Annotated in this window: 107 protein-coding genes (2 of these 107 running past the window's edge); 25 read left to right on the plus strand and 82 right to left on the minus strand. The window is 52.7% G+C overall.

Annotated elements, in window-relative coordinates; all coding sequences use genetic code 11:
- The 14 genes from B5E77_RS05250 to B5E77_RS05315 form a co-directional block, all read right to left on the minus strand.
- Positions 1-233, minus strand: partial view of a hypothetical protein gene (locus B5E77_RS05250; RefSeq protein ID WP_087164325.1) — the beginning only. Its footprint begins 616 nt before the window's first position; only the first 233 of its 849 coding nucleotides appear in the window; it begins with the start codon at positions 231-233; the stop codon falls past the left edge of the window.
- Positions 226-987, minus strand: coding sequence for a hypothetical protein (locus B5E77_RS05255; protein ID WP_087164326.1), 762 nt, complete (start codon positions 985-987; stop codon positions 226-228). The genes B5E77_RS05250 and B5E77_RS05255 overlap by 8 nt, the downstream gene beginning before the upstream one ends.
- A gap of 2 nt (positions 988-989) precedes the next feature.
- A complete protein-coding gene (locus tag B5E77_RS05260; protein WP_087164327.1) occupies positions 990-2,255 on the minus strand; it encodes a hypothetical protein in 1,266 nt (421 codons plus the stop codon).
- A 306-nt stretch (positions 2,256-2,561) separates the two neighbouring features.
- Positions 2,562-3,857 carry a sensor histidine kinase gene (locus B5E77_RS05265; protein ID WP_087164328.1) on the minus strand — a complete coding sequence of 432 codons (1,296 nt, stop codon included), beginning with the start codon at positions 3,855-3,857 and terminating at the stop codon, positions 2,562-2,564.
- A complete protein-coding gene (locus B5E77_RS05270; RefSeq protein WP_087164329.1) occupies positions 3,854-4,591 on the minus strand; it encodes a LytR/AlgR family response regulator transcription factor in 738 nt (245 codons plus the stop codon). Before B5E77_RS05270 ends, B5E77_RS05265 begins: the two co-directional genes overlap by 4 nt.
- 39 nt (positions 4,592-4,630) lie before the next feature.
- Positions 4,631-4,837, minus strand: coding sequence for a helix-turn-helix domain-containing protein (locus B5E77_RS05275; RefSeq protein WP_087164330.1), 207 nt, complete (start codon positions 4,835-4,837; stop codon positions 4,631-4,633).
- A gap of 11 nt (positions 4,838-4,848) precedes the next feature.
- The gene (locus tag B5E77_RS05280; RefSeq protein WP_087164331.1) at positions 4,849-5,445 is read right to left on the minus strand and encodes a DUF2975 domain-containing protein; all 597 of its coding nucleotides are present in this window, start codon (positions 5,443-5,445) and stop codon (positions 4,849-4,851) included.
- A 291-nt stretch (positions 5,446-5,736) separates the two neighbouring features.
- On the minus strand, positions 5,737-8,376 hold the full coding sequence (gene adhE / locus B5E77_RS05285) for a bifunctional acetaldehyde-CoA/alcohol dehydrogenase (RefSeq protein WP_087164332.1): 2,640 nt from the start codon (positions 8,374-8,376) through the stop codon (positions 5,737-5,739).
- A gap of 489 nt (positions 8,377-8,865) precedes the next feature.
- Entirely contained in the window at positions 8,866-9,939 is a 1,074-nt protein-coding gene (locus tag B5E77_RS05290; RefSeq protein WP_087164333.1) for an alcohol dehydrogenase catalytic domain-containing protein, read from the minus strand.
- Positions 9,940-9,966: 27 nt separating this feature from the next.
- Positions 9,967-11,325 (minus strand): FAD-dependent oxidoreductase, encoded by a 1,359-nt coding sequence (locus B5E77_RS05295; protein WP_162609650.1) that lies wholly within the window; start codon positions 11,323-11,325, stop codon positions 9,967-9,969.
- Positions 11,326-11,338: 13 nt separating this feature from the next.
- On the minus strand, positions 11,339-12,703 hold the full coding sequence (locus tag B5E77_RS05300; protein ID WP_162609651.1) for an FAD-dependent oxidoreductase: 1,365 nt from the start codon (positions 12,701-12,703) through the stop codon (positions 11,339-11,341).
- A gap of 2 nt (positions 12,704-12,705) precedes the next feature.
- Positions 12,706-13,242, minus strand: coding sequence for a hypothetical protein (locus B5E77_RS05305; RefSeq protein ID WP_087164336.1), 537 nt, complete (start codon positions 13,240-13,242; stop codon positions 12,706-12,708).
- Positions 13,243-15,402 (minus strand): hydantoinase/oxoprolinase family protein, encoded by a 2,160-nt coding sequence (locus B5E77_RS05310; protein WP_087164337.1) that lies wholly within the window; start codon positions 15,400-15,402, stop codon positions 13,243-13,245. It lies immediately after the preceding gene.
- A 160-nt stretch (positions 15,403-15,562) separates the two neighbouring features.
- Positions 15,563-16,858: a C4-dicarboxylate ABC transporter gene (locus tag B5E77_RS05315; RefSeq protein ID WP_143468583.1), complete on the minus strand. Its 1,296-nt coding sequence runs from the start codon at positions 16,856-16,858 to the stop codon at positions 15,563-15,565.
- Between the two features lie 367 nt (positions 16,859-17,225).
- Between B5E77_RS05315 and B5E77_RS05320 the strand changes: the two genes are divergently transcribed.
- Positions 17,226-18,353 carry an ROK family transcriptional regulator gene (locus tag B5E77_RS05320; protein WP_162609652.1) on the plus strand — a complete coding sequence of 376 codons (1,128 nt, stop codon included), beginning with the start codon at positions 17,226-17,228 and terminating at the stop codon, positions 18,351-18,353.
- 170 nt (positions 18,354-18,523) lie between these two features.
- Here B5E77_RS05320 and B5E77_RS05325 read toward each other — a convergent pair whose 3' ends face one another.
- From B5E77_RS05325 to B5E77_RS16990, 17 genes are all read right to left on the minus strand, one after another.
- Positions 18,524-20,185: a diphosphate--fructose-6-phosphate 1-phosphotransferase gene (locus tag B5E77_RS05325; RefSeq protein ID WP_087164340.1), complete on the minus strand. Its 1,662-nt coding sequence runs from the start codon at positions 20,183-20,185 to the stop codon at positions 18,524-18,526.
- 131 nt (positions 20,186-20,316) lie between these two features.
- Entirely contained in the window at positions 20,317-21,705 is a 1,389-nt protein-coding gene (locus B5E77_RS05330; RefSeq protein WP_087164341.1) for a glycine--tRNA ligase, read from the minus strand.
- 77 nt (positions 21,706-21,782) lie between these two features.
- Positions 21,783-22,364, minus strand: coding sequence for a hypothetical protein (locus tag B5E77_RS05335; protein ID WP_087164342.1), 582 nt, complete (start codon positions 22,362-22,364; stop codon positions 21,783-21,785).
- A 98-nt stretch (positions 22,365-22,462) separates the two neighbouring features.
- Complete coding sequence (recO, locus tag B5E77_RS05340) at positions 22,463-23,122, minus strand: DNA repair protein RecO (RefSeq protein ID WP_087164343.1); 660 nt, start codon at positions 23,120-23,122, stop codon at positions 22,463-22,465.
- On the minus strand, positions 23,067-23,264 hold the full coding sequence (locus B5E77_RS16985) for a hypothetical protein (protein WP_162609653.1): 198 nt from the start codon (positions 23,262-23,264) through the stop codon (positions 23,067-23,069). Before B5E77_RS16985 ends, recO begins: the two co-directional genes overlap by 56 nt.
- 171 nt (positions 23,265-23,435) lie before the next feature.
- A complete protein-coding gene (era, locus tag B5E77_RS05350) occupies positions 23,436-24,347 on the minus strand; it encodes a GTPase Era (RefSeq protein ID WP_087164345.1) in 912 nt (303 codons plus the stop codon).
- A gap of 18 nt (positions 24,348-24,365) precedes the next feature.
- Positions 24,366-27,290: an insulinase family protein gene (locus tag B5E77_RS05355; protein WP_087164346.1), complete on the minus strand. Its 2,925-nt coding sequence runs from the start codon at positions 27,288-27,290 to the stop codon at positions 24,366-24,368.
- A 367-nt stretch (positions 27,291-27,657) separates the two neighbouring features.
- A complete protein-coding gene (locus B5E77_RS05360; RefSeq protein WP_087164347.1) occupies positions 27,658-28,944 on the minus strand; it encodes an ABC transporter permease in 1,287 nt (428 codons plus the stop codon).
- A complete protein-coding gene (locus tag B5E77_RS05365; RefSeq protein WP_087164348.1) occupies positions 28,944-29,645 on the minus strand; it encodes an ABC transporter ATP-binding protein in 702 nt (233 codons plus the stop codon). The genes B5E77_RS05360 and B5E77_RS05365 overlap by 1 nt, the downstream gene beginning before the upstream one ends.
- Before the next feature lie 14 nt (positions 29,646-29,659).
- The gene (locus tag B5E77_RS05370; protein WP_162609654.1) at positions 29,660-31,501 is read right to left on the minus strand and encodes an efflux RND transporter periplasmic adaptor subunit; all 1,842 of its coding nucleotides are present in this window, start codon (positions 31,499-31,501) and stop codon (positions 29,660-29,662) included.
- Between the two features lie 121 nt (positions 31,502-31,622).
- Complete coding sequence (locus tag B5E77_RS05375) at positions 31,623-32,948, minus strand: HAMP domain-containing sensor histidine kinase (protein WP_087164350.1); 1,326 nt, start codon at positions 32,946-32,948, stop codon at positions 31,623-31,625.
- Positions 32,932-33,648 (minus strand): response regulator transcription factor, encoded by a 717-nt coding sequence (locus B5E77_RS05380; RefSeq protein WP_087164351.1) that lies wholly within the window; start codon positions 33,646-33,648, stop codon positions 32,932-32,934. The genes B5E77_RS05375 and B5E77_RS05380 overlap by 17 nt, the downstream gene beginning before the upstream one ends.
- Positions 33,649-33,855: 207 nt before the next feature.
- A complete protein-coding gene (locus tag B5E77_RS05385; RefSeq protein ID WP_087164352.1) occupies positions 33,856-35,598 on the minus strand; it encodes an NADH-dependent [FeFe] hydrogenase, group A6 in 1,743 nt (580 codons plus the stop codon).
- Entirely contained in the window at positions 35,592-37,424 is a 1,833-nt protein-coding gene (locus B5E77_RS05390; protein WP_087164353.1) for an NAD(P)-binding protein, read from the minus strand. The genes B5E77_RS05385 and B5E77_RS05390 overlap by 7 nt, the downstream gene beginning before the upstream one ends.
- 284 nt (positions 37,425-37,708) lie before the next feature.
- Positions 37,709-37,966: an HPr family phosphocarrier protein gene (locus tag B5E77_RS05395; RefSeq protein WP_087164354.1), complete on the minus strand. Its 258-nt coding sequence runs from the start codon at positions 37,964-37,966 to the stop codon at positions 37,709-37,711.
- A gap of 121 nt (positions 37,967-38,087) precedes the next feature.
- The gene (gene ptsP / locus B5E77_RS05400) at positions 38,088-39,707 is read right to left on the minus strand and encodes a phosphoenolpyruvate--protein phosphotransferase (protein ID WP_087164355.1); all 1,620 of its coding nucleotides are present in this window, start codon (positions 39,705-39,707) and stop codon (positions 38,088-38,090) included.
- A gap of 253 nt (positions 39,708-39,960) precedes the next feature.
- On the minus strand, positions 39,961-40,119 hold the full coding sequence (locus B5E77_RS16990) for a hypothetical protein (RefSeq protein ID WP_162609655.1): 159 nt from the start codon (positions 40,117-40,119) through the stop codon (positions 39,961-39,963).
- A gap of 163 nt (positions 40,120-40,282) precedes the next feature.
- Between B5E77_RS16990 and B5E77_RS05405 the strand changes: the two genes are divergently transcribed.
- Together B5E77_RS05405 and B5E77_RS05410 are read left to right on the plus strand one after the other, a co-directional pair.
- On the plus strand, positions 40,283-40,603 hold the full coding sequence (locus B5E77_RS05405) for a helix-turn-helix domain-containing protein (RefSeq protein WP_087164356.1): 321 nt from the start codon (positions 40,283-40,285) through the stop codon (positions 40,601-40,603).
- Between the two features lie 148 nt (positions 40,604-40,751).
- Positions 40,752-41,654: a beta-1,6-N-acetylglucosaminyltransferase gene (locus B5E77_RS05410; RefSeq protein WP_087164357.1), complete on the plus strand. Its 903-nt coding sequence runs from the start codon at positions 40,752-40,754 to the stop codon at positions 41,652-41,654.
- Positions 41,655-41,930: 276 nt separating this feature from the next.
- On the opposite strand, the gene tpiA is transcribed toward B5E77_RS05410, so the two are convergent.
- The 3 genes from tpiA to gap all read right to left on the minus strand — a co-directional run bounded on the left by tpiA (position 41,931) and on the right by gap (position 45,239).
- The gene (gene tpiA, locus B5E77_RS05415; RefSeq protein WP_087164358.1) at positions 41,931-42,680 is read right to left on the minus strand and encodes a triose-phosphate isomerase; all 750 of its coding nucleotides are present in this window, start codon (positions 42,678-42,680) and stop codon (positions 41,931-41,933) included.
- A gap of 145 nt (positions 42,681-42,825) precedes the next feature.
- Positions 42,826-44,031 carry a phosphoglycerate kinase gene (locus tag B5E77_RS05420; protein ID WP_087164359.1) on the minus strand — a complete coding sequence of 402 codons (1,206 nt, stop codon included), beginning with the start codon at positions 44,029-44,031 and terminating at the stop codon, positions 42,826-42,828.
- 194 nt (positions 44,032-44,225) lie between these two features.
- A complete protein-coding gene (gap, locus tag B5E77_RS05425) occupies positions 44,226-45,239 on the minus strand; it encodes a type I glyceraldehyde-3-phosphate dehydrogenase (protein ID WP_087164360.1) in 1,014 nt (337 codons plus the stop codon).
- A gap of 253 nt (positions 45,240-45,492) precedes the next feature.
- On the opposite strand from gap, the gene B5E77_RS05430 reads away from it, so the two are divergent.
- Complete coding sequence (locus B5E77_RS05430; RefSeq protein ID WP_087164361.1) at positions 45,493-46,308, plus strand: histidinol-phosphatase HisJ family protein; 816 nt, start codon at positions 45,493-45,495, stop codon at positions 46,306-46,308.
- Between the two features lie 63 nt (positions 46,309-46,371).
- On the opposite strand, the gene mnmA is transcribed toward B5E77_RS05430, so the two are convergent.
- The 4 genes from mnmA to B5E77_RS05450 are packed head-to-tail and all read right to left on the minus strand — an operon-like array spanning position 46,372 to position 49,618.
- On the minus strand, positions 46,372-47,448 hold the full coding sequence (mnmA, locus tag B5E77_RS05435) for a tRNA 2-thiouridine(34) synthase MnmA (RefSeq protein WP_087164362.1): 1,077 nt from the start codon (positions 47,446-47,448) through the stop codon (positions 46,372-46,374).
- Positions 47,449-47,460: 12 nt separating this feature from the next.
- The gene (gene nifU / locus B5E77_RS05440; protein ID WP_087164363.1) at positions 47,461-47,904 is read right to left on the minus strand and encodes a Fe-S cluster assembly scaffold protein NifU; all 444 of its coding nucleotides are present in this window, start codon (positions 47,902-47,904) and stop codon (positions 47,461-47,463) included.
- Between the two features lie 60 nt (positions 47,905-47,964).
- Positions 47,965-49,143 (minus strand): cysteine desulfurase NifS, encoded by a 1,179-nt coding sequence (gene nifS / locus B5E77_RS05445; protein ID WP_087164364.1) that lies wholly within the window; start codon positions 49,141-49,143, stop codon positions 47,965-47,967.
- 16 nt (positions 49,144-49,159) lie between these two features.
- Positions 49,160-49,618 (minus strand): RrF2 family transcriptional regulator, encoded by a 459-nt coding sequence (locus B5E77_RS05450; protein ID WP_087164365.1) that lies wholly within the window; start codon positions 49,616-49,618, stop codon positions 49,160-49,162.
- A gap of 175 nt (positions 49,619-49,793) precedes the next feature.
- On the opposite strand from B5E77_RS05450, the gene B5E77_RS05455 reads away from it, so the two are divergent.
- Entirely contained in the window at positions 49,794-51,152 is a 1,359-nt protein-coding gene (locus tag B5E77_RS05455) for a putative polysaccharide biosynthesis protein (protein ID WP_087164366.1), read from the plus strand.
- Positions 51,153-51,325: 173 nt separating this feature from the next.
- A complete protein-coding gene (locus B5E77_RS05460) occupies positions 51,326-52,354 on the plus strand; it encodes a 3-deoxy-7-phosphoheptulonate synthase (protein ID WP_087164367.1) in 1,029 nt (342 codons plus the stop codon).
- A 503-nt stretch (positions 52,355-52,857) separates the two neighbouring features.
- Here B5E77_RS05460 and B5E77_RS17475 read toward each other — a convergent pair.
- From B5E77_RS17475 to rny, 5 genes are all read right to left on the minus strand, one after another.
- On the minus strand, positions 52,858-53,175 hold the full coding sequence (locus B5E77_RS17475) for an alpha/beta fold hydrolase (protein ID WP_330394621.1): 318 nt from the start codon (positions 53,173-53,175) through the stop codon (positions 52,858-52,860).
- Between the two features lie 269 nt (positions 53,176-53,444).
- The gene (gene xerD / locus B5E77_RS05470) at positions 53,445-54,317 is read right to left on the minus strand and encodes a site-specific tyrosine recombinase XerD (protein ID WP_087164368.1); all 873 of its coding nucleotides are present in this window, start codon (positions 54,315-54,317) and stop codon (positions 53,445-53,447) included.
- Positions 54,318-54,550: 233 nt separating this feature from the next.
- Entirely contained in the window at positions 54,551-55,141 is a 591-nt protein-coding gene (locus B5E77_RS05475; RefSeq protein WP_087164369.1) for a stage II sporulation protein M, read from the minus strand.
- A gap of 59 nt (positions 55,142-55,200) precedes the next feature.
- Positions 55,201-55,998, minus strand: a complete 798-nt coding sequence (proC, locus tag B5E77_RS05480) for a pyrroline-5-carboxylate reductase (protein WP_087164370.1) — start codon at positions 55,996-55,998, stop codon at positions 55,201-55,203.
- A 102-nt stretch (positions 55,999-56,100) separates the two neighbouring features.
- Positions 56,101-57,642, minus strand: a complete 1,542-nt coding sequence (gene rny, locus B5E77_RS05485) for a ribonuclease Y (RefSeq protein ID WP_087164371.1) — start codon at positions 57,640-57,642, stop codon at positions 56,101-56,103.
- A 282-nt stretch (positions 57,643-57,924) separates the two neighbouring features.
- On the opposite strand from rny, the gene B5E77_RS05490 reads away from it, so the two are divergent.
- Entirely contained in the window at positions 57,925-58,509 is a 585-nt protein-coding gene (locus B5E77_RS05490) for a xanthine phosphoribosyltransferase (protein ID WP_087164372.1), read from the plus strand.
- Between the two features lie 124 nt (positions 58,510-58,633).
- On the opposite strand, the gene B5E77_RS05495 is transcribed toward B5E77_RS05490, so the two are convergent.
- From B5E77_RS05495 to B5E77_RS05520, 6 genes are all read right to left on the minus strand, one after another.
- Entirely contained in the window at positions 58,634-59,962 is a 1,329-nt protein-coding gene (locus B5E77_RS05495) for a uracil-xanthine permease family protein (RefSeq protein WP_087164373.1), read from the minus strand.
- 64 nt (positions 59,963-60,026) lie between these two features.
- Entirely contained in the window at positions 60,027-61,172 is a 1,146-nt protein-coding gene (locus tag B5E77_RS05500) for an NTP transferase domain-containing protein (RefSeq protein ID WP_087164374.1), read from the minus strand.
- Complete coding sequence (locus tag B5E77_RS05505; RefSeq protein WP_087164450.1) at positions 61,099-61,440, minus strand: winged helix-turn-helix domain-containing protein; 342 nt, start codon at positions 61,438-61,440, stop codon at positions 61,099-61,101. The genes B5E77_RS05500 and B5E77_RS05505 overlap by 74 nt, the downstream gene beginning before the upstream one ends.
- A gap of 72 nt (positions 61,441-61,512) precedes the next feature.
- Positions 61,513-62,310, minus strand: coding sequence for an ABC transporter ATP-binding protein (locus B5E77_RS05510; RefSeq protein ID WP_087164375.1), 798 nt, complete (start codon positions 62,308-62,310; stop codon positions 61,513-61,515).
- Positions 62,307-63,287: a FecCD family ABC transporter permease gene (locus B5E77_RS05515; RefSeq protein ID WP_242963625.1), complete on the minus strand. Its 981-nt coding sequence runs from the start codon at positions 63,285-63,287 to the stop codon at positions 62,307-62,309. Before B5E77_RS05515 ends, B5E77_RS05510 begins: the two co-directional genes overlap by 4 nt.
- Positions 63,262-64,386 carry an ABC transporter substrate-binding protein gene (locus B5E77_RS05520; RefSeq protein ID WP_087164376.1) on the minus strand — a complete coding sequence of 375 codons (1,125 nt, stop codon included), beginning with the start codon at positions 64,384-64,386 and terminating at the stop codon, positions 63,262-63,264. Before B5E77_RS05520 ends, B5E77_RS05515 begins: the two co-directional genes overlap by 26 nt.
- A gap of 282 nt (positions 64,387-64,668) precedes the next feature.
- On the opposite strand from B5E77_RS05520, the gene B5E77_RS05525 reads away from it, so the two are divergent.
- The 3 genes from B5E77_RS05525 to B5E77_RS05535 are packed head-to-tail and all read left to right on the plus strand — an operon-like array spanning position 64,669 to position 68,247.
- A complete protein-coding gene (locus tag B5E77_RS05525) occupies positions 64,669-65,469 on the plus strand; it encodes an FAD binding domain-containing protein (protein ID WP_087164377.1) in 801 nt (266 codons plus the stop codon).
- The gene (locus tag B5E77_RS05530; RefSeq protein ID WP_087164378.1) at positions 65,460-65,927 is read left to right on the plus strand and encodes a (2Fe-2S)-binding protein; all 468 of its coding nucleotides are present in this window, start codon (positions 65,460-65,462) and stop codon (positions 65,925-65,927) included. Before B5E77_RS05525 ends, B5E77_RS05530 begins: the two co-directional genes overlap by 10 nt.
- A gap of 10 nt (positions 65,928-65,937) precedes the next feature.
- Positions 65,938-68,247 (plus strand): xanthine dehydrogenase family protein molybdopterin-binding subunit, encoded by a 2,310-nt coding sequence (locus B5E77_RS05535; RefSeq protein WP_087164379.1) that lies wholly within the window; start codon positions 65,938-65,940, stop codon positions 68,245-68,247.
- 122 nt (positions 68,248-68,369) lie between these two features.
- Here the strand turns inward: B5E77_RS05535 and B5E77_RS05540 are convergent, their stop codons facing one another.
- From B5E77_RS05540 to B5E77_RS05595, 12 genes are all read right to left on the minus strand, one after another.
- A complete protein-coding gene (locus tag B5E77_RS05540; RefSeq protein WP_087164380.1) occupies positions 68,370-68,855 on the minus strand; it encodes a regulatory protein RecX in 486 nt (161 codons plus the stop codon).
- 12 nt (positions 68,856-68,867) lie between these two features.
- The gene (gene recA, locus B5E77_RS05545; RefSeq protein WP_087164381.1) at positions 68,868-69,935 is read right to left on the minus strand and encodes a recombinase RecA; all 1,068 of its coding nucleotides are present in this window, start codon (positions 69,933-69,935) and stop codon (positions 68,868-68,870) included.
- Between the two features lie 67 nt (positions 69,936-70,002).
- Complete coding sequence (locus B5E77_RS05550) at positions 70,003-70,221, minus strand: hypothetical protein (protein WP_087164382.1); 219 nt, start codon at positions 70,219-70,221, stop codon at positions 70,003-70,005.
- 496 nt (positions 70,222-70,717) lie between these two features.
- Entirely contained in the window at positions 70,718-71,350 is a 633-nt protein-coding gene (locus B5E77_RS05555) for a hypothetical protein (protein ID WP_242963627.1), read from the minus strand.
- A gap of 111 nt (positions 71,351-71,461) precedes the next feature.
- Positions 71,462-72,328 (minus strand): M15 family metallopeptidase, encoded by an 867-nt coding sequence (locus B5E77_RS17235; RefSeq protein ID WP_242963629.1) that lies wholly within the window; start codon positions 72,326-72,328, stop codon positions 71,462-71,464.
- Between the two features lie 59 nt (positions 72,329-72,387).
- Positions 72,388-73,476, minus strand: a complete 1,089-nt coding sequence (gene asd / locus B5E77_RS05565; protein WP_087164384.1) for an aspartate-semialdehyde dehydrogenase — start codon at positions 73,474-73,476, stop codon at positions 72,388-72,390.
- Positions 73,477-73,601: 125 nt separating this feature from the next.
- A complete protein-coding gene (argH, locus tag B5E77_RS05570) occupies positions 73,602-74,990 on the minus strand; it encodes an argininosuccinate lyase (protein ID WP_087164385.1) in 1,389 nt (462 codons plus the stop codon).
- Between the two features lie 154 nt (positions 74,991-75,144).
- A complete protein-coding gene (locus B5E77_RS05575; protein ID WP_087164386.1) occupies positions 75,145-75,819 on the minus strand; it encodes an epoxyqueuosine reductase QueH in 675 nt (224 codons plus the stop codon).
- 14 nt (positions 75,820-75,833) lie between these two features.
- Positions 75,834-76,745 (minus strand): M15 family metallopeptidase, encoded by a 912-nt coding sequence (locus tag B5E77_RS05580; RefSeq protein ID WP_242963630.1) that lies wholly within the window; start codon positions 76,743-76,745, stop codon positions 75,834-75,836.
- 52 nt (positions 76,746-76,797) lie between these two features.
- Entirely contained in the window at positions 76,798-77,625 is an 828-nt protein-coding gene (locus B5E77_RS05585; protein WP_087164387.1) for a hypothetical protein, read from the minus strand.
- A 3-nt stretch (positions 77,626-77,628) separates the two neighbouring features.
- Positions 77,629-79,065 (minus strand): sensor histidine kinase, encoded by a 1,437-nt coding sequence (locus tag B5E77_RS05590; RefSeq protein ID WP_087164388.1) that lies wholly within the window; start codon positions 79,063-79,065, stop codon positions 77,629-77,631.
- Between the two features lie 4 nt (positions 79,066-79,069).
- The gene (locus tag B5E77_RS05595; RefSeq protein WP_087164389.1) at positions 79,070-79,723 is read right to left on the minus strand and encodes a response regulator transcription factor; all 654 of its coding nucleotides are present in this window, start codon (positions 79,721-79,723) and stop codon (positions 79,070-79,072) included.
- Positions 79,724-79,936: 213 nt separating this feature from the next.
- Between B5E77_RS05595 and B5E77_RS05600 the strand changes: the two genes are divergently transcribed.
- Both B5E77_RS05600 and B5E77_RS05605 read left to right on the plus strand, forming a co-directional pair.
- Positions 79,937-80,704 carry an ABC transporter ATP-binding protein gene (locus B5E77_RS05600; protein WP_087164390.1) on the plus strand — a complete coding sequence of 256 codons (768 nt, stop codon included), beginning with the start codon at positions 79,937-79,939 and terminating at the stop codon, positions 80,702-80,704.
- Complete coding sequence (locus B5E77_RS05605; protein ID WP_087164391.1) at positions 80,697-81,530, plus strand: ABC transporter permease; 834 nt, start codon at positions 80,697-80,699, stop codon at positions 81,528-81,530. The genes B5E77_RS05600 and B5E77_RS05605 overlap by 8 nt, the downstream gene beginning before the upstream one ends.
- 140 nt (positions 81,531-81,670) lie before the next feature.
- Here B5E77_RS05605 and B5E77_RS05610 read toward each other — a convergent pair whose 3' ends face one another.
- The 3 genes from B5E77_RS05610 to B5E77_RS05620 form a co-directional block, all read right to left on the minus strand.
- A complete protein-coding gene (locus B5E77_RS05610) occupies positions 81,671-82,042 on the minus strand; it encodes a hypothetical protein (protein WP_087164392.1) in 372 nt (123 codons plus the stop codon).
- Positions 82,043-82,079: 37 nt separating this feature from the next.
- Complete coding sequence (locus B5E77_RS05615) at positions 82,080-82,385, minus strand: hypothetical protein (RefSeq protein WP_242963631.1); 306 nt, start codon at positions 82,383-82,385, stop codon at positions 82,080-82,082.
- A gap of 70 nt (positions 82,386-82,455) precedes the next feature.
- Entirely contained in the window at positions 82,456-83,772 is a 1,317-nt protein-coding gene (locus tag B5E77_RS05620; RefSeq protein WP_087164455.1) for an ATP-binding protein, read from the minus strand.
- A 230-nt stretch (positions 83,773-84,002) separates the two neighbouring features.
- Here B5E77_RS05620 and B5E77_RS05625 point away from each other — a divergent pair, with 230 nt between their 5' ends.
- Positions 84,003-84,278: a metal-sensing transcriptional repressor gene (locus B5E77_RS05625; protein WP_087164393.1), complete on the plus strand. Its 276-nt coding sequence runs from the start codon at positions 84,003-84,005 to the stop codon at positions 84,276-84,278.
- 74 nt (positions 84,279-84,352) lie between these two features.
- Here B5E77_RS05625 and B5E77_RS16995 read toward each other — a convergent pair whose 3' ends face one another.
- Complete coding sequence (locus B5E77_RS16995) at positions 84,353-84,529, minus strand: hypothetical protein (protein WP_162609656.1); 177 nt, start codon at positions 84,527-84,529, stop codon at positions 84,353-84,355.
- Positions 84,530-84,576: 47 nt separating this feature from the next.
- Between B5E77_RS16995 and B5E77_RS05630 the strand changes: the two genes are divergently transcribed.
- The 4 genes from B5E77_RS05630 (at position 84,577) to B5E77_RS05645 (ending at position 88,871) form a co-directional block, all read left to right on the plus strand.
- The gene (locus B5E77_RS05630; RefSeq protein ID WP_087164394.1) at positions 84,577-86,475 is read left to right on the plus strand and encodes a heavy metal translocating P-type ATPase; all 1,899 of its coding nucleotides are present in this window, start codon (positions 84,577-84,579) and stop codon (positions 86,473-86,475) included.
- 487 nt (positions 86,476-86,962) lie between these two features.
- On the plus strand, positions 86,963-87,331 hold the full coding sequence (locus B5E77_RS05635) for a GntR family transcriptional regulator (RefSeq protein ID WP_087164395.1): 369 nt from the start codon (positions 86,963-86,965) through the stop codon (positions 87,329-87,331).
- Positions 87,331-88,029: an ABC transporter ATP-binding protein gene (locus tag B5E77_RS05640; protein ID WP_087164396.1), complete on the plus strand. Its 699-nt coding sequence runs from the start codon at positions 87,331-87,333 to the stop codon at positions 88,027-88,029. Before B5E77_RS05635 ends, B5E77_RS05640 begins: the two co-directional genes overlap by 1 nt.
- The gene (locus tag B5E77_RS05645) at positions 88,023-88,871 is read left to right on the plus strand and encodes a hypothetical protein (RefSeq protein WP_087164397.1); all 849 of its coding nucleotides are present in this window, start codon (positions 88,023-88,025) and stop codon (positions 88,869-88,871) included. Before B5E77_RS05640 ends, B5E77_RS05645 begins: the two co-directional genes overlap by 7 nt.
- A 163-nt stretch (positions 88,872-89,034) precedes the next feature.
- On the opposite strand, the gene B5E77_RS05650 is transcribed toward B5E77_RS05645, so the two are convergent.
- A complete protein-coding gene (locus B5E77_RS05650) occupies positions 89,035-89,619 on the minus strand; it encodes a hypothetical protein (protein WP_087164398.1) in 585 nt (194 codons plus the stop codon).
- Between the two features lie 231 nt (positions 89,620-89,850).
- Between B5E77_RS05650 and B5E77_RS05655 the strand changes: the two genes are divergently transcribed.
- Positions 89,851-90,264 (plus strand): bacteriohemerythrin, encoded by a 414-nt coding sequence (locus B5E77_RS05655; RefSeq protein ID WP_087164399.1) that lies wholly within the window; start codon positions 89,851-89,853, stop codon positions 90,262-90,264.
- A 106-nt stretch (positions 90,265-90,370) separates the two neighbouring features.
- Here B5E77_RS05655 and B5E77_RS05660 read toward each other — a convergent pair whose 3' ends face one another.
- The 4 genes from B5E77_RS05660 to B5E77_RS05675 form a co-directional block, all read right to left on the minus strand.
- Positions 90,371-91,588, minus strand: coding sequence for a hypothetical protein (locus B5E77_RS05660; RefSeq protein ID WP_087164400.1), 1,218 nt, complete (start codon positions 91,586-91,588; stop codon positions 90,371-90,373).
- 19 nt (positions 91,589-91,607) lie between these two features.
- On the minus strand, positions 91,608-93,068 hold the full coding sequence (locus B5E77_RS05665) for an aspartate ammonia-lyase (RefSeq protein WP_087164401.1): 1,461 nt from the start codon (positions 93,066-93,068) through the stop codon (positions 91,608-91,610).
- 79 nt (positions 93,069-93,147) lie between these two features.
- Entirely contained in the window at positions 93,148-94,971 is a 1,824-nt protein-coding gene (locus B5E77_RS05670) for a CocE/NonD family hydrolase (RefSeq protein WP_087164402.1), read from the minus strand.
- A gap of 161 nt (positions 94,972-95,132) precedes the next feature.
- Positions 95,133-96,521 (minus strand): APC family permease, encoded by a 1,389-nt coding sequence (locus B5E77_RS05675; protein ID WP_087164403.1) that lies wholly within the window; start codon positions 96,519-96,521, stop codon positions 95,133-95,135.
- A gap of 235 nt (positions 96,522-96,756) precedes the next feature.
- Between B5E77_RS05675 and B5E77_RS05680 the strand changes: the two genes are divergently transcribed.
- Both B5E77_RS05680 and B5E77_RS05685 read left to right on the plus strand, forming a co-directional pair.
- Positions 96,757-97,476 (plus strand): Crp/Fnr family transcriptional regulator, encoded by a 720-nt coding sequence (locus tag B5E77_RS05680; protein ID WP_087164404.1) that lies wholly within the window; start codon positions 96,757-96,759, stop codon positions 97,474-97,476.
- Positions 97,477-97,609: 133 nt separating this feature from the next.
- The gene (locus tag B5E77_RS05685) at positions 97,610-99,454 is read left to right on the plus strand and encodes a CocE/NonD family hydrolase (RefSeq protein ID WP_087164405.1); all 1,845 of its coding nucleotides are present in this window, start codon (positions 97,610-97,612) and stop codon (positions 99,452-99,454) included.
- A gap of 94 nt (positions 99,455-99,548) precedes the next feature.
- On the opposite strand, the gene B5E77_RS05690 is transcribed toward B5E77_RS05685, so the two are convergent.
- Entirely contained in the window at positions 99,549-100,412 is an 864-nt protein-coding gene (locus tag B5E77_RS05690; RefSeq protein WP_087164406.1) for a GNAT family N-acetyltransferase, read from the minus strand.
- A 101-nt stretch (positions 100,413-100,513) separates the two neighbouring features.
- Between B5E77_RS05690 and B5E77_RS05695 the strand changes: the two genes are divergently transcribed.
- Entirely contained in the window at positions 100,514-101,032 is a 519-nt protein-coding gene (locus B5E77_RS05695) for a peptidylprolyl isomerase (protein WP_087164407.1), read from the plus strand.
- Between the two features lie 49 nt (positions 101,033-101,081).
- On the opposite strand, the gene B5E77_RS05700 is transcribed toward B5E77_RS05695, so the two are convergent.
- The 3 genes from B5E77_RS05700 to B5E77_RS05710 form a co-directional block, all read right to left on the minus strand.
- Positions 101,082-102,419, minus strand: a complete 1,338-nt coding sequence (locus B5E77_RS05700) for a replication-associated recombination protein A (RefSeq protein WP_087164408.1) — start codon at positions 102,417-102,419, stop codon at positions 101,082-101,084.
- Between the two features lie 35 nt (positions 102,420-102,454).
- Positions 102,455-103,243 carry a polysaccharide deacetylase family protein gene (locus B5E77_RS05705; protein WP_087164456.1) on the minus strand — a complete coding sequence of 263 codons (789 nt, stop codon included), beginning with the start codon at positions 103,241-103,243 and terminating at the stop codon, positions 102,455-102,457.
- Positions 103,244-103,325: 82 nt separating this feature from the next.
- A complete protein-coding gene (locus B5E77_RS05710) occupies positions 103,326-103,892 on the minus strand; it encodes a hypothetical protein (RefSeq protein ID WP_087164409.1) in 567 nt (188 codons plus the stop codon).
- Positions 103,893-104,043: 151 nt separating this feature from the next.
- Between B5E77_RS05710 and B5E77_RS05715 the strand changes: the two genes are divergently transcribed.
- Both B5E77_RS05715 and B5E77_RS05720 read left to right on the plus strand, forming a co-directional pair.
- Entirely contained in the window at positions 104,044-104,217 is a 174-nt protein-coding gene (locus tag B5E77_RS05715; RefSeq protein WP_087164410.1) for a DUF4250 domain-containing protein, read from the plus strand.
- An 87-nt stretch (positions 104,218-104,304) separates the two neighbouring features.
- Complete coding sequence (locus tag B5E77_RS05720) at positions 104,305-104,502, plus strand: DUF378 domain-containing protein (protein ID WP_087164411.1); 198 nt, start codon at positions 104,305-104,307, stop codon at positions 104,500-104,502.
- Positions 104,503-104,518: 16 nt separating this feature from the next.
- On the opposite strand, the gene nagB is transcribed toward B5E77_RS05720, so the two are convergent.
- The 4 genes from nagB to B5E77_RS05740 form a co-directional block, all read right to left on the minus strand.
- Positions 104,519-105,250, minus strand: a complete 732-nt coding sequence (gene nagB, locus B5E77_RS05725) for a glucosamine-6-phosphate deaminase (RefSeq protein ID WP_087164412.1) — start codon at positions 105,248-105,250, stop codon at positions 104,519-104,521.
- A gap of 252 nt (positions 105,251-105,502) precedes the next feature.
- Positions 105,503-105,862 (minus strand): DNA-directed RNA polymerase subunit omega, encoded by a 360-nt coding sequence (gene rpoZ / locus B5E77_RS05730; RefSeq protein ID WP_087164413.1) that lies wholly within the window; start codon positions 105,860-105,862, stop codon positions 105,503-105,505.
- Between the two features lie 61 nt (positions 105,863-105,923).
- Positions 105,924-106,547 (minus strand): guanylate kinase, encoded by a 624-nt coding sequence (gene gmk / locus B5E77_RS05735; protein WP_087164414.1) that lies wholly within the window; start codon positions 106,545-106,547, stop codon positions 105,924-105,926.
- A gap of 10 nt (positions 106,548-106,557) precedes the next feature.
- Complete coding sequence (locus tag B5E77_RS05740; protein ID WP_087164415.1) at positions 106,558-107,436, minus strand: YicC/YloC family endoribonuclease; 879 nt, start codon at positions 107,434-107,436, stop codon at positions 106,558-106,560.
- Positions 107,437-107,678: 242 nt separating this feature from the next.
- Here B5E77_RS05740 and B5E77_RS05745 point away from each other — a divergent pair, with 242 nt between their 5' ends.
- Together B5E77_RS05745 and B5E77_RS05750 are read left to right on the plus strand one after the other, a co-directional pair.
- A complete protein-coding gene (locus B5E77_RS05745; RefSeq protein WP_087164416.1) occupies positions 107,679-109,424 on the plus strand; it encodes an Rqc2 family fibronectin-binding protein in 1,746 nt (581 codons plus the stop codon).
- A gap of 194 nt (positions 109,425-109,618) precedes the next feature.
- Complete coding sequence (locus tag B5E77_RS05750) at positions 109,619-110,947, plus strand: SH3 domain-containing protein (protein ID WP_087164417.1); 1,329 nt, start codon at positions 109,619-109,621, stop codon at positions 110,945-110,947.
- Between the two features lie 68 nt (positions 110,948-111,015).
- Here the strand turns inward: B5E77_RS05750 and B5E77_RS05755 are convergent, their stop codons facing one another.
- From B5E77_RS05755 to B5E77_RS05770, 4 genes are all read right to left on the minus strand, one after another.
- Positions 111,016-113,274 carry an ABC transporter permease gene (locus B5E77_RS05755; RefSeq protein WP_087164418.1) on the minus strand — a complete coding sequence of 753 codons (2,259 nt, stop codon included), beginning with the start codon at positions 113,272-113,274 and terminating at the stop codon, positions 111,016-111,018.
- 5 nt (positions 113,275-113,279) lie between these two features.
- A complete protein-coding gene (locus B5E77_RS05760; protein WP_087164457.1) occupies positions 113,280-113,960 on the minus strand; it encodes an ABC transporter ATP-binding protein in 681 nt (226 codons plus the stop codon).
- Between the two features lie 102 nt (positions 113,961-114,062).
- Complete coding sequence (locus B5E77_RS05765) at positions 114,063-115,286, minus strand: sensor histidine kinase (protein ID WP_087164419.1); 1,224 nt, start codon at positions 115,284-115,286, stop codon at positions 114,063-114,065.
- Positions 115,283-115,343, minus strand: the 3' end of a protein-coding gene (locus tag B5E77_RS05770) for a response regulator transcription factor (RefSeq protein WP_087164420.1). The gene runs 611 nt beyond the window's last position; the window shows 61 of its 672 coding nt (coding positions 612-672); its start codon lies beyond the right edge, outside the window — the gene reads right to left on this strand; the stop codon is at positions 115,283-115,285. Before B5E77_RS05770 ends, B5E77_RS05765 begins: the two co-directional genes overlap by 4 nt.

Raw genomic sequence — 115,343 nt, forward strand, 5'->3', positions numbered from 1 at the left:
AGCCATCCCAGAGGCAGAAACAGCATATTCTTATATAAATGAGCCACTACTACAAAGGCTTCCAGTACATTTACCGGCTCTCCCATACCTGCGGCGTATTTCAGAAAAAGCTGCAGCCGCCAGCCTATCAGAGCGATTCCCAGAAGGAAGCCCATCACGACTCTTTTCTCTCCCCGCTCCTGCCGGAGCATATTCCCCGTGATGCCAAGCACCTGCCGCCCCAGCTTACCCATTCCGGCACCTCCTTTTCAGTCCCAGCATGACCGCAGCTGCAGCCAGCAGGATGTAGATACACTCCATCAAGGCCGACAGGGGATAGCTGTTCAGATCCTCTCCGCGCCACATGTAAATAGGATTCAGCACCATAAGCCTGCCCGTTCCCAGACTCAGCCACATAGCCTCATACAGCACAAAGGGGCCTATCAGAGCCACATATTTATTGGGCATCCACACCGCAAAGGCCAGCCCGGCCAGAGCCCACATACAGCCGAACAGAAAGCCCAGCAGTACCTTCCCCGCGAAGATGTACCAGTCCCCATAATGCTCTATATAATAATACACGACTGTTCCATCCAGCAGCCCCCTGTCGCTTCCGGACGGTATTCCGGGAATGCCGCAGGTAAACGCAATACCGCAGGCAGCCGCAATCGGAAGCGCCAGCATCAGGCCTCCCGACAGTGCTGCCGACAGCATACGGATCAGTCCGAATTTTTTCCAGGACATCCTGGAAAGAATCATCTTCAGATATCCGCTCGTATATTCCTCACAGAAGACAGACGCGTAAGCCAGTCCCGGGAAAATTGCCGCGAAGGGGCCAAAGCCCGAAGCCGCAAAGATATCTGCGATAATCTGATAGCTGCTCCTGCTTCTATTAAGAGGTGACTGGAAGGACCCGTTCACCAGAATCCAGGTCACCGCCAGAAGCCCCGCGAAAAAGCCTGCGTTCAGAAAGCCCCTTCTTAAATCCTGTCTCCAAAAGCTCTTCATTCCTATCTCACCCGCAAAAGCTCTCCGGTCACTGCGTCAATGCAGATATTCCAGGCCGCTCCCTTTGTTCCAAATTCCTCTGACATCGTACTGTCCTCTATGTGTACAGCAAGCGGAACCTGCAGCTGCCAGACAGGAACCAGCTCCAGCTCCTTTTCGTCCTCGCTCAAAAACGGATAATAGGCAAGCTCCACATCTGTCAGAGCCGCTTTACTGCTTCCATGTATCCTCCCATCTGCCAGATACGTCTCCAGAAGCTGTGTCACCTGTTCCCAGGTCAGCACACCTTCACAGCGTTCCTTTTGAATCACCTCTGCTGCACTGGTGTCCAGAAACACCTCTGCAACCCCCTCGCTGCACACCCATGCCTGACAGAAGGGAAAATGTTCCCCAAAGCTTACCGAACCGAAGTCGTGAACCGTACCCATTCCCTCCCAGGATGGCATATAATAGATTTCATAAAACATGAAATCACCGCTTTCATACATGTACACTTCCGAAACGTGGATTTCTGTGACCTGAAGCGTTCCAAGCTTCTCTAAAAGCATGCTTACTGCATCCTGAATGGAAAAGCCTGCGCTGCCTGCCGCCGCATCCGCCAGTTCATTCTCCCCAAACCTCGTCTCGTTTTCAAGCTGGAAAATGGCCGCGCATCTGTCACGTAAAGCCTGATCCTTATAGTATGCATAGGTTCCTCTGTCAAAGCTTGCCCTCTTCGTCCCATCCGTCAGAACATAGAGCGGGCCTGTGCCAAACATAGGCATATCCACCCACGCCTCCGGATCCTCATTCCTCTCCTGTGCCAGCTCCTGTGCCTCCTGCTCTGACAGATCCTGAATTTCTCCGGAATCACTGTCCAGGAATGCTTTCAAAAGCTCCTTATCCATGGAAGTGTTCTCTCCCAGAACCATATGGTACACACCTTCGGGAGCCTGCACGACAGGATCCTGAATCCGAATTCCGTTTTCTTCCGTACCAATAAGACAATCAATCGCATCCTGTCCGCCAAACAATTCCATACCCAGATCGCCGTTTCCCGGCTCCGGTCCCCCAGCCGTTCCGGCTCCGCCTGTCCCTTCTTCCTCTGTATATTCTCCTCCCGTCTCCCCGCCGTCTGCTTCCACAATGCCTGCAATCTCGTCCTCAAGCGAATCCTTTGCATGCAGAATTTCCTCATCTGCCGAAGCCTCCGGGGCCTTCTGGCAGCTGCACATAGTAAGCGCCAAAAGGACCGCCGCTGCTGTTGTCTTTAGGATCTTCTTCCTCATACCTGCCTCCTCCTTAGGTAAAGCTTTCCCAAAGCCCGGAAAACGCCTGTCTTCCGGACAGGGAACTCTTCCAGGCCTCTCCCCTGGACATTTACAGTATACCTTATTCCAGCCTGTCTGACCGCAGCCTGCCGAAATTCGCCTGTAAAAATACCGAAATTTGCAGGAGACGAGTGCGCATGTGGGCGGGGTGGCTGTGAATAGTAACGCGAAGACAGCCGGGAAACCTCTGTACCCCGTACAGGTTTCCCGGCTGTCTTCAGCGTCAGTGTACAAGGGACAAATCCGTTTCCCTATATACCAGCACTACAGCTCCTTCAGATACAGCATGAGATCCGCTTCAAACCACCCATTCTCACATGTAAGCTCCATATCCCCATGATATTTTTCTACGATGGCCTGCACATTTTTCAGCCCGATTCCATGATTTTCCCGGTCGGCCTTCGTGGTAGGAAATGCAGCAAATGCCCGGGAGCTTCCTTTTTTCTCCGCCTGCTTTTCCGGACAGCTGTTGCGGATATTCAAAAACAGCAGCCCTTTCTCTGCGCGCATCCGAATTTCCAGCTTTTTTTCTTCTGTCTGGATGGCCGACTCCACAGCATTGTCCAGCAGATTCCCCAGAATCACATTCAAATCAAAGGAATTCAGATGCAGCTCCTCCGGAATCCGGATATCCGTTTTCACAGAAGAAAGCCGTTCCGCCGCCTTTCCTATTTTATAATTTAAAAGACTGTCTACCTGCTCGTTTCCAGTCATCACATATTCCGATGGATTCACCATAAAATCCTGCATCCCGTGGAGATATTCCTGAAGCTCCCTGCTGTCTCCCTTCCCGGCTATGGCCTGCAGGGCAAGAAGATGATTTTTCATATCGTGCCGGAGCGCCCGGATGCGGCCCTGGGACTCCATAATGACCTCCAGCTGATTCTGATACAGTCTTGTCTGCTGTCGGTAGCTGTCCCGCTCCCGCAGATGCCGGGCGTTTTTTTGCAGTCCATGGTACAGGTAGAGGACGCTCAGATTCACAATCAGAACGCAGGCGCAGATAAGCCCTCCCCGCATGTCCTGCGCCTTTCCCATGCCCATCGCGGCAGACAGCAGGACAACTCCGGCAGCCGGAACCGCCGTCAGCGCCAGGGCCTGTTTCCCGCCCAGTTCCGCTTCTTTCAGCTCTTCCTCATCAAGAATATGCTGCAGTATGAAAACGCAGGCAAGAAACAGGAGCACTCCCGCAGCCGTTCCCATGTAGAATCCGTATAACGCGTCCTCTCCAAAGATAAAAAACGCAGTAAACAGGCAGCACATATCCAGACAGAACAGTACGGACGCCGCCCAGATCTTCTTTTTCCAGCCATCCTCATAAAAACCCGCCAGTACGAGGATTCCCGCAAGGTTCAGCAATTCATAGGCGGCTGAAATCCTCCACAGGCAGTACGCGGCAGAGGACGCCAGATAATAAACCGCAAGGACAGCCTGAAACACTCTTTTTCTCTGTTCCCTTCTGGTCAGAAAAAGCTCTGCGGCCTGTTTTATCATGGACACCCGCAGAATATTGACAATAAATTCTGCCAGAACGCCCTGATCAATCTCCGGATATATCATTCCTTCCTCCAGTCTGCCGCGCGACGGCGTTTCTCGCGTTCCCTGATTCTTTCCCGCACTTCCTTCCGGTAAGGTCTGCTGATACTCAGCTCCTCTCCATCCGTCAATTTCACTGTTTCATACGTATATTCCGCAATAAAATCCTGATTTACCACATAAGATTGATGGATCGTCATAAAATACCCGGGCAGGCCTTTTACCGCCTCCTTCAGCTTCCCATAGAACTCTTCCGGCCCGTTTTTCGTCACAACGCGAATCTTCTTATCCATGCTCATAAAATAGACAATCTCTTTCAAAGGAATCCTCCGGTGCGAGCCGCCCTTCTGGTATTCAAAATAATCACCGCTGTCTCTCCTCTGACGGATGCTCCGGGACAGCACCTCTCTTAACTGGTCCTCCGATACCGGCTTTATCAGAAAATCCAGCGGCTGAATTTTAAAAAGCTGCATCGCATAATTCTGTTTCGATGAGATATAGACGATATGCATCTCCATATCGTTCAGCTCGTTCCTGATAAATCTCCCCACATCGACACCGTTTGCCTGTACCAGCTCGATATCCAGAAAAAGCAGGTCGAGCCGGAAGCCCTTCTCCAGATCCTTTCTCAGGCTCTCCCCCGACTCCCAGACCTCCGTCTCAGCCTTTACATCCATTTCTCCTGAGATATGACAAATCTGCTCTTCCAGCTCAGAGCAGAGAATTCTGTCATCGTCGCAGATTCCGATTCTGTACATGTTTATAATCCCCTCATCATAATTGGACAGACTGGCAGCTTATTCCCGCCTGTATTCCAGGATATCTCCGGGCTGGCAGTCCAGAACGTCGCAGATCGCCTCCAGCGTGGAAAAACGGATTGCACTGACATGTCCGTTTTTCAGCTTTGACAGATTCACGTTGGCGACGCCGACCTTTTCTGATAATTCATTCAAAGACATTTTTCGATCGGCCATCACCCGATCCAGTCGAAGGACAATAGGCATCTTTTTCCTCCTTACAGGGTTTCGTCGGACTGCTTCTGAAGCTCTGCGCCGTACCGGAATATATAAGACATCAGGAAAAATACAAGAGCTATCAGTATAAATCCCAAATCTATCCGGGGCTCCAGCCTGCACTCTATAATCTTATCACTGATAAACAGATTCTGCACCTCATAAGCCCGGTAGGACATGGTATCTATCAGCACCCGGCCAGCCGAAATCAGCCCTCCTCCGATCAGAGTAAAAAAACCCAGCTTTCTGAAATTCTTATATACGCTCTCGTCAAAGGGCAGCCCTTCCTTCATCGGAAGCAGGATTTTTCTTGCAATTTTCGCGGCGTATATTACCAGAAAACAAAGCACGCAAAACATAAGCGCTCTGACAAGCAAGTTTACCTTGGATAAGCCGGGCGGCAGAAAATCAGCTCCCCAGATGTCTACCTTTACGCTTCCCAGGGAAAGCGTAACAGGCTCCCCGCTTAATATATTCGGTTCAAAAAAGCAGACATTCAGCGCCGCAAGAACCACCAGGCATCCCCCGCCAAACCAGATTATCTCCCCAATTTTGGCAAGCTGCGCAAGCTCTCCCGCAAATTTCTTCATTTTTTCCATCGTCTCCCCCTCCTTCTGCACCTGTTGTTCTGTTCTCCCTTTCCATATTTCCTGTGGACTGTTTCCTATTGATTATTGATGCACACCTGATTTTATATTTTCATTATCGCCTGTGTGCAGTGTCTTGTCAATCAATTTTTAATGTTTATCATCAATTTTTTAATATTAAACGAATATAAATTGTCGTTTGCAAAGACCCAGAAAGATTCAGAAAAAGCAGGCCTCCCCCGCGTCCTGCAAAGCACGGAAAAGACCTGCCTCATTATATCCTATCTTGCCTCCCGAAGCTGCTTATTCTCCGTAATAAGCCTTCAGATAAAGCTCCTTTATCTCGGACATCAGCGGATACCTCGGATTTGCTCCGGTGCACTGGTCATTAAAGGCATTCTCCACCATCTCATCCAGAGTCGCCAGGAAATCCTCTTTCTGAATACCGTAGTCCCGAATCGTTCTCTTGATTCCTACCTTCTCTTTCAGATCGGCAATGGCCCGGATGAAATTCTCGAATACCGCATCATCATCCTTTCCGGTGATGCCGATGAATCTGGCCATCTCGCAGTAGCGTTCCTTTGCATGTGGATACGGGTACTGGGAGAAGGTTCCCATCTTCACAGGCGCCGGATCTGCGTTGTAGCGCATGACAAGCTCAATCAGCAGGGCATTTGCAACGCCGTGGGGCAGATGGTGGTAGGCGCCCAGCTTGTGCGCCATGGAATGGCACACGCCCAGAAAGGCATTGGCAAAGGCCATGCCTGCCATTGTGGAAGCATTCGCCATCTTCTCTCTGGCCTCCGGATCGTTCGGACCGTTGTCATAGCAGCGGGGCAGATACTCAAAGATATTTTTAACCGCCTTCAGTGCCATTCCATCGGAAAAATCCGTAGCCATGATAGAGACGTAAGCCTCGAGAGCGTGGGTCAGCGCGTCGATGCCGGAAGCGCTGGTCAGCCCTTTGGGCTGGGTCATCATGTAATCCGTATCTATAATCGCCATATTCGGCATCAGCTCATAATCTGCAATGGGCCACTTGGTTCCCGTCTCCGCATCCGTGATAATCGCAAAAGGCGTCACCTCAGAGCCCGTACCGGAGGAGGTCGGAATCGCCACAAACATGGCCTTTTCTCCCATCTTCGGGAACATGTAAACTCTTTTGCGGATATCCATAAAATCCATGGCCAAATCCTCAAACCTGCACTCCGGATGCTCATACATAAGCCACATGATTTTTCCTGCATCCATCGCGGAGCCGCCGCCCAAAGCAATCATTACATCCGGCTGAAACGCCTTGATCTGTTCTACTCCCTTCTGTGCACACTGCAGCGTCGGATCGGGAGCCACCTCATAGAAGCAGGCGTAGGTAATGCCCATTTCATCCAGCTTGTCGGTGATCGGCTTTGTGTGTCCGCTGCTGTAAAGGAAGCTGTCGGTTACGATGAAGGCTTTCTTCTTATGATAATAGGTCTTCAGCTCATCCAGCGCCACCGGCAGGCAGCCCTTCTTAAAGTATACCTTCTGAGGCGTTCTGAACCAGAGCATGTTCTCTCTCCTTTCCGCAACAGTCTTAATGTTGAGCAAATGCTTTACGTTTACATTTTCGGATACGGAGTTTCCGCCGTAGGAGCCGCAGCCCAGCGTCAGGGAGGGCGCCAGCTTGAAATTGTACAGGTCTCCGATTCCGCCCTGGGAGGAGGGCGTATTTATAAGAATGCGGCAGGTCTTCATTCTGGCCGCATGCTGCGCCATCTTCTCCGTCTCGGAGGGATGGATGTAGAGAGAGGAGGTGTGCCCGTAGCCGCCGTCCTCAATCAGCCGCTCAGACATTTCAAGAGCTGTCTCAAAATCCTTCGCCTTGTAAAGCGCCAGCACCGGAGAAAGCTTTTCATGGGCGAAGGGCTCGGAACTATCCACGGAAGTCACCTCGCCAATCAGAATCTTGGTATCCTTCGGCACTTCAAAGCCTGCGATCTCTGCGATTTTGTGTGCAGGCTGGCCCACGATTTTCGGGTTGACCGTACCGGCCTCTGTCAAAATAATCGCGCGCATCTTCGCCATCTCTTCCTCATTCAGAATGTGGCAGCCGCGCTTTTCGAACTCCGCGCGCACCTTATCATAAATATCCTCTATCGCCGTCACAGATTGTTCAGAAGCGCATATCATACCGTTGTCAAAGGTCTTGGAGTGAATCACAGAATACACTGCCAGCTGAATATCACAGCTGCTGTCCATGATAACAGGCGTATTTCCCGGGCCCACGCCAATGGCCGGTTTCCCGGAGGAATAGGCTGCCTTCACCATTCCGGGACCCCCAGTCGCCAGAATCACATCCGCAGAACGCATCAGCTCGTTGGACAGCTCCAGAGTCGGATTCTCAATACAGTCAATCAGTCCCTTGGGCGCTCCTGCCGCCTCCGCCGCTTCACGCACGATGCGCGCCGCCTCTGCCGTACACTTCTTTGCCCGGGGATGGGGGCTGATGAGGATCGCGTTTCGCGTCTTCAGGCAAATCAGGCATTTGAAAATGGCAGTCGAGGTAGGATTCGTCGTCGGAATGATCGCTCCTACCAGCCCCATAGGCTCCGCAATTTTCTTGATTCCATAGGAGGTATCTTCCTCGATTACGCCGCAGGTCTTTACATTCTTGTAGGAATTGTAAATATACTCAGCCGCATAATGATTCTTGATCACTTTGTCTTCCACGACGCCCATGCCAGTCTCTTCCACTGCCATCTTTGCAAGCGGAATCCGCTGCTTATTGGCTGCCATAGCCGCCTCAAAGAAAATTCTGTCGACCTGTTCCTGAGTAAACGCCGCAAATGCTCTCTGCGCCTCCCGCATCTGTGCGATTTTCTGCTGAAGCTTCTCTACATCCGTCATCGCCGCCTGCTCCTGCGAAGCCTGAGCTGCCTGCATCTTTTCTTCCTGTCTGCTCATACGAACCCTCCTTAACTGTCTGAACCTCTGGTCTGCTGTCTGCCGCGTCCGGATACAAGCTGACCTTTTACTTTCCAATGCGCTTCCTAATATTGTTAATTAATTAACATCTTCGTTAATATATTAACATTGATGCTCTTATATGTAAATTGGCAATATTGCAAAAATTTTTAAATTTATCTATAATTTTTTGAACATTTTTTATATTTATAATAAGAAAATAATTTTACAGATTTTCTCTTTTTATTTTACAGTTTTATCTGCTTTCCGGGCCTATTCCCAAAAACACCGGAATAAGACTACAAGGCCTTAGACTCTCCCGGCGGTTGCCTAATGGGCGCGCAGGCAGCAAGCCAAGCAAGTGATCCGGTCTGTATCCGCCCGCCCCAATGTCCGCAGAAATAAAAAAAGGCCCGAAAATCAGATTCATCCAATCTTCGAGCCCCCGCAGGCATGTTTCGCAGCTTCCTAGCTGCATAATATGATTGATTAAAATTTAAACGCCACCTTAAAATCTCCGTCTTTTCCTGTCGCTTTGTCAAAGGCTTCCTTCCAGTCATCCAGGCTGTAAACTGCCGATACCACACCGTCGCCCTTCAGATCGCCATTTGCCAGATGCTCGATGACATAGGGGAAGCAATAGGGAGACAGATGAGATCCCAGCACATCCAGCTCTTTTCCATCACCAATGATGCTCCAGTCTATCGTTGCAGGACTTCCAAAGACGCTGAACTCCACAAAACGTCCCAGCTTGCGAATCATCTGCAGTCCCTGCTCCACGCTTGACGGATGGCCTGTCGCCTCTATGTAAATATCGCAGCCATAGCCTCCTGTCAGCTCCTTCACTTTGGCAACGACGTCCTCCTTCCCCGGATTCATCACCAGATCCGCGCCGAACTCCTTTGCCTTTTCCAGCCGCTCGTCTTTCATATCAAGGACAATCAGCTTTTCAGGATTCAGACGGCTCGCATACGTGATCATACCCAGACCAAGGGTTCCGGCTCCGGAGATCACCACCACATCTTCACTCTTGATCTGCGCCCGGTCCACACAGTGCTTTGAGCAGGCGAAGGGCTCAATCAGAAGCGCCGTCTCCAGAGGCATATCCTTCGGCACCTTATGAAGCACAGCTGTCTTCGGATAACGTACATACTCTGCCATGCCGCCGTTGTTCTCCTTCTGGAAACCGAAGGTCGCATGGGGTTCACACATCCAGTAACGTCCGGATTTGCAGAATTTGCATTCTCCGCAGGGCACGATCTGATCTGCCGTAATCCGATCCCCGATCTCATATCCCTTCACGTTCTTTCCCATTTTTACCACATGTCCCAGGAATTCATGGCCGGGAATAAAGGGCGGCCGTACCCAGGCCGGATCCTTTTCATTTCCCCAGAAGCGCTCCGCGCCGTGCATGCACTTCAGATCTCCTGCACAGATGCCGCAGGCCTCTGTCTTGATAATAATATCGTCGTCTCCGCACTCAGGCACCGGGAAATCCTCCACCAGCCTGTACTCATCCTTACTGAAAGCAACCAGGGCTTTCATTACTTTGGGCAGTTCCATGTTCAATCTCCTCCTCAATCTTATTTTTTATACGTCCAAAATTGCCTTCTGCTCCAGCAGATGCTTCCGGAGCTCCTGTACATCCACTTCCTTCGGGAGCTTTCCTTCCGACACTGCCATCGCAGCTGCTTCTCCTGCCGCCTGGCCTGCTGCCATGCAGACATTCATAATTCTTGTGGCTCCAAAGGTGACAGGATCGACGCTGATATCGCGTCCGGCCATCATCAGGTTGCTGATATCCTTTGAAACCAGGCACAGATAGGGGATTCCAAATGGCTCCTCGATAGACACCCGGTATGTTCCCTCTCCCGCTCCATTGTGAATGTCGATAAAGTATCCACAGAGCGCTACCGTATCCTCCGGCCTTTTCCCCGCCACAGCATCCTCATGAGAAAGCATTTTTATTCCCTTTACTCTGCGGCTTTCCCTCACGCCGATAGAGGAATTTACAGAGGCCAGGTAACAGTTCTCGAAGCCCGGAACATGCTTCCGGAACATTTCCATCAGCTTTGGAATCTGAAGATGGGCTTCCATTTCCCCATTGCTCAGGTCACGGACATCAGAACCATCGAAATTCAACAGGCGGATGGTATTTATTGCGGCTTCTCCAGGAATCGGCTGACGGATAAAAATCACTGTCTCCCTGTCTACCGGACACTCACCCTTCTCTCTCAGCTTCTCCAGCATATGATGCATGCCAAGGAAAATAAAGCCTTTCGTCCTTCTGAAAAATTCTGCATTGTAGCCCTCTTCTATGTTGTCCAGCACATCATACGGAAGCTCCTCGGGATGCTGTTCTATAAAATCACAGAATTTGTCAAAATCGATGCCTCCCAGGTTGAACATCAGCGTGGGCGGCTGCATCACTCCCTGTCCGTTTCCCTTTTCCGTCTCTGCTCCCGCAAGCACTGCCAAATCACCGTCTCCGGTAGCGTCGATAAAGATATCCGCAGAGATCTCTATCCTCTGCCCTTTTCCCGAGACAACGACTGAGCGAATCTGCCCAGCCTCTGTTCTGGCGCTGCTCAGCTCGCAATGCATAAGCAGATCCACTCCAGCCTCTTTCACCATCTCGAAGCACAGAATGCGGGAGTAATACGGATGCACGGCGGTCGTTGACTGATGATGCGGACAGTACTCATGTCCATAGGAGGCTCCAGCCGCCTGAAGGCGATCCACAAACTCCTGAGCAAATCCTCCTATCACCTGTCTGCCTTTCAGATCCCAGAAGGCCAGAAACGGCAGGCCGCTTCCCAGCTGTCCGCCGAGATAGCCGTTTCTTTCCACGAGCAATACCTCTGCGCCCGCGCGTGCCGCTGTCACTGCGGCAGCGATTCCGCCCGGCCCTCCGCCAATCACTACGATGTCTTTCTCCAACCGTTCCATAAGCCACCTCTCTTTATACGTCCAAAATTGCCTTCTGCTCCAGCAGATGCTTCCGGAGCTCCTGCACATCCACTTCCTTCGGGAGCTTTCCTTCCGACACCGCCATCGCAGCTGCTTCTCCTGCCGCCTGGCCTGCTGCCATGCAGACATTCATAATTCTTGTGGCTCCAAAGGTGACAGGATCGACGCTGATATCGCGTCCGGCCATCATCAGGTTGCTGATATCCTTTGAAACCAGGCACAGATAGGGGATTCCAAACGGCTCCTCGATCCGGATTCCGGTAGTATCTTCCCCGGCCCCGTTATGAATATCCAGGAAGTAGCTGCACAGCGCAATCGTATCATCCGGCTTCAGCCCCTTCAGACAGTCATGATAATCCAGCATCTTCTCACCCACGATACGGCGGCTTTCGCGAACGCCGATGCAGGAATTGATGGAGGTAAGATAGCAGTTTTCAAATCCCGGCACATAGTTCCGGAACATATCAATCAGAAGCGGAATCTGCAGGTGCGCTTCCATCTCGCCGCTGCTTAAGTCATGCACATCAGAGCCGTCAAAGTTCAGCAGACGGATGGTATTGACCGCGACTTCCCCGGGAATCGGCTGGCGGATGAAGATAATCGTGTCTCTGGCCACCGGGCATTTTCCTTCCTCACGCAGTCTTTTTAAAAGCTTCTGCATGCCAAAGAATACGAAGCTGGGATTATTCCGGAAAAAGTCTGCGTCATAGCCTTCCCGCAGATTCTGCATGTTCAGTCCGTAGGGCAGCTCCTCCGGATGCTTCTCAATAAAATCATAGAATTCCTCAAAATTGATTCCTGCCAGATTGAACATCAGGGTAGGCGGCTGCATCACATGAGTATCGTCCTGTCCCTTGTGGCACTCGGCTCCTGCCATATACCCCAGATCACCGTCTCCGGTTCCGTCGATAAAGACGTCTGCCTGCAGCTCTACATGGAATCCCTTTCCTGTGACGGTCACAGACTCTATCCTGCCGTCCTTCACCTTGACATCCGTCAGCTCACTGTGAAGCAGAATCTCCACGCCCGCCTCCTTCACTATCTGAAACGCGATGATCCGGGCATAAAACGGATGTATCAATGTAGTGGAAAGATGGAAGGGACAATACGCATGCCCATAGGTCCCCTGCACCTTAGCCAGCCTGTCTACAAATTCCTGGGCGATGCCTCCGATGACCTGACGCTTCTTCCAGTCCAGGAAAGCCAGAAACGGCAGGCCGCTTCCCAGCTGTCCGCCGAGATAGCCGTTGCGCTCCACCAGAAGAACACTCTTTCCTGCCCGCGCCGCTGTCACGGCTGCCGCGAGGCCGCCCGGGCCTCCGCCGATCACTACGATATCTTTCTTCATCTGTTCCATTGTCATTGCTCCTTTCTTTTTTCAAAATAGGTACGGGCAAAGCCGTGCGCTCCGATTTCCGAGAGAGCCCGGATTCCCGAGCTGGCCAAAGTCAGCCTTCCAATCCGCAGAGTGGGAACCATATACAGCTTTGAGGTCTCGCCAAGCCTGGTACATTCCAGAAAGTGAAAAAACTCATGTGCACTCACCAGCTCCTGGGCCTCCTCAAAAGGCAGCTCATTGGCCTGCGCCCATTTTTTTATGGATCCCTGGTAAAGAATCATTTTGTTTTCCCGGACGCTGTATTCTCCAAAGGTACGGAGAGCGGCATTGACCTTCTCTTCCTCTGCATACTTAAGCTTCAGGCCTTCTTTTCCGGCAATCTCCGGAAGCTTCATTCCCGGATACTGTTCCAGAATCTCACAGGCAGCCTTTCTGCCCCTTTCCCAGGCCATATCGCAGATTGCCTCCCTGTCCTCCTCCGGAATCCTGTGATACAAAATATCTCTTTTCAGTTCCTCCCTGGATTCCAGCCTGTCTGGAAACGGAAATGCGCGCATTTAACCCCTCTCATTCTCTGTAGTCCGCGTACAAATCAAGATCAGCTTCTCATCTCCCGGCACATTCTGGAGCTCCACCTCGCAAAGGGACAGAATCTGGCTGTCACTCTGCATGCCGGCAAAATCAATGATTCTCTTTCCGGCAACAACATAGATGTTTGGAATCTCAGCGCCGCCGTCGGCATGGACTGTATATTCATTCAGAAGATGCTTTACCTTCGCCCGCCATTCGGAAGCCTGACATTCCAATACTGCCGCATTCTTCCTCTGGAGCCGGATGACCCCGTCTTTGTCTATCAGGCGCAGCATCGTAACCTTCTTCTTGAAGAACAGCATGGTCTTCATCGTGGTGTGGTACACAAAAGCCTTCATAAGACCGTTATCTGCTGCCTTTTCCATCTCGTCGGGAGATGCTCCCACCGATTTAGCAGCGATTTCCGCAAGCTCACAGTCTGTCTTTCCGCTTCCTGCCAGCTCCTTTGCACGAAGCTCTGTGGTTCCTATGGCGATGGCACGTACCTTATTCTGCTGGGTATCCACCTCGATGCGGACCTCTACCGTATCCGGATTCGCACCCGATTTTACAGCCTTCTGAATCGCTTCGTAGCGGAGCGCCAGGATATCCTTTTCCGTCGGATTCTGGATCGTCCTCTCTACCATATCGCGCACCATAGCGAGAGCCACACCGATAGGAGAAATAACTGCAGCATTCCGGGCAATCTTAAAGTTTACGCCAAATTCCTCTGCGATATGGGGAACCACGCTGGCGGCTCCGCCCCCTCCGCCTACAAAGGTCAGCGTCTTCTTGTCCAGTCCATAATCGCGGATAAAGCTTTCGACTACCTTTCCGTTTTTCTGGGCCGCAAGATGCAGCGCCTGTTTTGCTGTCTCCTCTACCGTCAGTCCCATGTTGTCAGCCAGAGGCTTCCATGCCTTCTTTGCCGCCTCCACATTGCCGTACGCGTAATTATCCTTCTGTACATAGCCTGCAATGTTTGCCGCTCCGGACAGTGTCAATGCAAACTTTTTCCCGTTTTTGCATTCTACATATGCGTATGCAGGATCTCCCTCTTTGGGATGAACTTCTTTCAGGACAGGCTCATCCATGTCCTCTGTGTCTGTGTACACCTCATAGGCCAGGTTCGCGATATGGGAGCTTCTGGGGCCTACATTTACGATTTTTCCGCCTTTAATCTCGATCATGCTTCCGCCGCCGATTCCGACCGTCCGCACATCCAGAGAGTTCACATACGTCTTGTGGCCGCCGACCTCTGCATACTTGATTACCACATTTCCATCCTTTACGCAGGAAATATCGGTACTGGTTCCGCCTACTTCCATAAAGATGCCGTCTGTCAGCTTTTCATACATCAGGGCTCCGGCCACTCCTGCCGCCGGTCCGGACAGGATCGTAAGAATGGGCCTGCTTCTCACCTCGTCTACCGTCATAACGCCGCCGTCGCAGCGCATTACCATCAGAGGCGCCTTAATCTGTGCGTTTTTGATGGAGTCCTCCGTCATATTCGCCACTTCCAGCATCTTCGGCAGAATACTGCCGTTGATGACAGCCGTCCTGGTCCTGACCTTCAGCCCGTACAGCTTCGATACGTCATTGCCTGCCGTAGCCGGGAATCCCTTCCCGCTGCACAGAGCAACTACCTTATTTTCATTGGCAGGATCATCCACACTGAAGGCCTCTGTCACAACCATGGACTGGGCGCCCTTTTCCTTCAGCCTGTCCAGCGCCTCCCCGGCATTTGCCTCCAGCATATCCGGATTTCCGGTATTCACATACTCATTTTCTGTGTAAAGGAACTTTCCCGGAGCAAGCTCAATATTTCCAATGTTTGTATCCGCCTTTGACTTTGCACCCTGAATTCCGGTTCCCAGTGTCAGGATACCTACCTTCGCCACATCGCCCTCCAGAAGAGCGTTTGTGGCCTGCGTCGTACCGTGAGCGATAAACACAACGTCCTCCGGCTTCACATTGCATTCTTCCATCGCTTTGTGCAGCACCTGAATGATGCCTGCAGCTACACCTTCCTTCGCCTCATGAGTCGTCGGAATTTTTGCGCTGCCGATCAGTTCAAAGGTATCATTGTCGATCACTACAGCATCCGTAAAAGTGCCGCCTACATCGATTCCAATCCTTACTTTCATACGCTTTTACTCCTCACCTTATTGTTTAAAACCACAGCAGGCCTGCTGTAATACCAGCGCCGCGGTTCCGAAAAGTAAAACGGATGTATGAGACCCGCTTTACCTGCATTTACCTGAATATTCTGTGCCGGGCCTGCTTCCCGCAGACCCGGCGTCTGCCTTACATATACATCAGAACCAGAATCACTACGGACAGAGCCGTCACAATCCAGTTGGGCCAGAATACCTTCATCGCCACTGTCGTAGGCTCATATCCCACAAAGTTTGCACACCATACCACCTGAGTAGAGGTCGGGCAGGACTGGGTGGGCCATCTTAAGGTCGCATAGAATGCTACGGACAGGGCCAGAATCGGAACTGCATCCACAGCCATCATGCTGGCAGCCAGGCCTGCTCCAAGTCCCAGGATGTTGAACGGTCCGCGGTACAGGCTGCCCGGGGACAGGATACATACGAAGAGAATCAGACCGATCGCTGTCGTCGGTGTGATCGCCTGCATGAAAGGCTCAATCGCGGCCTGAGTCGTCGGAGCCGTCATGGCATTGATCAGCATACCGATGCCAAACATCAGGGAAGCTGTAGGTGCGCCTTCCTTGAATCCTTCGTAGCAGCTCTGCACGATCATGCTGCAGTACTTGGACCAGCTGCCCTTCACTGTCATAATCATCAGCCAGATAATTCCAATCAGGAATACTGTAATGGCGTCAAGATTGAAAATCAGCATTACCAGAACCACGACAAACGGAGTCATACATGCCAGGAAGCCTCTGATTCCTTTCACCGGCTCAATCTCTTCCCCGTCACTGCCGGGAATCTCCGCTGCAAACGCGTACTTCTTTCCTTCCTTCTTGAATCCCCATACAAGGATTCCCACGCAGAAGATACAGCTGAGTACTGTCAGAATAATCGCTGCCGTATACATGCTGCCCTGCTCAACGCCGGTAATATTGGTGACCGCTGCGATATTCGCCGGATTCAGCATATAGCCTGCCGTCATGGCTGCCAGGAATGAGTTGCACGCTACCATCGGCGGAACGCCAACAGAAAGCATAATCGGAAGAACGATTGCTCCTACCATGGCTACGGCACCTGTTCCGTACAGTACCGTGAACAGGAACACGCTGGCTGCACAGAGAAGCAGCGATACCACCAGCGGCTTATCTCCTCCGAGCTCTGCAGCCTTCTTGATAATCGTTGCCGATACGCCCGTGCGGTACAGGATTCTGGAAAGCCAGCAGCTGAAAAGAATTGCCACATATGTACTGGCCAGCTTCAAAGCACCCTGCGGAATCACATAGGTCAGGATTCCTTCGTCTCCTTTGAGCGGAAGTCCCGCTGCCACTGCGATCAGTACAGCCATCAGCGGAAGCGCAAGAACCGTTGGCAGCTTTTTCGAAATCATCAGCGCCGCAACCGCAACAAAGATAACAACAACAATAATACCAGTTACCATCATTAACCCTCCTTCTGGTTTTTTAATCCTGTTTTTTATTCTAGTTTTTTAAATCTAATTTAATAAACAGGTTTAATCAGAGTATAGAATGATTTTACGATTTTGTCAACAGCTTTTTATGAATTTTTTATAGTTTTATCTGATTTACTGTCTATTTTATATGCATATTTTTACTTTTTCTCTTTTTAATACTTTCTTCTTTTGTCATCCCGGATCTAAATTTTGCAAAATCTCTGCGGCACTGTCTCCTGCCTGCAGGTATTTTCACCAGAAATTGTGAAATTTATCTTGCAAAATCCGCCGGTATATATTATGTTAATGATAGTTAATTAAATCACTTTTAAAAAACAAAATGGGGATAATTCAAATTATGACCAATAAAAAACCAATCAACGTAGAAATCAAGAAAATCAACCGTTCCAATATTTACAGGCATTTTCTGAAAAACGAGGCGCTTACAAAACAGAACCTTGTCGCCGACCTGCAGCTGTGCCTTCCTACTGTCACCAAGAATATCGACGAGCTGATGGCAGAAGGCCTCATCGAAAAATCCGGTTCCCAGGGCCATACCGGAGGACGCCGGGCCGTCACCTACTCCCTGGTGCGCAATGCAAAGGTCGCTCTTGGAATCGACATCACCCAAAACCATCTGACCTTTGTCGCTCTCGATTTGACCGGCACATTGATTACCTTCAAACGCCACCGGATTCGGTTTGAGGCTTCCGAAAGCTATTATCAGTATACGGGGAAAATGCTAAAAGAATTCATTCAAAATGCCGGCTTCAGGGATGAGCAGATTCTGGGGGTGGGCGTAGGACTGCCCGCCCTGGTAGACGCTGATAAGAAAAGTATTTTTTACAGCCAGATCATTAATTTAAGCCCTTCTACCCTGGAAGAGCTTGCGCGGTATATTCCATACCCCATCGAGCTGTACAACGATGCCAATGCCGCTGCGTTCACCGAGACATGGATGAATCCGGATATGAAAAATGCCTTCTACCTGATGCTCAGCAACAACATCGGCGGTTCCATGGTGATCAACGGCGCTGTATACAGCGGCGACGGACAGCGAAGCGGCGAGATCGGCCATGTCACCCTTGTTCCCGGAGGGAAGCGCTGCTACTGCGGACAATACGGCTGTGTGGACTGTTATCTGGCAGCGACCAATCTTTCCAACCTGACAGACGGTAATCTTCAGGCCTTTTTCACCGGCCTGAAAAACGGAGAACCGCTGTTTACCAGAACCTGGGATACTTATCTGAATTATCTGGCCTCTACGGTTAATATCCTCCGCATGCTGCTGGACTGCAACGTAATTCTCGGCGGATATGTGGGAGGGTATATGGACGCTTACATCGACGATCTCCGCGTGCGGGCCGCCCGGCTGAATACCTTTACCGGCGACGCCGATTATCTGAAGCTCTGTTCTTACAAAAACGAATCGATTGCGGCAGGAGCCGCCCTGTATTTTATTGACGCATTTACCAATTCTTTGTAATGCCGGTACATCAGAAAGGCAACACAGTCTAAAAAGGTGAAAGACAATTAAAAAGCAAAACAGCCCCACAGAACTCCAGGATTTTAAAAGCCTGAATTCTATGGGGCTGTCTTTTCGTTCAGCAATTTATGCTTATTAACAATCTATTTCCTTTAGAAAGCCTGGCAGGTTTATTCTCCCTGCTCCAGAGCAAGCGTTCTGGTGGTAAGATCGCACACCTCTGCCGGTCCGTAGTACTGGATAGCGCCCGGGAAGGTATAGCAGGTATTCACTGCCCACTCATCTCTGTGCGCTGCGAAGTACTGGAACGGCTTTCCATCCAGCTCTACAAGGGCTTTCCGGATAACCGGCTTATCCTCGCCGTGTCTTCTCTCAATGTTCATCATCTTGGTGATCGGCATACCGCCTGCAACCCACTCCTCAGCCGGCTTGGAAAGGTTGGAAACCTTGGAAAGATATCCATTGTAGCCATACTGGATCAGCATGAATGCATTGTATCCAAGAGAGTAGCAGTAGTCAGCGTCAAAGTTGGACGGGAACGCGCATCTTCCTTCATAGCCGAAGAAATGGGTCTGTACGGAATATTTTCCTGTGTAGGTGCCTGCCGCTTTTCTTTCCTTCAGCTTATCGCCTACCAGGGCAGCGAACAGCTTCTCAGACTCAATCAGGGAAACCTGTACGTTTCCATGCGGGTCTCTTTCCAGGAACAGCTGCTGCTGGATCGCCTGGGGCAGAATCGCGAATACAGCCATGGACTCCTTCGTCAGGCCTTTTTCGATAAACGCGTACTTCTCATCCCAGCTCGGAAGCGCGTTGAACGCATCTGCCTTGCTGCCGGCAAGGAGCTCATTGATCTCGCTGATCAGAACGGAAAATTCCGGTACGAACTCTACCACGCCCTCCGGAATCACAACTACACCAAAGTTGTTTCCGTTTGCCGCTCTCTTCTCTACCGCGTCCGCGATATAATCTGCGATCTCAGACAGAGACTGCTTCTTGGCCTTTACCTCCTCGGAGATCAGGCAGATATTCGGCTGGCACTCCAGCGCGCACTCGAGAGCAACATGGGAAGCGGAACGTCCCATTACCTTGATGAAATGCCAGTATTTCTTCGCAGAGTTACAGTCTCTCTCGATATTTCCAATCATCTCGCTGTAGGTCTTGGTAGCTGTATCAAAACCAAAGGAGATCTCGATATCTTCATTCTTCAGGTCGCCGTCGATGGTCTTCGGGCATCCGATAACCTGTACGCCGGTCTTATGAGCTGCCATGTACTCGGCAAGTACGCAGGCATTGGTGTTGGAATCGTCGCCGCCGATGATTACGATCGCTGTGATGCCATGCTTTTTGCAGACCTCTGTGGCAATCGCAAACTGCTCTTCTGTCTCCAGCTTGGTTCTTCCGGAACCGATGATATCAAATCCGCCTGTATTTCTGTACTGGTCAATGTATTCATCATCGAAAACGATAAATTTATCTTCAATCAGTCCGCTGGGGCCGCCCTTGAAACCAATCAGAACGTTCTCCTTATTGGTTGCCTTCAGCGCGTCATACAGACCGCATACTACATTGTGTCCGCCAGGCGCCTGTCCTCCGGAAAGGATTACGCCGACAACCTGCTTTTTAGCGGCAGAGGTGTTCTCTCCTTTTACAAAGGTAACCTCCGGCTCTCCATAGGTATTCGGGAAAAGCGCTTTGATCTTCTCCTGATCTGCTACGCTGGTGGTAGCGCTTCCTTCTTTGACAGCGATCTCAGAGATACCATTTCTGAGCATTCCCGGAAGCTTCGGAACATACTCATATCTTGCTTTCTGAAGTGGTGAAAGATTCATAATCATACTCCTTTGTTATTTATATTTGCAGAATTTCCGGCACGGTTCTGTGCTTTTCTCTGCTTGCCTACCAATAATAAACTATCATTATTCCCCGGTTTCGTCAACCTTTAGCCCCTGATTTCCCCAGGCTAGAATGTAAATTTATCGGCAAAATATGCGTCCAGCTCATCGATCCCCACGCGGACCTGCTCCATCGTATCACGGTCGCGGATTGTCACCGCGCCATCCGTCTCAGATTCAAAATCATAGGTCACGCAGAAGGGCGTACCGATCTCATCCTGACGGCGGTAACGCTTTCCGATATTTCCTCTGTCATCAAACTCGCAGTTGTATTTTTTGCAGAGCTGGGTATAAATCTTCTCCGCGCCCTCGTTCAGCTTCTTGGACAGAGGCAGTACGCCGATCTTCACAGGCGCCAGCGCCGGATGGAAGTGAAGCACCGTACGCACGTCGCCGCCCTCCAGCTCCTCCTCATCGTAGGCTGCGCAGAGGAAGGCCAGAACCACACGGTCTGCTCCCAGAGACGGCTCAATGACATAGGGAATGTATTTTTCCTTCAGCTCGTCATCAAAGTAGGACAGATCCTCGCCAGATACATTCTGATGGCAGGTCAGGTCATAATCGGTACGGTCAGCGATACCCCAGAGCTCGCCCCAGCCAAACGGGAACAGGAACTCCAGATCTGTAGTAGCCTTGCTGTAGAAGCTCAGCTCTTCCTTTTCATGATCACGGGCACGCAGCTCACTGTCCTTCATGCCGAGGGATTTCAGCCAGTTGATGCAGTATTCCTTCCAGTACGCAAACCACTCCAGATCCGTATCCGGCTTACAGAAGAATTCCAGCTCCATCTGCTCAAACTCTCTGGTACGGAAGGTAAAGTTGCCCGGCGTAATCTCATTCCGGAAGGACTTTCCGATCTGAGCGATACCAAAGGGAACCTTCTTTCTGGAGGTTCTCTGCACATTCTTGAAGTTTACAAAAATGCCCTGGGCTGTCTCAGGACGCAGATATACGGTATTCTTCGCGTCCTCGGTTACACCCTGGAAGGTCTTGAACATCAGGTTGAACTGGCGGATATCGGTAAAGTCATGCTTTCCGCAGGACGGGCAGGGGATATTGTGCTCATCGATATAAGCCTTCATCTCCTCCTGGCTCCAGGCGTCCACAGAGCCCTCGATCTGGATCCCGTGCTCCTCATTGTAATCCTCGATCAGCTTGTCAGCGCGGAAGCGCTCCTTACAGCTCTTGCAGTCCAGCAGCGGATCCGAGAAGCTGCCCAGATGACCGGAGGCTACCCAGGTCTGGGGATTCATCAGGATCGCACAGTCCACGCCTACATTGTAGGGATTCTCCTGTACAAACTTCTGCCACCAGGCACGCTTTACATTATTCTTCAGCTCCACGCCCAGATTTCCGTAGTCCCAGGTATTTGCCAGGCCGCCGTAAATCTCGGAACCCGGATACACAAAGCCCCTTGCCTTGGCCAGGGCCACGATTTTGTCCATTGTCTTTTCCATTTTAAATTCTCCTTATCAAGCTCCCCCGCAGGGTTTGTTTTCAGCGCAGCCCGCTTGGCCGCCGCTGCCTCTTTTTCTTATCTGTAAATAATATATGACAGCTCAGGCTCCGCCACAGCCGCCTCCCTGTCCCCTGTGACGGTGACATTGTCCTCCGGGCACACTGCCAGGATCCTTCCCGGCACACGCACCTGCACGGCCTCCTCCAGAATCAAAATCCGGGCGTCGCCTTCACTGTTCAGTTCCTCTACGTCTACCGCGTTCTCTTCCGGATTTACGAAGTATGCAGGCAGCTCATAGCCTTCCTCCTCCGCCTCCGAAACCGTTCCCACAAACAGCTCCAGTCCCGTATAATCCTTATAATACTGGCTTTCGTCAAAGACAAGCTGCAGCGTCGCTATGCCGTCCTCAACTTCAAACATTTCCTTCCTGATGTGATCTGCAGCAAAGTTCTGATTGTACTCTGCCAGTTCCTCGTCAATCTCGCTTTCCAGCTCTTCAGAGTCATAAAACTCCTTATCGAAATCCTCGACAATCGTACTGGTCACTCTGCCCCGCTTATCCACAGAAATCGTGTCCTGATCCGGGGCAGCCCCGAAACAGCCTGAAAACAATAGGATGCTGCACATCAGGAGGCAAAAACTGACTATTTTTCTCATTCTGGTTTCCTCCCGCTCATTCCGGACTGGTCATAAAATTCCACTTTTTTCCCAAAATCCGAACATCCCATATAGTATATCGTCTTTTGGAGGATTTTTCAACCGCTTTTCACGCAGGCCTCCAGAATCTCCAGAGACTTAAAATGTCCCTCCATGTAAAGCTCCCGGTAGCGGTGCAGCACGAATTTCAGTTCTCCCAGAACCTGCTCCGACACCGTAAAGGTATAAAGCTTCTCCACAGAGGACGCGGCGATATACTGAAGCGTATACAGCGTGGATTCGCAGACGTCCAGCCCTTCAAAATCCACCGGACACTCTCCATTCACCACCAAAACCTTCAGCTCATATATGTACCGGATCAGCTCATCTGGTATGCTGGGCCGCGACAAGGCCCTTAAGCTCTGATACAGGAGCTTCAGCATTAAAAGCTCATCATTCGCCTCCCGCGTGTAATAATCGGCCAGCTCGCAGAAATAGAAGCCATAGCAGGCGCCCGCAAAATCAGAGCTCAGCTCATGGAAATAATTCTGTGCCTTCGCCTGCATCAGATTATAGGAGCTGCGGCCCTCATAAACGGTAAACTCCCCGAACACAAAGGAATTACAGACGGCAAGAAGCGGGCTGTTCTGTCTCCTGGCTCCTCTGGCAAAGGCCGTGATCTTGCCCCTTTCCTTTGTCAGAATGGTGATCCGTTTGTCATAATCACCGTAGGGATAAGCCGCCAGCACCATTCCCGTCACTGTGATCATCTGTCCCATTCTCCGTGTTCCTCCGCTCTGTTCCCTGTTCCGCGCAGGCCGCGCGTGCCTGCCCTTCCTCTCTCCAGTCGATCCCCTTGTATCTGAGATAATCCTCCACTGCGCCTGTCAGCTCAAATCTTTCCCATGTCATCCGCGTCATCTGTTTTTCGCCCCTGTTTCCCTGAATTCCGGCCAGACAGGGCAAACCAGCCCTGTCCGTCCCTCCCTCTGAAGCGCCGTCTGCTTCAGAATCCTTCTCAATTAGAATGTCCAGAAGGAGCGTTCTTATCCTGCGAAAAAAATACCAAATCAGATCCCCCGCAGCAGGCTGTTACAGGTCAAAATCCTTTTTATCGTACCCGAAATTTTTGATCAGGAAGTCGCTGTCTCTCCAGTCCTTTTTGACCTTGACCCAGAGCTGGAGATTCACCTTCATTTCCATCATACGCTCAATCTCATAGCGGGCCGCGCTTCCTATCTTTTTCAGCATGGCTCCCTGCTTTCCGATGATGATTCCCTTATGGGAGTCCTTCTCGCAGATGATCGTGGCGTCGATATCGCAGACCTTCCCTCCGCTGCGCTCCTTCATCTTATCGATGGAAACCGCAATCCCATGGGGAATCTCATCGCTTAGGCACCGCAGGGCCTTTTCCCGGATGAGCTCCGCCACAATCTGGCGCATGGGCTGATCTGTCACCGTATCCTCGTCATAGAACCGGGGGCCATAAGGCAGGTATTTGAAAATCTGCTCAATCAGCGTATCCGTATTGTCACCGTTCAGCGCAGACACCGGAACGATCTCGTCGAAATCATACAGCTTCCGGTATGTATCGATAAAGAGCAGAATCTCTTCTCTCTTTACCGTATCCGTTTTGTTGATCACCAGAATCACCGGGGTCTTTGCCTTTGCCAGCTGCTCTGCGATATGGCGTTCCCCGGCCCCGATAAAGGTGGAGGGCTCCACCAGCCAGAGGACAACGTCCACCTCACGGAGCGTCCGCTCCGCCACATTGACCATATATTCGCCCAGCTTGTTTTTTGCCTTATGGATTCCCGGCGTGTCCAGAAACACAATCTGCCCTTCGCCGCAGGTATAGACTGTCTGAATCCTGTTCCGCGTAGTCTGCGGCTTATTCGAAGTGATCGCGATTTTCTGTCCGATGAGCCTGTTCATCAGTGTAGATTTTCCTACATTTGGCCTGCCGATCAGTGTGGCAAAGCCTGATTTCTGCATCTGTTCCATAGATGCTCCTTTCTGTCTTTAGTGGAACAGGCTTTCCAGCCTGCCGAACATGTCCTTCTGCTCCTCCAGCTTTTCCTCATTTCCGATGACGCAGAGGCAGTTCTGAGAAAGAATCGCTTTCAGATAAGGCGCCAGGGCCCGGATCTGTGGGCAGCCGCAGGAGAGCACCTCGTCCCGCTCCTTCTGCACATCCTGGAAGGAAAGCCCTGTCATCCAGGCGCTCATGGAGCGGGCGCCCTTTGCGCTGGGAGTCAGCGGCGTATCCATGGAGCTGACTGTTCCGATGATATATTTGGTCATATCCCGCTCGGATACCTCAAAGCTCTCCGTATAATCCACACTCTTCTCAAAGATTTCGTTCGTTTTCTCCAGGTTCGGGTCACGGTAGGACACCAGATAGGAATTTCCCGACCGGGCATAGTTGTTCATGCAGCCGTATGCTCCGCCCTTGACACGGATATTGTTCCAGAGGTAATCATAGCTCATAATCGTGCGCAGCACCCTCAGCGCTCCCGTATAGGGAAGTCCTGCCTTCACGAAGCTTCCGGAGCGGGCCACGTACTGAATCTTCGCAGAGGTCTTAAGCCCCTCGTTCTTCCGCTCGGGCCTGAAGCTCCAGGCTGCCGCCGGATCCGCCTCGTCCCGGTAAAGCTCTGCCGCAAGCTTTTCTGTCTGCTCCACCAGGAGCTCCAGGCTCTTTTTCTCAGCCGTGCAGCTCACAATCAGATTTTCCGGACGGAACAGATCCTGCGCAAGCCTTGAGAGCTTCTCCGCCGCTTCGGCCTGCCTCTCCTCAAACTCCGCGTCCAGCTTCTCGATAAAGTGGTAGAAATCCACGCCGCCCGTCATATCCGAGAAGCAGGCGCTCTCAGAGAAATAGGACATGGCGCGCAGGGCAGCCATGGAGTGCCCGGAGGTCTGGAAGGCCATCTGAAGCCTGGACTTTGTCTCCGCGACAATTTCGCGCAGCCGCTTGGGATCATCCATTTTTGAGGTCATCAGCATCTCCCGCATCATGGAAAATGCTGTCTGCTGCTCCTCATAGAGAGCCTTGCTGTGCACCTCGAAGACCGCCGTATATTCGTCCGGATTCCGAACCTGGTCATAGCTTCCGACGCTGCAGTAGATTCCGCCCGTATGCAGGTTCAGCTCCTTGGCAAATTCCCCGTAGCTGTAGTTTTCCGTATCTACCTTTCCAAGCACTGCCTTCAAAAGCCCCAGATACGGGATCAGGTCCTCCGGGATCTCGTTTGCCCGGAAAATCAGATTTACATAGCCGATCCCATTGGTAAAGAGATCGTGGAAAACCATCTTTATCCCGCCTGCCGGCAGCTCTTCGTTCTGGAAGGGCAGGGCCTCCTTTCCGATGTCCCCGCGCTCCAGCAGCGGAATTTTCTCCAGATCCTCCTGGGGCGAGGGCTCACTCTGATATTCCTTCAGATGCTTTGTGAAATCCACGATCCGCTTCCGCTCTTCGGCAGTCAGGCTTTCCTTATAAGCCGCCAGCTTTTTCTTGAGCGCCTCGTCCTGCTCTGCCGTCAGTCCCCTCTTCGGGCGGATCACCACCAGGGAGCCATGGGGATTTTCCAGCAGGTACTTCACAATCAGCCCCTCAAAATATCCGTTTGCCGCCTGCTCCTTCAGGAACGCAAAGGTGTCGAGAGCCTCCAGGTGCAGGAATGCGGAATCCTCCTTATAAAGCCAGCTGTCGAAGGCCTGGAGGCCGTACATCAGCCCTGCCGGATAATTGCCGAAATCCGCCTCCCGGTACCGGAATTCAAAATAATTGATTCCCGCGCGGATCGCCTTCTCGTCCAGTCCTTCGCTTACAAGCCGGGCCAGCGTCGCCTCGATCGTCTCTACAAAGGCCGCCTTCTGGCTTTCATTTGCATTCTTGGCAATGATGGAGAAGATCGGCTGCTTCACGCCGTTGTCGTAGGAGCTCATGATGTCGCGGCCGATGCCCGCGTCCAGAAGAGCCTGCTTGAGAGGAGCTCCCGGCATGGAAAGCAATACATATTCCAGCACCTGCATTCCCAGATACAGCTTTTCGTCCAGCGTATCGCCCACAGATTTGTTCCAGGACAGATAGGTGTTGTCCTCCTCGCTCTCCTCCGCGGAAATGGAATAGTCCCTTGTGACCTCCGCCATTTTCTCAAAGGGCGCCTGGGTCCGCACCTCGGAATCGATCGGGAGGTAATCGTATTTCGACAGATAATTTTCATCCAGCCAGCTCAGCTTTTCTGCCATATCGCAGTCCCCGTACAGGAAGATATAGCTGTTGGACGGATGGTAATAGCGGCTGTGGAAATCCAGAAACTCACTGTAGGAAAGCTCCGGGATTGCTTCCGGATCGCCTCCGGACTCATTGGCATAGGTGGTGTCCGGATAAAGAGAGCTTAGGATCACCCGCTCCAGCACGCTTTCCGGAGAGGAAAAGGCTCCCTTCATCTCATTGTAAACCACGCCGTTCAGCGTCAACTCGCCGTCCTCTGAATCCATCTCATAATGCCAGCCCTCCTGGCGGAAGATCTCTTCCTTCTCGTAGATATTCGGATAAAAGACTGCGTCCATGTACACATGAATCAGGTTCTGGAAATCCTTGTCATTGCAGCTCGCCACCGGATATACGGTCTTGTCCGGATAGGTCATGGCGTTCAAAAAGGTGTTCAGGGAGCCCTTCGCCAGCTCCACAAACGGATCCTTTACCGGAAATTCCCTGGAACCGCAGAGCACAGAATGCTCCATAATGTGCGGCACACCGGTGTCATCCGGCGCCGGTGTCCGGAAGCCGATATAAAACACCTTATTCTTGTCCTCATTGGAAAGCAGGCAGACCCTTGCTCCTGTCTTTTTATGCTTCAGGTAATAGCCCGTGGAGGCAAGCTCCGCGATGCTGCGCTTTTCTATCAGTTCATAGGCCTGTAACTCTTCTACTCTCATAGCTCTCTCCTGTTCTTTAAAATTTGCCCCTTACATCTTCCAAAAAACGGCGGGCAGAACCTCCTTTCCGTTCTGCCCCCTGGAAGTCTGCGGCATCTGCCACATAGTATATCACTTTTTTTCTCTGTTTAAAAGCCAAAAACCAAAAGAGGCCTTCCGCTGTCTGTTTTAAACCGATGTGCTCGCCGCGCCGCAGCAGCACTGGAAATCCGTATCGATGCTGTGGGCAATTACACGCGCTTTCAGATTCCTTTCGGAGCACAGCATACCCGGCATGCCGCCGGATACATTCAAATCCTCCGGATAGAATGAGGATTTTCTCCTCACTCTATCATATGTCCATGATTCAAAAATGGTACTTGCAGGCCTACTCATACCGCAGCGCGTCAATCGGATTCATCTTCGCGGCCTTATTGGCCGGATAATAGCCGAAAAACACACCGATAAAAATCGAAAACGCCACCGAGAAAATGATGCCTTCCACAGACGGGGACGCGGCGTAGCCCATCGTCTTCGTGATGACCGCAGCCAGAACCAGGCCCAGCACAATTCCGATAAATCCGCCCAGCAGACAGATGACAATAGCTTCCATGATAAACTGAAGGCGGATGGAGCCATTGGGAGCGCCCAGGGCCTTTCTGGTACCGATCTCCCGGGTCCGTTCCGTGATGGACACCAGCATGATATTCATGACGCCGATGCCTCCCACCAGCAGGGAAATTCCCGCAATCGCCGAGATAGCCGCCGAAATCGTCGTCAGCATTCCCGTCATGGAGGCCACCATATCCGCCATGCTTGTGGCGCTGATTTCATAATTCTCATTGTGCCGGAAATATTTCCGGTTGAACCAGTTTTCCAGCTCTTTTGCGAAATCCGAGGAATCCACGCCCGTCTTCGCGGACAGCGTGATCTGGGAGTATCCCGCCGTAGAATGCGCCTGCTCCCGCGCCGCCTCGAAGGGCAGGTACATCTCCGTGGAAATGTATTCCTCCGGCAGGGACGTAAAGGCAGACTTGTCGTACTCATAGACGCCCACAATGGTGTAATTATAATATTTTCCATTCAGGTACACTTCTGTCTGGCTGCCTGCCGCCTTTTTGGTATCTCCGTCAAAGAGCTTTCTGACCACACGGTCAGACACAACCACAACCCCTTTTTTCTCCTTCTGATCCCGCTCGGTCAGAAGTCTTCCGCTTAGGAGCTTCAGGTCCTGATTCTTCAGAAAAGCAGTATTGACTCCCATCAGCGTCACATTGGAAGAGAGCTTTCCATCCTTCGCCTGCCCCTCTCCTACATTTTCGGAGAGCAGAACGCCGTCGATTTTATCCGCGAATTCCTTTTCCGCGTCCTCCAGCATCTCATTCGTGAGATAGTCTTCTTCCGTCATGGACGCCTGCTGCATCTCTCCTTCAAACCGGTATCCTTCCTCCGTCACCTCTTCCTCCGGCTCCTTCTGCCGAAGCCCTACGGTGATGTGATTCGCTCCCATAGATTCCATAGAAGAAGTCACAGAACTGCGAATGGAGTTTCCGACGCTCATAATCGCAATCACAGAAGCGATTCCGATGATAATGCCAAGAATCGTAAGAAGGGCGCGCATTTTATTGGCCCGCAGGCTTCCAAGCGCCAGCAGAATATTTTCCAGAACCAGCATCAGGCTCCCCTCCTCTCTCCTGTGATTTCTCCGTCCCGGATGGTGATAATCCGGTCTGTCTCCGCCGCCAGCTCGTTGGAATGTGTAATGAGTACAATGGTCTTTCCCTCTTCCCGGTTCAGCCGGTGGAAGATGTCCATAATTCTGCGCCCGGTTTTGGAATCCAGCGCTCCTGTGGGCTCATCCGCCAGGATAATCGAAGGATCATTCGCCATGGCCCGGGCAATGGAGACACGCTGCTTCTGGCCTCCCGACAGCTCGTCCGGCTTATGGGACATCCGTTCTTCCATCCCGACCATTTCCAGATAATGTCTGGCTCTCTGTGCGCGCTCTTTTCTGCCTATTCCGGCATACATCATGGGCAGTTCCACATTTTTCAGGGCGCTTGTCCGGCTGATCAGATTATAGGTCTGAAACACAAAACCGATTTTCTGGTTGCGGATGCGGGACAGCTCCTGGTCCTTTAAGGCGGAAATATCCAGACCATCCAGCCGGTACTCTCCTTCTGTCGGCCGGTCCAGCACGCCGATGATATTCATCAGCGTACTTTTTCCCGAACCGGAGGCCCCTACAATGGACACAAATTCTCCTTTGTACACGGTCAGATCAATTCCATGGAGGATTTCAAGCTCGTGAGGCTTTCCGATGTAAAACCGTTTGACGATTCCTGTCAGTTCAATTGTCTTCTCTCTGTTCCTCATACCTTCCTCCCCTGTTAAAATCCATACATGACTTCGTCCGCATTGCCCGCGTTCTCTTCTTCCGGCAGCTGTCCGCCCTGCCTCATTCCGTCAGGCAGATAGACTGTCATGCCTTCCTTCAGATCTTTTCCTTTGATTTCCGCGAAGTAATCGGTCTCCATACCCTTTTCCACTGTCATTTCTTTCCTCTGGCCGCCCTCATCCACATAAATGATACTCGTGCCATCCTCTTTCGTCTCTACACAGTCATAAGGCACCGCAAGCACGCCTCTGCTCTCTTCCTGCACAATGCTGACCTTGGCTGTCATACCGGGACGCAGCTTCTCCTGCTCTCCCTCAATGGTAATCTGAATCTGATAGGAAGCCGAACCGCCTGAGCCTGACTGAGAGCTTCCCGCGCCTGCCTCGCCGCCTTTTCCGGCTCCCGCCGTGGGCGCCACGTAAGTGACCGTTCCCTTCAGGAGTTCTTCGCCCATGGAATTGGTCTTGACGTAGGCTGTCATTCCCTGCTTGATTTTAACCACGTCGTATTCATCCACAGAAGCCTCCACTACAAAGTGCTTCAGATCCTGAATCTCATAGATGACTCCGCCTCCAAAGGTCTGTCCCTCTTTTACAGACAGAGAGGTAATCACGCCGGACATGGGCGCCCGCACTGTGTAATCCTCCAGCTGTTCCTCATACTGGGTAATCTGCTTCTTTGCGTCGTTATCTGTGATGAGCTGAGACTGGAGCTTCGATTTCTGATAGGCTGTCTTCGCATCTCTGATGCTGCTGTCATAAGTATTCTGCGCCTCCTGTCTGGCTGTCTTCGCCTGATCATAAGAGGATTTTGCCTGGCCTGTTTCTGCTTTCGCCTGCTCATAGGCGCCTCTGGTCCGCTCAGCTTCCGCCTTCGCCTCCTCCAGGGCTGCCTTCGCCGCGCTGTAGGCGTTCAGGGTATCCTTCAAAGCCGTATAATCGGGACCGTTTACGTCCAGCCCCGCAATATACGCGTCAATGTCGTTGATGACCACCGGCGTCCGTTCCGGAAGCCTGTCTGCCGGATTTTCCGCGGTTTTTGCCATGCTGTTTTCTACAGGTTTTTCTTCTCCGCTGCCTGACGCGGCTCCACTTTCACCCTCTGCGGAAGCGTTCTCCTGGCTGCCTTCCGGCGCAGGCGGCTGCTCCACTTCCTGAATTCTGTCCGCGGCTGCTGCCTGGCGGGCCGCCTCGTATGCTGCCTGCTGCCTGTCCTCATATGCCTGGGCCGCGGCTGCCGCCGCCTGTTTTGCCGCCTCGCAGGCCGCCTGTTTCTCACTCAGAGCCGCTGCCGCCTTATCCGCCGCCGCACGGGCCGTTGATTCTTTCCCGGAAGCTTCCTGATAAGCGTTCTTTGCCTGATCCCGCTTCTGGCTGGAATCCTTCAGGCTGCTGTCTGCCTGCTTCATGCTGTCCCGATACTGCTTCTCATAGTCTGCTCCCATGGCGTCCAGCTTCTTATTAATCTCATAATTGTTCCGTGCCGCGGCCAGAGACTCTTCCAGCAGAGTCGAATCAAAGGTACAGAGCACGTCGCCTTCCTGCACCTCGTCGCCCACCTTTACATGGACCCGCTCCACCTTCAGGTTGGTAAGCCCGGTATTGCCTGCTCTTCCATCCGCGGTTGCCACCACGCCTGTGACGCTGACAGATTTCAGCAAATCCTTTTTCTCGATTACCGTCGTATTCATAAGATCGTCCTGTACGTTCTCCCGGGTCCTTCCTCCTCCGAAAAAGACACGGACACCTCCCAGAATCACAAGAACCGCAGCAAGTCCTGCCGCCGCCCGCCTGAATGTTCTGTTTTTTAAAAAACCAATACGAAATATGTTCAACTGCATTTCCCTCCTCATGGATTTATTCCTGTTACTTAAAACCGGCCAGGGAAGACTCTCCCTGACCGGTCCTATATTAAAGAGAAATTCTTAACAGATCCTAATCTGTTTCTTAACAGTTCTAAACTCTATCCTGCCGCTCTGTACATGGGAAAGAAAGTCTGAGCCGAAAACACCCTTCCCTTTCTTCTGCCGCGCAGGTCCCGTTCATCCTTTCCATCATTTTTTTTATGTTTTCCAGACCGATGCCCGTGCTGTCCGTCTTTTTCTCCAGCTTCCTGCTCCTGTTCTCAAACACGATTCCCGCTGTCTTTTCCGTGTGTTCCGAGCAGATATATATGGGAAACGCAGGATCTGCGTATTTTACAAGATTTGAAGTGATATTGTCCAGCACTCGAATGACAAATTCCATGTTGACCCGGACCGTTTCCTTTTTCCACTCAAATTTCAGCTCTGTGTGAAAACCGCTCTGCTCCAGATAGGCGCAGGTCTCTGACAGAAGATCATAAAAAACCGTCTCAAAAGACTCCGGCTCCTCCAGCTTCACCTCTGTCTCCCCCGTCACCAGCGCATATTCAAACAGGTGATCCGTCAGCTGCTTCATCCTGCGCGTCTTCTGATCAATCTTGTCAATGTATTCCCAGAACTGCTCCTCACTCTTTACCTGGCGCTTCCTTAAAATCTCCGTATAGAGCATTACCGTAGTCAGAGGAGTCCGGATATCATGAGACATTTCTGTAATCATCTTATGATTGGCCGCCACAAGATGCGCTTCCTGCCTTACCTTTTCCCGAAATGAACCCCGCATGTCATCCAGCCCTTTCGCCAGCGCCGCAAGCTCGTCCCGGCCGGTTACCGTAATCTCATAATCCAGGTCGCCGCCCTCCAGAATCTCAATCTCACTGCTCAATTTCCGGATATAGCGGATCTTATAACGGATTCCCAGCATCACGATTCCCACAAACAGCGCAAAAGAAAGAAGGAGCTCCGCAATCACCGCATAATTATAATACTGGTAGAAATACATTCCATAGATAGAAATTTCCGCTTCCCCGTCCGAAAACTGTACAGGATAATAGACTGTCCATTCATAATCCCCGGCCTCTATCTGCTCTGCTTCCATATCCTGATCCGGGTATTCCGAATCATACATCAGAATACCGTTCTTATAAAGCTGCAGGGCCACCACTCTCTGTCTCCTCACCCATTCTGTCAGCTCTTTCGTGTCCTCTGTGGAAAGCTGATTCTGGGAGACATATTCCTGAAGCCTTCCGATATATTCCCCGTTTTTCTTTTCCTCATAATTAGAGCTTATATAAAACCAGTTCAGCAGACTGTCCCCCGCCCAGTTTGTAACCAGGAAGAACAGGCCGGAAACCAGGGCCGCAAGAATCAGAAGCTGAAAGAGCTGAAAATAAATGGAATCCCGTTTACGCACCATAGGCATCAAACTTGTACCCCTTTCCCCATTCCGTCTTGATATATTCTGGCTTCTGCGGATCCTTCTCTATTTTTACCCGCAGCTTCCGGATATGTACCATTACCGTGCTGTTGCAGGTGTAAAAATAGGGTTCGTTCCAGATACTTTCATACAGGTTCTGGGCGGAAAAAATCTTTCTCGGATGCTTCATCATCAAAAGAAGCATCTGGTATTCGATATTGGAAAGCTCTTTTTCCTCTCCGTTTACATAGACCTCGTTGAATTCCTCATTGAGCCGTATTCCGGAAAGCTCCAGATATTTCTCGGTTTCTTCCTCCTGCTTTTCCGTCTTTCCCCGGTACACCTGATACCGGCGCAGCAGAGCCTTCACCCTTCCGAGCAGCTCCGCGTAGGAAAAGGGTTTGGGCAGATAGTCGTCTCCTCCTGCCATAAGTCCGATGAGCTTGTCGGACTCCTGGGACTTGGCGGTCAGAAACAGCACCGGCACGTTGGAGCGTTTCCGAATCTCCTCACAGGTGCGCAGCCCTGACATTCCAGGCATCATGATGTCCAGAATCACCAGATCTGTGTCCTCTGTCAGAAGCTCCAGCCCTCTGCTTCCATTGTCCGCCTCTGTGACCTGATAGTTTTCGCTCTCCAGAAGGATTCTGACACCCTCGCGGATATCAGCGTCATCCTCAACGAGCAAAATTTTTGAATTCTGCATCTGTTCTCCTCCTCATACGATTCATCCCCTGAAATTTCCTGTGTCCTGCTCTGAAATTCTCTCACAAAAACCTTAACAAATCCTGAAGCATATCTTAACAAATCTGAAAACGGAATACAATCCAGACAACAAGGACGCCCCAAAACCAAGCATGATTTTGAAACGCCCTCTTTGTACATCTCACTCCGCTGTAATTCCGATACTTCTCTATTCTGCCTTCAGTTCCGCCGGCATCTTCCAGGCACTGTGATCTGTGTGCAGAAGCTCATGGGCCCTGTGGGACAGCGGCGATCCCAGATAATCCTCGTAGCATTTGAGCACGGAAGGATTCTCATGGGAAAACCGCAGAGCGCTGCCCTTATCCAGTGTATACAGCCGGCTTCCACGCACCTCACCGAGCTCTTCTCCATCGTGAATGGGCTGTCCGCCGCCTCCGGCACAGCCTCCGGGGCAGGCCATGACCTCCACGAAATCATAAGAGACCTCGCCCTTACGCAGCGCTTCGATGAGCTTTCTGGCATTGCCCAGGCCATGGGCCACGGCTATCTTCAGCTTCGTGTCTCCCAGCATGAATTCCGATTCCCGCCAGCCTTCCATACCGCGGACTGCGCGGAACGCATCCGGATCGGGATTGGAGCCTGTCGCCAGATAATAAGCGCTTCGAAGGGCCGCCTCCATCACGCCGCCGGTGGCTCCGAAAATCACGCCGGCTCCCGTTCCGATACCTAGAGGCATATCAAAATCTTCCTCCGGAAGCTCTGCAGGAACAATATGCTCTGCTCTGAGCAGCCGATCCACCTCACGGGTAGTCAGAACTACATCCACATCCTGTCCTGCCTGGGCGTCATTCATCACCGGAAGCGCAGATTCCTGCTTCTTAGCCACACAGGGCATCAGAGATACGCAGAAGATTCTGGCCGGATCCACATTCAGAAGAGAAGCGTAATAGCTCTTCGCCACCGCCCCAAACATCTGCTGGGGAGATTTGGCTGTGGACAGCTGGCCAATCATATCGGGGTACTGGGATTTCAGGAAGCGGACCCAGCCGGGACAGCAGGAGGTAAACATCGGGAAGGTTTCCTTATCCCGGTGCTTCAGCTTCTCCAGAAACTCACTGCCCTCTTCCATAATCGTAAGGTCCGCGCTGAAATCTGTATCAAAAATATAGGAAAAACCAATCCGCCGAAGCGCCGCCACCAGGCGTCCGGCTGTGGCGAATTCCCGGCTCAGGCCAAACTCCTCGCCCCAGGCCGCCCGCACCGCGGGCGCCATCTGCACCACTGTGATTTTATCCGGATCTGCCAGAGCTTCCAGTACCTTCTCTACATCATCCCGTTCCCGGAGCGCTCCTACCGGGCAGTGGGTGATGCACTGTCCGCAGAGAGCGCAGTCCGCCTCCTCTATCTTCCGGTTGAGGGAGACATCCACAGTCGTACGGGAGCCTGTTCCCGCCACGTCCCAGATATGTAAGGACTGTACCTTATCGCAGACCTGCACACAGCGCATACATTTGATACATTTTTTGTAATCACGGATCAGCGGATAATCCGGATTCCATTTCGTCTTCGGAAGCTGCTTCTCAAAGGGCATCTCCAGAATTCCCAGATCGTTGGACAGCTTCTGGAGCGAACAGTTTCCGCTTCTCGCACAGATGGCGCAGTTGCTGTCATGCTGGGATAGAATCAGCTCCACATTAATCTTCCGGGTTTTTCTCACCTTCGGGCTGTTCGTGTGAACGATCATCCCCTCGGACGCCCGGGTATTGCAGGCGGTTACCAGCTTGGAATTGCCTTCCACTTCCACCATACAGACGCGGCAGGCGCCGATCTTGTTCAGCTTTTTCAGGTAGCAGAGTGTGGGAATATGGATTCCAGCCTGTAAGGCCGCATCGAGGATCGTGGTTCCGTCTTTTACCTGCAGTTCTGTTCCGTCTATCGTAAGCTTTACCATTGTTCCACTCTCCCTCCTTTAAATGATCCAAAGCCGAATTTGTCGCAGCGCAGGCATCTGTGGGCTTCCTGCATGGCCTCTTCCTCTGTCATACCGCACTCAATCAGCTTAAAGTCCTTCACACGCTCGCACACGCTCCGCTCCTTCATATTTACGCGGGCACAGCTCTTTCTGGTGCTCATACGTACTTTCGGAATCTCCACATCCGCGGAAATCACATGATGGTAACCAAGGAATTCATCGATATTCGCAGCCGCTACCTTCCCGGCTGCGATGGCACGGATTACCGTAGCAGGCCCTGTCACACAGTCTCCGCCTGCAAACACGCCGGAAATATCCTTGACGCCGCTCCAGTTCAGCGCATCAATTACGCCCCGCTTCACCGGAATTCCATATTTTTCAAAATTTCTGGAATCAATGCCCTGGCCAATGGCTACAAGCACCATATCGCAGGCCAGACGTACCTCAGGCTCTGCAGAGTCCATAGGCTTGGGCCTTCCGTTTACAACTGGCCCGATAATCTGAGGCTTCACCCAGAGAGCCGCCACCTTTCCTTCCGCATCCTTCTCAATGCGGAGAGGCGCATGCAGCTCCACCAGCTCACAGCCCTCTGCGATGGCGCCCTCCACCTCCTCCGGCATGGCTGTCATATCCTCACGCCGCCTGCGGTAGGCAATGCGCAGACGCTTTGCCCCCAGACGAACCGCCGAGCGGGCCACATCCATAGCCACGTTTCCGCCGCCGATGACAATGATATCCTTTCCTGTAAAGTCCGGAAGCTGGTCATCTCCGATTCCGCGCAGCATTTCCACCGCTGAAACCACGCCCTCGGCATCCTCTCCCTCAATACCAATCTTCCGATCCGTATGGGCGCCGATTGCGATATAGACTGCGTCATACTGGCTGCGAAGCTCCAGAATATTCGGGCTCTCCCCTACCGTCACACCGGTCTTTACATGGATTCCTGTGCTCAGGAGCTGTTCAATCTCCTTATCCAGGGCCTCCCGGGGCAGGCGGTAGCTGGGAATCCCATAGCGGAGCATTCCTCCAAGCTGCTTTCTCTGCTCATAAATAGTCACATCATGTCCCATAAGCCGCAGATAGTAGGCTGCGCTGATTCCTCCCGGGCCGCCTCCGATGACAGCTACCCGTTTTCCGGTGTCTTCCGCCGGCTCCGGAACCGGAACCTCTCCTGCATGCTCCACCGCGAAACGCTTCAGTCCCCGGATATTGATGGGATCATCCATCAGAGTACGGCGGCAGCGCACCTCGCAGGGATGCTCGCAGATCAGGCCGCACACGCTGGGAAGAGGATTATCCTTGCGGATCAGGCGCACTGCGTCCGCATAATTTCCTTCTGCTACCAGGGCCACATAACCCGGAATGTCCACCCCCGCAGGACATTGGGATACGCAGGGCACCGGCTGGTTCAGCTCGCAGATGCAGCGTCCCCGCAGCACATGCTCCTCGAAATCATTGCGGAAGCCTTTGATCCCCTTCAATACCATCAGGGCCGCTTCGTAACCTATCGCACAGTCTGCCGAATAAAAAATACTGGAAGCCGTGCTCTCAATCAAATCAATTGTCTCCAGTGTGGCATTTCCATCCAGAACATCTTCCATCAGCTTTTCCAGCTGTCCCAGTCCTACCCGGCAGGGCACGCATTTTCCGCAGGACTGTGCATGGCACATCTTCAGAAAAGACGAGGCCAGATCCACGGGACAGAGGCCCGGAGGGCTTGCGCTGATTCTTCGTTCCAGATCCTTATACAGTTCTTCTACTGTCGTCTGAGCCTTGTTTTCTGTAATAATGCTGAGTCTGCTCATAATTTCCTCCTCTCCTTTTCGCTCCAATGCATTTTCGAAACAGCCCAGAAGCTGCAGTCTGCTGCTATTTTTCTGTAAATTTACTCTATCCAGACAAATTAGCCCGAAATATGCACTGTAGTTGTTAAAATTTTATCACTTAATTTTCAAAACGGTCAATCCTACATAATATACTATGTAGATGCCAAAAAACAAAAAGGACGCCGCAGAACCGCATTCCTGCAGTTCCACAGCATCCTCTTGATTCCGGCATTTCCCAGCCGGCCATAAGCTCTTTTTTAACCCTACAGATTCTCCTGGAAGAACTTCTGAATAGCCTCAAATGCGGTATCCTCATCTTCTCCCTCGATCGTCACGGTTACTTCCACGCCCTTCTTTACGCCCATGGACATTACAGCCATGATTCTCTTGGCGTCAGCCTTCTTTGCTCCGCTGTCAAGGGTAATTGCGCTCTTATATTTTGCCGCTTCCTTTACCAGAAGTCCTGCCGGTCTTGCGTGAAGTCCCAGCTCATCCTGTACTACATACTTAAACTCTTTCATGATGCTTTGTCTCCTTTATTTTTCATAATATTAATTTATAGCCATAAGCCGGAGGATTCCGGCGAAACTATCTCTGCCTTCTATCCTTCCCTCTGTCCTGGGAAATGTCATTTTCTTACGCTTACTCAGCCTCACGGATCTTCTTGCGCAGCTCCAGCGTAAATACCGGGGAAACAGACAGCTCATCGATACCCATCTGGATAAAGCGGCGTGTCAGCTCCATATCCGCGCCGAGCTCTCCGCAGATGCCGCACCATGCGCCATGGTCATGCGCGCACTCGATCGTTCTCTGAATCATGCGGAGCACCGCCTCATGATGCGGATCGTAAATGTTATCCAGAGACTGGTTCTGACGGTCAATCGCCAGAGTGTACTGGGTCAGATCGTTGGTTCCGATACTGAAGAAGTCTACCTCCGCAGCCAGCATGTCTGCAATCATAACAGCCGCCGGAGTCTCTACCATGATTCCAAGCTCCACATCACCGAACGGTATATCGTTCTGTCTCAGCTCGTCCTTCACCTCTTCCACAATCTCCTTAATCCGCTTTACTTCCGCAACAGAAATAATCATCGGGAACATGATGGAGGCTGTGCCGTAAGCGCTGGCCCGGAAAATCGCACGCAGCTGGGTCTTGAACACATCCACTCTGTCGAGGCAGATACGGATCGCGCGGTAACCCATGGCCGGATTTTCCTCATGAGGGATATTAAAGTAATCCGCCTGCTTGTCAGCGCCGATGTCCAGTGTACGGATAATCACCTTCTTGCCGTTCATCTTGGAAATTACATTCTTATATACCTGGAACTGCTCCTCCTCTGTCGGATAATCGTCACGCCCAAGATAAAGGAACTCGCTCCGGAACAGGCCGATGCCCTCAGAATCGTTCTCCAATACCGAATCTACATCCTCTTCACTTCCGATATTCGCGTACAGGTGAATGACCTTTCCGCTCTTCGTCACAGTCGGAAGGCCCTTCAGGCTCTGAAGCAGCAGCTTGCGCTCCTCTTCCCTCTTCTTCTTTTCCTGCATCACAGCCATCGTCACTTCATCCGGCTCAATATAAATCTTTCCCGTAAATCCATCTACGATGCCAGGTTTTCCCGTCAGGGCCGGATCCAGCTCGATGTCCGCAGTCACGATGCACGGAATATTCATCATACGGGCCAAAATCGCCGTATGGGAATTTGAGGAGCCCTTCTGGGTCACAATTGCAAGAATCTTGTCCTTTTCAAACTGCACAGTCTCGCTGGGCGCCAGATCCTCAGCCAGGATAATCACCGGCTCCGGCATCGCCTCAGCGCTTACCTGCGTACCGCTCAAAATAGCGATCAGACGGCTCGAAATATCATTGATATCAGCCGCACGGCCGCGCATATAATCATCGTCCATACTCAGGAACATGGCTGCGCATTGCTCACCGGTCACAAATACAGCATACTCTGCGTTTACCTTGTCCTGCTCAATCATGCCTGTAATGCCCTCGACGAAATCCAGATCCTCAAGCAGCATCTGATGAGCCTCAAAAATCTCAGCCTCAGCCTCTCCTACATCACGCAGAGTCTTCTCCTTCAAAAGCCTCAGCTGTTCGCCTGCCTTCTCCTTCGCAGCCATATAGCGGGCCACTTCAGCCGCCGCATCTTCAATTTCTCTCTTTTCTACAACCTGCTTCGCCTTTTTGAATACGAAAAGCTTTCCGATTGCAACCCCGGAAAATACACTTTTACCCTGACGAGTCTCCATAATCACATCCTCCTATCTCCTGCCGCACGATACAAAAAGACCGGATTCTGCAATCTAAAATACCGGACCTATAACTCCCATATCTTATCTCACAAAATCAGGTCTTTCCAAAGAGCATCTCTCCCGTACATCATGCTTTATCTAGTAAACAATATACCAGCTACAGTGGGAAAAGTCAATGTTTTTTCTATCGTCCTGCCGCCGTCGGACCCGTCTGGTTTTGCCCTCCCAAAACGCTGTTCTCCTATCCTTTTTAAGATTTGGAAGCGCTTTTTTCAGGAAGCCTGATATGCTCCGCGCGGGCTTCCAGCAGCGCTGCTTCCTCTTCCACTCCCTGAAACAGGCGTTTTTTTATCCTTTCGTAATCCGGATCCTTCAGCAGTCCCCTTTTCTTTTTTATTCTTCTGCGCAATTTCTCACCATCCGTCATTCTATCCAGACATATTTCCTGTCTTCTGTCCGTATTATATCACATTTGTAACGTATAATCTATCTTTTTCATCGGTTTATAAACCTTTCTCACACAGCGCAACCTATATTAAAATAATATCAATCAATATTTATGGAGCAGCTTTATGTTTGAAGAAAATTTCTGCATCAAAAGAATCAAAGAGCTGATGGAAAAGAACGGATACAACACATACCGGCTCGCCAAGCAGTCCGGCATTTCTCTGTCTACCTTAAGTTCTATGTTTGAGCACAATACGGAGCCCAGGATTGAGACCCTGGAAAAGATATGCTCTGCCTGCAATATTTCTGTCGCCCAGTTCTTTGAACGTTCCTCCAGAGATTTATCAAAGGAACAGGATGAAATACTTAAAATTTTTGATTCTCTTTCACGCAAGCACAAGGATATGGCCCGTTCTTACCTGCTTTTCCTCTCAGAAAACGAGTAAAACGGGCGTTTTCTTTTCTCTGCTTTTATGTTACACTTACCCTGAACCCAAAACAGCACAGTTCCATAATCCGGAGCTCACCTTATCAGCTCCCTGCGGAACACGACAGGCTGCCTGCGGGAATCAAACTATCTGCACGGGGTAAATCATGAACAGACACGCCTACCTGATTATGGCGCACAACCATTTCGATTTTTTAAAGGAGCTTCTTCTCTGTCTGGATGACAGAAGAAACGATATCTATCTGCATATCGACAAAAAGGCGGGAAGCCTCGACTTAAACCAGTTTTCCACAGACCTAAAGGAATCCCGGCTCTTTTTTACGGACCGCCTGGACGTACGCTGGGGCGGATACAGCCAAATCGCCTGTGAGCTGCTGCTGCTAAAGGCTGCCGCTGGCTGTTCCCACGGAGGCCGGGACGGCGCCTGCCCGGATGAGACATCTGCGCCTCGGAACCATGAGAAAGGCTATGCTTATTATCATCTGCTGTCCGGCTCCGATCTTCCTCTGAAATCCCAGGATGAGATACATGCCTTTTTTGACCGGCATGCAGGAAAAGAATTTCTGGCCTTTGATAAGGAGCTTTCCCGCCAGGCCCGGGAACGGGTTTCCCTCTGGCATTATTTCCGGGAAAGCCGCTCTCCTCTGGCTGAACCTGCAGACCATGTTCTGACCCTGCTTCAGCGCCTGCTGCATATCGACCGCCTGAAGGGAACCGGTATCGAACTCCGCAAGGGGCCCAACTGGTTCAGCATTACTGACGGCCTGGCTCAATACGTCCTGGAGCATGAAGACTGGATCCGAAAGCATTTCAGCCATTCCGTCTGCGCGGACGAGCTCTTTCTGCAGACTCTGGCTGCCGCCTCTCCGTTCCGGGAAAATATCTATGACGAAGAAGGAAAAAGTGGTTCTATGGCCAATCTGCGCTATGTGGACTGGGAACGCGGAAATGAAAACAGTCCCTATACCTTCCAGGAGGAAGATAAGGAACTGCTTCTTGGGCTGCCGCATCTGTTTGCACGGAAATTTGAGAGGAATGTACTGAAATAAATTCATCATCCGTATTTTACAGCTCTTAAGCTCTTCTGCAGCCATTAAAAAATGACAATTTTCCGCACTGTCGGACAGCTGCAGAAATTTCCAGCGTTCTAATGAAGATACCGCAGCCATCCCGAATCGTTTCATTCATTTTTCCTGTCAACAGCTCCCAAACCACTATTGCCAGACATGACAAAACACCATTCAACTGACGGTCATCCGCAAGTCAAATGGTGTTCTGTCATATTTCACAGTGTTTTATTGGTCAAAAACACTCATCTTATATCCTTATTTGTAGTTGACGATCTTGCCAAAGTCCGGCTTCAGCGCTGCGCCGCCTACCAGGCCACCGTCGATGTCAGCCTGAGCAAACAGATCCGGAGCGGTAGCTGCGTTTACAGATCCGCCGTACTGGATGCGGATAGCTTCTGCTGTCGCCTCGTCATAGATCTCAGCGATGCACGCACGGATGCCTGCACATACCTCCTGTGCCTGCTCTGTGGTAGCTGTCTTTCCGGTTCCGATAGCCCAGATCGGCTCGTAAGCGATTACGGCTGTCTTTGCCTGATCTGCAGTGATTCCCTGGAATCCAACCTTAACCTGCTGACGGATGAAGTCCATGGTCACGCCCTGCTCTCTCTGAGTCAGAGTCTCGCCGCAGCACATGATCGGGGTCAGGCCATGCTCGAATGCCTTCAGCATCTTCTTGTTGATGTCTTCATTGGTCTCGCCGAAATACTCACGTCTCTCGGAATGTCCAAGAATCACATACTTCACGCCTGCGTCTGTCAGCATGTTCGGGGAAATCTCACCTGTGTAGGCTCCCTTCTCCTCGAAATACATATTCTCAGCGCCCACCTGAATGTTGCTGCCCTTTACAGCCTCTACAACCGGAACGATGTCGATAGCCGGAACGCAGAATACTACATCTACTTCGTCATTTGCCACCAGCGGCTTCAAGGTATTTACCAGCTCTACTGCCTCGCTGGGAGTCATGTTCATCTTCCAGTTTCCAGCGATAATTTTCTTTCTTGCCATTGTCTTGTTCTCCTTTATGATTTTTCATGTATCCTCCGGACACCAGCCTCAGACCTCGCCTGCGGCTCCGCCCTTGCCAAGTGTCCGGAAGGATGCCCGCACCAGCCTCAAGCTGCGGCTTCGCCTTGCTTTCGCTCAATGCTTATTATTTGTCGTTTGCTGCAGCTACGCCCGGAAGCTCCTTGCCCTCCAGGAATTCCAGAGAAGCTCCGCCGCCTGTGGAGATATGAGTCATCTTATCGCCATAGCCAAGCGTATTGACAGCCGCTGCGGAATCTCCGCCGCCGATGATCGTGGTCGCATCTGTCTCTGCCAGAGACTTGGCCACTGCGATGGTTCCCTTTGCCAGAACCGGATTCTCGAATACGCCCATCGGTCCGTTCCATACAACGGTCTTCGCGGACTTCACAGCCTCTGCATAAGCCTCTGCTGTCTTCGGTCCGATATCCAGGCCCATCATGTCAGCCGGCATAGCCTCTACAGAAACCTCCACAACCTCAATCTCTGCGTCGATGGGGTTCGGGAATGCCTTTGCAGCTACGGTATCAACCGGAAGCATCAGGTTCTTTCCAAGCTTCTCAGCCTTTGCCATCATTTCCTTGCAGTAATCGATCTTCTCATCGTCTACCAGAGAAGCTCCTACCTCATATCCCTTTGCCTTCAGGAAGGTAAATGCCATTCCGCCGCCGATGATCAGAGTATCGCACTTCTCAAGCAGGTTATTGATTACGTTCAGCTTGTCCGCAACCTTTGCTCCGCCTAAGATAGCTACGAACGGACGCTCCGGATTGTTCACTGCGTTTCCAAGGAAGTCGATCTCCTTCTGCATCAGATATCCGACTACGGAAGTCTTTACGTACTGGGTAACGCCTACGTTGGAGCAGTGTGCGCGGTGCGCGGTTCCAAACGCGTCGTTTACAAATACGTCAGCCAGGGAAGCCAGCTCCTTGGAGAAGGCTTCTCCGTTCTTGGTCTCCTCTGCACGGTAACGGGTGTTCTCCAGAAGCACTACGTCTCCGTCCTTCATAGCCTCTACAGCAGCCTTTGCGTTCGGTCCCACCACCTCGGGATCTGCCGCGAACTTCACTTCCTGTCCCAGAAGCTCAGAAAGTCTCTTTGCCACCGGCGCCAGAGAAAGCTCCGGCTTCGGCTCTCCCTTCGGCTTTCCAAGGTGGGAGCAGAGGATTACCCTTCCGCCGTCCGCGATCAGCTTCTTGATCGTCGGAAGAGCTGCTACCAGACGGTTCTCGTCTGTGATCTTTCCATCCTTCAGCGGTACGTTAAAATCGCATCTTACCAGAACGCGCTGGCCTTTTACGTTGATGTCGTCTACAGATTTCTTATTTAACATCTCGATCTCTCCTTCATTTTTAATCATTTAAACGGGAATCCCGCATAAACTCAGAATCCAAAAAGAGGCCCGGTCCACATAGACCGGACCTCTCAAGGTCTTTACTTATCGTGCTGTCAGACATTTTCTGTATGACGGGCACTGCATTTCACAGGCTTTCTATTCCTGTCGCCATGCGCCGCATGACGGGGTGTTTATGCAAGCTCAGCGAAATACTTGATGGTACGAACCATCTGAGAAACGTAGGAGTTCTCATTGTCATACCAGGAAACTACCTGAACCTCAGTCTTTCCATCCGGAAGCGGAGCAACCATGGTCTGAGTAGCATCGAACAGAGAACCATATCTCATACCAACGATATCGCTGGATACGATCTCGTCCTCGTTGTATCCGAAGGACTCAGTCTGAGCAGCCTTCATGGCAGCGTTGATCTCTTCCTTGGTTACAGCCTTGTCAACAACTGCAAACAGCATTGTGGTGGAACCTGTCGGGGTCGGTACACGCTGTGCAGCGCCGATCAGCTTGCCGTTCAGCTCCGGAATAACAAGGCCGATAGCCTTTGCAGCACCAGTGCTGTTCGGAACGATGTTGATAGCAGCAGCGCGGCTTCTTCTCAGATCGCCCTTTCTCTGCGGTCCGTCCAGAACCATCTGATCGCCTGTGTAAGCGTGGATGGTGCACATGATACCGGACTCGATCGGAGCCAGCTCGTTCAGAGCCTTAGCCATCGGAGCCAGGCAGTTTGTTGTACAGGAAGCTGCGGAAATAACAGTATCCTCTTTTGTCAGAGTTGTGTGGTTTACATTGTAAACGATGGTCGGAAGATCGTTTCCTGCCGGAGCGGAAATAACAACCTTCTTAGCGCCAGCCTGGATATGTGCGGAAGCCTTCTCCTTGGAGGTGTAGAAGCCGGTGCACTCCAGAACTACGTCTACGTCCAGCTCTCCCCACGGAAGCTCTGCTGCGTTAGCCTTTGCGTAGATCTTAATCTCTTTGCCGTCAACGATGATGGAATCCTCTGTTGCGGAAACAGTGTCAGCCAGAGCGTACTTGCCCTGAGAAGAATCATATTTTAACAGGTGCGCAAGCATCTTCGGGCTTGTCAGGTCGTTGATTGCAACTACCTCATATCCCTCTGCATTGAACATCTGTCTGAATGCAAGTCTGCCGATACGTCCGAAACCGTTAATCGCTACTTTTACTGCCATTTTTGAATTCCTCCTAAAAATGAATTTAGATTTTGACTTATGAGCTATCCCTATTTTTGGAAAGGCCCAGCCTGTTTTTATTGTAACGAATCCACAAGAAAAATGCAAGTCCCATTTCTAAATTTGTTGAGTAAGAAGCATTTTTTGTCAGAACAGCGAATATACTGTTCCGTTTTATCTTGCCATTGTCTATTTTTTTCGCTAAGATAGGGGCAGAACACGAACATCTGCAGACTATAAGGAGGCAGCATTCATGACCGCAGACTACCATTTACACTCATCCTTTTCCGGCGACAGCGAGGCGCCTTCCGAAGGCATGGTTCGCTCCGGAATCAGCAGGGGGCTTTCCCTTCTGTGTTTTACGGAACACTATGACCCCGACTATCCTTACCCGGAAATCAGCATGGAGCTTAACGTGCCCGCTTATTTTTCGGAAATCCGGAAGCTGGAGAAGCAGTACCGGGAGCAAATCGAAATCCGCTTCGGGGCAGAGCTGGGCATTCAGCCTCATCTGGGAGACCTTCTGCATTCCTGGATAAGACAGCACTCCGAAAAGGGCTGTGCCTTTGATTTCCTGATCGGCTCTACACACCTGGTGGACAGACTCGATCCCTATTACCCGGATTTCTGGACCTCCCGGAGCCAGGAGGAAGCCATCCGGCGCTTTCTTGATATCACGCTTGAAAACATCCGTGCCTTTGACGGCTTTGACGTCTATGGGCACCTGGATTATATCGTCCGCTACGTTCCGGAGGGCGAGCGCCGTTTTTCCTATTCCTCTTATGCAGAACAGACAGACGCCATTCTCAGACTGCTGATTCAGAAGGGAAAAGGAATTGAAATCAACACCGGCGGCTTTAAGGCCGGCCTTTCCCAGCCCAATCCCTGCCGGGACGTAATCCGGCGCTACCGGGAGCTGGGGGGCGAAATCATCACCATGGGCTCTGACGCGCATACGCCGGAATATGTGGGATACCGCTTTGAAGACGCAAAGGAAGTCCTGCGCAGCTGCGGTTTCCGGTATTTCACTGTGTTCCGGGAGCGTAAGCCGGAATTTATTCCCTTATAAAATATCCCATTATAAAATTTGTCTCATTATAAAATAAAGAAATGCAAAAACGGGGGACCTTCCCTACAGGATCGTCCCCCCGCCCAGCACATAGTCCCCGTCGTAAAAGACGGCAGCCTGGCCTGGCGTCACAGCCCGTACCGGCTCTTCAAATTCTACGCGGACTCTTTCTGTCCCCTCCGGATAAATCCTACAGGGGGATCCTCTGTGGTTATAGCGTATCTTTGCTATGGCCTTCCTGCCGCTCTCAAAAGACGGTTCCGCCATATAATTCAGCCTGTCTGCATACAGCGTCCTTGTATACACATCCTCCTGTTCGCCGATGACCACCTCGTTCGTCTCCGGACGTATCTCTGTCACAACGACCCGGCGGCCCATCGGAAGTCCCAGCCCTCTGCGCTGTCCGATGGTATAATGGATAATTCCCTTATGGCGGCCCAGAACTGTGCCGTCCGCCAGCACAAAATTTCCCGGCACAGACGCCTTTCCCGTAGTTCTCTCAATAAAGCCCGCATAATCCTGATCCGGCACAAAGCAGATCTCCTGGCTGTCCGGCTTGGACGCCACGCGAAGCCCCAGCTGCTCCGCAAATTTCCGGATTTCATCCTTCGAATACGCTCCTACAGGCATCAGCGTATGGGAAAGCTGATCCTGAGTCAGGTTATAGAGAGCATAGGTCTGATCCTTCGCCGCCGTCACAGAATGGCGGATGGCAAAACGGCCGTTTGCCAGCTGCTCTACCCGGGCATAATGTCCCGTCGCAATATAATCAGCCCCGATCTCCAGGCTCCTTTTCAGAAGCGCCTCCCACTTTACATACCGGTTGCAGGCGATGCAGGGATTCGGAGTCCGGCCGGCCAGATACTCCGCCGTAAAATAGTCTATGACATTCTTTTTGAAATCTGCCTTAAAATTCATCACATAATAAGGGATATCCAGCTGCGCCGCCACCCGGCGCGCGTCATCCACGGCGGAAAGGCCGCAGCAGCCTCCATTTTCCTCCTGGATCTCCTCCGCCTCATCCTGCCAAATCTGCATGGTCACCCCGATCACCTCATAGCCCTGCTCCTTCAGAAGCCAGGCCGCCACCGAGGAATCCACTCCGCCGGACATCCCGATCACTGCTTTTTTTCTGCTCATACGCTCTGCGGATTAATATTCCTCCGCTTCCTCTTCCTCATCCTCATGAATGTCTGATTTCGGCTTTTTCAGGCCTTCTATCTTGACGCCATGCTTTTCCGCATAGTCCCAGAGAGCCGCGTGAATCGCCTCCTCGGCCAGCAAAGAGCAGTGCACCTTCACAGGCGGAAGTCCGTCCAGCGCCTCCATGACAGCCTTGTTCGTCACCAAAAGAGCCTCCTGAACCGTTTTCCCCTTCACAAGCTCTGTCGCCATGCTGCTGGTCGCCACAGCCGCGCCGCAGCCAAAGGTTTTAAATTTGCAGTCCTGAATCACGCCGTTGTCGTCGATATCCAGATAGATACGCATGATATCTCCGCACTTGGCATTTCCTACCGTTCCCACGCCGCTGGCGTTCTCAATCTCTCCCACATTCCGGGGATTCTGAAAATGATCCATTACTTTCTCACTGTACATATGCTTTCTCCTCTTCTTCGCAAAATCCGCATGTCCTGCGGCAGTAATTTTCAGTCCGTGCTACGCCCTTTTCATAAAATCCTCATAAAGAGGCGACATGCTGCGCAGCCTTTCAATAATCCTCTTCAGGCTCTCTACCACGAAATCAAGCTCCTCCTTCGTGTTTTCCTCGTTCAGCGTCAGGCGCAGGGATCCGTGGGCAATCTCGTGCGGAAGGCCGATGGCCAGCAGCACATGGGACGGATCCAGGGAGCCTGAGGTGCAGGCCGAACCGGAGGAACCGCAGATGCCCTCCATATCCAGCATAATCAGAAGGGATTCCCCTTCGATAAACTGGAAGCTGAAATTCGCGTTATTGGGGAGGCGTAAGCTCCGGTGCCCGTTCAGCCGGGTATAGGGAATCTCCGCCAGCACCCGCCCAATCAGGTAATCCCGAAGCTCTCTTTCCTTCGCCGTCCGCTCTTCCATCGTCTTCACGGCGCGCTCCACAGCCCTTCCAAGGCCGACAATGCCCGGCACGTTCTCCGTCCCTGCCCGGCGCTTCCGCTCCTGGGCGCCGCCGTGGATAAAGGAACGGATTTTTACTCCCTTGCGGATGTAGAGAAAGCCGATTCCCTTCGGGCCATTCAGCTTGTGCCCGCTGGCGCTGAGCATATCGATATGGCAGTCATCCACATGGATCGGAAGCTGTCCGAAGGCCTGTACCGCGTCTGTGTGGAACAGAATCCCCTTCTGATGGGCAATTTCCCCGATTTCCTGAATCGGCTGTATGGTTCCAATCTCATTGTTCGCATACATGACAGAAATCAGAATCGTCGTCGGACGGATAGCTTTCTTTAATTCCTCCAGCTTCACGACTCCGTTTTCATCCACATCCAGATACGTCACCTCAAAGCCCTGCTTCTCCAGCTGCTGGCAGCTGTGCAGGATCGCATGGTGCTCAATTTTGGTGGTAATAATATGGTTTCCCTTTTTCCTGTAATATTCTGCAGCCGCCTTAAGCGCCCAGTTGTCGCTTTCTGTGCCTCCCGCCGTAAAGTAAATCTCCTCCGGCTGTGCACCGAGCGCCCCCGCAATCGTCTCTCTCGCCTGATCAATGGCCTTTTTGCTTTCCCCTGCCAGGCTGTAGATACTGGACGGATTTCCGTAAAATTCCGAAAAATAAGGAAGCATCGCTTCCACAACCTCGGGCACCGTCTTTGTCGTAGCTGCATTATCCAGATAAATCAGTTTTTTCATAGATGTCGTCTCCTCATTAATTGATACAGCAGGCGCCTACTGTTCCTGCCTCATCCTTCATTTTTCTGCTCTCCTCGATCAGCTGATCCAGCCGGATCTCATCCACGGTGCGGTTGATGCTCTCGTTAATTCTCTGCCATACGTATTTCGTCACACAGAATTCGGAGCCTTCGCAGGAGCCCTCTTCCTCCAGTCCCGGACAGTGCACCGCATCCAGGCTCCCCTCCAGAGCCCTCAATATATCACCCACGGAGATTTCCGAAGCCGGTTTCGCAAGCCGGTAGCCGCCGCCCGCGCCGCGCACGCTCACCACCAGGCCGGCCTTCCGAAGCTTTGCAATCAGCTGCTCCAGATAGCTTTCCGAAATCTGCTGTCTCGCGGAAATGCTGGCGATGGAGGCCGCTTCGTTTTCACTGTAAAGCGCCAGATCGATCAACGCGCGGAGTCCGTACCTTCCTTTTGTAGACAGCTTCATGTTCTCACCTCACATTTAATTCCGAGTATTTTTATCGGATTTAATTGGATGATACCACGCACGCCCTGTTCTGTCAAGCCCGTTTCCCACATATACTATCTATAATTTAACCGAATGCGGAGCCGGACCATGCCGCCAAAGCTGTCTCCAGGACTGATCCGCGGGAGCCCCGATTATGAAAAAGCAGAAGCATCCTCTGATAGCCGGAACGCTGATTCTCACAGCCACGGGCATTGTCACGCGTTTTATAGGCTTTTTTTATAAGATATTCTTAAGCCGCACCATCGGTGCCGAAGGCATCGGCATCTACCAGATGATTTTTCCCGTCTACGGCGTCTGCTATGCGCTGACCACTGCCGGGGCTGAAATTGCCGTCACCCGGTTCGTGTCCGGCGAAGCGGGAAAGGGCGATCTGAGACGGGCCCGTTCCGTTCTGCACATCGGGCTCTTTCTCTCCCTTTCTCTCTCTCTGCTGTCAGTTCTGATCCTGTACACAAACGCGGACTTCATTGCGGCGCGCCTCCTTCATGACGCGCGCTGCGCCTCCCTGCTCCGCATCATGTCCATAACGGTACCCTTTGGCGCCTGCCACTCCTGCATCTGCGGCTACTATTACGGCCTGCAGCGTGCAGGCATTCCGGCTGCCGCACACCTTGTCGAACAGCTCATCAGGGTAAGCGCCGTGTACCTGATTTACCGGGTTGCCCTGTCGGAGGGGCGTTCCCTCACCCCTGCTGCAGCTGTCATCGGGCTGGTGCTCGGCGAATTTGCCTCCATGCTTTTTGGCCTGTTTTCCATCTCAGCGGAGCGCCCGGAAAAAATGACAAAAAAGAAACGGAATTACTCACTGGCTGCACTGACCAGAAGCATGCTGGCCACAGCCGTTCCCGTCACCGGAAACCGGGTCTGCATGAATCTTCTATCCAGCGCGGAAGCGATCCTGATTCCATTCACTCTGCAGCAATATGGACTGAGCGCGGAGCGGGCCTTAAGCGTATACGGTACGCTGACAGGCATGTCCATGTCCTTTATACTCTTCCCCAATGTCCTTACCAACGCCGTCTCCGTCATGCTGCTGCCCTCAGTCTCTGAATCCCAGGCCGCAGGACAGCGGGAAAAGCTTGCCCGTACAATCCGGAAAACCATTTCCTTCTGCCTGCCTATGGGAATTGTCTTTACCATTCTTTTCCTTCTCTTTGGAAAATATCTCGGGAGCTTCTTTTTCAAAAGCGAGTTGGCCGGCGACTTCATCATTACCCTGGCCTGGATCTGCCCGTTTTTGTACCTGAACGGAACCCTCCACAGCATCCTGAACGGACTTGGAAAAACAAGCGCAGGATTTTTCAACAATCTGACAGGCCTTATGATCCGCATTATCTTCATTTTGCTCTGTGTTCCACGCGTGGGAATTGAAGGATATCTATGGGGGCTTCTGGCAAATCAGCTTTTTGTGACCCTGCTGAACCTGGGCGCCCTGAAGGAATATCTGCAGGCGCCGGAACCGCACAGCCTGGCTCACTTCCCGCAGGGATAAAAAATATGCGTGACTTTTCTATCTTCCTGTATTATTATAAATACCGTAGGCTCTTTCGCACACAGGCCGCAGAGAGGCTGCATGGTGTAAAGCCTGCCTTGTCGCCGGCAGCTCATTTCCAGGCCGGTCCGTAAAAGCATAAAAATACATATCAGGTAAGGAGTACAAAGAACATGGCATTTGATTTTATACAGAAGCTGCCCACCCCTCAGGAAACCCGCGAGCTCTATCCGGTTCCTCCCCGTGTGGCTAAGATAAAAGAAGAACGCGATAAAGAAATCCGAAAAGTATTTACCGGCGAATCCGATAAATTCCTGGCCATTATCGGCCCCTGCTCCGCGGACAACGAGGAGGCTGTCTGCGATTATGTCAGCCGCCTTGTCCCCGTTCAGGAGAAGATCAAGGACAAGGTTCTGATCATCCCACGCATTTATACAAATAAACCCCGTACCACAGGAGAGGGCTACAAGGGTATCATGCATCAGCCGGACCCGGAGAAGAAGCCAGATCCCCTGGCAGGCATCATCGCTCTGCGCCACATGCATATCCGGGCCATCGAGGAATCTGGCCTGACTGCCGCCGACGAGATGCTGTATCCGGAAAACCTGCGCTATGTGATGGATTTTCTTTCCTACATCGCCATCGGCGCCCGCTCTGTAGAGAACCAGCAGCACCGACTGGTATCCAGCGGCATCGACGTGCCCACCGGAATGAAAAACCCCACCAGCGGCGACCTGACAGTCATGCTGAATTCCGTCTACGCAGCCCAGCACGGCCACTCCTTTATCTACCGCAACTGGGACGTCCAGACCACGGGAAATGAGCTGGCCCACACTGTCCTTCGCGGCTCTGTCAATGAGAGAGGCGTGTCACTGCCCAACTACCACTACGAGAACCTCCGGCAGCTCTTTGAGCTTTACAGCGCCAGGGAACTGAAGAACCCCGCCTGCATCGTAGACGCCAACCACAATAACTCCAACAAGCAGTTCAAGGAGCAGATCCGTATCGTGAAGGAAGTGCTTCACAGCCGTTCCTGCTCCAACGACATCCGCGGACTGGTTAAGGGCGTCATGATTGAGAGCTATATTGAAGAGGGCTGCCAGGGGATCCATGATCATGTATATGGAAAGTCGATCACCGATCCGTGCCTTGGATGGGAGGATTCTGAGCGGCTGCTGTATGAGATAGCGGAGCGCTGTTAGAAAAAATAACGTGTGTGACAGGACGACCGCGGCTTTCTTCCGCCTGTGTTCGGACGTCTCACGTACGCCTGTATGCCCGGATACGGACAAAAAGTCCGTCCCGGAGCATACAGACGTTCGCGAGAAGCCGGACACTGCAGCGGAAGAAAGCCGCGGTCTGTGCTATGCTACACGTTAAGTTTTTCTGCGGAAATTGTTCCACAGCAGCTGTTTTCCTATAACCATAGCTAAGAGCTGAAATAGAGCGCTCTTTATGCCAGGCATCTTGAAATAGCAATCGCCAAGCCTTTCGGATTTTCCCATGCCATTGAATGTCCTGCAGCCGGGACGATTTCAACATGAATATTATGACGTTGCAATTCCTCATAGTCTCTATCCGGCAAGGATTTTCTCCAAAAATGAATCCTTTTTGAACAGGCAGTTCATATAGCAATGTCCGCCACGACGGATTTCCGCCATGAAGTGCACATTTTGACAAGCGATATACTGCAAGAGGTGTACAATTAGACAATGTGGCAGCCCAGACTATGCCCAAAAAGAACAAACTCTTTGATGCCTAAACTTTCAACAAACGCTTTCAAATAAGATACGTGTGAACGAACGTTATATTCAAAGTTTTCAGGCTTGTCACTATATCCAGCTCCCAACAAGTCTACCAAGATTCGCCGATGACCTTCCAGCTCCCTCTGCGCTGCTACTTGCGGATAATCAAATGAACCTGCACATCCCAATCCATGCAAAAACAAAATTGGAATATCATTTCCGGGAAAATCGTAATATCTCATACGACAATTTAATTCATGAAGGTAGTACTCCTTCACAATATTTTCCTCCGTATAAATCATTGATATGATGTGTTTCCATCTCTTTATACTATACAACATTAAATTTCGTATCTCAGATAAAATTTAAGGTGTATATGAACAGGCCGCGAATGTCTGATATCCCCGTGTCCACCTCTTAACGAACGCCTGTATGTTCCGGGACGGACTTCAGTCCGGAACCGGGCATACAGGCGTCCGGGAAGTGTGCGGACACAGGATACAGACATTCGCGGCCGTCCCTGTTACACACCTTACATTTTTCCTTTTTACCCTCTGGGATGCGCCTTCGCATATACCTCCCGCGCGCGGTTTGCATACATCATCGTTGTGGAAATATCCGAATGGCCCATCATCTCCTGAACCACATGCAGATCCGCGCCGTTTTCCACCAGGTGGGCTGCAAAGGAGTGGCGCAGGGTATGCGGCGTAATCTCCGTCTCGATCCCGGCCTGCTTCACATACTGCTTCAGAAGCTTCCAGAAGCCCTGGCGGCTCATGCTCTCGCCGGAGCAGTTGGGAAACAGCATTTCGCATTCCTTCTCCCCCACAAGCTCCTTTCTGGCACTCTTCATATAGCGCTCCAGCGCCTTTCTCGCCTTGAAGCCGTAAGGCACGATGCGCTCCCGGTTTCTGTCGCGGCAGATGATATAATCCAGCTTCCAGTTGACGTCGTCAAGGCGCAGGGAAATAAGCTCTGTCACCCGGATACCCGTAGCATACAGAAGCTCCAGCATAGCCCGGTCTCTGAGTCCCTTCGGCGTGCGGTCGCCAGGCTGCTCCAGAAGCCTGGCCATCTCCTCGATAGAAAGAATATCCGGAACCTTCTTCTCCACCTTGGGCGCCTTCAGATTCTCCGCCGGATCTGCAGAAATATTTCCTTCCTTCCACAGATATAGATAGAAGCCCTTCATCGCGGCAATGTTCCTGGATACAGTCGCTGCAGACATTCCCTTCTTCTCCAAATCCAGAATATAGGAATTCAGATTCGTCTCCGTAACATCCTCTGCTCGATCAATCTTCTGGTCGTGCAGAAACCGCATCATTTTTACCAGATCTCTCCGATAGGAAAGCTCCGTATTCTGAGACGTCTTCTTCACATTGTGCAAGTACGATACAAACCCTTTAATCTCCTGTTCCATAAAACCCCTCTGTCCCTCGTTTCACGAATACGCCGGCCCTCCTTCACTGAGGGCCGGACAGCTGATGTAACTAACATTATAGTGATAAAAAGGCAGAAAAGCAATGGTCTTTTTTCCCGGAATCTGCGGGAAAAACGGCTTTTTTCCAGTGTCCCACAAGATATGGTTTCTTCCATTTTTCCTCACACCAAATATTGTAAGGCTGCTGAAAAAATTTTTTTATGAAGTCCGCCTCAGCTGAATTTCAGTACCGTTTTCAGGAACATGGGGTTTACATAGCTTTCCAAAAACGCGCCTGCGAGAAAAATGGCTGCGCCCGCAAGCCATACCAGCAGATACATGCGGAACATGCGTTTTCCATCTCCCCACTGGCGGCTTCTCCACTCGCCGCTCCCCGGCATTGCACTGACTCTTTTTAAGAGCCAGCAGCCGGCTGGCACATAAAGGATAAAATGAGGCAGTCCAGCCGCAACACAGAGAAGGATTCCCACAGGTCCCATTTTGACCGCCGCAGTTGTGACCGTGATGCCCAGAGCTGCCCCAATCCAGAACAGGAACACGCACACCGCCGCTGTCCCCAGCACGGTCAGCCCTGCCAGCCACAAAATCGTAAATACGGACATCCTGGATTTCAGGGTGTAGACAAAAAGCTCCTCCGAAGCAAATTCTACCTGCTGGTATTTAGAAAAAAAATAGGCGCTCATCAGAGTTGTCTCATGTACGGCTGTCCTGCCAAACATGGCAATATACAGAACTCCTGCCGCAAATCCTGCCAGAAACAGGGTCAGAAACAGATTTCGGCTGCCCAGACGGATTCGTTTCATACGAAAAAACCTCCCATACACTGATCAGTGTATGAAAGGCTTTTCCGTTTCATGAGCTCTTATTTCATGGATTCTGATTTTTCCCAGCAGGCCTCGCAGGCTTTCATAACTGCCCCGCGGAAGCCCGCGTTTTCCAGAGCCGCCACTCCTGCTATGGTCGTTCCTCCGGGAGAGCAGACCTTATCCTTCAGAGAAGCCGGATGCTCTCCTGTCTCCAGCACCATCTTTGCGGCTCCCGCCACTGCCTGGGCCGCAAAGGTATACGCCTGGGCGCGCGGAAGGCCAAACTGCACAGCTCCGTCCGCCAGAGCCTCAATAAATTGATAGACAAAGGCCGGGGAGCTTCCGCTGGCGCAGACCACTGCGCTCATCATGCGCTCCTCCACATCCGCATACCTTCCCACAGATCCGAAAATCTTATGTACCATAGCGATCTCGTCTTCCTGCAGCTCCTCCTCCAGATAGGTTAAGCCTGTCATGCCTTCCCCTATCAGCGCCGGCGTATTCGGCATGGCCCGGACAATCCGCTTATCGGAGCCAAGCGCTTCCTTCAGCTGTTCGATGGTAATGCCTGGAGCAAGGGATATCACCACATGCTCCTCAGTCACCGCATAACGAATCTGCTTCAGCACCTGCGGATAATACTGAGGCTTGACAGCCAGCACCACATATTTGCAGCTGTTCGCGCATTCCGCATTAGACTGTGTATAGGTTACCTGTGTCTCGGCATATACCCTGCGCCTTGTCTCATCCGTCTTAGCCGTAAACACCAGCTCCTCTGCCGGGAATTCCTTCAAAAGCCCTTTCAGAAGCGCATATCCCATATTTCCCATTCCAATAAATCCTATTACCGCCATACTGTACTGCCTCTCCTTTCTTCGCAAAACCCGGCGGGCGGGCCCGCACGCATCCCTCTGTACGAAAAAGGATGCCGCGAAAGCAGCATCCTTTTGTGTTTCCTATTTTGCATAATCCGTTACCCGGCTCTCGCGGATAACGTTTACCTTGATCTGGCCCGGATATTCCAGCTCAGCCTCAATCTGCTTGGAAATATCTCTCGCCAGCAATACCATAGTAGCGTCATCTACCTGTTCAGGAACTACCATGACTCGAATCTCTCTACCTGCCTGAATTGCAAAAGACTTGTCTACGCCCTTAAAACCATTGGCGATATCCTCTAACTGTTTTAAGCGATTGGTATACGTCTCCAGCGTCTCTCTTCTCGCTCCCGGACGGGCGGCGGAAATCGTATCCGCAGCCTGTACCAGACAGGCGATCAGGGAAGTCGGCTCCGTATCCCCATGATGTGATTCCACTGCATTGATAACAATCGGAGACTCCTTGTACTTTCTGCACAGATCTGCTCCGATCTGAATATGTGATCCTTCCACCTCGTGGTCGATGGACTTGCCGATATCGTGCAGGAGTCCTGCACGCTTCGCCATGCGCACATCTACGCCCACCTCGCCTGCCAGCAGGCCTGTCAGATGAGCTACCTCAATGGAATGCTTCAGCGCATTCTGACCATAGCTGGTACGGAACTTCATTCTTCCGAGAAGTTTTACCAGCTCCGGATGAATTCCGTGGACACCCACCTCCAGAACGGCAGCCTCGCCTTCCTCGCGGATCATTGCCTCCACTTCCTTCTGGGCTTTTTCCACCATTTCCTCAATGCGGGCCGGATGAATTCTTCCGTCCACAATCAGCTTTTCCAGTGCAATCCGGGCCACCTCGCGGCGGATCGGATCAAACCCTGACAAAATGACAGCCTCCGGCGTATCATCGATGATCAGATCGATTCCGGTCAGTGTCTCGAGCGTACGGATATTACGTCCCTCGCGCCCGATAATTCTTCCCTTCATCTCGTCGTTTGGAAGCTGCACAACGGAGATCGTCGTCTCTGCCACATGATCGGCAGCGCACTTCTGAATCGCCGTAACCACATATTCCTTTGCCTTTTTATCGGCTTCTTCCTTTGCCTTGCTCTCAAGTTCCTTGACGAGCCTGGCCGCTTCATGCTTTACTTCGTCTTCAACAGTCTTTAATAAATAATCTTTTGCTTGTTCGGAGGTAAGGCCAGAGATTCTTTCCAGTTCCTGTACTCTTTTTTCCTGAAGCTTACTGAGCTCTGCGCTCTGCTTCGCCAGCTTCTCTTCCTTGGCCGCATAGCTCGCCTCGCGTCTCTCCAGCGCGTCTGACTTTTTGTCAAGAGCTTCCTCTTTTGCCAGAACCCTGCGCTCATAACGCTGCAGCTCCGCCCTGCGTTCCTTGGTTTCCTTTTCCAGCTCATTCTTTGTCTTCAGCGACTCTTCCTTCGCTTCCAGCAAAGCTTCGCGCTTGGACCGTTCTGCAACCTTTAATGCGTCATCTATTATTTCCCTTGCTTTTTCTTCCGCGTTGCCGACCTTTTTCTCAATCGTCGTCTTCCGCACATAGCTTGTAACAAGGGCCGTAATTATAATCGACACAAGTGCAACTATAACCGGAACAAGATACTGCACAGGAGCACCTCCTTATTTAGTTTTCATTGTACAAAATTATCACTGACCGGCACCCTCTTTGATCACAGTTCAATCTGCCAGCCAAGTGTCATATACAACATTTAAATTTTATACTTTATTTTGCATTATGTCAAGCTAACTTCCTTTTTTTCACTGAAAAGTGCACAAAAGCAGCTGCCCCTTTTTCCCAGCCGCCCAAACCTGTTTTCCAGGAGCAAACAGAAATAATGACATTTCTCTTTGAATGTGTTATACTGTTCCCAATCTTTAGGAGGTATACCTATGAATTTCTTAGAAGAACGAATCGCAAAAGACGGCATCGTCAAACCTGGTAATGTCCTCAAGGTGGATTCCTTTCTGAACCACCAGATGGATATTGCGCTCATGAACGAAATCGGGAAGGAATTTCACCGCCGCTTCGCAGACTGTCCCATCACAAAGGTCCTGACCATTGAAGCATCTGGCATTGCCATCGCCTATCCGGTGGCAAATGAATTCGGCGTTCCCATGGTTTTCGCCAAAAAATCAAAATCCATTAACATAGACGGGGAAATGTATGTGGCCGAAGTAGAATCCTTTACGCACCAGAACAAAAACCAGGTCGTTGTATCCAAAAAATTTCTCGGCCCTGAGGACCACGTTCTGATCATCGACGATTTTCTCGCCAACGGCTGCGCGCTGCAGGGCCTGATTTCCATTGTAGAGGCTGCCGGAGCCACAGTAGAAGGCCTTGGCATCGCCGTGGAAAAGGGCTTTCAGATCGGCGGGCGTGTCATCCGGAATCTGGGCTACCGCCTGGAATCCCTGGCTATCGTAGACGCCATGGATCCTGAGACCGGCACTATTACCTTCCGGGAACAGAACTGATTTCTGCTGCCTGCCACACAATTGCACAGCGGCATACGTATCTGTTCCGCATCATGGCACAGCAGAGAGCGCCGCGCAGTCATCTGTCTCGATGACTGCGCGGCGCTTTCTGTAAAAGCATTTTTTATTCCGCCGGGGAATCGTCCTTCGGAATAATAATATTCAGGACAAATACAATCAGGAAGGATACCATCAGGGAGCTTCCGAAAATATTGTTCAAAAGCTCTGGTACAAACTGCAGAATCTCGGGAGCCGCATCAATGCCGATTCCCAGAGCAAGCGCGATTCCTACAATCATCCTGTTGCGGTAATTCATAGGCTGTTCGTTCAGAAGCTGAATACCGGACATGGTAATAGCCGCAAATACCGTCACCGTGGCGCCGCCCAGCACAGGCTGCGGAATCGTCGCCATCAGTCCGCTGAATTTCGGGAAAACGCCTGCTACCAGCATGATCACGCCTACCATAGTGAACACTCTTCTCGCCACTACCTTTGTAGTGCAGATCAGTCCCACATTCTGGCTGTAGGGGTCTGTGGGAAGGCCGCCGATGCAGGCTCCGATCATACCGCACAATCCCTGGCCCTTGATGGCGCCGCCAAGCTCCTTGTCCGTACATTCACGGCCAAAACCTCCCATCGTCGTGGATGATACGTCTCCGATGGTCTGTACAGCCTGAACCACATACATCAGGATCATCATGAGAATGGCGTCAGGATGAAATTCCAGGCCAAAGTAAAACGGACGGGGCAGCGCAAACCAGGATGCAGTCTGAAGATCCGCAAAGCTGACCACATTCCCCATAATCAGCGCCGCTATGTAACCCACAATAATACCAATCAGCATGCCAGACGCCTTCAGGAGCCCTTTGCCGAAGAAGTTGCAGGCCAGCGTCACAACCAGCGTAAGGATAGCCAGAATCCAGAATTTTCCTGAACCGAAGGTTCCATTGCTCTGGGCTGCAGAACCGCCGCCGATGTAGTTAATTGCTGTCTGATACAGGGAAAGGCCAATGCTCATCACCACCGTGCCGCTGACAATCGGCGGGAAGAAGCGCCGGATCTTTCCGATAAACATACCAATGAAAATGGACACAAAGCCGGCCACCAGCTGGGAACCGAAGATTGCCGCAATGCCATAGTTAGCGCCGATAATTGTCAGGATCGGCATGTAAGCGAAAGCCACACCCATGACATTGGGCAGCTTCATGCCGAAGCCAAAGACCGGGAACAGCTGCAGCAGCGTAGTGATTCCACCGATGATCATGGCTGCCTGCGTCAGCATAATCTGTTCCTCCGGGCTCAGGCCACAGATCCCTGCAATCAGCATGGGCGGGGTAATGTTGCCGATGAGCATGGCAAGAACATGCTGCATCGCCTGGGGAAAGGCAGCGCCCCAGGAGGGCTTGCCGTCAAACCTCATAAGTTCGGCATTTGCCTGGGTAGAGTTATTCATTCATAGTCCCTCTCTTTCAATCATACTCCAATATGTGACAGTATATAGGAAAAGAGGATACAAATCAACATTTTTCTGCCAGCCGTTCCAAATCTGCGGGGCAGTCCACATCCTGAAGCTCCCATTCATCCTGTACGGGAACCGTCCGCACCCGCTCCGGATACTTCTTTACCACAAAGCCTCCGCCATTCCCCTCAGGGAGCGTCAGCAGTTCTTCAAACGTCCATCTGGGAAAAAGCACGGGAGAGCCCTCACAGCCCTTCCAGGCCGGCCGCCAGATAGATTCCGGCCCGGAAGCCGCGCAGAGCGCCAGCGAGGCCACCGTGTCCCGGCGCAGCAGCGGCTGATCCCCCGGGCAGAACATGCAGCCATACAGCCGCTCCCCTGCTTCCGTCTCTGTACTCTCTGCCTCCCGGCCGCTCAGGGCTTCCAGTCCCAGACGCACCGTATCGCTGCGGTGAGGAAGAGCGTGAAAGACCACAGGAACCCCCTGTCTCCGGCACAGCTCTTCCACTTCTCTGTGCCGCGTCACCACCACGCGCCCGGCAAAGATTCCTTCCGTGGCATCCAGCGTCCTCTGAATCAGCGGCGCTCCCTCAAACTCCGCCATCAGCTTGTTTCCGCCGAAGCGTTTTCCAAGGCCCGAGGCCATAATCACACAGCCCAGCTTTCCAAAAGGCTCGTCCAGGTTTACCAGAAACACATCCGGGCGGCTGCGCAGCTCTGTCAGAAACGAAAGCTCCTGGCTGCGCACGGCTGCCGCAGTCCGTTTCCGCTCCATGAGCTCACGGACCGCCTCGCAGTATTCCAGGCAGCCGGATTCCAGATAGCCTATCTCATCAATGACTGCCCACCCGCTCTTTTCCTCCATGCAGCGCCGCAGCATCCGGACGCCGGACTCCCGGAATCCTTCCTGCAGCGGCCGCATCCGGTTTTCCCTGCCAGGCAGAGAAGCATCAAAGCGTCCCACCTGCACAGTCTCTCCTGTCAGGCGGTCTCTCAGCCACACAGCCCGTCCGGGCTCCGCCCAGGTCTCCACTCCCGGCAGGGGAGCAGACGGAGACAGCAGCCGGGATAGGCCGGAAAGCAATGTGGTTTTCCCGCTTCCCCTTCCGCCCGTCAGGATCAGATGGCGTTTACCGCTGCTCCGGAAAGAATTCCAGATACAGTTTTCTGTCAGCCTGTATGCAGGCGTCGCGGTATGCTTCATAGCGCTCCAGCCACTCCTTTCCTTCCGGCGTGAGACGGCTTCCTCCGCCGTCCTTTCCTCCCGCCGTTCTCTCCGTCAGAGCAAAGCCCAGAGCTTGTTCTGCGTTTTTCAGAATTTTAAGCGCCTTGGTATAGGCCATCCCCATGGACAGCGCAGCCGCCCGCAGGGATCCGGTCTCCGCCACGGCATGGAGCAGACGGCAGGGCCCCTCTCCGAAAAACTTTTCTCCGTTTTCATCTAAAAATATAATTTTTGTAACTGCCTTCATCGTTTTCTCCGTTTTCAGATCCATGCTTTTCAAATACAGGACTCTGTTTTCAGTCCCCTGCATCCCCGCATTTTATTCCGTTTCCGGTTCTTTCAGCATCACAAGCTGTTCCCGCCCGCTTTTGTCTCTGCATCTTTGCAGGCTGACGCGCCCATAGAGGACGCCAAGCTCCTCTTCCATTTTGTTCAATGCATCGGTCCCGGGCTTTAAAACAGCCAGGACCTTTCCATCCGCCAGAAGAAGCAGTCTGTCGCAGTAATTCAGCGCAAGGGAAGGATCGTGAAGGGCCGCCAGAACCGCCCGCTTTTCCTCCCTGACCCAGCCCCGGAGAAGATCCAGCATCTGATACCGGTAACGGAAGTCCAGCGCGCTTTCCGGCTCATCCAGAAGAAGCAGCCTTCCTTCCGACGCCAGCGTACGGGCCAGAATGCACAGCTGCTTCTGCCCTTCGCTCAGATGCAGATAATTTTCCTCTTCTCTGCCCCCAAGTCCCACACGGGCCAGAGCCTTCCGCGCCCGTTCCTTCATATCTCCGGAAGGGTATTCCAGCAGACCAAGCCTGGGATTGAAGCCCATCAGCACCACATCCAGAACGGAAAGATCGATGGATATTCCGCTCCGCTGGGGAACGTAGCTGCACCGTCCGGCAAGCTCCCGGGGAGACAGCTGTTCCAGAACGCTCCCCTCCAGAACGCAGCTGCCCCTGTGGGGCAGAATTCCGCATATCGACTTTAAAAGGGTGGTTTTTCCGCTTCCATTTGCTCCCAGAAGCCCCAGAAGGCAGCCCGCCTCCAGCTCAAAAGAAATCCTGTCTATGACTGGCTTCCCGCCGTATCCGGCAGTCAAATCTGTTACAGAAAAGAAACTCATGTCCTCTGCCTCCCGCGGATAATCAGAAAAATCAAAAACGGCGCTCCCAGCAGACTTGTGAAAATGCTCACAGGAAGCTCTGTGGACGCGGCGCTGCGCGCCAGAATATCGGCGCCGGTCAGAAGGATGCTTCCAAGCAGTCCCCCAAGCAGCATGGTCCCGGCGCTGTTCCGCTTTGTCAGCAGTCTGGCGCCGTGGGGAGCCAAAAGCCCTACAAAGCTGATAAGGCCTGACAGGCTGACGATGCAGGAAACGGTAAGCGTGGCGATCAGAAGCACCGCAAGCCGCAGTCTTCCCACATGGACGCCCAGCATCCGGGCCTCTCCCTCCTCCGCAGACAGCAGGATAATCTGCCGGTGCAGAAGAAACAGCAGAATCAGGCACAGAATACAGAGCGCAATATTTCCGCCGATGGAGTATCCGCTGATCCCGTTCAGGCTTCCCATAATCCAGTATTCGATAGACGCCAGCTCCCGTTCCGGATCCGCTGTAAGCTTCAGGCACATCAGAGCTGTCTGAGCCAGGGAATGGACCGCGATGCCCGCCAGCACGATGGTGCTGTTTTTCCCGGCCCGGTCCAGAGACGAGAGCGCCAGGGCAAGGCCCACCGCTGCCAGAGCCCCTGCAAAGGCTGAAGCCGTCACTGCGGCGGCGCCTGACAGAAACAGGATTCCGGCCGCCGCCCCTGCGCTGGCTCCGGAGGAGACGCCTATCACGTCGGGGGACGCCAGAGGATTCCGGAATACCGTCTGATAGACAAAGCCTGCCACACCCAGAGCAAAGCCGCCGGCGATTCCCACAATCGTGCGGCTGGCCCGGAGAGTCCAGAATACCCGCAGCTGCATCGGGTCACCCTTAAGCAGTCCTTCGATGGACAGCGGGTACTTTCCCACAAATAAACTGGCGGCAGCCAGAGCGATCATCAGAGCCGCTCCGGCTGCACAGAAAGACTTAGTTTTCACTGTAGGTAAATCCATAGAATGTCTCATAATATTCATCTATCACAGCCGCGCTGTCTGCTTCCGGGCACTCCTCGGGATGAAGAACGGAGGAAAGCCATACCGCTCCCAGAATTCCGCTGGGTACAGGGCTGTCCCAGGCTTCCGCGTCTCCGGGAATCTGATAGACATTTCCATTCACCACGGCAGTGCATTCCGCCAGATTCTGATCTGCCAGAACGTCATCCACTGTGTAGTCCGCGTCAGACGCCAGAACGATGTATTCCGGATCCCAGGCCAGAAGCTGTTCATAGCTTATCTCTGCCCAGTAGGTATCGGTAATCTCAGCGGCTGCGTTTACACCGCCCGCCATCCGGATCATATCGGACTGATACATGGCGTCTCCCGCAGTAGACAGCAGGGAAGAATTTCCTGCCAGATAGACGCTGGGCGTCTCCACATCCGCCAGAGCTTCCGCAAGACGCGCCTCCTGCTCCGACGTGAAGTCCAGAAGAGACTGGGCCCGGTCTTTCGTGTTCGTCGCAGTTCCAATCAGGCTGATCATTTCGCTCAGCAGCTCCTGATCCTCCGGATTTACCACCAGGGCCTGAATGCCGAGCTCCTCCAGCGTACCGGCTGTATCCTGAAGGCTCATGGGCAGAATCACCAGATCCGGCTCCAGTGCCGCACAGCCCTCCAGATCAAATTCCTTTGCCGTTCCCACGCTCGGAAGCTCCAGAAGCTCCGGCGCGCTGAGATGATAAATCGAGCGGGTATCCGCCTTCGCCTCAATGCCCACCAGCTTCTCATCCAGATCCAGGGCAATCAGAAGGCTGGTAGAAATGTAATAGCCGCTCACAAGCTTCTGAGGTTCTTCCTCAATCGCCACTTCACGGCCCGCCTGATCAGTCACAGTAACCGGATAAACCACTTCTGCAGCGGTATCTGCCGCACTGTCTGTCTCCGAAGCCGCAGCTTCCGCGTCATTTGCTTCTTCAGATGTTTCTTCCGCCGTTTCCTCCGCAGCAGTCTCTTCAGAAGCAGCCACTCCGTTCTCTGTCTCAGGCTGGTTCGGACTGCAGGCCGCCAGAGACAGCGCCATGGACAGGGCAAGCAGCAGGGAAAGTATTTTCTTCATAACCTTATTTCTCCTTATCGTTATTGTTTTAAAACTACAACGGGATTATAGCAATTCCTCTTTCCAAAATCAAGACATACTGATATAATAATATCGGATAGAGCCATGCGGACTTGACTGACACCTTCTGGAAAAGCTGCATGGCTGAATTACTGTTGTCACACAGCGCGGCGTGCCAGAAAGCAGTGGGCTTTCCTATGCCTGCGCTGCACACGTCCAGGCCCGGAACAGGCGAGCCAAGCGCTCTGGTTTTCCGCTGCCCGGCAAAAGGAAATACATACCATGATCAATATTCAAAAATACGTCCAGGCAGAAAGCCTGGAGGAAGCATACCAGCTGAACCAAAAACGGAGCGGCCGCATCATCGGCGGCATGCTGTGGCTGAAAATGGCCAGAAATACGGTGGGAACCGCCATCGATCTATGCCGCCTCGGCCTGGATACCATCGAAGAGACCGACGAGCAGTTTTCCATCGGTGCCATGGTGACTCTGCGCCAGCTTGAGCTGCACCCGGACCTGAACGCCTATACCGGCCATGCCGCCGCTCATGCGGTTCAGGACATCATTGGCGTACAGTTCCGGAATATGGCCACGATAGGCGGCAGTGTCTGGGGACGCTTCGGCTTCTCCGATGTACTGACCCTGCTGCTGTCCATGGACACTTCTGTGGAGCTGTACAAGGGAGGCATCGTACCTCTGGAAGAATTTGCAGCCATGAAGCATGACAATGATATCCTTGTCCGGGTTCTGATTCGCAAAAGACCCGGAAGCTTTGTCTATCAGGCCATGCGCAATCAGCGCACGGACTTTCCTGTTCTCACCTGCGCCCTGTCCAGGGTAGAGGGCGAATACCGGGCCGTCATCGGCGCACGGCCTGCCCGGGCTATAGTGATCCGGGATGAACAGGGAATTCTGCGGGACGGCATCACGGAAGAAAGCGCCAGCGCCTTCGCCGCGTATGCGGCCGGCAAGGCGCCCACCGGAAGCAACGTCCGCGGAAGCGCGGCCTACCGGACGCATCTTATCAACGTGCTGACAAGGCGCAGCGCTCTGGAACTGGGAGGAATGCAGGAATGGAACTGAAGCTTACACTGAACGGCAGGCCCGTCACCGACAACATCGAACCCGGCCTGCTTCTCATCGATTTTTTAAGGGCACACGGCTGCTACAGCGTCAAGCGCGGCTGCGAAACCTCGGGCTGCGGCCTGTGCACCGTGCTGATGGACGGACGTCCCATCCTTTCCTGCTCCATTCTGGCTGCCCGCGCCGCAGGCCATAAAATCGACACGCTGGAAGGACTGCAGGAGGAGGCTGCGGATTTCGCCGGGTTCATCGCCGACCAGGGAGCAGACCAGTGCGGTTTCTGTAATCCTGGTTTCGTTATGAATACCATTGCTCTTTTGCGCGAGATCCCCGATCCCACCGATGACCAGATCCGCTCTTATCTGGCAGGAAACCTGTGCCGCTGCTCCGGCTATGACGGACAGCTCCGGGGAATCCGAAGTTATCTGGACAGCCGTAAGAAGCAGGGCAGCGTATAAGGAGGCAGCCATGGAACATAAGGAATATAAATCTATCAATAAACCTGTCCGCAAGAAAGACGCTATGCAGCTTCTGCTGGGGAAACCTGTCTACACGGACGACATCACCCCGAACCAGGCGCTGGTGGTCAAACTTCTGCGCTCCCCCCATGCAAACGCCATGGTTCAGGAAGTCAATACCGCAGCGGCCCTGAAGGTGCCCGGCGTAGCTGCCGTCTATACCTGGGAGGATGTCCCAAAAAACCGGTTTGCCATCGCAGGCCAGACCTACCCAGAACCCTCTCCCTATGACCGGCTGATTCTGGATCGGCACGTCCGCTTCGTGGGAGACCCGGTGGCCATCATCGCAGCCGAGACGGAAAAGGCCGCGCTTCGGGCCATGAAACTGATCAAAGTAAAATATGAGGTTCTGGAGCCTGTGCTGGATTTCCGGAAAGCCAAAGACAATCCTATTCTGGTCCACCCGGAGGACGACTGGTTTCCTCCCTGCCAGGTAGGCGGGGATCCCCGGCGCAACCTCGTAGCCAGCGAGGTGAACGGAGACGGAGATGTGGAAACGGTGCTGGCAGACTGTGACATTGTCCTGGACCGCACCTATCACACCAAAGCCTTCAGCCAGGCTATGATGGAGACCTTCCGCACCTATACTGAGCTGGACCGTTACGGCAGGCTTCACGTGATCTCCTCCACCCAGATCGTATTCCACTGCCGCAGGATCCTGTCCCGGGCTCTTGGCATTCCCAAAAGCAGAATCCGTGTGGAAAAGCCCCGGATCGGAGGCGGCTTCGGCGCCAAGCAGACAGCTGTCTGCGAGGTCTATCCGGCTTTCGTAACCATGAAGACCGGCCGGCCGGCAAAACTGATTTATACCCGGGAGGAATCCCAGATTGCCGGCTCTCCCCGGCATGAGATGGAAATCCGCATACGGCTCGGGGCAGACAAAGACGGGCATATCCGCTGTATTGATCTCTATACGCTTTCCAATACCGGCGCTTACGGCGAGCATGGCCCCACCACCGTAGGGCTTTCCGGCCACAAAGCCATCCCTCTGTATACGGGCGGCCTGGAGGCCTACCGCTTCAGCTATGACGTGGTCTACACCAATCTTCAGGCGGCAGGCGCGTACCGTGGCTACGGAGCTACCCAGGGCATCTTCGCGCTGGAATCCATTGTAAACGAGCTTGCGGAGCAGCTTGGCATGGATCCCACCATCATCCGCGATAAAAACATGGTAAAAGAAGGCATGGAAATGCCTGCCTACTACAACGAAACCGCCAATGCCTGCGCTCTGGACCGCTGTATGGAGCACTGCCGGAGCATGTTCCACTGGGATGAAAAATATCCCGTCCGCGACATGGGAAACGGCAAGGTACGGGCTGCCGGCGTCGCCATGGCCATGCAGGGCTCCTGTATTTCTCACGTGGACGTGGGCTCCGCCACTGTCAAGCTCAGTGAAGACGGAACCTATAATCTGGTCATCGGCGCGGCCGATATGGGAACCGGATGCGACACGATTCTGGCGCAGATGGTCGCCGAATGTATGGACTGCGACGTGGAAGACGTGGCTGTCTTTGGGGCAGATACGGACGCTTCCCCCTATGATTCCGGTTCTTACGCTTCCTCTACCACCTACATCACCGGAAAAGCTGTGGAAAAGGCATGTGCGGAGCTGAAGGAAAAGATCTGCTCCATCGCTGCAGAAATCCTGAACTGTGACGCCTCAGAAATGGTATTTGAGGGTTCTCAGGTACGGCGGATCGGCACGGAGGAAACGGTCAGCCTGGAGGACGTCGCCTACAAATCGCAGGTATTTAACACGCAGGCAGCCGAAGCCACCGCAAGCCATTCCTCTCCGGTCTCCCCGCCTCCCTATATGGTGGGAATGGTGGAGATCGAGCTGGACAAAGAAACCGGCCTGGTAACGATTCTGGATTACATGGCCGTGGTAGACTGCGGCATCCCCATCAATCCCGCTCTGGCCCGGATTCAGACCGAGGGAGGCATCGTCCAGGGAATCGGACACACTTTGATGGAGGATGTGCGCTACGATCACAACGGCAGGCCCATCGGTTCCTCCTTTATGCAGTACAGGCTGCCCACCCGTCTCGACATGGGCCGCCTGCATGTGGAATTTGAGCACAGCTATGAGCCTACCGGACCCTTCGGCGCGAAATCCATCGGAGAGATCGTCATCAATACTCCTGCGCCGGCCCTGGCTCATGCCATCTACCGGGCAACTGGCGTATGGCACAGAGAGCTTCCTATCACTCCGGAAAAGATTGCGCTTTCATTGGAAAAAACACAGAACAATCTCCGATAGCTGTCTTGAATTGACCAGGGCATGTATCACAGACAACAGAGCAGAGAAATATGTCGAATTGCAAAACGGGCAGAACCACAAAATAAAAAGGTTCTGCCCGTATTTTTGCTTTCGATGTCCGATCAGGAGCCTGAGAGCCTGATCTCACTCAGAATATCTTCACTTCGAAACCCCCGGCGCATCAGAAACAGATAAAATTTTCGCAGCTCCTCCTGGCTCGCCGTCTCCGGCTGGATCTGTTTTTTCTCCATCCAGCGCCGGATTTGTTCTCTTTCATCCTGAGGCTCCGCCTCCAGGCGCGCTTCTTCCAGAATCTCTTTTGAAATGCCTTTTTTGTAGAGAAGCTCCTGTTCCACCTGGCGGCGGCTCTTGACGCGCCCACGGCTGTTCAGGTAATTCACCGCGTACCGCATATCATCCAGATAGTGGTATTTCTTTACATAGGCTACCGCGTCCTCCACAGCCTCCGGCTTATAGCTGCGCTCCAGCTTTGCACGAAGCTCCTGCTCCGTCCTGTCGCTGCGCTCCAGAATATAGAGAGCCCTGTGTCTGGCACGCTTGATATCTCCTGATTTTTCGTTTTCTCTCTGCGGCTGTCTCTCTCTCATTTCCTTTCACCGCTACTTATCTGCAGACTTTTCCGCAGACTTCTCCTTCGCTGCCTTATCCTCTGTCTCTCCTTCTGACTTCGCAGAATCGAGGCCAAAGCCTTCCCGCACCCTTTCCTCGATCTCCTCGCAGACTGCGGGGTTCTGCTTCAGATACAGCTTCGCATTCTCGCGGCCCTGTCCGATCTTTTCCCCATTGTAGGCATACCAGGCTCCGCTCTTATTCACCACGCCTGTATTGGCCGCCAGATCCAGGATATCTCCCTCTCTGGAAATTCCCTCACCAAACATGATATCAAACTCTGCTTCCTTAAACGGCGGCGCAATCTTATTCTTCACAACCTTAATCCGCGTACGGTTTCCGACAATCTCTCCGCCCTGCTTCAACGTCTCGATCCGGCGCACATCCATACGGATGGAAGAATAGAATTTCAGAGCCCGGCCTCCTGTGGTCACCTCCGGATTTCCAAACATTACGCCCACCTTTTCACGGAGCTGGTTGATGAAAATCACCGTACATTTCGACTTGCTGATGACTGCCGTCAGCTTTCTCAGCGCCTGGGACATCAGACGTGCCTGCAGACCCACATGGGCGTCTCCCATATCGCCCTCAATCTCTGCCTTCGGAACCAGAGCCGCCACAGAATCTACGATAATGATATCCACAGCGCCCGAGCGCACCATGGTTTCCGCAATCTCAAGAGCCTGCTCTCCGTTATCCGGCTGAGAAATATAGAGATTATCCACGTCCACTCCGATGTTCTTTGCATATACGGGATCCAGCGCATGCTCCGCGTCGATAAAGCCTGCAATACCGCCGCGCTTCTGCACCTCCGCCACCATATGAAGAGCCACCGTCGTCTTACCGCTGGACTCCGGACCATACACCTCTATGATTCTTCCCTTGGGAATGCCGCCCAGTCCCAGTGCCAGATCCAGGCTCAGACAGCCTGTAGGCGTCGTCTCTATCTGCATATTGGCTCCCTTGTCACCCAGCTTCATGACGGAGCCCTTTCCAAACTGCTTCTCGATCTGAGCCAGCGCCGCATCCAGCGCTTTCAGCTTTTCTTCCTTAACCATTTACTTCTCCTTATCCCTCTTCCAGATTTATTTTCGAATGTCTGTTCGTTTTCTGGATTCTATCTTATTATATTTTCCCGCCTCTGTCAAGCAGAAAGCAGAAATCTTCCACGGAAGCCGACCTTGCCGCCAGCTTCAGCCAGTTCTTCAGAGCATCCGGATCCTTTTCTTCCAGAATTTTTTCCCGCAGCTCTTCCGGCACCGGGCCCAGCTCCTCCAGAAGCTCTATGACACTTTCCGCCTTTCCCCTCTGCCTTTCCCTCTGCTTTCCCTGCCAGTCTTTCAAGCGCTTTCTCTTCCCATGCCTGCATATACTTCACTCCCATTTCCTCGCTGGATCTTATCTTTTGAACAAAACTGTGAATTTTCCGGACAGTCCATCGTCTGATCGAACAGAAATCTGTCCAGCAGCGTTAATTCTCTTAAAGTTTTATGCAACTGTTTTCCTCCTCCATTTTATAAAAGATTGCATAAAGTTTCAACGTTCTCTTTTCAAAAACCCCTATCTTTTGTGCCGCTCCGTTTGCAAACTGGAAATCATGGAGAGAAATTCTCCTTTGAATCAGCAGATTTGCTGATATGTGCAGAATATCACGAATCCAGAAACAAATCAACTGTTTTTTACAAATTTATCCTTATTTCCTGTTAACCAAACCTACCTTCCCTTTTTGTTTCAGGAAGTCAGACTGAACAGCGCCAGCATACCATAGGCTTCATATCCCAGGTGTGCCGGCGCTGTCTACGTCTTTCTTTGTATTTACATTTCTTTATATTTTATACTTCTATTTCACCTCTGTGCCGCCCCACTCCACGACGGTAAACCCTTTCCTGGGCATCGTATGCAGCACAGGCTCCGGCACGTCTATCGGCTTCTCCAAAGGGCAGTAAGCCATAAATACCCGGATAATACTGTCCGGCTCCGGCTCAATATGCAGAGCGGCCTGACTGGTATACGCATCTGTCTGGAACGTAATCAGGTTCCAGGGATTCCTTTCCATCTGCGGCAGCCAGTATACGATAAATTCATTGTATTCCTCCGGTAAAAGGCCCAGCGCAGCCAGCTTTTCCTGAAGGAACTCTGCCGTAGCTTCCCCCTTCACCACGAAACCGCTGCTCATATCATACTGTGCATCCGTGACTCCTTCCCAGAACAGATAGGAATACTCCTTTCCGTCCCGCAGATTCTGCAGCGTGCCGTCCGGACGGGCTATCACATGCCAGCCGTCCTCATAAGCCGGATAGGTGCAGGTCAGCTCTCCTTCATAATCCAGCCAGACGCTGACCTCCTCTGCTTTTTCCGGATAAAGGTAGATCACTGGCTTTTCCGCTAAAAACTCTTCCTTTTTATCTCTGCAGCCCGCTGCCGTCATCAGGAGCGCCAGCAGCAGAACCAAAACCGCATGCTTTTTCTTCATACCCACTCCTCCTTCGTCTTCTTTGCCGTTCCCCTGCTTTTCTCTATCTATTTTCTCTATCTATAAGTAATAACGAAGAAAAAGCCTGTTTTGCTACAAAAAATTATTTTTTTATGAATCCATCTGAAAATGCTGGTAATCCTTCAGCGTTCTCCAGTTTCCTCCCCAGGTAAAGCCGTATTCTTCAAAAAGCTCCAGGCAGAGATCCCCCTCTCCGCCGATTTTATAAGGGAACTCCCATGAGCGGTCCGCATAAGGCTCGCTTCCGGGAGGAGAACTGTGTTCCACACCGTTTTCCCATGTTACATAGGGGTTGTAAAAAGGATTGATGTCAATGGCCATGCCAAAGGCATGCCGGGAGAGGTGGGTGCTCCCCTCTACTACACGGTAGTTAAAGCAGGAAGTATTGTTGTCAAGGCAGGATGCGTCGTCGTCTCCGCCGTACTCGTCGATCAGACGCATTTTCTCTATCGGATATCCGTTATCATAAAGAGCGCGGAAAATCTCAAGCACTGCATCCGCAATCTGTTCATTTACCACCATTTCTCCTACATGGGGCTGTCCGTCAAAGCCCATATAGAGCATGCGCAGGTACCTCAGCTCCGAAAGTGCAATATTATCATTTTCCACATAAGAGACTCCGTCCATGCGCGCAAAAACCTCATCCGAAATCTCCGATGAATCAAACAGTGACGCCGTCTCTTCCTCTGTGAGCGCGTCCTCTACTATGGTTCCAGAGTCACAGACATGGTAATATTCCAGCCGGGCCGCCCGCTCCTGCGCCTCCTGAATCTCACGCTCCTCCTGCTCTTCCCGAACCTCCCGGAAGGCTTCTGAAAGCGGAAGGCCTGCGCCCTTTGAAAGGCTTGCGCTTCCTGCCGCGCTCTCCCTTGTTCCGGGGCCACCGCAGCTGCCGCATAACAGGCAAATGGCCATTCCTGCGGCAGAAATGACCATTTTTACACCTTTTTTACTCATATATGCTTTTACCTCGATTTCGCTGAGCAAGCCAAAAAGCTTACCGGCATGTCAGAAGCCTACTGCTTTGCCGCAATATAGCCCTGAGCCTTCAGAAGCTCCGCGCAGAGCACCGCTCCGCCGGCCGCTCCGCGGACTGTATTGTGGGACAGACCCACAAACTTCCAGTCATATACGTGATCCTCACGCAGACGTCCGATGGATACGCCCATTCCGTTCTCGTAATCTACATCCAGCTTCACCTGGGGGCGGTTATCCTCCTCCAGATACTGGATAAACTGCTTCGGCGCGCTGGGAAGCTCCAGCTCCTGAGGCAGTCCCCGGAAGGAACGCAGCTTCTCAATCAGCTGCTCCTTTGTGGGCTTCCTGCGGAACCTTACAAATACTGCCGCCGTATGGCCGTTCAGGACAGGAACACGGATGCACTGGCAGGTAATCACCGGCTCCTTCGCAAGGCGGATTTCACCGTCTTCCAGGGTTCCCAGAACACGCAGCGGCTCCTTTTCGCTCTTCTCTTCCTCGCCGCCGATATAGGGAATAATGTTTTCCACCATCTCCGGCCAGTCCTTAAAGGTCTTTCCTGCTCCGGAAATCGCCTGATACGTCGTAGCCACCACCTCATAGGGCTCGAACTCCTTCCAGGCTGCCAGAGCCGGCGTATAGGACTGGATCGAGCAGTTTGGCTTCACAGCGATAAAGCCTCTCTGTGTGCCCAGGCGCTCCTTCTGCTTCTCAATAATCTTCGCGTGATCCGCATTGATTTCCGGAATCATCATCGGCACGTCCGGCGTCCAGCGGTGCGCGCTGTTATTGGACACAACCGGAGTCTCCGTCTTTGCATAGGCCTCCTCGATGGCACGGATCTCATCCTTTGTCATATCTACAGCGCTGAACACAAAGTCCACGCCTGCCGCCACCTTCTCTACCTCGTTTACATTCATGACAACGATATTTTTTACCGCTTCCGGCATCGGCGTATCCATCTTCCAGCGGCCGCCTACAGCCTCCTCATAGGTTTTTCCTGCGCTTCTTTCGCTGGCAGCAATCGTCACCACCTCAAACCAGGGATGGTTCTCCAGCAGAGAAATAAATCTCTGTCCTACCATACCAGTTCCGCCTAAGATTCCCACTCTCAGTTTCTCGCTCATTTTTCATACACTCCTCTGTTTATGTCTTTATATCGCGGACATATGTCTTTATCTTAAAGTATACTACCGCAGATTATGCAAAAATGCAAGTATTTTTTCGCAGGACAGCAAGCTGCAGTCCCAACCTACAGAGCCGGATGCTCCTCCATCCATTTCTCATTCAGAGCAATCACCTGCTCCATGGCTGCCCTGCCAGGCGCTCCGAGAGTCAGGCGCTTATTCACACAGGTGTCCATGCTGACTGCGTCATAGATATCCTTCTCAAAGACAGGGCTGACTGCTTTCAGCTCTTCCAGGGAAAGCTCCTCAATCGCCTTGTTCTGCTCGATGCAGTAAAGCACCAGGCGTCCGATGATTCCGTGGGCGTCGCGGAAGGGCACGCCGTGGTTTACCAGATAATCCGCCGCGTCCGTCGCATTTGTAAAGCCCTTCTTCGCGCTTTCTTCCATGACGTCCCGGTTGAATTTCATGGTATCCAGCATTCCGGTAAAAAGCGCCAGGCAGCCCTTCACCGTGTCGAAGGCGTCAAAGGTCAGCTCCTTATCCTCCTGCATATCCTTATTGTATGCCAGAGGCAGGCCCTTCATAGCCGTGAGCAGGGATATGAGCGCCCCATAAACACGGCCTGTCTTGCCACGCACCAGCTCAGCGATATCCGGATTCTTCTTCTGGGGCATGATGCTGCTGCCCGTGCTGTAGGCGTCGTCAATCTCCACAAACCGATACTCGTTTGTATTCCAGATGATGATCTCCTCTGAGAAACGGCTCAGATGCATCATAATTGTAGACAGAGCCGACAGAAGCTCGATGAGATAATCCCTGTCTGACACAGAATCCATGCTGTTCAGCGTCGGGCCTGCAAAGCCGAGAAGCTCAGCCGTATATTCCCGGTCCAGCGGATAGGTGGTTCCCGCCAGTGCGCCCGATCCGAGCGGACAGTAATTCATTCTTTCATAAATATCATGGAGGCGGCCCCTGTCCCGCTTAAACATTTCAAAATAAGCGCCCAGATGGTGAGCCAGCGTAATCGGCTGGGCCTTCTGAAGATGGGTAAAGCCCGGCATGAAGGTCTCCGTATTTTCCTTCATGAGACGCAGAAGCACTGCCAGCAGCTCCCGTACCAGCCCATCGATCTCCTCAATCTCATCTCTTGTATAAAGCTTCATATCCAGAGCTACCTGATCGTTGCGGCTGCGCCCGGTATGGAGCTTCTTTCCGGCGTCGCCAATCCGGTCAATCAACACAGCCTCCACAAAGCTGTGAATGTCCTCATATTCGTCAGAAATCTCCAGCTTCCCGCTTTCCACATCCGCGAGGATCCCTTCGATCCCGGCAAGGATGGCGTCCCTCTCCTCCTCGGTCAGGATTCCCTGCTTCGCAAGCATTTTCACATGAGCCATGCTGCCCTGCATATCCTGCTTATAAAACTTTTTATCAAATGAAATCGATGCATTGAAATTGTATACGAGCTTGTCCGTCTCCTTGGTGAAACGGCCTCCCCAAAGCTGTGCCATATGCGTTCCCTCACTTGTGCTTTTATTCCCGCGCACGTCCCAGGACAGCCCATCCTTCTCGCTTTATCGTCTGCGAATGCGGCATACTCATCCTGCACACACGCGTACGCGGGTGTCTGACTGGTTTTCATAGTAGCACAGTTGGAAAACAGATTCAAGAATTTCCGGGCATCTGGGCAGAAAATTCCAAGACAGAGCCGGCCTGCCCCTGTTTCTTACGTTCCCGCAGCGAGAACACACAGCCGCAGTAATCCTGCCGGTACAGCCCGTACTGCGCCGAAAGCTCTGTCGATCTCTTGTAGCCGTTTTTCTTCTTGAAATCGCTGAACAGATACGGAACCTTGTATTCCTCCGCCAGATACGCGCCAATCTCATTGAGCTTCTGGGCGTTCTTCAGCGGACTGATGGACAGCGTTGTCGTAAAATAGTCAAAGCCTCCGGCCCGGGCCATCTGGGCCGCCTCTTCCAGCCGCAGGCGGTAGCAGCGAAAGCACCGCTCCCCTCCCTCGGGAAGCGCCTCCAGCCCCCGGGCCATATCATAAAAGCGTTCCGGCTCGTAAGGGCCTTCCAGGAACGAGACCGGATGCTTTACCGGCAGCTCTCCGATCAGGCGCTGCTGCTCCTCCACCCGCTTCCCAAATTCCTCCGGCGGATAGATATTCGGATTATAATAAAAGACTGTGATGGAAAAATAGTTCGACAGATATTCCAGCACATAGCTGCTGCAGGGCGCGCAGCAGCTGTGAAGCAGAAGGCGCGGAACGCGGCCCTGCGCCTCCAGCTCCTGAATGAGCTTATCCAGTTCCTTCTGATAATTTATCTGATTCATATTCTCTCCCTGCTTTAAGCCTCTCCCAGATATTCCTCCAGACAGATTCCCCGCTCCATAATCTCCCGCGCGGCCTTCTCTCCCACATACCGGTAATGCCAGGGCTCATAGATAATTCCCGTCTCTTCCGTCTTATCCGTAGGATAGCGCAGGATAAAGCCGTATTTCCAGCAGTTTTCCATCAGCCACTGCTGCTCCGCTGTCTGCTCCTGCTTCTCATCCAGGATCTGATAATCTCTGGCTACGATGTCTACAGCCAGCCCGAGATTGTGCTCGCTCGTTCCCGGGTAAGCCACCACGGTTCCGGCCTCTCTGAGAGCCGCTGTATGGCTCATGCCTTCCGCCTCCAGGCGGCGCACCTTATCCTCATAGAGCTCTGTCTGCTTCTCTATGGTACGATAAGCCGAACATACCCAAAAGTCAAGACCTTCTTTTCTTCCATCGGCAAGCATCTCCTGAAGAAAGGACACTGCCCTGGCGTCAAAATCATAATTATTTTCAATCTCTGCAAGCTCCGGGGCATATCCCTCTTCCACGGGGTGGGACGCATTTACCAGCGTAAGCCTCCAGTCGTTCGAACTGTAATTTTCTGAAAGCTCTCCCCGGGCGCTGTCCCCGTCATATCCCGCGCCTGCTTCTGCCTTTCCGCCTCTGTCCCCGGAGCCTTCGCCCGCAGAACCTTCTCCTGCCATGGACATCCGTTCCTGTGCCTGGGCCAGAAGCCCCGTTTCCTTTGCAAAGACGATTTTTCCAAACAATACTCCCAGCAGAAAGGTAAACAGGCAAAACCCCAGAATCTTTCTGCGCAGCTCTCTCTGCCGTCTCCGGCGTCTCTGCTCTCCGTACCTTTGCTCCTCGTGCCTGTGCTCTCTGTGCCTGTACTCCCTCCGGCTGTTCTTTTCTTCCTGCCATTCCTGATTTTTCATGTTCCTCTCACCCCTTAAGCCTATGGTACAAAGGGGTTGTATCAGAAATGCATCATTCAGCCCAAATCTGCATGCTTCCTCCATAAAGAGGCTCTGCCTGAAATTGATAGCCCATCTCCCAGCCGCTCTCATCGCCGTAATATACCGAAGCAGAAAAGCCAGGCTCCTCCATTCCCCAGGCCTCCCTGACGTTCTCGCGGGCCTCCTGCTCCGACAGGCCGCCGGACATCTTTTTCTCTATCTCCTTTTCAAACTCTGCCAGATTCTCCCCGCCTGCCCCGTCTGATTCCGGAAACGGCGTCACGCTTGATGAGGCCACATGACAGCCCAGATACTCTCCCCAGCCGGAAATCAGACTGTCTGCCTCATCGGCCCCTGCCTCCGTTTCTCCGCTGCAGCTCAGCTCCAGAATCCTGCCCGTCTCATCGTCCACCGTCACACTCAGAATTCTTCCTTCATCTGTGAACAGCTCTCCTGTCCAGAACACTGCGGAATCCTCTCCTTCTACATCCATCATAAAGCTGGCCTCCATAGAAAACGCATCCACCTTTCCCAGCTCTCCGCTTAGAATCCCCAGCTCCTGCAGGGTGTCAAGCTCCTGCAGAATTCTGTCCTCGATGGTATCCTGGCTGTAAATTCTTCCCTTATCAAGCAGCATGGAATAGGAGGATTCCCGGCGCATCAGCCGGACCTTCTCCACAATCGTAAGCTCCGGCTGATCGGTGAGAACCACCTGCGCCGCCTCCTCCTGGGAGACCTGTCCCTCCAGCTTCTCATCCTGCCATCGAAACAGAAAACCGGGAAGCCCAAAGCTGACTGCCGCCGCAAAAAAGAGGAGAATCCCTGCCGCTGCACAGGCTCTGACATTCTTTCTTTTCATCTGCTATTCCTCCTGTCCGTCCGGAAGCCAGACCCGCGCATAGGTTCCCTTCCCTTCCATGCTTTGAAAGCTCAGCTTCCCCCCGTGCTGCTTTACAATCTCTGCGCAGATAGAAAGCCCCAGGCCTGCGCCGCCCTGCCGCCTGGCTCGCGATTTGTCCACCATATAGAAGGCTTCCGTAATCCTGGAAAGCTCTTTCTCCGGTATTCCTTTCCCGGTATCTCTCACATAGAAGGCAAAGCCGTCTGCTTCCCTCCGTCCTAAGAGATACAGGAGCCCTCCCTGTTCCATAGCCTTCCGCCCGTTGTCCATCAGGTTTAAAAGCACTGTTTTCATCAGATCCGGTTCCAGCAGCGCCTGCCCGTCCTCCATGATAACCTTCAGCCTGATCCCTGCCTGTTCCAGGGAGGGCCTCATTACGCCCTGAAGCTCCTCCGCCAGCCACCGGACGCTTACGGGCCGTTTCTGAAGCTCTCCATGGCGGAGCACCATCAGATCCAGGAGCTTGAAGGCCAGGGCCTCCAGCCTCTTTCCTTCCCTGAAAATGTAGTTTGCCGCCTCAAAACGCTCTTCCTGGCTCATTTCTCTGGTACGGAGCATATCTGCATAGCCGATCATGGAGGTCAGCGGTGTTTTCAGCTCATGGGCAAAGCTCCCGATAAAATCCTCCTGCCTGCGGGCTGCATCCTCCAGCTCCTTAAACTGCCTCTCCAGGCTGTCTGCCATATGATTAAAGTCCGCCGCCAGCTGTCCGACCTCATCCTCTGTCTCTACCCGTGCCCGTACCTCAAGGCTTCCTCCTGCAAGCCGCCTGGCCGCCCTTGAAAGCCTTCTTAAGGGCCGCAGAAGCCATACGGCAATCAGATAGCAGCCCAGCCCTTCCAGAAGAAGAAGGCCTGCCATCCAGCGCCGGTATATGGCGTACTGGTTTTCCCGGTCTGCAAAAAGAGCCGTCACATCCCTTCCACTCTCCAGGCAGAGCACAGTTCCATCCTCCATCAGGATACCGCTGGCCGTAACCAGCTCATAGCTTTCTCCTGACCGCACCAGGATCCGCCCGCTGGTGTCCTCTGAGACAGCGCCGTGAAGCCGCTGCCTGTCATCTTCTCCGAGCAGCTCCCCGGATTCGCTTGCGTACAGCTCTGTCCCATCCTGACTGTATATGCGGAAGCTCAGCTCTGTGCCCGTCATTCCCTCCTTCATGGCCTGGGCAGCCCTGCGCACATCCGTCTCCAGATAGCCGGAATTCCGTTCCCGGGCCGTAGTGCTCCAGTAGGCCGCAAAGGAATACTGCAGCATCCGGTTTTCCTCCGCTGCATTCTTCACCTCTCTTTGCCAGCTGGACTGAAACAGGGCCGACAGCAGGGCATACCCCCCGATTCCCGTGACGAGCAGGGTAAACGCCAGAACTGATACACAGATTTTCCAGGAAAATTTCACGTTACTATCCCTCCAGACGGTAGCCCACCTTATATACGGTCACAATTTTGTCTTCCCAGCCTACCTTTTTTCTCATGCGCTGCACATGGAGATCAACCGTCCGGCTGTCTCCCATATACTCTCCGCCCCAAATCCGCTCATAGATGGTCTCCCGGTACAGCGCGATATTTTTATTCCGTACAAACAGGAGCAGCAGCTCATACTCCTTCTTGGTCAGATTCACTGGAACTCCGTTCTTTTTCACAGTCCGGGAAGCCGTATCAATCACCAAATCCCCTTCTGTGAGAATCTGCTCCGTCTTATGATAGCGGCGCAGAACCGTCTCCACACGGGCCAGAAGCTCAATGATTTCAAAGGGCTTTGTCAGATAATCATCCGCCCCGAGCCGAAGCCCCTTTACCCGATCCGTCACGGAAGCCTTTGCGGTCAGAAAGATAACCGGAATCTCCAGAGGCGCGATATAGCTCATCAGCTCATATCCGTCCACCCTGGGAAGCATCACGTCCAGAAGAATCAAATCATAGGGCTTCCCCTCCAGCGCGTCTGCAGCCGCCATGCCGTCATAAACGCAGTCGCATGCATAGCCAGCCTTCCTCAGATTGACCACTATCAGATTGGAAATTGCCTGTTCATCCTCTACCACCAGAATCCGTATCATTGTCATGCCCCTCTCATCTGTCAGACTTTCCCCTGCCGGGAACTATGTCTATTCTGCATCACGATTGTATCATATTTGCATCACTCACAAAAGGGAAAAGGCTTCATAAAATATATCAGACAAAGGGCCGCAGCTTTCGCCGCTTCAGACGCTCGCCTGCTCTGGCGGCACAAGCCTGTATGGCTCTGGAAAAACAAAAAAGGAGGCATTTCCATGAATCCCCTGCTGAAGCTTTCTCATGTCAGCTTCTCCTATCATGAGGCAGAGGGCGAAACCCCGGCGCTTTCCGATATCTCTTTTTCACTGGAAGCCGGAAAATTTCTTGCCATCGTGGGGCCCAGCGGATGCGGCAAATCTACGCTGCTTTCCCTTATCTGCGGTCTTCTTGTACCGGAAGAAGGAAGCATCTCCCTTCTTGGCCTCCCGCTTAAGGAGGCCCGGGCCAATATCGGCTATATGCTGCAAAGGGATCACCTTTTTGAATGGCGCACCATCTACAGCAACGTAGTGCTGGGTCTGGAAATACAGAAAAAAATGACGCCTGAGCGCCTGAAAAGCGTCGATTCCATGCTGGAGACCTACGGCCTCTCGGAATTTCGCGGCGCCAGGCCCTCGCAGCTCTCCGGCGGCATGCGCCAGCGAGCCGCCCTGATCCGCACTCTGGCCCTGGAGCCGGACCTGCTGCTTCTGGATGAGCCCTTTTCCGCTCTGGATTATCAGACGCGGCTTTCCGTCTGCGACGATATCTATGAAATCATCAAAAAGGAAGAGAAAACTGCCATTCTTGTCACCCACGATCTCTCGGAGGCCATCAGCGTCGCCGACCAGATCCTCGTGCTTACGAGCCGCCCCGGGCAGATACAAAAAGAAGTCCCCATCCATTTTTCCATGGAGAAGCGGACGCCCATGCAGACCCGGAGCGCGCCTGAATTTCAGGAGTATTTCAATCTTATATGGAAGGAGCTGAACACCCATGCCTGAACCCTCCGCCGCCCAGCGGCGTTTCTTAAAAAAACGGCAGCAAAAAATGCGGACCGTCACCCTGGTCCGCATTCTGATTTTTCTGGCCTTCCTCCTTCTCTGGGAGGCAAGCGCCAGGCTGAATCTAATCGACGCCTTTATCTTCAGCAGCCCCACACGGGTCGCCGAAGCCTTTCTCTCCATGGCGGCAGACGGCTCCATCTTCCGGCACACCGGCATTTCGCTTCTGGAAACTCTGATAAGCTTTTTCCTTGTCTTTGCCGTCAGCATCCTGATCTCGGTGCTGCTGTGGATGAGCCGGTCCCTGTCCCGGATCCTGGAGCCCTATCTGGTGGTGCTGAACAGCCTGCCAAAATCAGCCCTGGCTCCGCTCCTTATCGTATGGCTGGGCGCCAACATGCGGACCATCATAGTCGCCGGCATGTCTGTAGCCGTGTTCGGAAGCATTCTTACGATTTACACCGGCTTTCAGGAGGTAGATCCGGAGAAAGCAAAGCTCATCTATACCCTGGGCGGTCGAAAAAAGGACGTACTCTCCAAGGTTATTCTGCCCGGATCCGTACCCGTCTTTCTGAACACCATGAAGGTCAACATCGGCCTCTGCCTCGTCGGCGTCATCATCGGCGAATTTATCGGAAGCCGGGAGGGACTGGGATACCTCATCATTTACGGAAGCCAGGTCTTTCAGCTCGACCTGGTGCTGATGTCCATCGTGATTCTCTGTATTCTGGCCATGTGCCTGTACCAGTGCCTGAATATGGCGGAAAGGCTGTACCTGAAAAAATCTCAGCTTCCGGAACAGGCTTCCGCACACAAAAATGTATGATACGCTGCCTGCAGAAGCTGACAGAACCGTACCGAACAATCAGGAGGCGCTTTCGCGCCTCCCTGTCAAAGGCTGCCCGGATAAAAACCTGTCTGGAGTTAAACTATTTCCTCTCTTAATTCTCTCAGACCGGTACCGGATTATTCCGTCTCTTCCATAAAGCTTATGGGAATGTCCACTCTCTTTCCACAGTGAGGACATATGCCTTTATAGACAGGACCATCCATGCTGTTGATTCTCTGATACATATCCTGAAGATATGCCAGATCCATTGTATAGAGCCCTTCAATCACATGCGTATCTACAGACGGAAGATTTCCCAGCTTCGTTATCACCCGGGAAAGAAGAAGCACTGTCAGATATCCCGGATTCTGCTGCACTCTCGGATCCTTAAGCGGCAAAATCTCATCTGCGGCATTTGCCAGACGCATCACTCCTGTCCTGTGAATATTTCCATCACTATCCACGTATCCTCTTGGAAGCGTAAACGAATATTCTGTCTTAAATTCCATAGTATTTATCTCCCGTATCTGAAAATTTATGACTCAATCAGCTGTTTTCATCCTGCAAGGCTCTCAGCACCGCCAGAATATAAGGCACTCCAAAGAGATTCAGCGATTTCGGTCCGGTGATGGCCGCCGGGTTCTCCTGGATCCGTTCCAGGGCGCGGCTCATCGTAGCCCTGGTAATTGTCTTCATCCTCCGGTCAACCACCATCTCTCCGCCCCGTATTTCATAGGTAAACGGAAGTCCCTTCGCCGTATAAAAGGTCTGATGCTGGCGTTCCCCGATGCGTCTCCAAAGCTCTTCCATACTCCAGTCAAGCACCGGGCTTTTTTCCATGCTTTCTCCCATAAGGCTCCTTTCCGGCAGCAGCTCCCGCCTGCCGGGGCCGCTGCTCCTGCTGTCTCTGCTCTCCTGTCCTTCAGCCCTCTTCCCTCTTCCGGCCCGCCAGATAATTGATAAACTGCTGCGCCGTCCGCCCGGAAATGCCGCCATGGCTCATCTCCCATTTGTTTGCCTCCGCGCAGAGCTCCTGCTCTGACAGCGTAATCTCCGGATACCGTTTCGCCAGCTCAGTCACAATGCGGAAATATTCCTTCTGCGTCGGCTTGGAGAAGCTGATAGTCACGCCAAACCGCGCGACCAGGGAAAGCTTCTCCTGCATGGTATCCGAGCGGTGCATGCCGTCGTCCTGCTCCATATCGCTCCGGTCGCTCCAGGTCTCACGGATGATATGGCGCCGGTTGGACGTAGCATAGATCAGCACATTGTCCGGCTTCGTCTCCATACCTCCCTCAATGACCGCCTTCAGATACTTGTACTCGATCTCAAACTCCTCAAAGGACAGATCGTCCATATAAATGATAAAACGGTAGTTCCGGTTCTTAATCCGGGAAATCACCGCAGACAAATCCTGAAACTGATGCTTGTAGATCTCAATCATTCTCAGACCCTGATCGTAATACTCGTTCAGAATCGCCTTGATGCTCGTGGATTTGCCTGTGCCGCTGTCTCCGAACAGCAGCACATTGTTCGCCGGAAGCCCACGGACAAACGCTTCCGTATTATCCACCAGCTTTTTCTTCTGAATCTCATAGCCAACCAGGTCATCAAGGACAACCCGCTCTGTATTATTGATTGGGAGAAGCTCCACACCGTCCCGGCCGCTCTGGATGCGAAAGGCTTTGTTCAGGCCAAACATGCCCACACCATAAGCCTTATAGAAATCCGTGATAATCTGGAAAATCTCTTCCTCATCCTTTGCGCCTTCAATCTGGCGGCTTACTGCCTGTACCTTTTCGCTGACATTTTTATTGTACATGCGTTCCTTCTTTCCGATGGCCTTATAATGGCAAACCGTCGAAAAGCAGTCGATTCCCAGATCGCGCTCAATCGGGCCGAAATCAAAATCGAACAGATTTTTAAACACCCGGAAATCTCCCTTTGCAAAATGGTTGACGCTGCCGTCGTTGGCCCCCACCTTCTCGCTGGTCATGCTGAAAGAGTTTTCATTCGTCAGCAGGATAAACGTCAGGTAATTGTGCCAGAGGTTCTCGTCAAAGCCATAAAGAGTCGCCAGATCAAGCAGCGCCTTCATCTGCTCATAGATTCTCGTCGTCAGCTCCGCCCTGCTTCCGGCGCCATTTTCATAATCCTCAAAAATCCCCGAGAGCTTCCGCAGGATACTGTCCCCGCCCAGGTCCCGGTATAATATCAGCTTTGCTACTTCCTTATACATATTTTGCGCTCCGTCTCCTTTGTCTGTCTTTTCGCCTATTATACCTCGATTCTCTCTCCCTGTCATGCTTTTCCTTACCTCAGATCTGAGAAAACGCAGGAAACAGCGCATCCTGCACAAGGGAACATCTTCTTGACAGCCTCCCGGATTCCCCCTATAATTTATCTGTATTCCCCGGCGCCGTGCTTTTTTACCGGTCCGCCGGCAGCAGATAAGGAGGCAGGCGCATTATGAGACAATGTATGGACGCAGACAATCTGCACCGCAGGCTGAAAAAAATCATCGGGCAGGTTCAGGCCATCGACCGTATGGTAGACGAGGACGTTCCCTGCGAGGATATGCTCGCGCAGATCAATGCAGCCAAATCTGCTCTCCATAAGGTAGGGCAGATCGTTCTGGAGGGCCATATCCAGCACTGTGTCCGGGACGGCATTGAGCACGGGGATGTAGATAAGACGATAGAGAATTTTACCAAGGCCGTAGAGCGGTTTGCGAATATGGGATAAAACAAAAATGCTGCACTGAGCTGTCCAGGCCCGTGCAGTATTTTTTTGATTAAAAAACATATGTGCTCTGTTCTTTATCTCTTCGTATAATTTTTCAGCATCTGTATCAATTCTTCATCTTTCTGCATTTTTCTTCCTCCCACTCCAAGCTCATTATACGCTTTTTTCTGCTGATACACAATATTTTCCCTGCCCGGCGCATAAAATCTCCGCTTGACACCTATACCCGTACAGGTATATAGTAATTGCATAAGAACCTATACCCCTATAGGTATATAGAAGGAAAAGGAGTTCTCGCATGAAACATTTTACAAACAAGCTGGAAGCTTTTCTGGGACTTGGCGGTACAAAAAAGGATATTGTACTGCTCATTATTTCCGGAGCATTCCTGCTTTTAAGCATTCTCGATCTGCTTCCGCTGCCCTTCGACGCAGCCTGGATCGCTATTATTCTCTGCGGCGTCCCGATCATTCTGGAAGCCTTCATCGGCCTTGTCACCGCCTTTGACATCAAAGCCGACGTTCTGGTATCCCTGGCGCTGATTGCATCCGTCTGCATCGGAGAGGATTTCGCAGCCGGAGAGGTGGCCTTTATCATGCAGCTCGGCGGCCTTCTGGAAGAGCTGACCGTGGCAAAGGCCCGGGCCGGAATCGAAAAGCTCGTAAAGCTCACTCCCCGGACCGCCAGAATCCTCACAGCGGATGGTGAAAAAACAGTTCCGGCAGAAGAAGTGCAGGTCGGCGACCGGATCCGCGTGCTTCCGGGAGAGACCGTACCGGTAGACGGCCGGATCCTGTCCGGCCAGACCTCAGTCAACCAGGCAGTCATGACAGGAGAATCCCTGCCGGTAGACAAGGCGGCAGGCGATGAGGTATCCAGCGGAACCGTCAACCAGTTCGGAGCCTTCGAAATGGAAGCGGTAAAGGTGGGAGAAGACAGCTCCATCCAGCGGATGATCCGTCTGGTTCAGTCTGCAGACGCCGGCAAGGCCAAAATCGTAAGCCTGGCGGACCGCTGGGCTACCTGGGTTGTCATCATCGCCCTGACGGCAGCCCTTCTGACCTGGCTGTTCTCCGGGGAGGTCATACGCGCCGTCACGATCCTTGTTGTGTTCTGTCCCTGCGCTATGGTTCTTGCCACTCCCACCGCTATCATGGCCGCCATCGGAAACGCCACGCGCCATGGCTTTCTGGTCCGGGAGGGCGACGCGCTGGAACGGCTGGCGGCAGTCAGACGGATCGCGTTTGACAAGACCGGCACCCTGACCTACGGAAACCCCAAGGTCACTGCCATAAAAAGCCTGCTGCCGGATCTGAGCGAAACCAGGCTCTTTGCCCTCGCCGCAGCTGCGGAGCAGTTCTCCGAGCACCCTCTTGGAAAAGCCGTTCTCCGCGATTTCCGGACCCGGCAGGATCGCCCCCGGGGGCAGGCCGCTCTCCTGCCTGCGGAGGATTTCCGGATGATGCCGGGGCAGGGAGTCTCCGCCCGGATCGAAGGGCACACCGTTCTGGCCGGAAACCTGGCCATGCTGCGGGAAGGCTGCTCCAAGCTGCCTTCGGATCTCTCCGCACAGACAGATATCTGGCTGGAAAAGGGCTGCACTCTGATCTATCTGGCGGTGGACGGCCAGGCCGCCGGATATCTGGCACTCGCCGACACTGTCCGCCCGGAAAGCGCGCAGATGCTGAGCCGCCTGAAGGCTCTCGGCGTGCAGCCGGTGCTTCTGACCGGCGACCATGGAAACGCGGCGCGCACCATCGCCGGAGAGCTTGGCATCGACGATGTGAGGGCAAACTGCCTTCCCGAGGACAAGCTGACGCTCATTGATGCATTCCAGAAAAACAGCGAGGCTGTCTGCATGATTGGGGACGGGATCAACGATGCCCCCGCCCTGAAGAAAGCGGATGTAGGAATCGCCATGGGCGGAATCGGCAGCGACATCGCCGTGGATGCCGCGGACATCGCGCTTGTGGACGACCAGGTACAGGAGCTTCCACACCTGCTGGCACTGTCCCGCCGCATGATGGTTACCATCAAGTGCAACCTGTCCTTCTCCCTCGGCCTGAATTTTCTCGCCATCATTCTGGCGATTACCGGCATTCTCGGGCCTGTGGCCGGGGCGCTGGTCCACAACGCCGGCTCTGTCGTCGTCATTCTGCATTCTGCACTGTTGCTGAAATGGAGGAAAAAGGACTGACTCAGACTCCACTCAAACCGGGATGGAAAAGCTGTTCATAGCTTCCGTCCCGGCTTTTTATATGTCTTGTATAGCGCTGGTGCACCAGCGGACAATACGGTTCTTATACACCAACTCTGCCTATCCCGGCGGATTGCGTACGTTTTCCGGCAAGATATTAAGAATTTCTGAAGATTCCCGATCTCTGCTTGACATTTCCCGCATTGTGGATTATTGTACTAATCACATAGTACAATAATACAAAGCATATCCTGACTCCCCTGCCGGAGCGGGATGCGGGGAGCGGCAGTTCTCTTCCATAGATTGGAAATACCCCCCCCCGGGAAAAATTGGCATATGCCTGGATGCCCAGAAAACATGGCAGATCAAGGAAACACCTTTCGGGTGTAACCTGGATGCCCAGAGACCATGGGCAAAGCAAGGAAACACCTTTCAGGTGTAACCTGGATGCCAAAAAACATGGCAAATCAAGGAAAGGAGTGACGATATGGCATGGATTCTTGATGATTCCCGTCCCATCTATCTTCAGATCGAGGACCTCATCAAAACCAACATCATTGCCGGTGTCTATCAGCCGGGACAGAAGCTTCCGTCCGTACGGGATCTGGCCGCAGAAGCGGCAGTCAATCCCAATACCATGCAGAAGGCTCTGACAGAGCTTGAGCGAAGCGGACTTGTCTATACCCAGCGCACCAGCGGAAGATTTATCACGGAGGACGTATCAAAAATGACAGAACTCAAGGAACAGCTTGCAAGAGAACAAATCCAGCTGTTTTTGAAAAACATGGAACAGCTGGGACTCACCAAAGAAGATATCCGCAGACTTCTGGAAAAGGAATGGAAGGAGGAATCATAATGGAACAGCTTCTGAACTGCCAGGCCTTAAGCAAACGCTATGGCTACAAGACAGCTCTGGATGGCATCAGCCTGACCCTGGAACGCGGACGCATCATCGGGCTCCTGGGACCGAACGGAAGCGGAAAGACAACGCTTATCAAGCTCATCAACGGACTTCTCGCTCCCAGCTCCGGCTCTATTACCATCAACGGCTCTGCTCCCGGACCGGAGACGAAAAAGGTTGTATCCTATCTTCCGGAGAGAACCTATTTCAACAGCTGGATGAAGGTCACGGATATCCTGAATTTCTTCTGCGATTTTTATGAGGATTTTGACCGGAACCGGGCCAGCGACATGCTGCACCGGCTGGGAATAGATGAAAACGACCGGCTGGGCTCTATGTCCAAAGGAACCAAGGAAAAGGTACAGCTTATCATGGTCATGAGCAGGAACGCCGACCTTTACTGCCTGGACGAACCCATCGGCGGCGTGGATCCAGCAGCCAGAGATTATATCCTTCAGACAATTATCACAAATTATAACGAAAATGCGTCTGTGCTTATCTCCACGCACCTGATTGCTGATATTGAAAATGTGCTGGATGATGTGATCTTTATCCAAAACGGGCATATCCGGCTTCATGCCTCTGTGGACGAAATTCGTGAACAGGAGGGTAAGTCTGTAGACGCATTATTCCGGGAGGTATTCAGATGTTAGGAAAACTGATTAAAAATGAATTTAAGGCTGTAAACCGGCTGATGATTCCGCTGCACCTCGGACTGATCGCGATAACCATCATCGGACGGTTTTATCTTCAATTTACTGTGTTCGATAATGCTTCCATGAGCTACGTAATGGCGCAGAATATCTGGTACAATATTCTGAATGCCATGCTGGTCATGTTTTATGTAGTCGCTTTGATAGCCGCTGCTCTAATCACCTGGATTTATCTGAGCATCCTGCGGTTCCGGAAGAATCTCTTTACAGATGAGGGCTATCTGATGCATACGCTTCCTGTCTCTGCCTCCGCACATATCTGGAGCAAGCTGATCGTATGCTTTATCTGGGAATTTATCGACATAACGCTCGTGATACTGTCTGTGTTTGCCCTGTTTGTAAACATGGATATCCTCCGGGCGCTGCCGCAGGGGCTTTCCGAGCTTTTCAGCAGCTTTCCGGACGCCTTCGGCGTACCTGCAGGGGTCGGCATTCCCCTCTATCTGCTGCTTTTCCTGCTGGACAGCATCAGCAGTATCCTGTGCATCTATATGTGCATCGCGGTGGGCCACAGCTTCAACAACCACAAGATTCTGGCTTCTGTAGGAATCTATGTAGGCGTTTCCATGCTGCAGAGCTTCATCAGCATGATCTTCACCGGCATTACCGGGATGGTTTCCTATGGAACCTCCTCCGCTCTTATCGGCGTATCAAACACGATGTCCGCTGCCACAAACTTCTGGCTGTCCTGGATTGTGTCCATGATCATCTGTATCGTCACAGGAACCGCAAGCTATCTGCTGGCAAATTATTTTATGACAAAAAAGCTGAACCTGGAATAAATTAAAAAAATACCTGTCCCCCGGACACAGGCTTACGCAGTTGTCCGGAAGGACAGGTATTTTTACGCCTGTTTTCTGCCCGAAGGGCACAGCCGCTCCAGACGTTCCCGGCTCATTCTCCAGGTCTCATGCTGCAGGCTGGCAGGGGACCGCCTCCCGAATATTATTCCAGCTCCAAAAGCTCCAGCACAGCGTCGGGTACCTCTGATGCAGTATCTACGTATGTGTCAAAACAGCCTTCCTGTACCTCACATTCCCAGGCGCAGATCCGGATCCCGATCCCTCTGGCCGCTGTGAGCACACTCTCCAGCGCCTCGCTGTGATTCGCATGAATGGCAATCACATCTACATTTTCCGCCGCAAACTCATTGACGCCCAGCATCTGATACTCAATCGGATTGACATCGCAGCTTGCGAAGCTTCCCATCTCAAGTCCGCCTGCCTCTTCTGCCTCTGCGGCAGACACGTCCGGCGTATAAACCAGAAGGCGGATTCCATTGCTTTCTGCCATCTCTTCTAGGCCTGCGATGATACTCTCATTTTCCTCAGCGTCCCGGCTGGTGAGAATCAGGCCGGCCGCAGGCTCCTCCTGCGCTGCTTCTGCCGTCAGCTCCGCCTGTAGGGACACGTCTCCTGCTGCAGCCTGCCCGTCCTCTGCGGCAGGCATGCAGCCTGCCGCCGCAGAAAGCACGACGCCAAGCAGCGCCCCAAACACCCTTCGGGCAGATCGTCTATCGTTTCTCTTCATTCGCATCTTCCTTCTTCTCTGTGCTCCAAATTCAGCTCCTGTTTCACAAAACTGTCTTTTCTTCTGAATTATAATGTAATTTTCCTCTGTTGTCCACGGAAAATATACCGCTGTTTTTTTGTCAGGAGTTGCATTTGCAACAGATTATTCTCCGATTTTTGCATATACTTAATGATAGTTTTGTATCAGTATGCGCTGAAATTGAAAAAGAAAAATAAGGAGGAGCATTACATGAGCGTAACCTTTGATAAATCCCTGGAAACTGGAAACGAGCTGATCGATCAGCAGCACAAGGAGCTGATTGACCGTGTCAACAAGCTGCTGGAAAGCTGCTATATGGGTACAGAAAAGCGTACCGCAATCCAGACCCTGAATTTCCTTCTGGACTACACCGAGTTCCACTTCAAGGCGGAAGAGCAGCTGCAGGAAGAGGCCGGATACCCCGGCATCGAAGCCCACAAGGAGCAGCATCAGACCTTTGTAAAGGCGGTTCATGAGCTTCTGGACATGCTGGAGGAGGAGGAAGGCCCCACAGACGCATTCGTAGAAGCGGTAAACAAAAACATTACCGAGTGGCTTCTGAACCATATCCAGGTGCAGGACAAGGCTGTGGCAGCTTACGTACAGAGCCATCCTTCCAAATAAGAATACGGAAAATCCTATAATACGGAATGAAAAAGGAGGGTATCCCCAGGGTCCTGAAACGACCGGAGGGATCCCCTCCTTTTATTTATCAGTATGGAAAACAGCTCTATACAAAAAGAACCAGAATTCCTACTGCCAGAATCGAAAGGCCATTGGAAATCAGCATCGTGCCAATCCCGAGCACCGGCCCCAGCTCCCTTCTCAAAAATGCCTGCCTCTCTTCCGTCCCGCCAAGAGCCGCCGCCTGGCGGATCAGCATATCATTGACCGGAAAGCCCATCATGCAGTTCATCAAAAGGGCGGCAGCCCTGTAATGGCTCAGCCCCAGAATCCGGGCTCCGGCCGCCGCGCAGAGCAGTAAAACAGCCGTCGAAAAAGTAAATACCAGAAGAAGCGCCGGGATATAGGCCACGACCGCCTGCCAGGGCGTGTTCGCCAGCGTATTTGCCATCAGTCCCATCAGCCCCAGAATCAGCAGCCCGTAAGAATCCGAACGAAACAGCGGCGCCTTATCCATCAGTCCCAGGCTTCCCAAGAGAATTCCCAGAAGCAGCGCGGTGATATTCGGATTGATATTTAAGCCCGAGAAAAGCGTATTCTGAAGAATGTTATTCAGCACAGTGGCAATCATGATGCTCCCGAGAAAGTACGGCGTCGTCTTGTATTTATCCGGAATTCTCATGCAGAGCGGAGGCTTCTTCTGTACTCCGCCGCGTGCCTTTCCCTGCCCGTTCTCCGTGCCGGAAGCGCGCTCCTTCTGTCCGGCTCCCGCGTCGCCTTGCTCCGAAAGAAGGCGTCTGCTCTCCTTTTTCAGCGCCCAGGTCACCACAGGAACACTGAACAGGCCCTGCGCCATAAAGATAAGCCAGGGGAAGACTGCCAGCTCCGGGTGCGCATCTGTCACCCAGCGGGAGGCAATGGCGCAGGAGGCCCCGCCTCCCACTACGCTGCCCGGCGCAAGAAAGGCCAGGCCCTTGCCGAGAACAGGCGTCAGAATCAGCAGCTCCAGAACAATCAGGATCAGAAAAGCGCTCAGGCAGAGCAGCGTCTCCCGCCATCTGTCCCGCAGCAGCCGGAAATTTACCATGGTTCCCGAATGAACGACCAGAACGTTAAAAGCAATCGTTCCCACCGCTATCATATTTGCGGACAGCAGCAGATCCTTTGGAAGCAGATCAAAGGCAAAGCCCAGAATAAAAATAACTCCGTAGATAAACGGCATCGGAATCAGCGAACGCAGCTTTTCGGCCAATGCCATAGACGTAAAGGCGATCAGAAGAAATACAAGAAAGCTTCTGTCAAAGGCCCAGGTGTATTCCGCCATACCTTTTCATCTCCTTTCTTCAGCCATCTGCCTGTTTTCCTTTTTTCATAAGCAGCTCCCGCCCGGAAATTCCCGGCTCTGTCATTCCCCAGACGTCCAGGATCTCATCCAGCTCTTCCTTATTCAGGATCCTCCTGTCGAGAACCAGCTGCCGGATGGGAACATTGTTTCTCAGGGCCTCCTTCGCCAGCTCCGCAGCCTTCATGTATCCAATATGAGGCGAGAGCGCAGTCACAATGCCCACGCTGTTCTCTACCAGCTGCCTGCAGCGCTCCTCGTTCGCTGTAATGCCCTTTACACAGTTTTCCACAAAGGTATTGACCGCATAAGCCAGCGTGTCGATGGACTGGAAGAGACAGTAAAAAATGATCGGCTCAAAGGCATTCAGCTCCAGCTGTCCTGCCTCGGCAGCCATGGTAATAGTTACGTCATTGCCGATGATATTGAAGGCGACCTGGTTTACCACCTCCGGAATCACAGGGTTAATCTTGCCTGGCATGATAGAGGAGCCATTCTGCTTCGGAGGCAGATTGATCTCTCCGAAACCGCACCGGGGGCCGGATGACATAAGGCGCAGATCGTTCGCCATCTTGGAAAGCGTCACTGCGCAGGCCTTGATCGCTCCGGATACGGCTACGAAGGGATCCAGATTCTGCGTCGCGTCAATCAGGTCAAAGGCCTGGACAAACTCCATGCCGCTCACCTGGGCCAGATTTGGAACAATACGCTGAAGATACTGCTCATCCGCATTGATGCCTGTCCCGATGGCTGTGCCGCCCAGATTCAGTTCCCGCATCTCTTCGCAGGCACGCTCCATGCGGGCCACATCCCGGCGCACTGCTACCGAATAGGCCCGGAACTCCTGTCCCAGACGGATGGGGACCGCATCCTGCATCTGGGTACGCCCCATCTTAATCACATGATCAAATTCTCTGGCCTTGTCCTCCAGCGCACTCTGCAGCTTTGTCAGCTCTGCTCTTGCGTGCTTCAGAAGCTTCAGCGAGGTCATCTTTCCCGCAGTTGGAATCACATCATTGGTAGACTGGCCGCAGTTCACATGATCGTTTGGATGGACGATGCTGTAATCTCCCTTCCTCCCTCCAAGAATCTCGATGGCCCGGTTCGCGATCACCTCGTTCGCATTCATATTGATGGAGGTTCCCGCTCCTCCCTGAATCGGATCGACGATAAACTCCTCATGAAGGGCGCCTCCCGCGATCTCGTCGCAGGCCTGCACGATCGCATCCGCCCGCTTTTTATCCAGCAGTCCGACCTCACAGTTTGTGATCGCGGCCGCTTTTTTTATCTGTGCAAGGCTGTTGATGATCTCAGGATGCATGGAAAGTCCTGTAATATGAAAATTCTCCGCCGCGCGCAGAGACTGCACCCCGTAATACACACTTTCCGGTATCTCCTTACTGCCTATGGAATCCTTCTCCAGACGGCTTTCTGTCCCGCCTGCCGTTTCCTTCTGTATCATAACCTCTCCTCCTGCAAATCACGGCCTCCGGCCTGTCCGCCAGAGGCCGCAGCCAGATGTCAGTCTTACGTTATTTTCCTTATTCGTCCTCTACCTCAATCTCGAAGCTGTCCTCAAAGGGCTGTACCCACTGTTCCGGATCGGTGTACGGGATAATCGGAAGCAGCAGATAGGACGGATGATTGTTATCTCTGTAAATCTTATAGGACGTCGTCGTGTTGGACGGAATGACGTTCATATTCCCTACCTTGCCTGTCCAGGACTCTGTGTGGCAGGCGTTCGGGCACTGGCTTGTAATCTCCAGCTCCAGCCAGTGGCCGGCCGGAATCACCATCGACGTAGGATTCATCTCAATCACATACTCCCGGATCTCGCCCGGAGTCACGGGAACCGACACGGTATTGTCATGCACGGGGCGTCCGATCTTACTCTCCTTCTCATTGAGCGGATGGGAGGCGCGCAGAGCGCCATAGCGCAGCAGCGGCATCCTGGTTCCGTCAGGCAGCACGTCGAAGAGGCTGCACACGAAATTTGCATCCTCCGCGTCTATGGAAGCCCACAGATGAAGCTCGATGGGGCCTGTGATTTCCTTTGCCTGCGGGAAGCGCGAGGACTTGTACACGATCTTGTTGACCTCCGTGGAAATCGACGGCGGAAGATGTGTGAATCCATCGGGCGGAAGGTCCGAATCCGGCTCCCTGTCCCAGCGCAGACGGTTGAAGGAGCGCAGATACAGCTTTTTCCACTCGGTGCGGGCCAGCGGCCACTCATTCTCATAGCGCGTTCCCGCATTCAGGACGCCAAACTTGTAAAGAGGCTCGTCCATAATACCGGTATCCACACCCTTGAGCCAGTGATCGTACCAGCGCAGGCATTCCTCATTCAATGCCCGGTACGGCAGCTCCAGCCCGTCATAGCCCTCCAGCACGCCCAGACGCTTCGGCACATTCAGCCTGTCGTCATTCATAGCGGTAAAGATCGGAGCGCTCCAGCGGCCAAGAGGAGACCACGCGCAGTGCAGGTATACCGGCACCTTCACCTGATCGTAAATCTGATTCGCAGAGCGCTGCTTCCAGTACTCTCCATCAAGAGGATGCAGCAGATAGTCCAGATAGAAGGTGTGATAGGTCGGCGGCCAGGTCGTCAGAATCTTGGTAAAATAGGAATTTACCGCAATGTCCGGATCCTTTAAGCGGTCCTTCATCATCTCCTTCATCTTTTCCTCGCCATACATCTTTAAGGACCAGGGAACCGGCTTGTTGGAGGGGCAGAGCTCCCAGTAAATGCTCATATAGGTGGAAGGCACGCCGCCGTAATAGCCATGCTGATAGTAGTCATCTACAAAGGAGCAGGGCATGATGCATTTCAGATGCGGAGGCTGCTTGGCGGCTGCCAGGATCTGGCAGATTCCGAAATAGGAATAGCCTACCATTCCCACGTTGCCGTCGCACCACTCCTGCTCAGCTGCCCATTCAATGGTATCGTAGATATCAATGGGCTCCTGGGGATTGTAGACTCCGTAAAATTCGCCCTCGCTCTTCCCGATTCCTCTGGGATCCGGAATGATATAGGCATATCCGCGCTTTACGAAATAATCAATGTCCCCGGCCTCCAGGCTGTGGTCAAAGAGCAGAGACTCCGGCGGGATCGCGCCGCGCTTGATTCCCTGCATCTCCTTGCTGTAGGCCGACCAGCTCACCAGGGCAGGAACAGGGCCTGCTCCCTTCGGCAGATACACGTCCACGCAGAGGCGCACACCGTCGCGCAGGGTCATCCACACATCCTCGTGCCTTTCTACCTCATAGCGTGGGCGGGACAGCTTGTCAAGATTTTTTACATAACGCTTATCCCAGTAATTTGGCAGAACATCGATTCCCAGAACCTCCGTCAGTTTCTTTTTCATTGCAAAACCTCCTTTTGTTTTCTTCATCCTTTTCCTATATCCTATCAAAAAATGGCGCACACATTTGTCATGTGCACACCATTTTTTCATATTTTCTGTCCTGCCAGAAAACAATTCCGCTCACATACTGTGCGCCCTGTGGAAATCATGTCTTTCTGATATCATGCCTTTTTGGCAGCCTCCAGAGCCGCTTTTGCCTTTTCTTCCATCTCAAACCACGGCTGGTAAGGCTCCTTCATCTGCTGGAAAATATCATAGCCCTCCGTCTTTTTCACATAATTTCTCCGAATAATAGTATAGCTTATAGCTACCACATAATAAACAATCATTGCAATCCAGTTGTGGGGCTTCATTTCTCCAATTACATACCATCCAATCACGACACAGGCCACGCCGGCGATCGTTGTTATGATACAGTTCAGCACATGCGGCGTCTTGATATAGGAATTTTTGTAGGCATTCGGGAATTTCTTCGGCATCATGAAGACGCTGAAGAAAATAATCGGCAGAAGGAACAGGCCGGGGATCGTCGTAATCTTAACCACGTCCTCCAGGTCAAAGCCGGACACTACCAGCAGAATCGCGATAATGGAGTTCAGCCACAGGGAGAAGCCGGGCGCTCCATGCTCGTTCAGCTTGCTGATAAGCTTCGGGAACAGGCCGTCTCTGGCCGCCGCGAAGTTGATTCTCGAAAACATCATCATTGCGGAATTGATACTCGTCACCACTGCCAGCAGCGCTCCGCCTGCCACAAAGAACACCAGAAGAGTCGGGTTTAAGAATTTTTCTGCCACAGTAGCGAGATTGTCAATCTCATAGAAGTTCGGCATTACGCCTACTGTCACATATGCCATCAGCGCATAGATCACTGCTGTAGCAAGAGTGCTGACAAGATAAGCGATCGGCACATTCTTTCCGGGATCCTCAATTTCCTCAGCAGAATAGTACAGTACATTGGCTCCAATCAGGCTTCCATGCATGATTCCCATGGCAGCCCACAGCGGCGCGAGCTCAATCGTCGAGGATACAACCTCACCGAAGGTCACCACAGTCGCTCCCCAGCCGCCGATGACGTAGACAGCCAGAGCAATCAAAAGAACGACGACGCAGACATTCTGTACGGTAGAGGAAAACTTGATTCCAAACCAGGAAATGACTGTAAACAGCAGAATACAGCCTATCGCAGCCACCGCCTCCGGACACGCCGGAACAAGCATACAGAAATACGTGGAAAAGGTCAGCGCCATGGTCGCAATTTTCAGAACGCCGACTGCCAGCTCGTTAAAAGCGTCCCAGGTTCCCAAAAGCGGGTGCACCAGACGGGTCAGGTACATGTAAGAGCCGCCGTTTGCAGGAAGGGCCGCTACCATCAGCATCTCCGGAATGCTGCGCAAAAATACAAACAGCGCTGCACAGATAAAGCCCACAACGATGCCATTTCCGCCTATAATTTTGATCGCGATCGGCGTCGTGGCAAATACGCTGGCTCCGATAATGCTTCCGATTCCCATGAGAATACAGGACAGCAGCTTCATTTTCTGTTTTTTCATTCGTATCCCTCTTTTCTTTCAGAATATTTTGATTTGTTAATTTTACCAAAAAATCAGGGAAACAAATGTCATGTATGCGACATATTCATACATTAAATATTTTTTGTGGAAATTCTTTGTCATTTCCGTCATTTTTTTGGGACTTTCTTTTTCTGCTTTTTATTTTTTAAGAATTATGTTAAACTCATTTTAATTAGTTTCATGTTTCATAAAGAAAGGACTGATTACCATCAGCATGCAAAGCGCAAACCAGCCCGCTTCAGCGGATACGCAGCGAATCTGTTCCTTTTTTCAGACGGTTCCCCTGTTTTCCGCTCTTCCGCCGGATTATCTGGAAACTCTGTCCTCCTATTGCCGGCTGATTTACAAAAAGAAAGGAAGCGTCATCTACCGGAAGGAGGATTCCTCGAACCATCTCTACGTTATCAAATCCGGCTATATCATGGAATCCGTATTTTACGGAACCAGCGCGGACATTATCGTCAAAATCCGTTCTGACCGGGATTATTTCGGCGAAATGGGAATTCTTTCGAACCGGGTCTATCCGAATACGGCTCTGGCCCTGGAGGACACTACCCTGATTTCCGTGCCCCAGTCCTGCTTTGTCGACGCGGTATGGAATCACACCAGCGTCTGCCGGGTCATCATCCAGGAGCTCATCGACCGGCTTCTGAATTCTGCCCAGAACATGGTAAACGCCATGTATCTGGACGCTCCGGGACGCCTGGCTTCTACCATCGTCAATCTGACCACCAGCACCCAGAAGAAATCCATGAAGGTAAGGATTACCCAGAGCGCCCTGGCCTCCTCCTCCGGGATGGCACGTCAGACGGCCGCCAAAATCTTAAGTGACTGGCGTAAGGAAGGCATCATTTCTACCGAACGCGGAAGATTCTGCGTCCATGATTTCAACAGGCTTCTGGATATTATTCTGGAGAGTGAAATTCAAAACTGACGGGCAGCGGACAGGAACGGCCATTTTCCCGGAGGATTTTGTCAGATTATTTTCTTTATGTCGCCTGATAGACAGACGCCTTTGCTGTTTCCCTCTATAATGAACACAGAAATTATACGCAGGAGGTAAACGCATGAACCAAGAGGAATTTTTAAAAATCACTGGTCTTGAGAAGGTTCCCGTATACTGGGACCGCCGTTACACCAAGAACCTGGACAAGCTTTCCAAGCCTATCTATACCATGAAGCTGGAAGAGGATGTGGAAGTCATTCTCCGCGACGGAACGAAGACTTATGTGGATGTCTACCATCCCGCGGAAATCGACCGTGCGCCTTCCCTGATCGCATACTCTGCCTACAGTAAGAAAATGCAGCGCATGCGCCACGGATCGCTGCCCGGAGCCTCCAATTATTTCGATCACAGCCTGGAAGCCGGCGATATGGAATTTTTCGTAACCCGCGGCTACACCTTCATCGTGCCCGACGGACGCGGAATCGGCAGAAGCGAAGGCGAGTATCTGGGTGTGTACAATCCCCAGGAGCAGGAGGACGTCTACGACTATATCGAGTGGGCGGGAACTGAATGCCAGTGGAGCACGGAAAAGGTTGCCCTGCTGGGCTATTCCTATTTCGGAATCATTCAGGCTCTCGTGGCCGCTCTCCAGCCGCCCCACCTGGTATGCATCATGCCCTTAAGCTATACAGATGACTATTACCAGCACGGCTATTACGGCGGCGTAGCCGACACCTACATGAATATGTACTGGGAGCTCTGCCCCTCGAACAATCCCGTTCCCTGGACCACAAAAATGATGTCCGAGGAAGAGATGAAGAAACGTATCGAGGAGGTGCAGGAGGATCCCGATATCGCTATCAACACCTATTTCAGCAAGATCTTCAATGTATGGCCGCCCAAGTACCATACCTTCTATCTGGATTACCTGCTTCATCCGCAGGAGGACGATTTCTGGCGTCCCCGCTCCATGAAGTACAAGTATGACAAGCTGAAGGTACCCGTATACTTCAAATGCGGATGGGCTCCCACCGGCCGCTGGTCTGCTCCCGTATTCAACGCCATGAATTCCAAAGAGCTCACAGCCTATAAGCGCTGCGGCGTTATGGAAGGCTACAACGGCATGGAGCTTCCCTACCGCTTCATGAACGAGGAGATGCTGCGCTGGTATGATCACTGGATGAAGGGCATTGACACCGGCATCACGGAGGAACCGCCGATGAAGCTGAACATCCTCGGACGCGGCTACCGCTATGAATATGAATACCCGCTGGCAAGAACTGTGTGGAAAAAGCTCTACCTGCACACCTTCGGCAACCTGCGCTGGGAGCCGGTACCGGAAGGCAGTCTTCCGCCCGACAGCTTCACGCACCGTCCGCCTCATATTACTACAGAAGTAGAGACACTGACCTACCGCACCGACCGCCTGAGCCGGCCGACCGAGTTCACCGGCCCCATCGAGCTTCATCTGTGGGCCTCCATCGACAGCACCGACGCGAACTTTATCGTAAAGCTGCACCAGATCACTCCGGGCGGAACCAGAATGCCTGTATGCCGTACCGGTTCCCTGAAGGCCTCCTATCCGCTTGACAAGGAAAAGAGCCAGATTGGCCGTCCGGTACACGATTATACGAAGCGCATCCCGGTGACTCCCGGCGAAATCCGCGAGTACGTCATCGAGATCAATCCTATCGGCATGGTATTCCCGGCCGGCTCCCAGATTGAGCTGGAAATCAAGGCGATGGACAACTTCCAGCCCCAGTCAGGCGCATGGCAGGCAAAGATGGATCACCTGGGACCCATCCCCAGCGCGAACACCATCAACTACAAGATTTACCGCGACAAGGATTATCCCTCTTATATCCTGATGCCCTACATCCCCGAGACTCCGGGCGAGCTCTGGCTCCAGCCTGTGACAGACGACGACATCGTCATCGGCGGAAGCGGATCGGGAAATACACATTAACCTTGACCTATTGCCTCAAGCAGAAGGAAGGGAGCGGATGGAACACACAGCCATCCGCTCCCTTCTGTTTTACCAGCCATACCAGCGACCTGCGTCAGGAAAAACGCAGCACATAGCGGCACAGGCCCTTTCCCTGGTACATAAATTCTTTTATCCGGTGAAATCCCAGCTTTTCAATCAGATGCAGGGACACCAGGTTCTCCCGATCGATGTAGGCGCTGACCTGCGGAAGCTCCAGCACCCTCCCGGCATAATCGAGGGCCGCCCGGCTCGCCTCCTCCGCATATCCGCGGCGGCGGTATTTCTCCCCAATCAGATACCCCATGTCAATCTCGGAAAACTCCAGATAGTCGGCGATACCAAAGCCTACCCGCCCAATCAGGGTTCCGCTCTCCTTTTCTATCACCACCCACATTCCGAACTGATATAAGCCGTACATATACGTGATGTACGCTTTGATCTTCTCTTCCTCTTCGTGCCGGTCCAGCGTGGAAGGCTGAAGAAACCCGGTAGACCCGCTTTCACGGTAGAGAGCATTCACGTCATCCAGATCCGCAAGGGTCATTTCGCGAATCAGAAGCCTCCTGGTCTCCGCGATCTGCACCGGCAGCCCCAGGGCACGCGTATGTACATTGCAAAGGAAAGAAAGATCTACCTCCTGAAAGCCCTCCAGAAGGATCCTGCAGCCGGAAAGGCGCTGGTCCTTAAGCTCCGGATTCAGATATCCGACACATATCAGGCCCAGGGAAAGGGCCGTTCTCTCCTCCCCGTCCGTCTCTACCAGGCACAAAAGCTCCTTCATCGTTCCCGGGAGCTGTTCCGCCGCCGACCGGAAATCTTCGGCTGTCCTGTATTTTCCGTCCTCCTTCCGGAGCTCCACCCACGGAAAATGATTTCTGTCCAGCTCCTCCTCCAGCAGCTGCGCGCCAGAGGCAGCTATCACAAGCCCTTTCAGCATTTTTCAAAAACTCCTTTACGTCTTCCTTCTTTTCCGCTACTATATATGGTGACAAATCCGCAGGCTGGAAGACAGCGTGCGCACGAAAAAGGAGAATGAATATGGCAAATCCAGTAGTTACATTTGAAATGGAAAACGGCGGCGTCATCAAGGCAGAGCTTTATCCTGAAATCGCCCCCAATACGGTCAACAATTTCTTAAGCCTCGTCAACAAGGGCTTTTACAACGGCCTTTGCTTTCACCGCGTCATTGAAGGCTTCATGATTCAGGGCGGCTGCCCTGATGGAAACGGCATGGGCGGCCCCGGCTATTCCATCCGTGGAGAATTCGCCCAGAACGGCTTCTCCAATGACCTGAAGCATACGCCCGGCGTCCTGTCCATGGCCCGCGCCATGCATCCGGACTCCGCAGGCTCCCAGTTCTTCATCATGCACAAGACCTCTCCCCATCTGGACGGCGCCTACGCGGCCTTTGGAAAGGTCATCGAGGGAATGGACATCGTAAACCAGATCGCCCAGACTCCTACCGATTTCCGGGACCGCCCGATGGAGCCTCAGGTGATGAAGTCTGTCACCGCAGAAACCTTCGGAACCGAGTACCCGGAACCGGAAACCGTATAGCCGGAATACGTTTCCATTTTCACGCCCCGCCATCCTGCTGCGGGGCGTCTTATTTGATTCCGGGTTCTTCCCCCTCTCCCTTTATCCTTTTGAAATACTCCCGAATCTGATGCTCATAGCCATTGTCGGAAGGCTCGTAAAACCGTTCGCCCAAAAGCTCTGTGGGCAGATACTGCTGCTCCACATAATGGCCCGGGTAATCATGGGCATATTTATAGCCGATTCCATGGCCCAGCTTCCCAGCTCCGCCGTAATGGGCGTCCTGCAGGTGAGGCGGCACGCTGGTCCTTCTTTCCTTTACGGATTTCATGGCCTTGTCAATCGCTATAACCGCAGAATTGCTCTTAGGGGCGCACGCCACATAGGACGCCGCCTGGGCCAGAATAATCTGCGCCTCCGGAAAGCCGACCCGTTCTACAGCCTGAGCCGCAGAAACAGCCACGGTCAGAGCCATGGGATCCGCATTTCCCACATCCTCAGACGCACAGATCATGATCCTTCTGGCGATAAACCGCTCATCCTCCCCGGCGTAAATCATTTTCGCCAGATAATAGACTGCTGCGTCCGGATCAGAACCGCGCATACTTTTGATAAAGGCGGATATCGTGTCGTAATGGTTGTCCCCGGTCTTGTCGTAGCGCACAGTCCGCTTCTGGATGCATTCAGACATTACATCCAGCGTCAGATGAATCCTTCCATCCCCGCTCTTCTCTGTGGTCAGCACGCCCAGCTCTATCGCGTTCAGCGCGGAGCGCGCGTCGCCTCCGGCGATATCTGCCAGAAACTCTGCCGCCTCCTCTGTGATCTCCGGATGGTAGGCCCCCATGCCCCGCTCCTGGTCCGTGACAGCCCTGTGGATCAATTCCAGGATGTCCTCCCTGCTCAAGGGCTTCAGCTCAAAAATCACCGAGCGGGACAAAAGGGCTCCATTTACCTCAAAATAGGGATTCTCCGTCGTGGCGCCGATCAGAATCAGCGTCCCATCCTCCACAAAGGGCAGAAGATAATCCTGCTGTCCTTTGTTAAAGCGGTGGATCTCGTCTACAAAAAGGATCGTTTTCCGCCCGTACATTCCCAGATTATCCTTTGCCTTTGACACGACGGCCTCCATATCCTTTTTCCCGGCCACCGTAGCGTTCAGCTGCGTAAAATCTGCCTTTGTCGTATTGGCAATGACCCGGGCTATGGTCGTCTTGCCCGTGCCCGGCGGTCCGTAAAAGATAAGAGACCCCAGCTTGTCCGCCTGAATCGCCCGGTACAGCAGCTTGTCCTTCCCCAGAATATGCTTCTGTCCCACAATCTCGTCCAGTGTCCGCGGACGCAGACGGGAAGCCAGCGGCGCCTCCTGCTTCATCTGGCTTTCCCGCATATAGTCAAATAAATCCATTGTTTACTCCTTCTTCCGATTTTCGTCCGGAATCCTTATTCCAGAATCAGCTCGTCAGCCGTCACAAACTCATACCCCTCCGCCTGAAGGAGATCCACGATGCGCAGGGCAGCCTTTACTGTGCTGTCATAGGAATCGTGCATCAGGATGATATCATTTTCCTCCGCCTCAGATACCACCTGATCTACCAGGCGGTCCGCATTTCTGGTACTCCAGTCCAGCGTGTCCACAGACCAGAAAATCGGGATCATCATAACCTCGCACTCCAGCTCCCTGTTCCAGTTGCCAAAGGGAGGCCTCACATACTCCACAGGCTGTCCCGTAATCTCGGTAATTTTCCTGCTGGTATCCTGAATCTCCGCGCACGCCTCCTCCTGGGTCAGCGTCGTAATATCCACATGATACCAGGTATGATTGCCTATCAGGTGCCCCTCCTCGGCGATACGGCGGACAATCTCCTCATTGCCCTCGATATTGCAGCCCAGAAGGAAAAAGGTCGCCTTGACTCCCCTTTCCGCCAGGCCGTCCAGAAGCCGTTCCGTATAAACAGGATGCGGCCCGTCGTCAAAGGTCAGCGCAATCCTTTTGCTCTCCCGGGATTCTCCGCTCGTCCGGGAGCGAGGGCTCTCCGCCTCTTCCCCTGCCGGCACAGCCCCTTCCGAAGCCCGTTCCCCGTATGCCGGCGCAGCCAGCTCCCTCCGTCCGCCGTCCCCTGTCCGTCCGCTGCGGACTCCTGCCGCAAGCGTCACTGCCAAAAGACCCAGGGCTGCTGTCAGAAGACCCTTCTTCCATGCCGGGAGAGGCTCCCCTTTTCTATCTTTCATGCCAGTCTCCATATATTCTTTCATGTAAATATATGCAGACAGAGCGGGCATATGAGCCCGCTCTGCTTACCGGCATAAGCCCTTATTCTTCGTCCTGCTCCCCGGACGCTGTCTCTTCCCCGTTCTCTCCGGGCAGCCCGCAGGCAGAAGCCTCTGCCTCTTCCTCAGGCTTTTCTTCCTCGGATTCCTCCTCCGCTGCTTCCTCCCCGGATGCATCCTGCTCTGCCTCTTCCTCCAGGGTTCCTTCGAATTCTGCGCGGTATTTCCTCTTCACCTGCGCAGTGATGAAATAAATCAGAAGCGGAAGCAGAATTTCCGAGCTGCCCGAATCCGTCATTCCAAACAGCCAGTACAAAAGGGCGCCTGCTCCTATCACATCCATCAGCATCATTTTCAGGAAGCCGCTGCGCCGCTCGGCCGTAAGCTCCTGAAACAGGCCCAGACGGTAAGGCTCCACAATATCTGTCATGACAAGATAAATCACGACAAAGCCGCCCAGCAGAATGCCAAACATCAGCATATCCGTAGACTTTGTGACGATTCCATACACCAGGTACAGAATAATAATCAGGGTCAGGACTGCCAGAACTATCATGGTCGTCTTCTGGACTGAGCGCTTCCGTTCGAGGTTGTCATTGTTGTGTTCCATTTTCTTTCTCCTTTGCAGATAACAATCGGTCTGCTACCAGTGTATCAGAAAAAAATACTGCTTGCAAGTTCTGACGCAATGTCTTATCATACAAAGCTATCAGGGGAAGCTTTTCTTTGCTGCTTTCACTTTCATTTCAGGAGGTAATAACATGATACCCAAGGATCCGTTTCTGCTTTTGAGCTGGATAAACACACAGCTGCGGGATTTCTATCCCACTCTTGACGAGCTGTGCCTGTCTCTGAATCTTGACCGCAGGTCTATCGAAGCCACGCTTATGTCCATCGGCTACTGCTACGATCCCGAAACAAACAGCTTTGTATAATTTTTATGTATTCTGTACAGCCTATGATCGATAAAACGAACAGGGACCGCAGATATGCGGTCCCATAGAAAGGAGAATCCCCTTATTATGAAAATCTTAGACTGTACGGCCCTCACCATCGCCATCATCGGCGCGATAAACTGGGGGCTCATAGGCATCCTTCGTTTTGATCTGGTAAACTTTCTCTTCGGAAACATGAGTATGCTTTCCAGAATCGTCTATACCCTGGTCGGCTTAAGCGGACTCTATCTGTTCCGCTTTTTTGCCCGCTCCGGCGACCGATAGGCCTGCTCCGGCATCCTTATTCAGGAATCTTGGAGAGCGCAGCCTCATCGCCGATGATGGTCACATCCGGATGGAACTGGATAATGGATGCCGGAACCTCCGGCTTCACCTCTCCGCAGAACGCTGCAGCCGCGATATCTGCCTTGTCTGCTCCGCTGACAATCATCAGAAGCTTTCTCGCATGCATAATCGTTCCGATTCCCATCGTGTACGCCTGTCTCGGCACCTCATCGGCAGACGCAAAGAAGCGCTTGTTTGCCTCGATGGTCATTTCCGTCAGATCTACGCAGTGTGTATATTTATCGAAAAAGCTGTTCGGCTCGTTAAAACCGATATGTCCGTCATGACCGATTCCCAGAAGCTGGATATCGATCCCGCCAAGGGAACGAATCAGCTCCTCATATCTTTTGCTCTCCTTCTCCGGATCCGGTTCCATTCCGTTCGGCACATGGGTGTGCGCCGGATCAATGTTGATTCTGCTGAACAGGTTCTTGTTCATAAAATAGTAATAGCTCTGATCATTCTCATGATCCAGTCCCCGGTACTCGTCCAGATTCACTGTGGAAACCTTTGAAAAGTCCAGAACCCCCTCTTTGCACCACTGTGCCAGGCAGTCGTAGGTTCCGATCGGCGTAGAGCCCGTCGCCAGTCCAAGCACACAGTCCGGCTTTACCGTCACCTGGGCAGCCAGAACCGCCGCTGCCTTTCTGCTCATTTCCTCGTAATCCTTTGCTCTGATAATTCTCATCATAGTCCCTCCTGAATCAGGCGCAGCCTTCCAGCCACGCCAAGTGCCGCGCTCCTTTATCTGAACGCGGCCTCTCCCTTTTTTGATGATTTTATCTTATCAAAATCCTTGGAAAACTGTCAATGGGGTTACTGAATTGTGCAACTTATTTGTACTTTTGAGTACGCTCCTTCTTAAGGACGCCAGAAGCCGGCGCCCCGAATCCGGGGCGCCGGCTTCCATACCACGCACACGCGCTTTGTCCGCGCGTTTTTACTCTTCGCTTTCCTCTGCGGCTTCCTCCGCAGGAGCTTCCTCATTCTCCTCTGCCGGCGCCTCTTCCAACGCTTTCGCTGCGGCCTCCGCAGCTGCCTGAGCCTCAAGGGCTTCCTGGGCTGCCGCCTCCTCCTCGGACAGGATCTTGATCTTTCCATTCTCCAGCTCCTGGATCGCGACAGACAGCGGCTTCTTGCCGTCCGCCTCTACGAGCGGAGTCTCTCCTGCGATGATCTGGCGCGCCCGCTTCGCGGTCGCCAGCACGATGGAATAACGGCTGTTTACGACAGGAGTTTCGCCCTCCTCTACCTCGCTGTTTACTACCTTCATCAAATCTGTGTATGAGGGATGTAACATAATTTCACCTTATCCTTTCTATATAAAAACTTTCTATTGTAATCTTTCTATTGTAATCCTTTTACTGAAATTCCTTCAGCTCTGTCCGGATTTCATTGATCAGCTCCATGCTGCGCGATACACGGCTGTGCTCTCCCTGAATCAGCCGGTGTACCTCGTCCACGCAGGCGTCCAAATCGTCATTGATGATAAAATAATCATAGCTCTCGATTCCCTGCGCTTCCTCCACGGCGCGGGCCAGGCGGCTCTCAATCACTTCCATGCTCTCCGTTCCACGGCCCACAAGGCGCTTCTTCAGCGTCTGTGCATCCGGCGGAGATACGAATAGAAGCAGCGTATCCGGAAAACGCTCCTTTACCTGCAGGGCTCCCTGGATCTCGATCTCGAGAATCACATCCTTTCCAAGTCCCAGCTGCTGCTCCACATACGCCCGTGGAGTCCCATAATAGTTTTCCACATAGCAGGCATGCTCAATCAGCGCGCCCTCCGCAATCATTCTCTCGAACTCTTCCCGGGTCTTAAAGAAATATTCCCGTCCGTCCTCTTCTCCCTCCCTGGGGCTTCTCGTCGTAGCGGAAATGGAAAGCGCATAATTATCATACCGGCGAAGCAGCTCCTTCATAATCGTTCCTTTTCCGGAACCTGAAAAGCCGGATACCACTACCAAAATGCCTTTTCTGTCCATCCTCTTCCCCTTATTCAATATTCTGAATCTGCTCCCGAACCTTCTCGATGCCTGTCTTCAGCTCAATTGCATGATTGGACACCTCCAGGTCATTCGACTTGGACAAGATCGTGTTGGCTTCCCGGTTCATCTCCTGAGCGATAAAGTCGAGCCTGCGCCCTACGCTGTCTTCCTTTTCCAGTGCGGACCTTGTACTCTTGATATGGCTTTTGAGCCTTACAATCTCCTCATCCACACAAATCTTGTCAGCGTAAATCGTAACCTCCGCAGCGATACGGCTCTCTTCCATCTGCGTGTCCGCCAGAAGCTCCTTCACCTTATCCGTAAGCTTCTCCCGGTACTCCGCCACAATCTGCGGCGAGCGCTCTTCTATAAAAGCCACATGCTCCAGAAGCTCGTCGAGCTTCGCCAGCAGATCTCTCTTCAGATTCTCTCCCTCTCTGGCGCGGGTCTCTACAAACTGCTCACAGGCTCCCTTCACCGCCTGCTCCAGAATTCTCCACAGCTCCTCCTCGTCGTCCTGGACCTCTTCCATCACGAGCACCTCCGGATATCTGGAAAGAGCGCCTGCGTTCACGTCCTGCTCCAGGCCAAATTCCTCTGCCATCTGATTCAGGTACTTCAGATACTCTGCCGCCAGAGCCTGATTGTACCGGAGGGATACGTTGGATTCAGACAAATCCTCGTAGGTGATAAAGACGTCTACCTTGCCTCTCTGAATATAGCTTTTCAGAAGGCTGCGGATGGCCGACTCAAAATAATTCAGCTTCTTCGGCATCTTGATCGTCACATCCAGATACCTGTGATTGACGGATTTCATCTCCACCGTCATCTTCCGGTCGCCCTCGGATACCTCGCAGCGGCCGAAACCTGTCATACTCTTCACCATAACGGTAATCTCTCTTCTCTTTTTTTCTGCGCCTCACGGCTCTGCCATTCTTCGCAGCTGTTTTTTTCGCTGTGCTGCCCCGGGATGCTCCACACCCCGGGGCCGAAGACGCCAGCTTATTTGGATTATATTTTAGTTGAAATTGGAAAAGGTGTCAAGTACCGCTTTCTTCTGCATTTCCAGTTGAAATTGTAAAACAGGTCAAGTATACTGAAAGAATCAGAAAAAAGGAGTAACACACTATGGCATTTGACGGAATTACGATCGCATGTCTGCAAAAGGAGCTCTCTGACCGGCTTACGGGCGGACGCATCACAAAAATCGTTCAGCCGGAGGCCGACGAGCTTCTGCTCACCATAAAAAATAACGGAAGCCAGTACCGCCTGCTGCTCTCAGCTTCAGCCAGTCTGCCGCTTATCTATCTGACAGAACAGAATAAGCCGGCGCCCATGACGGCGCCGGGCTTCTGTATGTTGCTGCGCAAGCACCTGGGCGGGGGACGCATCGTGTCTGTGACGCAGCCCTCCCTGGAGCGCATCCTGCGCTTTGAGATCGAGCATCTCGACGAGATGGGTGATCTCTGCCGCAAGTATCTGATCGCAGAGCTGATGGGCAAGCACAGCAACCTGATTTTCTGCCGTGAGGACGGCACGATTCTGGACAGCATCAAGCATGTATCACTGGCCGTGAGCTCTGTGCGCGAGGTTCTTCCCGGGCGTCCCTATTTCATTCCTCATACCCAGGATAAGCTCGATCCGCTCACAGCCCCGCCTGCAGATATGGCTGCGGCCATCTGCGAAAAGCCCACGGCGCTTGGCAAAGCCATCTACACCTCCCTGACCGGCTTTTCCCCGGTCATGGCGGAAGAGCTCTGCCACCGTTCCTTTCTGGAATCCGGCCGACCTGCCTCTGCCCTGGAGGACACGGAACGCGCCATGCTGGAGCACCAGCTTCTGCGCCTGCTGGAGGAAGTAAAGGCCGGGCACTTTTCTCCGCAGATCTGCTATAACGGGAAAGAGCCTGTGGAGTTTTCCGCTGTTCCGCTTACCATGTATGCGGATTTGTCCAGCCAGAGCTTCGAAAGCATCTCTGCACTTCTGGAAGCCTATTATGCCGCTAAAAGCACTTTGACCCGGATTCACCAGAAATCGGCAGATCTGCGCCGGATCGTGCAGACGGCCCTGGAGCGCAGCCGCAAGAAATACGATCTCCAGACACGTCAGCTGAAGGACACAGAGAAGCGTGAAAAATACAAGGTCTGGGGTGAATTGATTCACACCTATGGATACGGCGTGCCGGAAGGCGCGCGCTCCATGGAGGCCCTCAACTACTATACAAACGAGGAAATTACAATCCCGCTGGATCCTACCCTGTCCGCCCAGGAAAACGCAAAGCGTTATTTTGACAAATACGGCAAGCTGAAGAGAACCTTCGAGGCTGTCTCTAAGCTGCTTCAGGAAACCAAAAGCGAAATCGGGCATCTGGAATCTATCCAGACCGCGCTTGACATAGCGCTGACCGAGGAGGATCTGGCCCCTGTACGGGAAGAGCTCGCGGAATACGGCTATATCCGCCGCAGAAGCAAAAAAGCCGGCGGGAAAAAGCCCAAAATCACCTCCCGGCCCCTCCATTACCTTTCCAGCGACGGCTTCGACCTCTATGTAGGAAAAAATAATTTTCAAAACGACGAGCTGACCTTCCAGTTCGCCTCCGGAAACGACTGGTGGTTCCATGCCAAAGGCGTTCCGGGCTCCCATGTCATCCTGAAGAGCGAAGGACGCGAGCTTCCCGATTCCGCCTTTGAAGATGCCGGCCGGCTGGCCGCCTACTACTCCAAAAACCGGGGAGGCGACAAGGTCGAGATCGACTATGTCGAAAAGAAGCATGTGAAAAAGCCCGGCGGAGCGAAACCGGGATTTGTAGTTTACTACACCAACTATTCCCTGATCATTGACTCCGATATCTCCAGTCTGCGGCAGATTGACTGAGTCTGCATATCCCAGAGACGCCTCCGGCCGGCAGAAAGCCAGGCCGGAGGCGAAATTGTTATAATTTTCTTAATACTCTGCCGGATTTCTTGCTTTTTCCATCTGCGGCGATTATACTTGAATACAGGAGAAAATGCCCGCAGCTTCCAGGAGGGAACACGGGCAGAAGAGATACGAATTAAGGGAGGATACCTATGATGAACATACGAAATGCGAGAAAAAAACGGCAGCGCCTGACTGCGTTCCTGATGTTTTTCACGCTCTGTTTCCTGCTGCTTGGCCCGGTTTTCCGCTCACAGGCGGCAAGACCTACCGGAACGGTCAAGAATCCGATTCTGAATGTCCGTTCCTCAGCATCCACCAATTCATCCATCGTCTGCAAGCTCACCCAGGGCACCAAGGTGACTATCATTACGGAAACCACCGGAGACGACGGACTGAAGTGGTATGACGTATTTTTCGCATACAATGGAGACGCGAAGGAAGGCTTTGTCCGCGCTGATCTGGTCAATGTATCCGGCTCGACTTCCGGAGGCTCCTCCGGCGGCTCGTCTTCCGCTTCCGGCACCAGATATGTGAAGCCCAGCGTAGCGATTGTCCGCACCTATGCATCCACAAACGCTGACATCCGTACAAGGCTGGAGAGAGGAACCACGGTAAATATTATTTCTTCAAAGACAGGCTCCGATGACGGGCGTACCTGGTACAAGGTTTCCTTTACACAGAACGGAAACACTGTGGAAGGCTATATCCGCGGCGATCTGCTCGTCGAATCGAATCCCGGCGGCGGTTCCTCCGGAAGCACAGATGTATCCGGCACCCGGTATGTAAACGGCAGCGTCGTACGCGTCAGAACCTATGCATCCACGAACGCCGATATCCGTTCCCGCCTGAATAAGGGCACTACGGTGAGCCTGATCTCCTCCAAGACAGGCGATGACGGCCGGCTCTGGTACAAAGTATCCTATTCTGACAACGGGTACCAGATGAACGGCTATATCCGCAGCGATCTGCTCTCCGAGACAAATCCCGGCGGCAGCTCCTCCGGAAGCTCCTCTTCTAATACTCCGGCCTCTATCCGGCCTGCAGTAGCAAATATCCGGACCTGGGCCTCCACAAACGGAGACATCCGTTCCAAGCTGTCCCAGGGAACCGGCGTCACAATCATCGGTGAGACGACCGGACGCGACGACGGAAGGAAATGGTACAAGATTTCCTATACCTTCGGAGGCGTTTCCATGGAAGGCTACATCCGCGGCGATCTGCTGAATGTGGGAAGCACGGGCACCACTTCCGGCAGCGCTTCCTCCGGAAGCTCCTCTTCCGGCAATTCTTCCGCGGTAGCTCAGGTGAGAACCTACGCGTCGCCTTACGCAGACATCCGTGCAACGCTGGAAAACGGAACTAAGGTATCGATCCTCAAGCGGGTAACCGGAGAGGACGGCCAGGAATGGACCAAGATTTCCTTTACACAGAATGGAAATGAGCTGGAAGGCTATGTTCCCTCCTCTCTGCTGAAATAGAATGAAAAACAGGCATTCTTACTCACAAGAAGGCCGGCGGGACGTTATCCCGCCGGCCTGTGTTTTCTTTAAAACGTCTCCTCCCTCAGCGCCTCCGCCAGATTCATCCGCATCAGCTTCCTGCCGCCCAGATAATAGGCCAGGCCCACAAACGCAAGGAGCGCCAGCGCGAAGGCCAGTATGGGCAGTACCGGAGCTCTCGGAAGCAGCAGCGCCGGGTCGAGATAGGCCGCTTTCATAAACAGCCAGGAAATCAGGATAAGCAGCGGCACGCTTATGAGCACAGGCCGGCCTGCGAGCACAAGGGCTTCTACAAAAAACATCTTCCAGATCTCTCCCGGCGTCATGCCGACAGACAGGTACCGGGCCGCCTCCCGCCTGCGCAGGCGGGCAAAGCTCAGAGTATTGGAAAATACACTGCCCACGCCGATGACCGCAAGCAGGATACAGAAGCCCCCGAGCACTGTTTGAATCGCTCCATTGGCTGCGTCGCTGGCATTTCTGTCTTCGATTCTGTTTTCTGTCTCTATCACATAGCGATCTCCCGCTGTCTGAACAAGGGCTGCCTCCAGGCTGTCCAGCTCCGCAAGCGAGGGGCCCTCCCCTTCAGGAATCTCTGTATAAGCATTTCCTGCGTGATCTCCGGCCAGAACCCGGATGCAGATATTCTCCTCCGTCCCGCCTATCTGTCCGCTGACAGTTCTCCACAGGGACACAGGCAGAACATGTATCATCTCATAATAATCCAGGGTCTGGTACTCTTCCCGCATCACCGGAAGCTCCTGGACATATCCCAGCACCGGGATTTCCTCCGCCACGCTCTCTTCGCCGGAGCGCCGGAGAACTGCAGTCTCCCGGGCTTCCTCAAGATAGGGAAAATAAGTCCTTTTGCGGAAATTCGGATCCGTGTCATCCCGGACCTGATTCAGTATCACCGCGCCGTCCAGGCTCTGCTCCACACCGGCATGTCCGCAGTACTCCAGAAAGCTTTCGTCATCCAGGATATAGACGACCGCATTTACCAGCCAGCCTCCGTCTGTCTCTATCACATACTGTTCCGGAGCTCCTTCGAAGCCTCCGGCTTCCAGAAATTCCGCGCTCAGCTCCTCCTCTGTCACGAGCCTCTTTGCCGCCGCCCTCTGGTAAACCAGGGCGTCCCGCACACCCGGCAGGCTCTTAATGGTTTCCGTATCCTCAAACTCCTGAATATCCGTATCCTTCACCTCAGCCATCACGTCCCAGGCATTCAGGAAGGCGTCAAAATAAGTGATATCTGTATTGAGCGTCATAATTGCGAACAGGCACTGCACAAAGCCAAAGGCCAGAAAGGACAGCGTCAGGGATACCGCAGCCGTGCGCAGAGCCTTCCTCTGGGCTTTCAGCGAATTTCCCGCAAGCTCTCCTTCCACACCAAACAGGAGACGCAGAATATGGGAATTCCTCCGGCGCTTCAATCCCTTCTCTTCCGTGCCGCGGACAGCCTCCAGCGGTGTGATGCGGCTGAGGCGTCCAGCCGGCATCCAGGCAGAGATAAGCACTGTCACCAGTGTACACAGAAGGATCAGCACGAAAATCCATGGCGGACAGGAGAACGGCACCTCCATGCGTCCCTCTATCACCCCGTCTGCAAAAGCATCTGTCCAGGCCGTCAGGCAGGCACTGCCCAGAGTTCCAAGTATGATTCCAACTGCAATGGGCAGCGCGCTCAAAGCAATTGCTTCCTTCAGAAGGAGGCCGCGTATCTGCCTGGGCGTGGCTCCGACACTGGAGAGTATGCCCAGCTCCCGGACCCTGTCGTTCATAAAGACTGCATAGGCATGATGAATCATCAGGATCAGCGAAAAGCAGGAAATCACTCCCGCCGCCGCAAAAACCATCAGGACTGCAAATGCGTCAGAGGAATCCGGGTTATCTGGATTCACCACAAAATACAGGTTCAGCAGCGCTTCGTGATAAGAGATATTTTCCTCCCTCAGGCCTGCGAGAGCCGCAATACGGGGAAGGTCCTCATAGGTCGAGGACACGTCCTTTAAAAGGATATCCACTGCCGTCTCTCCATCCTCTGACTCCTCCTCATTGATCCAGGCGCTCTCCACATTGGCGCTGTTTTGAATCAGCTCCAGCTCTTCCCCGCCGATCTCTCCTGTCAGGCGGGCATGATAATTCCCATCCTCCGTCTGATATCTCACCACATCATAATGCCAGACGTTATAGAGTGTACAGCACAAAAGCGACAAAAAGCACGCTGAGACAAGGGCCGCGATCATGACAGAAAGACCGGATCCCCTGTTTCCCCTGATATGATTTCGAATATAGTCCTTCCACATATCTCTCACCCCCGTTTCCGGTCGCTTACGATACGTCCATCCTCAAGGGTGACGATACGATCCGCCTCAAGCGCGATTTTCTCGTCATGCGTAATCAGAAGAATCGTCTGATTCAGGTTCCGGTTGGAAAGCTTAAGCAGATCCGCAATCTCCTCTGAATTTCTCCGATCCAGGTTGCCTGTCGGCTCATCTGCCAGCAGAATAGCCGGGCGGTACATCAGGGCCCTGGCGACAGCGGCGCGCTGCTGCTGGCCTCCTGAGAGCTGTCCGGGCAGAGCCTCCAGCCTGTCACTGATGCCAAGGGTCTCCACGACCCTGTCAAAAAATTCCTGATTCGGCTTTCTTTTATCCAGAGCCAGGGGCATCAGGATATTCTTCCGGACTGTCAGCGTCGGAATCAAATTAAAAAACTGATAGACAATTCCCACCTTTCTGCGGCGGAACAGCGCCGCCTGCGCAGGCTTCATTGAGGTGATGTCTGTCCCCTCCACATAGACCCTTCCCTCCGTAGGCTTATCCACGCTTCCCAGTATGTGAAGCAGCGTAGATTTTCCTGAACCGGAGGCCCCCATCACTGCCGTAAATTCCCCTTTTTCCATCGAAAAATCGATTCCATCCAGAGCCTTCACCTGATTTTCACCGGAACCGTATATCTTCCTCAGGCCTTCGCACCTTAATATTTCCACGGTATCTCCTCCTTCTTCCGCTTCCTTTTCCGCTGCTGGGCCTCCTTGCCATGAAAGGCTTTCACAGGATTCCTGCAGCATCATAAGATAAGAATAGCAGAGCTAAGTGACAGTTCGGTGACTGGGGCCTGAATGCCGTGGGTAGATACGGATTTCAAAGCAGGCTCCGCCCTCTGGAAGATTTCTGGCCGTGACACTGCCATTCTGCATCCTGAAAATAGACTGTGCGAGCGCAAGCCCTATGCCGACGCCATTTTGCGACGCATTTTTTCCCCGGTAAAACCGCTCAAAGAGATGAGGCAGATCCTCCGAGTCAAACCCCGGTCCCTGATCCCGGATCTGAATTTCTGTATACAGAGGATTGGAAGCGTAATCGCAAAAGACGGTTCCTCCCTCTGGGGAATGTTCCATGCAGTTTTTCAGCAAATTCATCAACGCCTCCATACTCCATTCCATATCTCCCTTAAATTCTACGCAGCCTCTGTCTGGAAGCTCCAGCCGGACTCCGGTTTCCTCAAAAAGCTCCTGAAGATTTTCTGCCGCCAGGCTTAAAACCGTATATACATCCACCGCCGAAGACTTCAGCTCCAGAGCGCCGGCGTCTATCCTGGAAAGCGTCAGCAGGGCTTCCTCCAGCCGGTTCAGGCGCTCAGCCTGCCTCCTGACAGGCTGAATATAGGGATTCGGCGCATTGCTTTCCATCAGCTGCAGAGACAGGTCTGCCGCCGTCAGCGGCGTCTTGAGCTGATGGGCGATATTCGCCAGGTTTTCCGCATAGCTCTTTTTCGCCTTCAGCGCCGCCTCTCTGGTGGCATACAGATTTGTGACCGTCTTATAAATCTCGTCCTGAAGCCCCGAGTATTCGTCCTCCCTTTCCTGCACCAGCGTTCCCGGCGCGCCTGTGTTGACCTGTTCCAGATAACAGGTCAGGCCTTCAAGCCTTACTCTCTTCCGCTTCGCAGCGAGACTGCCGCACATCAGAGACACTGCAAGCGTCAAAATCACCGCTGCTGCAGTGAAGGCAGACATATCTCCCGCCACACTTCCGCCAAAATCCCGGCTTTCATAGCCATACCGGGTAAAAAGCGCTTCTGCCTGAGCCAGCGTCTCCTGCGCAGGCTTCTCCTGAAATTCTTTCAGCGAAGCCAGCAGCTCCTCCTCCAGCTCCGGATGATTTCCCAGGACAGTTCCGCAGAAGGCCGCCACCTGCTCATAGGAAGCTCTCTGGTACCGTCTCTGCCACAGACCGGACAGAAGCAGAAGACCTGCCAGTGAAATCAGGAGAGGGAAATAAAACAGAAGCCGTTGTTTCATGTTCTCTGTCATAAGATGTCCTCCAGTCTGTATCCAAAGCTCCGGACCGTTTTAAGTGAGGCGGGATTT

Source organism: Lachnoclostridium sp. An131, assembly GCF_002160825.1.
GTDB lineage: Bacteria > Bacillota > Clostridia > Lachnospirales > Lachnospiraceae > Laedolimicola.

Excerpts from the sequence above, each read along its gene's own strand:
- rpoZ (WP_087164413.1), bottom strand. The coding sequence starts at position 105,862 with ATGTTACATCCCTCATACACAGATTTGATGAAGGTAGTAAACAGCGAG.
- B5E77_RS05300 (WP_162609651.1), bottom strand. The coding sequence starts at position 12,703 with ATGGAACAGATGAAGAAAGATATCGTAGTGATCGGCGGAGGCCCGGGC.
- B5E77_RS05290 (WP_087164333.1), bottom strand. The coding sequence starts at position 9,939 with ATGGAACTGCCCAAAGTAATGAAAGCCCTGGTTGCTTTCAGTAAGGAT.
- B5E77_RS05575 (WP_087164386.1), bottom strand. The coding sequence starts at position 75,819 with ATGAATCAGATAAATTATCAGAAGGAACTGGATAAGCTCATTCAGGAG.
- nagB (WP_087164412.1), bottom strand. The coding sequence starts at position 105,250 with ATGAGAATTATCAGAGCAAAGGATTACGAGGAAATGAGCAGAAAGGCA.
- gap (WP_087164360.1), bottom strand. The coding sequence starts at position 45,239 with ATGGCAGTAAAAGTAGCGATTAACGGTTTCGGACGTATCGGCAGACTT.
- B5E77_RS05490 (WP_087164372.1), top strand. The coding sequence starts at position 57,925 with ATGAATTTCTTAGAAGAACGAATCGCAAAAGACGGCATCGTCAAACCT.
- B5E77_RS05385 (WP_087164352.1), bottom strand. The coding sequence starts at position 35,598 with ATGGTAAAGCTTACGATAGACGGAACAGAACTGCAGGTAAAAGACGGA.
- B5E77_RS05615 (WP_242963631.1), bottom strand. The coding sequence starts at position 82,385 with ATGGGAGAAAGCATGGAAAAAAGCCCGGTGCTTGACTGGAGTATGGAA.
- B5E77_RS05745 (WP_087164416.1), top strand. The coding sequence starts at position 107,679 with ATGGCATTTGACGGAATTACGATCGCATGTCTGCAAAAGGAGCTCTCT.
- B5E77_RS05500 (WP_087164374.1), bottom strand. The coding sequence starts at position 61,172 with ATGAAGCATACCGCGACGCCTGCATACAGGCTGACAGAAAACTGTATC.
- tpiA (WP_087164358.1), bottom strand. The coding sequence starts at position 42,680 with ATGGCAAGAAAGAAAATTATCGCTGGAAACTGGAAGATGAACATGACT.
- B5E77_RS05270 (WP_087164329.1), bottom strand. The coding sequence starts at position 4,591 with ATGTACAGAATCGGAATCTGCGACGATGACAGAATTCTCTGCTCTGAG.
- B5E77_RS05330 (WP_087164341.1), bottom strand. The coding sequence starts at position 21,705 with ATGGAAAAGACAATGGACAAAATCGTGGCCCTGGCCAAGGCAAGGGGC.
- B5E77_RS05335 (WP_087164342.1), bottom strand. The coding sequence starts at position 22,364 with ATGAGAAAAATAGTCAGTTTTTGCCTCCTGATGTGCAGCATCCTATTG.
- B5E77_RS05685 (WP_087164405.1), top strand. The coding sequence starts at position 97,610 with ATGAACCAAGAGGAATTTTTAAAAATCACTGGTCTTGAGAAGGTTCCC.
- mnmA (WP_087164362.1), bottom strand. The coding sequence starts at position 47,448 with ATGAGCAGAAAAAAAGCAGTGATCGGGATGTCCGGCGGAGTGGATTCC.
- B5E77_RS05275 (WP_087164330.1), bottom strand. The coding sequence starts at position 4,837 with ATGCCTATTGTCCTTCGACTGGATCGGGTGATGGCCGATCGAAAAATG.
- B5E77_RS05390 (WP_087164353.1), bottom strand. The coding sequence starts at position 37,424 with ATGAGCAGACTCAGCATTATTACAGAAAACAAGGCTCAGACGACAGTA.
- B5E77_RS05315 (WP_143468583.1), bottom strand. The coding sequence starts at position 16,858 with ATGATGGTAACTGGTATTATTGTTGTTGTTATCTTTGTTGCGGTTGCG.
- recO (WP_087164343.1), bottom strand. The coding sequence starts at position 23,122 with ATGGGACAGATGATCACAGTGACGGGAATGGTGCTGGCGGCTTATCCC.
- B5E77_RS05635 (WP_087164395.1), top strand. The coding sequence starts at position 86,963 with ATGGCATGGATTCTTGATGATTCCCGTCCCATCTATCTTCAGATCGAG.
- B5E77_RS05605 (WP_087164391.1), top strand. The coding sequence starts at position 80,697 with ATGCCTGAACCCTCCGCCGCCCAGCGGCGTTTCTTAAAAAAACGGCAG.
- B5E77_RS05695 (WP_087164407.1), top strand. The coding sequence starts at position 100,514 with ATGGCAAATCCAGTAGTTACATTTGAAATGGAAAACGGCGGCGTCATC.
- B5E77_RS05595 (WP_087164389.1), bottom strand. The coding sequence starts at position 79,723 with ATGATACGGATTCTGGTGGTAGAGGATGAACAGGCAATTTCCAATCTG.
- B5E77_RS05505 (WP_087164450.1), bottom strand. The coding sequence starts at position 61,440 with ATGAAGGCAGTTACAAAAATTATATTTTTAGATGAAAACGGAGAAAAG.
- ptsP (WP_087164355.1), bottom strand. The coding sequence starts at position 39,707 with ATGGAGACTCGTCAGGGTAAAAGTGTATTTTCCGGGGTTGCAATCGGA.
- B5E77_RS05430 (WP_087164361.1), top strand. The coding sequence starts at position 45,493 with ATGACCGCAGACTACCATTTACACTCATCCTTTTCCGGCGACAGCGAG.
- B5E77_RS05640 (WP_087164396.1), top strand. The coding sequence starts at position 87,331 with ATGGAACAGCTTCTGAACTGCCAGGCCTTAAGCAAACGCTATGGCTAC.
- B5E77_RS05305 (WP_087164336.1), bottom strand. The coding sequence starts at position 13,242 with ATGCGCGCATTTCCGTTTCCAGACAGGCTGGAATCCAGGGAGGAACTG.
- B5E77_RS05720 (WP_087164411.1), top strand. The coding sequence starts at position 104,305 with ATGAAAATCTTAGACTGTACGGCCCTCACCATCGCCATCATCGGCGCG.
- B5E77_RS05670 (WP_087164402.1), bottom strand. The coding sequence starts at position 94,971 with ATGAAAAAGAAACTGACGGAGGTTCTGGGAATCGATGTTCTGCCAAAT.
- B5E77_RS05600 (WP_087164390.1), top strand. The coding sequence starts at position 79,937 with ATGAATCCCCTGCTGAAGCTTTCTCATGTCAGCTTCTCCTATCATGAG.
- B5E77_RS05410 (WP_087164357.1), top strand. The coding sequence starts at position 40,752 with ATGAACAGACACGCCTACCTGATTATGGCGCACAACCATTTCGATTTT.
- B5E77_RS05705 (WP_087164456.1), bottom strand. The coding sequence starts at position 103,243 with ATGAAAGATAGAAAAGGGGAGCCTCTCCCGGCATGGAAGAAGGGTCTT.
- B5E77_RS05610 (WP_087164392.1), bottom strand. The coding sequence starts at position 82,042 with ATGGAATTTAAGACAGAATATTCGTTTACGCTTCCAAGAGGATACGTG.
- B5E77_RS05740 (WP_087164415.1), bottom strand. The coding sequence starts at position 107,436 with ATGGTGAAGAGTATGACAGGTTTCGGCCGCTGCGAGGTATCCGAGGGC.
- B5E77_RS16985 (WP_162609653.1), bottom strand. The coding sequence starts at position 23,264 with ATGACGCGGATGACATGGGAAAGATTTGAGCTGACAGGCGCAGTGGAG.
- B5E77_RS05455 (WP_087164366.1), top strand. The coding sequence starts at position 49,794 with ATGAAAAAGCAGAAGCATCCTCTGATAGCCGGAACGCTGATTCTCACA.
- B5E77_RS05515 (WP_242963625.1), bottom strand. The coding sequence starts at position 63,287 with ATGGATTTACCTACAGTGAAAACTAAGTCTTTCTGTGCAGCCGGAGCG.
- B5E77_RS05355 (WP_087164346.1), bottom strand. The coding sequence starts at position 27,290 with ATGAGAGTAGAAGAGTTACAGGCCTATGAACTGATAGAAAAGCGCAGC.
- B5E77_RS05395 (WP_087164354.1), bottom strand. The coding sequence starts at position 37,966 with ATGAAAGAGTTTAAGTATGTAGTACAGGATGAGCTGGGACTTCACGCA.
- B5E77_RS05750 (WP_087164417.1), top strand. The coding sequence starts at position 109,619 with ATGATGAACATACGAAATGCGAGAAAAAAACGGCAGCGCCTGACTGCG.
- B5E77_RS05360 (WP_087164347.1), bottom strand. The coding sequence starts at position 28,944 with ATGCTGGTTCTGGAAAATATTCTGCTGGCGCTTGGAAGCCTGCGGGCC.
- B5E77_RS05475 (WP_087164369.1), bottom strand. The coding sequence starts at position 55,141 with ATGAAACGAATCCGTCTGGGCAGCCGAAATCTGTTTCTGACCCTGTTT.
- B5E77_RS05710 (WP_087164409.1), bottom strand. The coding sequence starts at position 103,892 with ATGGAACACAACAATGACAACCTCGAACGGAAGCGCTCAGTCCAGAAG.
- B5E77_RS05450 (WP_087164365.1), bottom strand. The coding sequence starts at position 49,618 with ATGAAGCTGTCTACAAAAGGAAGGTACGGACTCCGCGCGTTGATCGAT.
- nifU (WP_087164363.1), bottom strand. The coding sequence starts at position 47,904 with ATGTACAGTGAGAAAGTAATGGATCATTTTCAGAATCCCCGGAATGTG.
- B5E77_RS05525 (WP_087164377.1), top strand. The coding sequence starts at position 64,669 with ATGATCAATATTCAAAAATACGTCCAGGCAGAAAGCCTGGAGGAAGCA.
- B5E77_RS05625 (WP_087164393.1), top strand. The coding sequence starts at position 84,003 with ATGAGACAATGTATGGACGCAGACAATCTGCACCGCAGGCTGAAAAAA.
- B5E77_RS05555 (WP_242963627.1), bottom strand. The coding sequence starts at position 71,350 with ATGAAGAAAAAGCATGCGGTTTTGGTTCTGCTGCTGGCGCTCCTGATG.
- B5E77_RS05420 (WP_087164359.1), bottom strand. The coding sequence starts at position 44,031 with ATGTTAAATAAGAAATCTGTAGACGACATCAACGTAAAAGGCCAGCGC.
- B5E77_RS05375 (WP_087164350.1), bottom strand. The coding sequence starts at position 32,948 with ATGCCTATGGTGCGTAAACGGGATTCCATTTATTTTCAGCTCTTTCAG.
- recA (WP_087164381.1), bottom strand. The coding sequence starts at position 69,935 with ATGGTTAAGGAAGAAAAGCTGAAAGCGCTGGATGCGGCGCTGGCTCAG.
- B5E77_RS17235 (WP_242963629.1), bottom strand. The coding sequence starts at position 72,328 with ATGAGTAAAAAAGGTGTAAAAATGGTCATTTCTGCCGCAGGAATGGCC.
- B5E77_RS05320 (WP_162609652.1), top strand. The coding sequence starts at position 17,226 with ATGACCAATAAAAAACCAATCAACGTAGAAATCAAGAAAATCAACCGT.
- B5E77_RS05715 (WP_087164410.1), top strand. The coding sequence starts at position 104,044 with ATGATACCCAAGGATCCGTTTCTGCTTTTGAGCTGGATAAACACACAG.
- gmk (WP_087164414.1), bottom strand. The coding sequence starts at position 106,547 with ATGGACAGAAAAGGCATTTTGGTAGTGGTATCCGGCTTTTCAGGTTCC.
- B5E77_RS05755 (WP_087164418.1), bottom strand. The coding sequence starts at position 113,274 with ATGTGGAAGGACTATATTCGAAATCATATCAGGGGAAACAGGGGATCC.
- B5E77_RS05295 (WP_162609650.1), bottom strand. The coding sequence starts at position 11,325 with ATGGAACGGTTGGAGAAAGACATCGTAGTGATTGGCGGAGGGCCGGGC.
- B5E77_RS05620 (WP_087164455.1), bottom strand. The coding sequence starts at position 83,772 with ATGTATAAGGAAGTAGCAAAGCTGATATTATACCGGGACCTGGGCGGG.
- B5E77_RS05325 (WP_087164340.1), bottom strand. The coding sequence starts at position 20,185 with ATGAATCTTTCACCACTTCAGAAAGCAAGATATGAGTATGTTCCGAAG.
- B5E77_RS05680 (WP_087164404.1), top strand. The coding sequence starts at position 96,757 with ATGCAAAGCGCAAACCAGCCCGCTTCAGCGGATACGCAGCGAATCTGT.
- B5E77_RS05310 (WP_087164337.1), bottom strand. The coding sequence starts at position 15,402 with ATGAAAGTAAGGATTGGAATCGATGTAGGCGGCACTTTTACGGATGCT.
- B5E77_RS05630 (WP_087164394.1), top strand. The coding sequence starts at position 84,577 with ATGAAACATTTTACAAACAAGCTGGAAGCTTTTCTGGGACTTGGCGGT.
- B5E77_RS05510 (WP_087164375.1), bottom strand. The coding sequence starts at position 62,310 with ATGAGTTTCTTTTCTGTAACAGATTTGACTGCCGGATACGGCGGGAAG.
- B5E77_RS05645 (WP_087164397.1), top strand. The coding sequence starts at position 88,023 with ATGTTAGGAAAACTGATTAAAAATGAATTTAAGGCTGTAAACCGGCTG.
- argH (WP_087164385.1), bottom strand. The coding sequence starts at position 74,990 with ATGGCACAGCTTTGGGGAGGCCGTTTCACCAAGGAGACGGACAAGCTC.
- B5E77_RS05650 (WP_087164398.1), bottom strand. The coding sequence starts at position 89,619 with ATGAAGAGAAACGATAGACGATCTGCCCGAAGGGTGTTTGGGGCGCTG.
- B5E77_RS05700 (WP_087164408.1), bottom strand. The coding sequence starts at position 102,419 with ATGGATTTATTTGACTATATGCGGGAAAGCCAGATGAAGCAGGAGGCG.
- B5E77_RS05260 (WP_087164327.1), bottom strand. The coding sequence starts at position 2,255 with ATGAGGAAGAAGATCCTAAAGACAACAGCAGCGGCGGTCCTTTTGGCG.
- B5E77_RS05280 (WP_087164331.1), bottom strand. The coding sequence starts at position 5,445 with ATGGAAAAAATGAAGAAATTTGCGGGAGAGCTTGCGCAGCTTGCCAAA.
- adhE (WP_087164332.1), bottom strand. The coding sequence starts at position 8,376 with ATGAGCAGACAGGAAGAAAAGATGCAGGCAGCTCAGGCTTCGCAGGAG.
- B5E77_RS16995 (WP_162609656.1), bottom strand. The coding sequence starts at position 84,529 with ATGCAATTACTATATACCTGTACGGGTATAGGTGTCAAGCGGAGATTT.
- B5E77_RS05540 (WP_087164380.1), bottom strand. The coding sequence starts at position 68,855 with ATGAGAGAGAGACAGCCGCAGAGAGAAAACGAAAAATCAGGAGATATC.
- B5E77_RS05690 (WP_087164406.1), bottom strand. The coding sequence starts at position 100,412 with ATGCTGAAAGGGCTTGTGATAGCTGCCTCTGGCGCGCAGCTGCTGGAG.
- B5E77_RS05365 (WP_087164348.1), bottom strand. The coding sequence starts at position 29,645 with ATGAGGAACAGAGAGAAGACAATTGAACTGACAGGAATCGTCAAACGG.
- B5E77_RS05660 (WP_087164400.1), bottom strand. The coding sequence starts at position 91,588 with ATGGCGGAATACACCTGGGCCTTTGACAGAAGCTTTCTTGTATTTCTT.
- B5E77_RS05530 (WP_087164378.1), top strand. The coding sequence starts at position 65,460 with ATGGAACTGAAGCTTACACTGAACGGCAGGCCCGTCACCGACAACATC.
- B5E77_RS05520 (WP_087164376.1), bottom strand. The coding sequence starts at position 64,386 with ATGAAGAAAATACTTTCCCTGCTGCTTGCCCTGTCCATGGCGCTGTCT.
- era (WP_087164345.1), bottom strand. The coding sequence starts at position 24,347 with ATGGAACAGATGCAGAAATCAGGCTTTGCCACACTGATCGGCAGGCCA.
- B5E77_RS05580 (WP_242963630.1), bottom strand. The coding sequence starts at position 76,745 with ATGAAAAATCAGGAATGGCAGGAAGAAAAGAACAGCCGGAGGGAGTAC.
- B5E77_RS05585 (WP_087164387.1), bottom strand. The coding sequence starts at position 77,625 with ATGAAAAGAAAGAATGTCAGAGCCTGTGCAGCGGCAGGGATTCTCCTC.
- xerD (WP_087164368.1), bottom strand. The coding sequence starts at position 54,317 with ATGGAACAGGAGATTAAAGGGTTTGTATCGTACTTGCACAATGTGAAG.
- asd (WP_087164384.1), bottom strand. The coding sequence starts at position 73,476 with ATGAGCGAGAAACTGAGAGTGGGAATCTTAGGCGGAACTGGTATGGTA.
- B5E77_RS05675 (WP_087164403.1), bottom strand. The coding sequence starts at position 96,521 with ATGAAAAAACAGAAAATGAAGCTGCTGTCCTGTATTCTCATGGGAATC.
- B5E77_RS05535 (WP_087164379.1), top strand. The coding sequence starts at position 65,938 with ATGGAACATAAGGAATATAAATCTATCAATAAACCTGTCCGCAAGAAA.
- B5E77_RS05460 (WP_087164367.1), top strand. The coding sequence starts at position 51,326 with ATGGCATTTGATTTTATACAGAAGCTGCCCACCCCTCAGGAAACCCGC.
- nifS (WP_087164364.1), bottom strand. The coding sequence starts at position 49,143 with ATGAAAAAACTGATTTATCTGGATAATGCAGCTACGACAAAGACGGTG.
- B5E77_RS05665 (WP_087164401.1), bottom strand. The coding sequence starts at position 93,068 with ATGATACAGAAGGAAACGGCAGGCGGGACAGAAAGCCGTCTGGAGAAG.
- proC (WP_087164370.1), bottom strand. The coding sequence starts at position 55,998 with ATGGCGGTAATAGGATTTATTGGAATGGGAAATATGGGATATGCGCTT.
- B5E77_RS05405 (WP_087164356.1), top strand. The coding sequence starts at position 40,283 with ATGTTTGAAGAAAATTTCTGCATCAAAAGAATCAAAGAGCTGATGGAA.
- B5E77_RS05765 (WP_087164419.1), bottom strand. The coding sequence starts at position 115,286 with ATGACAGAGAACATGAAACAACGGCTTCTGTTTTATTTCCCTCTCCTG.
- B5E77_RS05255 (WP_087164326.1), bottom strand. The coding sequence starts at position 987 with ATGAAGAGCTTTTGGAGACAGGATTTAAGAAGGGGCTTTCTGAACGCA.
- B5E77_RS05380 (WP_087164351.1), bottom strand. The coding sequence starts at position 33,648 with ATGCAGAATTCAAAAATTTTGCTCGTTGAGGATGACGCTGATATCCGC.
- B5E77_RS05655 (WP_087164399.1), top strand. The coding sequence starts at position 89,851 with ATGAGCGTAACCTTTGATAAATCCCTGGAAACTGGAAACGAGCTGATC.
- B5E77_RS05495 (WP_087164373.1), bottom strand. The coding sequence starts at position 59,962 with ATGAATAACTCTACCCAGGCAAATGCCGAACTTATGAGGTTTGACGGC.
- B5E77_RS05265 (WP_087164328.1), bottom strand. The coding sequence starts at position 3,857 with ATGATATATCCGGAGATTGATCAGGGCGTTCTGGCAGAATTTATTGTC.